Origin of the sequence: Janthinobacterium sp. UMAB-60 (genome assembly GCF_900095235.1) — a bacterium.
In the GTDB taxonomy this organism is placed as follows: domain Bacteria; phylum Pseudomonadota; class Gammaproteobacteria; order Burkholderiales; family Burkholderiaceae_D; genus Janthinobacterium.
This window is the reverse complement of record NZ_LT607482.1, coordinates 617889-733231: the sequence shown is the minus strand read 5'-3', so window position 1 is coordinate 733231 and position 115343 is coordinate 617889. Positions and strand designations below refer to the sequence as shown.

Sequence of the window (115343 nt, the reverse complement as noted above, 5' to 3'; positions counted from 1 at the left end):
CATCCATTGCAGACGGCTGATGCGCTGCTTGAAGTACACGGTGGTAATCAGCAGCACGAAAGTGGGCGTGAGGAACAGGATCAGCCGCTCCAGGCCCACGGAAATGTATTGCAGGCCCAGGAAGTCCAGATAGCTGGACAGGTAGTAGCCGACGAGGCCCAGCCCGACCAGGCGCCAGCGGTCGCTGTTTGATAACGGCGGCTCCGTGCGCATCTTCCACCAGGCGATGACGGCGAACACGGGCAGCGAAAAGATCATCCTGAAGGCGATCAGGGTGACGGCGTCGATCTGGTAGCGGTACAGCAGCTTGGCGACGATGGCCTTGGTGGAAAACAGCACCGCTCCGCCCACGGCGATGGCCAGGCCACCGAGGTAGACGGAACGGGGAATAGATGGAGGGGTTGCTTGCGGGGAACTGGAGCTCATGCCCAGATTGTAAGGCAAAAGCGAAAGCAAGCTGATAACCCCAACGGCAAATACCGGGGTCGGACCCTGAGGGTCCGACCCCAGCCTTCTTTGGGGTTAACGTTTAAGAAATAAGGACGTAGGTCGGGTTAGCCCAAAGGGCGTAACCCGACAACACCACCATTGCCCGCCTTTACGCCACCACCACCGCCGCCGCGCCCGCCGTCACCGTCGCCGTCGTCACCCGCGCAATCACGTTCGACGGCGCCGCCGTGCCGATCAGTTTATTCACCTGCTTGAACTGCGCCACCAGCTTGCCAGGCGTCAAGGTCACCACCGTGTAGCCCTGCGCATCCGTGTTCAGGTGCTTGATCCACGGATTGTTGCCCAGGCCGGACAATTGTTGCGCCAGGCCCAGCAGGGTCGCACTGAAGTCAGTACTTGCTTTCAAGCCCGCCTGCACGGCCGCCACCGTCGCGTCGAGTTGCGCCTCCGGCACGCCCTTGGCGGCCAGCGCGCCGCGCAGCTGCACGCGCAGTTGTTCCAGCAGGCTGTCGACCGTGGGCGCCGCCTTGCCCATGGTGTAGTCGAGCAGGTTGACGTCGAGATTGACCGTGCCCAGGCCCGTGACGGGAATGGCCAGCGGATAGCTGACGAGGGTGCCGATGTCGCCCAGGGCGCCGGCGGCCGACTTCAGGTAGCTGAAGAAGGAATCCGAGCTGACGCCGGCCGAGACCAGGTCGACCATCACGGGCGTGCCGCCGCCAGCGGCGTCGAAATCGTCGCTGACGGTGCCAGCGAAGAACGAGTGGATATCGCCGGTAAGCGCCACCACGTTGCCGATGGCATTGTTTTTCAGGTGCGCCATCAAATTCTTGCGTTCGCTGTTGTAGCCATCCCACTGGTCGCAATTGAGCAGGAAACGCGTGAAGAACGGCGCCAGCGCCGCCTGCTGGCCCGATGCGGCGACAAAGTTCGAGGCGGCGCCCTTGGCCTGCACGTCGGGCTTGATCCAGCCGAAGGCGATCACTTGCGCGGCGGCGACCGGCGAGCCACTGTTGTAGGCGGCCACCGTGATGCCGGCCTGGGCCGCGCTCAAGCCGGCGCCCACGGCTGCGGCGCCCTGCGCGCTGGCATTGGCGGCGGCAGCGGCGATGGCCATGGCCGCCGCCTGCGCCACGGTCGTTGATGCACCCGCCGTCGAGGCAGCCACGATGGCGGACGCCAGCGGCACGCTGCCGCCGACCAAAGGCAGGGTGCTGGCGATGGCCTTGCCCACGTTCGACATGGCGCTCAACGCCAGCAAGGTGGCAATCGCATCCGTGCCATTCAAGCCCATGCGCAGCAGCGACACTTCATTGCCCCACAGCTTCCAGGTCGACGTGGCCGCCTTCATCTTGCCCTTCCACCAGTCGCGCTGGGTCGAGCCCAGCATGCCGACGGCGGCCAGCGGATCGCCACCGGCCTTGGTGGCGGCGGCCATCTTTTGTCCCTCGACGCTGTCGAACAGCTGTTGCGGCACCAGGTAGCGGCTGCCGATGCTGCCCAGCGGCTTGCCCGTGGCCGGATTGATGGTCGATTCGGCGATCGCGTGGTCGGCGCGGTACAGGCGCTCGTCCGTCATCACCAGCTGCATCAGTTTGCCGAACTGGAAATCGCGGTAGATCTGGATGTTCTGGAACGTTGTCGCGGCGCTATCGAACGTGACGTCGGCCGGCATGTATTCGAACCACGCCTGGTTGGCGCTGCGGCGGCGGGCCGGCTGGTGCAAATCGCTGCCGTCGGCGGCCACGATGCCTTCATAGGTGGAAGCGTCCTGCCAGGCGTCGTCCGTGAATTCATGGTCATCCCAGATGGCGATGAAGGCGAAGCGCTCGTGCACGGCTTGCAGGCGCGTATCGGTGCGGTATTTCTTGTACAGGTAGCGGTAATCGGCGACCGTGGTGGCGTACTTCGCGCCGGACGTACCGCTTTTATACGTGCCGTCCGGCAATTTCAACTGGTCGTGGCGGCTTTCCACGGCGCCGCTCTGGAAGGCCTCGCCCACCGTTTCATAGATGTAGTCGCCCAGGTGGACGATGAAATCGAGCGTTTCGTTGGCGGCGATGTGCGACAGCGCGCCCCAGTGGTTGATGCTCCAGTCCTGGCACGTCAGGTAGGCGAACTGCAGCTGCGACACGTCGGCCGTGGCGGCAGGCGCCGTCTTGAAGCGGCCCACGTTCGAGCGCACGTCGCCGGCGATGAACTGGTAAAAATACACCTGGCCCGGCTGCAATCCCGTCACCTTGTGGCGCAGCGTATTGTCGAAATCGGCTTTCAATGGCAGCTTGGCGTCGACGATCGGCGTGCCGGCCAGGGCCGTATTGCCGCCCAGGGCGGCCGTATTGTCGCTGGCGCTGACGATCAGGCGCACGGCCACGTCCGACTTGCCGGCAACGGCGGGCGCGACGGCGTCAAAACTGGCGGGCACGACGCGCGTCCACAGCATGGCGCTGTCGGCGCGCGGATCGCCCGAGGCCACGCTTTGCGGGAATTTCCAGTCGCTGCCCGAGGCCAGCGGCACGCCAGGGTCGCTGTAATCGGTGCTGCCGCAGGCGGCGAGGCCGACGGTGGCCACGGAAACCGTGATGAAGCCGCCCAATTTCAGAAATTGCCGCCTGTCCATTTGACTTGCCATGATGTCTCGCCCTTTATTAATCTTGGTTATGAGTGGAGGTGATGGGATGATGCCCGAGTTCGTGCACGCGCAGCCGCATCAGATGATGCATAAGATGAAAACGCGTCACTTTAACAACAAAATGTGTCGGCTTGATGACGGGCCGATGCCGCTTGGCCGGGGGCCGATATGCTAAAATGTCGGCCACAATTGAACCCCCGTCTAAGGAACATTCGACATGGCAGGACATAGCAAATGGGCCAATATCAAGCATAAAAAGGCTGCCACCGATGCCAAGCGCGGCAAAATCTGGACGCGCCTGATCAAGGAAATCACGGTCGCGGCCCGCATGGGCGGCGCCGACGCCATCACCAATCCGCGCCTGCGCCTGGCGGTCGACAAGGCGGCTGACGCGAATATGCCGAAAGACAACGTCCAGCGCGCGATCAACCGCGGCAGCGGCGGCGTCGATGGCGCCAACTATGAAGAAGTGCGCTACGAAGGCTACGGCGTGGGCGGCGCGGCCGTCATCGTCGAATGCATGACCGACAACAAGGTGCGCACGGTGGCCGAAGTGCGCAACGCCTTCAACAAGAATGGCGGCAACATGGGCAACGAAGGCTCCGTCGCCTTCATGTTCCAGCATTGCGGCCAGCTGCTGTTCGCGCCGGGCACCGACGAAGACAAGCTGATGGAAGCGGCGCTGGAAGCGGGCGCCGACGACGTCATCGCCGATGAAGAAGGCGGCTTCGAAGTGCTCACTCCCGTGCACGATTTCGCTACCGTCAAGGAAGCGCTGGAAGCAGCCGGCTTCAAGGCCGAAGTGGCCGAAGTCATCATGAAGCCGGCGACGGAAACCGTGTACGCGGGCGACGACGCCATCAAGATGCAAAAGCTGATCGATGCGCTGGAGCTGCTGGACGATGTCCAGGAAGTGTTCACCAACGCGTTAATAGAGAATTAATCTAGAGAATTAATCACTCTGCACACAAGGGCGGCACCGCCGCCCTGCAACCCACCTTGAACGAACGGTCCCTATGAAAATTCTGGTAGTCGGCTCTGGCGGCCGCGAACACGCCCTGGCCTGGAAACTGGCCCAGTCCGAACGCATACAGATGGTGTATGTCGCGCCGGGCAACGGCGGCACCGCGCGCGATGCGCGCCTGGTCAATCTCGACATCAGCGACCCGCAATTGCTGGCCGACTTCGTTCAGCAGGAACACATCAGCCTGACGGTCGTCGGCCCGGAAGTGCCGCTGGCAGCGGGCATCGTCAACCTGTTCCGCTCGCGCGGCCTGAAAATCTTCGGCCCGACGAAAGAAGCGGCGCAGCTGGAATCGTCGAAAGACTTCGCCAAGGCCTTCATGCAGCGCCACGGCATCCCGACGGCCGCCTACCAGACGTTTTCCGACGTCGCGCCCGCGCATGCCTACATCGACGCCATGGGCGCGCCCATCGTCATCAAGGCTGACGGCCTGGCCGCCGGCAAGGGCGTGGTCGTTGCCATGACCCTGGAAGAAGCGCACCAGGCGGTCGACATGATGCTGTCCGATAACCAGTTCGGCGACGCCGGCGCGCGCATCGTCATCGAGGAATTCCTCGCCGGCGAAGAAGCGAGCTTCATCGTCATGTGCGATGGCAAGAACATCCTGCCGCTGGCCACCAGCCAGGATCATAAACGCCTGAAGGACCACGACCAGGGCCCGAACACGGGCGGCATGGGCGCGTATTCGCCGGCCCCCATCGTCACGCCGGCCATGCATGCGCGCGTCATGCGCGAAATCATCGTCCCAACCATCCAGGGCATGGCCAAGGATGGCATCACGTTCACGGGCTTCCTGTACGCGGGCCTGATGATCGACGACAAGGGCACGCCGAAGACGCTGGAATTCAACTGCCGCATGGGCGACCCGGAAACGCAACCGATCATGGCGCGCCTGAAAACAGACCTGGTCACCGTCATGGAACACGCCGTCAACGGCACGCTCGATGCGGTGGAACTGGAATGGGACCGCCGCACGGCTGTCGGCGTCGTCATGGCCGCCGCCGGCTACCCGGACGATCCCGTCAAGGGTACGCCGATCGGCGACATCCCGGCCGAAACCGTCGATGCCGTCACCTTCCATGCTGGCACCCGCATCGAGGGCGAGCGCCTGGTCACCAATGGCGGCCGCGTGCTGTGCGTGGTGGGCCTGGGCGACAGCATCAAGATGGCGCAGAAGCAGGCATATGAAACGGTGGAAAAAATCCATTTCGACGGCGCGCAGTACCGCCGCGACATCGGCTGGCGCGGTTTGAAGCATTGATCGCTCCATAGCGATCACACGACGGGCCGGCGCGGAATGCATCCGCCCGGCCCGTTTTGATTGTCACCTCCATTCCCCGCCATGAGCATACCAACCGGCCTTGCCGCACCAGACAACGATGCCCCGGTGAGCCCCCTCGCGTGGCTGACGCTTGCCTCGCTGCTCGTTGCCGGCCTGGCTTGGTACTGGTTCAGCAGTTATGCCATACCACGCTGCGACACCAGACAAACCGTGGCCGCGGTCACGGATGGCAAATTCAGCCTGCACGATGTCAAGCAGGCCGGCTATGCCTGGTCGCAAAAAACCCGTGGCTGCCTGGCCACCGTCATCGAGGACGGCAAGCCGCTGCAATACGCCTGGACCATTTCGCGTGTGGAAGGCCGCCGCAAAAGCCGCCCGGAGTATGACCACGCGCATCCGGGCATCGTGCAAACGCGCTTTGCCGACATCGCCTGGCATGGCGGCTTTGCGCAGCAGGGCCAGCCCATCGGGCGCGACGGGCTGAAGAAGGCGGTACTGGCCGGCATGGATGCACTGCGCGGCAAGCCGCTCTACCATGTCAACCTCAACGCAGTGGTGTCGCCGCAGCACTACCGTGAAATTGGCGATATTGAAGCGCTGGCACCATGCAAGGAAGTATTGCCCGGCGTGGTTTCCTGCCGCCTGCTGCTGACCCGTAACGACCTTGCGCCAGCTGCCGCGACAAAGGTGCTGGCCGTCTCGGTGCTGCAGCAAGGCGACTTTACTTTCCAGCGCAGCAAAGATGGCAAGAACTGGTCAGTCACACCCCAGTTCAGGACAGAACTGGATCAGGCGCCACTTCAATAGTACGCCGGGGAAACGAGATTGCATTGTAAAATTTATCATCTTAAATTTTGATAAACCCACTCCCGATGACAAGCAATCTCCCCGTGTCCACGCATACTTCCGTCGAGGCGCTGCATGTGCTGAAGCTGCTCACGCGCCGCCAGCGTGAGCAGGCGCTGGCGCATCCCGACTTGCCGCAGCTTGCCATCGGTACGCCGCTACCCGACACCTTGCTGTGGTTGTACCGGCGCCAGATCGTTACGTCCGAGGATGTGACGAGCCTGTCGTCGAGCGTGGCGCGCCACTTCAGCGGCGACGAGCTGGCACTGCGCTTGTCGATCTTGCAGCAGGTGGTGGAGGTGCTCAATCGCGAATCGCTCGATCATCTGCGCGACGAAGCGATCATTACGCCAGAGCTTTATCAACAGGCGCTGCCGCACCTGCCCGGCGACGTTCTGCTGCCCACGCCGGGCGAAGCGCTGAACTGGATGCTCCATGTGGGGCTGCTGCCGCGCGCGCAGTTCAAGACCACGGCGCAGCGCATCGAGGCCGGCGGCAGCGACGATGCAAAGCGCGTGGTCCGGCATGCGCAAGCGCGCCAGGATGAACATAAAAAGGCGGTACGCGGCGTGGTCCTCGACGGTTTGTTTCCCGGCTCGCGCCTGGCCTGGCTGATCGGCGCGCCGCTGGCGCTGGCCGGCATGGTCTGGTATGTGATGAGCGGCAATTCCGTGCCCGAGTGCGACTCCACCGACACGCTCACCACCATGACACGCATGCTCAACAAGGCGGCGCCGGAAGGCACGGGCAAAGCAAGCCTGCACGACGTGAAAGAAGCCGGTTACGCCTCGTCACAACATATCCGTGGCTGCCTGGCCACGATAGCACTCGATGGCAAGAAGATGGGCTATGCCTATACCGTCGCGCGCGACGACAGCGGCAGCAAGAGCCGCATCAGCTATACGGGTGCGCAACCGTTGCTGGTCCAGGCGCGCTTTGGCACCATCGAGGATGGCGACTTTGCCCAGCAAGCCAAGCCCCTGGGGCGCGAGGCGCTGGAAAAGGCTTTCCGCGACGGCATGGATGGTGCGCGCATCATGCCCCGGCCACGGCAAGCGTTTTCGCTGACGCAATCGATGGAGCGCACGCGCGAAATCGCCGAAATCGAACCGCTGGCGCCATGCAAGGAAATCTCGCCGGGCGTCTATTCCTGCCGCCTGCTGATCGAACGCAATGACGCCTTGCTGGGCATGCTCAACGGCGGCACGGCAGTGATGCAGGAAGGCGAGTTTACCTTCCAACGCGACGCTGCCGGCAATGGCTGGTCGGTAACGCCACAATTTGCCCTGGAGCTGCGCCAGGCCAAAATAAAAGAGTAAATAAAAGAGTAAATTCATGCATACCGAACCGCCCCACGCATCGCTGGACCAGCTGCACCAGCTGGGCCTGATCACCGCGCAGGAACTCGACGACGCCAACTCGGAACGCGATGTCGCCGCCCATGAGCGCCTGCACCCGCCCGAGGAGCCGGTCGACATGCCGGAACTGGCGCAGGACGCCGACCTGGTCACCACCCTGGGCTGGCTGCTGCTGACCGATCTGCTGCCGAAGAATGACTTCGACAAGCGCGCGGCCACACTGCCACCCCGGCAACAGGCGCTGGCAGCAGAGGGGGTGCGGTACTACAACCGCCGCGAGGTCGACGCCTTGTACGAGCTCGATTTGCTGAACCCATTCCAGCGCGATGCCGCACACGCGGCGGTGCCGGCCGACCGCATGTTGTATACGCCGTGGATCGCCATGCGCTGGCTGGTGCTCAACGACATCCTGCCCACGGCGCAGTTCGAGGCGCTGGAAGCGCACGTGCGTGAACATGGCAGCGCACGGGCGCGCGAAATCATGGAAGCGTCCAGGCTGCGTCATGGTCACGACCGCATCCCGTACAAGCGGCCACCGGCCTGGAAAGGCGCCTTGATCGTGCTGGGCATGATCCTGGTGATGTCCGTGCTTTACGGTGTTATGACCGGAGGCCTGCGGCCATGAGCACCGATCCGCGCCTCAAACCGCTCGGCGAACTGCGGCAACTGGACCTGATCACCAGCGACGAATACGACGATACGCTGGCCGAGCTGCAGATCATTGAGATCCAGCGCGCGCACAACGCCGCCGAAGACATCGATGTGCCCGAACTGGCGATGAATGCCGACCAGATCAAGACGCTGGCCTGGCTGCTGAGCGCCGAACTGGTGCCCGAGGAGCGTTTTTTCAGGATGCTGCGCAAGCTGCCCGCCGATGAACCACGCCGGCAGCTGGCCAGCGCCGCGCTGCGGCAGGTGAACCGGCAAGCGGTCGATGCGCTGTACCAGCAGAACCTGATCAACGCCTGGCAGCGCGACGCCGCCCACGACAGCCTGCCGGCCGATCACCTTGCCGCCACGCCCGTCACGGCCTTGCGCCACATGCTGAAACAGGGCACGCTATCGCCGCTGCAATACAAGGAGCTGCAAGCGCGCACGCGCGCGAACGGCTCGCAACTGGCGCGCCTGATCGTCGACGCCGCCGGCAAACCGCCGACTCAATATGGCCGGCCCCGCCCGCGCCCTTCCACCATCATGGCTGCGGCACTGCTGCTGGCGATCCTGACGATGCTGACGTATGCAGGACGCGCATGGTTCAAGCGCGAGCAACCAGTGCCTGTGGCACCGCTGGCGCAGCCGGCCGACACGATCGAACGCACGGACCTGCAACAGCGCGCGGCAAGCATGGTGGAGGGCGCCCGCCAGCCAGGCGCGGATGCGCCCCAATTCGAGGTGCAGGTAATACAGGACAAGCCGCCTCAGTAAAGCAGGGCCGGCAACAGCATCGCCGGTTTTGCTATCACAAAAATCCGTAACAGGGTACAATCCGTCCTTACTTTTTTATTTCGGCCTCGTCGGCCCACGCGATGTCGTCAACTCCCTCTCCTTCGGCCGTCAAGGCTTATTTGCTCGATTTGCAAAGCCGTATCGTGCAGGCGCTCGAAGCGCAGGACGGCAAGCCTTTCCTGACCGATGCCTGGCAGCGCCCCGAGGGCGGTGGCGGCATTTCGCGGCTGATCGAGGAAGGCAATGTGTTCGAGCGTGGCGGCGTGAATTTTTCGCACGTGACCGGCGCCGCGCTGCCACCATCGGCCGCGGCCGCGCGCCCTGAACTGGGTGGCAAGGCATGGGAAGCGATGGGCGTGTCGCTGGTGCTGCATCCGCGTAATCCCTACGCACCGACGGTGCATATGAACGTGCGCTTTTTCAGCACCGTGAATGCCGATGGCGAACCTGTATGGTGGTTCGGCGGCGGCATGGACCTGACGCCGTACTACGGCGACGCGGACGACGTGAAGCACTTTCACCAGGTATGCCATGATGCGCTGGCGCCGTTTGGCGCGGAGCTGCATCCGAAGTTCAAGCAGTGGTGCGATGATTATTTCTACCTGAAGCACCGGCGCGAAGCGCGCGGCGCCGGCGGCATCTTCTTCGACGACTTCAACGCCCTGGGCTTTGACGACAGCTTCGCGATGATGCGCAGCGCAGGCGACGCCTTCGTCGACGCGTATGTGCCGATCCTGGCGCGGCGCAAGGACACGCCCTACGGCGAACGCGAACGCGATTTCCAGTGCTACCGGCGCGGACGCTATGTCGAGTTCAACCTGGTGTTTGACCGCGGCACCCTGTTCGGCTTGCAATCGGGCGGACGCACCGAGGCGATCCTGATGTCGATGCCGCCCGTGGTCAAGTGGCGCTACGACTGGCACCCGGAAGCGGGCAGTCCCGAAGCGGCGTTGTATACTGACTTCCTCGTGCATCGCGACTGGCTGCAGGCGTGAAGGAAAGTGGTACGGCATGCGTGGCGCTACTCGGTGGCAGCTACGATCCGGTTCACATGGGCCATGTCGCGCTGGGCACGCATTTTTCCAGCCTGCTGCACGCCGATGAGCTGCGCGTGATTCCGGCGGGCGCGCCGTGGCAAAAGAGTCAGCTGGGCGCCACCGGCCAGCAGCGCGCCGAGATGGCCGGCCTGGCTTTTGCCGGCCTGCCCCTGCCCGTGATGATCGACCGTCAGGAAATCGAGCGCAGCGAACATGGCCAGGCCAGCTACACCATCGATACCTTGCGCCAGGTACGCGCCGAGCTGGGGCCGCGCGCTTCCATCGTTTTTCTGATGGGCGCCGACCAGCTGCAGCGGCTCGCGACATGGCGCGAATGGCAGCAATTATTTGAATACGCGCATATCTGCGTCGCGGCCCGCCCCGGCTTCGCGCTGAATGACACAGCAGTACCGCAAGTGGTCGCCGACGAATTTTCGCGCCGCCTGGGGTCGCTGGACAGCATCCGCAACACGCCGCACGGTCTGACTTATCTGGCACAGGACTTCGCGGTGGATATCTCCGCCACCGAAATACGTGCGGCATTACAACGGGGGAATCGGGCAAACTCGCTTGTTTCCCCGCTAGTGCTAGACTATATTGAACAACATAATTTATACAAAAGCTAAATGGACATCAAAAAACTGCAAACCCTCGTCGTTGACGCCCTTGAAGACGTCAAAGGCCAAGACATCGCCGTCTTCGAAACAAGTCACCTGACCAGCCTGTTCGACCGCATCGCGATCGTCTCCGGTACCTCGAACCGTCAAACCAAGGCGCTGGCCGCCTCGGTGCGCGACAAGGTCAAGGACGCCGGCGGCCAGATCATCGGCATGGAAGGCGAGGAAACGGGTGAATGGGTGCTGGTCGATCTGGGCGACATGATCGTCCACATCATGCAAGCGCCTATCCGCGCCTACTACCGACTGGAAGAAATCTGGGGCGACACCCCGATCAAGCTCGGTGCCGCCAAGCGCGCGCCGAAAAAAGCCGGCGACGACGAGCCGAAGAAAATCAGCGGCCATCTGGCGGCGAGCAAGGCCAAGGTCGAAGTTTCGCCTGTGATCGAAAAGAAAACACCAGCGAAGAAATCCACGACAACCACCGCCAAGAAAGCCCCGGCGAAAAAAGCCGCCTCGAAAGCTGTCGGCAAGACCGTGAAAATCGCACCGACCAAGACCGAAGCGGCTGCCGTGAAAGCCTTGAAAGCGCTGCCAGAGAAAAAAGTGCGCACCCCGCGCGCGGCCAAACCGGCAGCCGATGCTGCACCGGCAAAAACCGTAATCAAGCGTATCAAAAAAGTCGAAGCGTAAGCCTCGATGCAGCTCATCATCGCTGCGGTCGGCCATAAAATGCCGGCCTGGATAGAGACGGGCTTCGCGGAATACGCGAAGCGCATGCCGCCGGAATTGCGCATCGTGCTGAAAGAAATCAAGCCGGTGGAGCGTTCCGGCAGCAAGACCGCCGCTACGGCGATGGCGCTGGAACGCGAACGTATCGAAGCCGTCCTGCCCAAGGGCGTGCGCATCATCGCCCTCGACGAACGCGGCAAGGACCTGACCAGCGTCGGCCTGTCGCAGCAGTTGATGGCGTGGCAGCAGGATGGCCGCGACACCGCCTTTTTGATCGGCGGTGCCGACGGCCTCGATCCGCAGCTCAAGGCGCGTGCCGAAGGCATGCTGCGTATTTCCAGCATGACCCTGCCGCACGGTGTGGTGCGCGTGATCCTCGCCGAGCAGCTGTATCGTGCCTGGTCGATCACGCAAAACCACCCCTATCACCGCGTCTGAACTCCCCCATGAAAACGGCTGATCACAAGATCTACCTCGCTTCCAAAAGTCCGCGCCGGCGCGAATTGTTGCGCCAGATCGGCATCGATTTCGAATTGCTGCTGCTGCGCAGCGACGGCCCGCGCGGCGCCGACGTCACCGAGGAAGTTCTTCCCGGCGAGTCGGCGCTCGACTATGTCGCCCGCGTGTCGAATGAAAAAGCCGCCTTCGCCTGGGACCTGGTGCGCCGCCGCCACCTGACCCCGCGCCCCGTGCTGGCGGCCGACACCACCGTCACCATCGACGGCATCATCCTCGGCAAGCCGGCCGACCGCCTTGAGGCCGTGGCGATGCTGCAGCAGCTGTCGGGCCGCACGCATCAGGTACTCACCTCGATCGCCGTGCACTACAAGGACTTCGCCGAGCAGCGCACGCAGGTGTCGCAAGTGCGCTTCGGCGTGCTCTCGCCCGCGTCCATCGCCGCGTATTGCGCCACGCCGGAACCGTACGACAAGGCCGGCGGCTACGGCATCCAGGGCAGCGCCGCGCTGTTCGTCGAGCATATCGAAGGCAGCCATTCCGGCATCATGGGCCTGCCCCTGTACGAAACTGCACAGTTGCTAAGACTGGCAGGTTTGCCCCTGCCCTGATCGGGTATGATGTCATTCGTTGCCTCCACTTCCCCGCCTCCATGAACGAAGACATCCTGATCAATATCACGCCGCAAGAAACCCGCGTCGCCCTCATCCTGCAGGGCGCCGTGCAGGAATTGCACATCGAGCGCACGCTCACGCGCGGCCTGGCTGGCAATGTGTATTCCGGCAAAGTGGTGCGGGTGTTGCCAGGCATGCAATCGGCCTTCATCGACATCGGCCTGGAGCGTGCCGCGTTCCTGCACGTGGCCGACATCTGGGAAGCGCGCGGCCACGACGGCCAGAACGCCACACCGGCGCCGATAGAAAAAATCCTCTTCGACGGTCAGGTGCTGACGGTGCAGGTGATCAAGGATCCGATCGGCACCAAGGGCGCGCGCCTGTCGACGCAGATTTCCATCGCCGGGCGCATGCTGGTGTACCTGCCGCAAGACAAGCACATCGGCATCTCGCAGAAAATCGAAAAGGAAGCGGAACGCGAGCAATTGCGCGTGCGCCTGCAAAGCCTGCTGCCGCCCGATGAAAAGGGCGGCTACATCGTGCGCACCATGGCCGAGGATGCATCCGACGCGGACCTGAAGGCGGACGTCGACTACCTGAGAAAAACCTGGAGCACGATCACGCACGGCGCGCGCACGCGTCCCGCCACCAGCCTGCTGCACCAGGATTTGAGCCTGGCGCAACGCGTGCTGCGCGACTTCGTCGGCGATGAAACGGCCACCATCCAGGTCGACTCGCGCGAAAACTATGTGAAACTGCGCGAATTCGCGGAAATCTACACGCCCAGCGAACTGACGCGGCTGCAGCACTACACGGGCGAGCGCCCACTGTTCGATTTATATGGCGTGGAAGAAGAAATTTTGCGCGCCCTGGGCCGCCGCGTTGACCTGAAATCGGGCGGCTACCTGATCGTCGACCAGACGGAAGCGATGACCACCATCGACGTCAACACGGGCGGGTTTGTGGGCGGGCGCAATTTCGCCGACACGATTTTCAAGACCAACCTGGAAGCGGCGCACGCCATCGCGCGCCAGTTGCGCCTGCGCAACCTGGGCGGCATCATCATCCTCGACTTCATCGACATGGACAATGCCGAGCACCGCAACGCCGTGCTGGCCGAGCTGAAACGCACCTTGTCGCGCGACCGCACCAAGGTGTCGGTGAGCAATTTCTCGCCGCTGGGCCTGGTGGAAATGACGCGCAAGCGCACGCGCGAATCGCTGGCCCACATCCTGTGCGAACCGTGCCCCGCCTGCGCCGGCAAGGGCCAGGTGAAAACCTCGCGCACCATCTGCTATGAAATCCTGCGCGAACTGCTGCGCGAGGCAAAACAGTTCAACCCGCGCGAATTCCGCATCCTCGCCTCGCAGGAAGTCGTGGATTTGTTTTTAGAGGAAGAATCGCAGCACCTGGCCATGCTCGGTGATTTCATCGGCAAGAAAATTTCGCTGCAGGTGGAAAATGCCTACCACCAGGAGCAGTATGACGTCATTTTGATGTAGTCATGCCCGGCACTGCCTTCTTCTGGCGCGACCCGGCTCTGCCCCACGTGGAGAGCAGGCGCGCCTGTCACAGCCGGGCCTGCTACAAGCCGCACAGCCATCCCACGTTTTCGATTGGCGCCGTCGACGCTGGCGGCAGCATCTTTACGGGCAGCAAAGACGGCAAGGTCGCCCTCGGCAATGGCAGTCTGGTGCTGGTACCGGCCGGCTGCGTACACGCCTGCAATCCCCTGCCAGACGCCGTCTGGAGCTACCAGATGCTGCATCTCGATGCGCAGTGGCTGCAAGCACACGCGCCGGCGCTCGATGACGACACGGCGACGGTGTTGCACTGCCCGCGGCTGTACGCGCAGTTTTGCGCCATGCATGCGCTGCTGTTTTCAACGGCGAGCGCAGGTGAAAAAAATGCGGCGCTGCTGGCGTTCCTGGCCGATTGCGCCGGCGCCCGTGCAGACCTGCTGCCCTCGGAACGCAAGCCGCTGCCGCTGCAGCTGGCGCCCGTGCTCGCAACGCTGCAGGCGCGGCCTTCGGCCAGCCTGCGGCAGCTGGCGCAAGCGGCGGGCCTGAGCCCTTATCAATTGATCCGCGCCTTTCGCGCCGCCACGGGCATGACGCCGCATGCCTACCAGCTAAATATGCACGTCAACCGCGCGCGCAGCCGCTTGCAGACGGGGGCAGCGTTGGCTCAACTGGCGCATGAGCTGGGCTTTGCCGACCAGAGCCATCTGCAACGCGTCTTCAAGGCGCATGCGGGTATCACGCCGGGGCGCTATCGCGACCGGGGCAGCTAAGGCGCCCGCAATTTTCTTCAATACAGGCTGTCGTCAGCCCCGGCATACTCGCGCATCGCCATTGCCGGAGCCAAACTCCATGCAGGATTTCCTCTTCATCGCCGCCGCCCACTTTCTTTCCCTGCTGTCGCCCGGTCCCGATTTTTTCCTGATCGCACGCACCTCGCTGGCCCACGGCTGGCGCGGCGCCGCCGGCACATGCGTGGGCATTACGCTGGCCAATGCGGTGTTTATCGTGGCGGCGTTTGCGGGACTATCGGTACTCAAGGCGGGCAGTACGGCATTCATGCTGGTGCGGCTGGCCGGATGCGCCTATCTGCTGTACCTGGGCTGGCTGTTCTTGCGCCATGCGGGCAAGAACAGCCTGGATGCCAAGCCCGCCACCGGCAAGGCGCGCTGGCGCGGCGGTGTCGCGATGGGGTTTGTCTCCGCCATTCTGAACCCGAAGAATGCGCTGTTCTACGTCAGCCTGGCCACCGTGCTGGCCGCCAGGCAGACGAGTCCCGTTGCGATGGTGGCGTATGGCGCGTGGATGATCTTTGCCGTGCTGGCGTGGGATATGGCGGTGGCGCTGGCCATCGGCAGCACCGCCCTGCGGCAGCGCTTTGCGCGCGCGCTGCCGCTGCTGGAGCGGCTGTCGGGCGTGATGCTGATCGTGCTGGCGGTGGTGCTGTTGGCGGATCAGGCCGGCAATGGATCCAGGTAAAACACGGCGTACACTTTCAGCGGCGACGTTTCAGTGGCTTTTTCCGAGCGCACGACGGAGCAATCGTCGGCGGCCAGGCTGCGCCAGTTCTGGATACCGGCCTTGGCGAACATCGCGTGCGCCGGAGCATTCGCGGCCAGGTCCAGCACCAGGCAGGCGTTGCGCGGGCCAGCGCCGTAGTTGACGGCGCGGATCTCGATGCCGAAGGTCGTCATCCACGGTTCCCACAAGCCTTTTTCCTTGCCAGCGGCCATGCGGTCCAGCATCTCGCCAAAGCTCAAGCCTTTCTTGACGGTATCGCGCAGTGCTTGTAACGACGGCGCCAGGCGGGGATCGGGCTGCTTGTTGCCGGCGCGAATTTCGGCGATCGCCTTCAATTCCTTGATGATGGCCGCATCGCGCTCCGTGTAATCGCGCATGCGTGCATAAAACTCGGCGTCGAGGAAAGGATTGACGGTCAGCTTGGCGACGCCCTCTTCGCGGCGTTTGGGGGAAGGCGTGGTGGTTTTGGTCATGGCGGTGGAGGGCAAAATACGTTGAGGGGCGCCAGTGTACCACCTTGCAGCGGCGCGGCCACTGGTCGTGCATCAGCCCCTGGGAGCGGCCGTCGATTCGCGCACCACCAGTTCGGGTTTCAGGCGCACGTCGAGCACCGCGGAATCGGGCGAGGCGATGGTTTGCAGGATCAGCCGGGCCGCTTCCGTGCCGATGCCGTGGTGGCGGATGCGGATGGTGGTGAGAGGCGGACGGATCATGTCCATGTACGGCATGTCGTTGTGGCCCACCACGGAAATATCTTCCGGGCAGCTCAAGCCCAGCTCGCGGATGGCATCGTAGCAGCCGAGGGCCACCAGGTCGCTGCCCGTCACCACGGCCGTCGTCCGCGGCGACTGGCGCAGCAGTTCCAGCAGGGCCGCCTTGCCGCATTCGCGCGAATAGCCGCTGCTTTCAAACACGAACGCTTGCGAGGGATCGAGTTCGCTGGCCTGGATGGCGGCCAGGAAACCGAGGCGGCGCACGTGCCCCGTGGAGAGGTTTTCCGGGCCGGCGATGTGCGCGATATGGCGGTGGCCCAGCGCCAGCAAGTGCTCGACGGCCAGGCGCATGCCGACCACGTCGTCGCTGACGACGCAGGAAGCGACGCCCGTCTCGTCGCTGCGGTTGACGGTGACCACCGGCACGTTCTGGTCGATGCACATCTTGATGACGGGATCGTGGCGCCGTGCCGTGGCCAGGATCAGGCCGTCGACCTGCTGCCCCAGCAGCCGGTTGATGACGAACAGCTGCTCTTCCTCGTCGGCACCCACGTTGGCGACGATGGCCAGGTAGCCATGCTTGCGCAAGCCTTCCTCGATGCCCAGCAGGATGGGCGGGAACACAGCGTTGGTGATGTCGGGCAGGACCACGCCGATGATGCGCGACTTGCGCGTGACCAGGGTGGAGGCGGCGCGGTTGGGCCGGTAACCGAGCCGGCCCGCTTCGGCCAGCACGCGCGTGGCCACCTCGGCGCTGACCATTTGCCGCGTTGCCGGGTTCATCACGCGCGAGACGGTGGAAAAGTGCACGCCGCTGGCCCGCGCGACGTCGCTTAAGGTGGGGTTCTTGTTTGTCATGGGCTTCCCGGATCGCAATACAGTGATTTTATCGCAAAAAATGCCCATGCCGTCAAAAACCGAGCAAACGCTTGCATTGAAATAATGCCGTTGCCCAAAGCGGTTTTGAGACTCTTAAGTACAATCCAGCCTTGACAGCGTGCAAACGCTTGCATAACATGGCCCGGATTCACCACTCGGGCCCTGTATGCCCTTCCCAGAATTCTTATGTCTACTTCCCACAGCAAGCACGCCGAACAGAACGGCGAAACCTTCAACCTGAAAGAAGCCGCCCTCGCCTATCACGCGGAACCCCGCGCAGGCAAGATTTCCGTGACGCCAACCAAACCGCTGGGCGACGCCCGCGCCCTGACCCTGGCGTACTCGCCGGGCGTGGCCTTTGCCTGCGAAGCCATCGTCGAAGATCCGCGCACGGCCGGCATCTACACCTCGCGCAGCAACCTGGTGGCCGTGATCACGAATGGTACGGCCGTGCTGGGCCTGGGCGATATCGGCCCGCTGGCCAGCAAACCGGTGATGGAAGGCAAGGCTTGCCTGTTCAAGCAATTTGCCGACGTCGACGTGTTCGACATCGAACTGGCCGAGAACGATCCCGACCTGTTCATCGACACCGTGGTGCGCATGGAGCCGACCTTCGGCGGCATCAACCTGGAAGACATCAAGGCGCCCGATTGCTTCTATATCGAGCAACAATTGCGCAAGCGCATGAACATTCCCGTCTTCCACGACGACCAGCACGGCACGGCCATCATCGTCGCAGCCGGCATCCTGAACGGCCTGGAGCTGGTGGGCAAGGATATCGGCAATGTGAAAGTGGCCGTCTCGGGCGCCGGCGCGGCCTCGATCGCCTGCCTGGACTTGCTCGTCTCTCTGGGCCTGAACAAGTCGCTGCTGAAAGTGTGCGACAGCCAGGGCGTGATCTACCCGGGCCGCGATGCCAGCATGGAAGAGAACAAGGCGCGCTACGCGAACGACACGAGCGACCGCGACCTGGCCGACGCGATGGTTGGCGCCGACATCTTCATCGGCGTCTCGAAGGGTGGCGTGGTCAGCGCACAGATGGTCGAATCGATGGCCGCCAAGCCCTTGATCTTCGCCCTGGCCAATCCGCATCCGGAAATCGCCCCGGAAAAAGTGCATGCCGTGCGCGACGACGCCATCGTGGCCACGGGCCGCTCGGATTACCCGAACCAGATCAACAACGTGCTGTGCTTCCCGTACATCTTCCGCGGTGCGCTCGACGTGGGCGCCACCACCATCAACGAAGAAATGAAGCTGGCCTGCGTGCGCGCCATCGCCGCCCTGGCCAAGGAGCCATTGCCGGGCCACGAAACCAGCGCATTGACGCCGCTGCAACTGATTCCGTCGCCGTTCGACGAACGCCTGCGCAGCTGGGTCGCGCCTGCCGTGTCGCAAGCGGCCATCGCCACCGGCGTGGCCACGCGCGTGCCGGCCAGCGCCAAGTAAAGCAGTTGAGGTAAAGCAGGAAAGCAGGACCGCGCCGCCCGCACATGGGGGCGGCGCGGATTACCGGATCAGTCCGGTACGCGGGGCGGCTGCCCCGCCCGCGCCGGCAAGGCGCCCGCCAGCGGAATCGCCAGCAAGATCATGAAGGCCATGCCGAAGACGCCATCGCGTATCATCGCGTTGAACATGGCGCCCAGCATCAGCGACAAGGTCAGCATCCCCAGCCACATGCCACGCTCGCCTCCCGTGCGCCAGGCATGTACGAGCAAGCCCACCAGTATCCACAGCAGTGCCAGCAGGCCGAACAGGCCGATTTCCGACATGTACAGCATGTAGTCATTGTGTGGCGTCAATTGAATGTTGATCGGATTGCCCACTGTCCTGGCCCGGTATTCCTGCAGCCAGGTTCCCACGCCATGCCCTTGCAGCGGTTTCTCGGCAATAATTTGCAAGGTGACGCCATACATCGCCAGGCGAATGCCTTGCTCGCTGGTTTGCTTGCCTTCGGAAAAGGCGCTGATATCGGCCACCGTGTTGTCGACGCGCTGACGCAGGCCCGACGCTTGCGCCAGCAGCAGGGTCAGCAGTACGCCCATGGCCAGCACGCCCAGCACATTGCGCCACGACAGATGGAGGTGGCGCGCACCGATGAGCATGCACAGCATGACAAAGATCAGGCTGCCCGTGCGTGTCTTGCCCAGCAACAGACCGGCCGCAGCCACATACAGGAATTGCAGCAGGCGTGGCCAGTTGACGGGCCGCACCGGCTGCTCGCTCAACTGGAACAGCATCCAGGCGGAAGCAATGGCCAGCAACACGCCCAGCAAGATCGACTTGTTACCGGAATAAGTCACATAACTGCGGAAAAAGCTCACGTTCGGCAACACGCCCAGGTAATTGAGATAAAACAGGGTGGCAGCCACCGTGGCGCCGGTAAAGAAGGTCTTGACGGCGCGGTGCTGCCACGCGCCAGGGCCGATGCTGGCAAAAAATAACAAGAAGACAAAAATCTGGTAATGCACGAGATCGGTCCAGAATTCACTGGGCGGACGCTCGAGGAAGATGCCTGCGCCCACGGAGACGACGCTCAGCGCCAGCACCGGCCAGCGCAGCGGGCTTTCCTTGACGTGACGCCAGCGCGTGGCAAAGTCCCCGGCCAGCAGGTAGGCGATGATGAAAGCCACCACGCCGGTGTACATGAAGCCGAGTGGAAAGAACAGGGTGAACGGCAAGACGGCAAGGATGGCTTGAGGCCATTGTGAACGGCGGGCAAAGAAATTCATGGAGGGAGGGGCTCGGTATCTAGTGAAAAACGGTGGCGCTGCAGCGCGACACACGGTGGCACGCCGGAGCAGGAAAGCAGTATCGCCTATGCATCAGGGCAAGTCAAACCACGGCCCTGCTAGCCGGACGACGCCAGCGGCAGGCGTACTTCCACCAGCAGGCCCTGGCCGCCGCTGGCGCGGTGCAGCTGGATGGTGCCGCCATGCTGCCGCACCACGGAAGCGACGATGGCCAGGCCCAGGCCGCTACCAGGCTGGGCCTGCTGGGGCGCACGGAAGAAGCGGTCAAACACCCGCTCATACAGGGCCGGCGCAATACCCGGCCCCTGGTCCGCCACGTGCAGCACCGCCTGGCCCCGCTCGGCATGCAGCGACACCGTCACGCTGCCGCCATGCGGGCTGTACTTGATGGCGTTTTCCACCAGGTTGTCGATCAGCGATACCAGGCTCTCGCGCTGGCCCGGCACCTGCAGCGTGACGCTGGCTTGCAGCTCCAGCTCGATGCCGCCCACCTGCGCCAGGCCGGACAGGGCGGCCAACCGGTCTTGCAGCAGGATATCGAGCGCCTGTGGCGGCCGTTCGCCCGCCTGCGCCTGCACTTCGCTGCGCGTCAGCTGCAGCAACTGCCCCACCAGGCGCGCGGCGCGGTTGCCGCTGTTCAAAATGCCATCAAGCAATTCTTGCTGGCGCGGGTCGCTGGCCTGGGCCTGCAAGGCTTCGACATTCACACGCATGGCCGCCAGCGGCGTGCGCAGCTCATGCGTGGCGTCGGCGATGAAGCTGCGTTCGCGCGCGGCGCTGGTGTCCACGCGCTGCAGCAGCGCATTGATATTGTCGACCAGCGCCGCCAGTTCACCATGCGGTGGCTTGAAGGCCAGCGGACGCAAATCCTGCGGCCCCCGCGCCGCCACCTCTTGCGCCACGCGGCGCCACGGGCGCATGGCCAGGCGGATCGACAGCCAAGCCGGCAGCAACAGGAAAGGCAGACTGATCAGTAACGGCAGCAGGTAATAGCCGTGTGAATTGATCGTGATGAAAAACTGCCATGGGCCGCCCACCTCCAGCACCGTCACGCGCGTGCCGCCCTCGGTCAGGCTGCGGCTGCGCCAGGCCTGGCCCTTGATGTACACCACTTCCATCTGCTCGGGGCCGGCGCTGCGGATGCCGCTGGGCGCATCGGGCGATTTGTAGACCAGCTCGCCGCCGCGCCACACCAGGATACGCGGCGCCAATTCCGGCACTTGCCCCGTTTCAAACTCCTCGCGCAGGGCTTCATCGATCGCGCGCAAGCTGTGCTGCTGGCGCTGCGGCTGCTCGGCCAGGTTATCGGCCACGCTGATAATGGCGTGCAACACGCCGCGACTCACATTGCTCACTTCGCCCGTCCCCTCGAACAGTACATAGGCCACGGCCAGGCTCCACAGCACCGTCAACGTCAGCATCTGCGCCATCATCAGGCGGCGCACCAGCGTAGGCCGGCGCAGCATGGCCCATACGTGGCCGATCATGCCGCCGCGCCCGGCGCCGCGGGGGAATCGCCTTGCTGGTCGATGACATAGCCGACGCCGCGCACGGTGCGGATATAGCCCTCGCCTATCTTGCGGCGCAAGTTACCCATATGCACATCCAGGGTATTGCTGGCGTTGGCCAGGCCACCGGGCAGGATATGCTCTTCCAGCACGCGGCGCGTGATGACTCTGTTGGCGCGCATCAGCAGGGTTTTCAGCAACGCATATTCGCTGGCCGTCAGTTCCACCGGCCGCCCCTGCACGCTGACCCGGCGCGTGGGCACCTGCAGCAGCAAGCCGCGCAGTTCGATGGTGTCGCCATCGAAGCCGTAGCTGCGCCGCGCCAGTGCGCGCACGCGCGACAGCAGCTCGGCCAGCACGAAGGGCTTGACAAGGTAATCATCGGCGCCGCCATCGAGGCCGCGCAAGCGCTGCTCCAGCGTATCGCGGGCGCTCAGGATGAGCACCGGCAGGCGCGCGGCGCGCAGCCGGGCCAGCAAGTCGAGCCCATCGCCGTCCGGCAAGCCCAGGTCCAGCAGCACCAGCTCGCAGCTGTCGTGCTCGATGCTGCGCGCCGCGTCTTCCAGGCTGCGCACCCACACCACTTGCATGCCCTGGTCGCGCAGGGCGATGCGCACACCGTTGCCCAGGTCCATGTCGTCTTCAATCAGCAGTATTTTCATGGTGAGTATTAAACCACCGCAAGCTGAAGAATGGGTAAAGAAGCGCTCTTCATGCAATCTTAATAAAAGGCTCATTTCTCCTTCATGGCACAGGCCGATACTAGCCGCAGTCAATCGAGCCACTCCGGACTCGGTTCTCCACCTGACGGAAAACATCTTATGCAAGCAACTACTACCCTGTCCTCGACCCTGACACTGGCCAGCCTGCTTTTCATGCCTTTGTCCGCCCTGGCGGCCGAGCCTGCCTCCGGCAATGTCTTCACCATCGGCGGCGGCGTCGGCGCCGCGACCAGCTATTCGGGCGGCGACAAGATCCAGGCCTTGCCAGTCATCATCATCGATTACGCCATGAGCAATGGCTTCTTCGCCAGTACCACGCGCGGCCTCGGCTATGGCGGCCAGGCCGGGCCCTTCAGCTACAGCGCCGCGCTCGGCTATCGTGGCGAGCGCGCAGACCACAAGCGCACGGGCGTCAATGGCATGGGCGGCAGCAACTACCTGAAGGGCATGGGCGCCGTCAAAGGCAACGCCAGCGCCCTGCTGGAGATGGGTTACTCGCCGCTGCCAGGCCTGCAACTGAGCGTTGCGAGCGATCTTCCCCTGACACAGCGCGACAATGGCGCCAATCTGCACCTGGGCGCCAGCGGCCAGATCTATGGCCGCAGCGACAGCAAGGGCCAGCAGCAGGACACCGTCAGCCTGAGCCTGCAAGCGGGCTGGGGCGAGAAAAAGTATGTGCAGACCATGTACGGCGTGACGGCCGTCCAGGCCGCCAACACGGCGTTCAAGCGCTACACGCCCAAGGGCGGCTTCTATGAAGCGCAGGCCAGCGCCAGCTGGGAACACCGGATCGACGCGCGCTGGAGCGTCAACACCCTGGTCGGCGTGACGACCCTGCTGGGCGACGCCGGCAAGAGCCCCATCGTGCAGCGCAAGACCACGCCGATCGGCGCCGTCTACGCCACCTACCGTTATTGACCTCAGGCAAGGAAACGGCAGGCCACGCCTGCCGCCGCGCACGACAAAAAGCATGGCGGCCGCAATCCTGTTACGCTAGCATGATTGGTTGGCGCCTTGTTCACGCCTGGCGCCCACCGGTTCCCCCAACGCTTACTAGGAGGCATTCATGCGCGTAGACATCTACCGCCGGGCCGAGCACGACGGCATTTTTTCCTACCTCGCCGTGCCGGAAGGAAAGATCATTCCTGAAGAGGTGACCAATACCGACTGGCAACTCGAAGTACGCGCCAGCGAAGTGGCCGACGATGCCGAGATCTTGCCCGACTACCATATCGAACAGCCGCACCAGCAGATCGCCGCCAAGGGTTACGCGATCACGGGCCTGAAAGACATGTAAACGTAAAAAAGCCAAACCAGCATGTCTGCGGTTTGGCTTTGTTCTGTACGGCAAGGGCGCCCGTCAGTATTCGACGGCCACCTCTTGCGCGCCCAGCATCTGCTCGAGTGCCATCTGCAATTCATCCGATGGCGCCACTTTCCACTCGTCCCCGAACTGCAGCACGCAACTGACGCCTTGCGGGCTGACCCGCGCAGCGATCGGCAAGCCCGTCTCGGCCCGGTGCGGCATGAGCACGTCGCGGATGCGCTTGGCGTCCAGGGTGGCCGGCAAGGTCAAGCCCAGCTGGCGGCCATACTGCACGCGCGCGGCGATGATGTCGAAGGCGCTCTCGGCCGTGATACGCAAGCCGCCCGAAAAACGGTCTTCCGACACCTTGCCCACGACGGCGAGGAATTCATCCTCCTTGAAGATTTTCCGGTTGGCATCGAACAATTCGCCATACACGGTCACTTCCACCGTACCGCTCTTGTCGTCCAGGGTGACGATGAGAATCTTGCCGCGCTGCGTCATCTGCGTGCGCAAGCCCGTGATGACGCCAGCCATCATGCGCGGTTCGCGCGACGGCGACAATTCAGACAGTTTCGTGCGCGCAAAACGGCGCGCCTCGGGCGCATACGAATCGAACAAATGGCCGGACAGGTAAAAGCCCAGCGCGATCTTTTCTTCCGTCAGGCGCTGTTTATCCGTCCACACGGGCACCTTGACGTACTCGGGCGGCGCCACCATGTCGCTGTCGTCGCCGCCGAACAGGCTCACCTGATTCGCCGCCTTGGCGGCCTGGTCGGCGCACTCCATGGCGAAGGCCACGGATGCGAGCAGGATGGCGCGGTCGACCTTCAGGCAGTCGAAGGCACCGCTGCGTATCAGCGACTCGATGGTGCGGCGGTTGATCTGCTTTTTATCCACGCGCTTGCAGAAATCGAACAGGCTGGTGAAGGGTCCGCCCGCCTCGCGCGCGGCGATGATGGCTTCGATGGCGTTCTGGCCCGAACCCTTCACGGCGCCCAGGCCGTAACGGATCTGCGTAACTTTCTTGCCGCTCACGGAAGGTGCCGCGCCGCTCGGCGTGAAGCGGTAATCCGATTCGTTGATATCCGGCGGCAACAAGGTCAGCTTGCAGATTTCCAGCGAGTCTTCCACCAGGATCTTGATCTTGTCCGTGTCGTCCATGGCCAGCGACAAGTTGGCGGCCATGAAGGCGGCCGTGTGGTGCGCCTTCAAATACGCCGTGTGGTACGACAGCAAGGCGTAGGCGGCGGCGTGCGATTTATTAAAACCGTAGCCGGCGAACTTTTCCATCAAGTCGAAGATCTCGTCGGCCTTGGCCGCCGTCAAGCCGTCCTTGGCCGCCCCGGCGCGGAAGATCTCGCGGTGCTCGGCCATTTCCTCGGCCTTCTTCTTGCCCATGGCGCGGCGCAGCATGTCGGCGCCGCCCAGCGAGTAGCCGCCGACGATCTGCGCCATCTGCATCACCTGCTCCTGATACACCATGATGCCGTAGGTTTCGGACAGAATCGCTTCCGTGCGCGGATCGGGGTAATCAAAACGCTCGCCGTGCTTGCGCTTGCAAAAATCGGGAATCAGGTCCATCGGGCCCGGACGGTACAGGGCCACGAGCGCGATAATGTCTTCGAAGCGGTCGGGACGCGCGTCTTTCAGCATGCCCTGCATGCCGCGCGACTCCAGCTGGAACACGGCCACGGTCTTGGCCTTGGTCAGCAAGTCGTACGACGGCTTGTCGTTCAACGGCAAGGTGGCCAGGTCGAAATCGGCTTGCGCGGGATCGAGCTGCTTGATGTAGCGCACGGCGCGGTCAAGGATGGTGAGCGTGGTCAGACCCAAAAAGTCGAACTTCACGAGGCCGACGGCCTCCACGTCATCCTTGTCGTACTGCGACACGACGCCCGAATCGCCACCCTGCGTGTACAGCGGGCAAAAGTCTGTCAGCTTGCCGGGAGCGATCAGCACGCCCCCCGCGTGCATGCCGATATTGCGCGTGATGCCTTCGACTTGCTGCGCCAGTTCCAGCAACTGCTTGACCTCTTCCTCGTTTTCCAGCCGCTCCTTGAGCAGCGGTTCTTCCTCGATGGCGTCGGCGATCGACACGGGTTTACCGGGCTTGAACGGGATCAGCTTCGAGATGCCGTCGCAGAAGTTGTAGCCGAAGTCCATCACGCGGCCCACGTCGCGGATCGCGCCCTTGGCCGCCATGGTACCGAAGGTGGCGATCTGCGAGACGGCCTCCTTGCCATACAAATCCTTGACGTGCTGGATGACGCGGTCGCGCCCTTCCTGGCAAAAGTCGATATCGAAGTCGGGCATCGAGACGCGTTCGGGATTCAGAAAACGCTCGAACAGCAGGTTGTATTGCAATGGGTCCAGATCGGTAATCAGCAGCGAATACGCCACCAGCGAACCGGCACCCGAACCGCGGCCCGGGCCGACGGGCACGCCGTTTTCCTTGGCCCACTGGATAAACTCGGCCACGATGAGGAAGTAGCCGGGGAATTTCATGTTGCAAATCGTATCCGTCTCGAATTTCAAGCGCGACTCGTAGCGCGGACGCTCCTTTTCACGGCGCTCGGGATCGGGATACAGCTGGATCAAACGCTTTTCCAGGCCCGCCTGCGATTCGGCAACGAGGAACTCATCGATCGTCATGCCGGGCGGCGTGGGGAAGTTCGGCAGCTGCGGCTTGCCCAAGGTCAAGGTCAAATTGCAGCGCTTGGCGATTTCCACGGAATTGGCCAGCGCGGTCGGCAAGTCGGCGAACAATTCCGCCATGTCGGCCTGCGACAGGAAGCGCTGGCTGTCATTGAAGCGCTTCACGCGCTTGGCGTTGGCCAGCATTTCGCCTTCGGCGATACAGGTGCGGGCTTCGTGGGCAATAAATTCCTCTGGGGAAATAAATTGCACGGGATGCGTGGCCACGACGGGTAAGCCGAGCTTGGCCGCCAGTGCCACCGCATGGCGCACCTGCGCTTCCTGGTTGGCCTGGCCGCCGCGCTGGATCTCGACATAGAAGTGGCCAGGGAAAATCTCGGCCCAGCGCTGCGCATTGCGCTCGGCCAGAGCCAGATTGCCATTCTCGATAGCAATACCGACATCGCCGAAATGCGCGCCGGACAGGGCGATCAAGCCATTCGCCGCGCTTTCGCCCGGGTACAGGTCGTAGGTATTCGTCGCCAGCGCCTGCAGCCACTCGACGCGCAGTTCCGCGCGGCCCTTGTACTGGTTCGTCAGCCAGGCCGTCGACAGCAGTTCGCACAGTTGCAGATAGCCCATGCGATTCTTCGCCAGCAACAGCAAACGCGACGGTTTTTCGCGGTTGTCGTCATTCGTGATCCACACGTCGACGCCGACGATGGGCTTGATGCCCTTGCCGCGCGCTTCCTTGTAGAACTTGACCATGCCAAACAGGTTCGACAAGTCGGTGACGGCCAGCGCCACCTGCTTGTCCTTCGCCGCCGCCTTGACCACGTCGTCGATGCGCACCAGGCCATCGACGATCGAGTACTCCGAGTGCACGCGCAAGTGGACGAAGGCGGGACCGGGCTGCACCGCTTGCTGTGAACCTGCCGGAGCGCCGGCCTCTTGCATTACCATTTCCATCCTGTGTACCGTTTCGTGCAAAATTCAATGGGGTCTATTCTACCGCGTCGCGCGTACGGACCGGGTATCCGGCCTGGCCCGTCGGGCTTATAATATCGGCTGTTCAGTCTAAGCCGATCGCCATCATGCAAGCCATCACCCCAGCAACACCCGCCGTTTCCGCCGCCGTCAGCCCGCTGGCTGCCACGTTTGTCAATATCGCCGCGTATAAATTCATTACGCTCGACGATACGGAAGCCATGCGTCCCTTGTATCAGGAGCAATGCCTGGCGCTGGAACTGAAGGGCACGATCCTGCTGACGCCGGAAGGCATCAACATGTTCCTGTCGGGTACGCGCGAGCATATCGACAGCTTCCTCGCGTGGGTGCGCAGCGACGAGCGGCTGGCCGATCTGGAATGGAAGGAAAGCTTGTCGAACGAACAATCGCACAAGCGCATGCTGATCAAGCTGAAAAAAGAAATCATCACCATGCGCATGCCGCTGATCAAGCCGGAACTGGGCCGCGCCCCGTCCGTCGATGCGCACACGCTCAAGCGCTGGCTCGACGCCGGCGTCGACGATGCGGGCAAACCCGTGGTCATGATGGAAACGCGCAATGCCTTCGAAGTGGACGTGGGTACGTTCAACAACACGCTCGATTACCGTATCGACAAGTTTACGGAATTCCCGGCCGTCGCCGCCGCGCACAAGGAAGAACTGGAAGGCAAGACCATCGTCACCTTCTGCACGGGCGGCATCCGCTGCGAAAAGGCCGCCATCCACATGAAGGAAATCGGCTACGACAGCGTGTACCAGCTCGATGGCGGCATCCTGAAATATTTCGAGGAAGTGGGCGGCGAGCACTACACGGGCGACTGTTTCGTGTTCGACTACCGCACGGCCCTGAACCCGAAACTGGAACCGACGGAAACCGTGCAATGTTTCGTCTGCCGCGCCGTCGTCACACCGCGCCAGCAACTGGCGCCGGAATACGTGTATGAGGTGTCATGCCCGCATTGCTACAAAACACAATAAAGTAGACACGGTGCCAGCACAGATGCCATGCCTGGCGGGGTAGCCATCCTAAATTTCCCGCCAGGTAGCAATCAGCATGCCCGGATATGCCCTTGGTTGATGCACGTGGGGGCATCGCCCTCTCCATCGACGGGAAATATTGCTAATATTACAATATATCAATATTGCAATGACTGAAAGCAATTGCCATCGGATAGCCGTTGTTTTTCGTCAAATATATATTGTTAAATGCGTTATATAATCTTACATATTCTTACATTATTCCTGCACACTTCTCCCTGATTTGCGCACGCGTCCATGGTCAACCTAGCCATTTTCAATTAAAATCAAAGACTTGCAATATTTTAAATATTTGGGGTATTAAAATGATTTTAGTGACCGGTGGTGCGGGCTTTATTGGTTCAAATTTTGTTCTTGATTGGCTGGCACAGACCGACGAACCTGTGATCAATTTAGACAAATTGACCTATGCAGGAAATATTAATAACCTGAAAACAGTAACGCACAATAACCGCTATACTTTTGTCCATGGCGACATCGGCGACACCACCCTTGTCGCCTCGTTGCTGAACAGCCACAAACCACGGGCAATTATCCACTTTGCGGCGGAAAGCCATGTCGACCGTTCCATCCATGGTCCTGGCGAATTCATTAGCACCAACATCAATGGTACGTTCAAGCTACTGGAAGCGGTCCGCGCTCACTGGACCTCTCTGCCGGCAGACGAACAATCTGCCTTCCGTTTCCTGCATGTCTCGACAGATGAAGTCTACGGCACGCTCGGCCCGAATGATGCCGCGTTTACCGAGGCGACACCCTATGCGCCGAATAGTCCATATTCGGCCAGCAAGGCCGCGTCCGATCATCTGGTACGCGCCTATCATCATACGTATGGATTACCGACACTGACCACGAATTGCTCGAATAACTATGGTGCGTACCATTTCCCGGAAAAACTGATACCGCTGGTGATCGCCAACGCGCGCGCAGGTAAGCCATTGCCGATCTATGGCGACGGCCAGCAAATTCGTGACTGGCTGTATGTCAGTGACCACTGCTCGGCGATTCGTCGCGTGCTGGCAGGTGGCCGCACGGGCGAGACCTACAATATTGGTGGCTGGAACGAAAAAGCTAACCTCGATGTCGTGTACACCTTGTGCGACATCCTGGACCGCCTGTCACCAAAAGCCGATGGCACAAGCTATCGCTCACAAATCACCTATGTGGCTGATCGCCCTGGCCATGACCGCCGCTACGCAATCGATGCACGTAAGCTCGAACGTGAACTTGGCTGGAAACCCGCCGAAACATTTGAAAGCGGCATTATGAAAACCGTACAATGGTATCTTGACAATCAGGAGTGGGTGCAGAACGTCCAATCGGGTGACTATGCGAACTGGCTGGAAAAAAATTATGTGCAACGCAATCCTCAGGAGGCGACGCAATGATGACGATGCAACGTAAAGGCATCATCCTTGCTGGCGGCTCGGGCACACGCTTATACCCTGTCACCATTTCAGTCTCCAAGCAATTGTTGCCAGTGTACGACAAGCCGATGATTTATTATCCGCTGACGACACTGATGCTGGCGGGTATTCGCGATATTCTGATCATTTCCACACCTCAAGACACGCCACGCTTCCGCGAATTACTCGGCGATGGCAGCCAGTGGGGCATCAACCTTAGTTATGCCGTCCAGCCCAGCCCTGATGGTTTGGCGCAGGCCTTTATCATCGGTCGTGAATTCCTCAATGGCGCACCGTCCGTATTGATTTTGGGGGACAACATCTTCTACGGAACAGATCTTGAAGCCAAACTGCGATATGCCTCCGCACAAGCCTGCGGCGCCACGGTATTTGCCTATCACGTGCAAGATCCGGAACGGTATGGAGTTGTGGAGTTCAATAGTGAACGCAGCGCCGTCAGTATCGAAGAAAAACCGTTGCGGCCGAAATCCAATTATGCGGTAACCGGGCTTTATTTTTACGATAATCAGGTCTGCGACATTGCGGCAAGCATTAAACCCTCGTCGCGCGGTGAACTCGAAATTACAGATGTGAACCGTCACTATCTGGAGCAAAAACAGCTGAATGTAGAACTCATGGGACGTGGCATGGCATGGCTAGATACGGGCACGCATGAATCGCTGCTCGAAGCGAGCCAATTCATTTCCACCATTGAGAACCGTCAAGGTTTAAAGGTTGCATGCCCGGAAGAAATCGCATATCGGAAATCATATATCGATGCCGCCGCCCTGGAAGCACTGGCACAGCCTTTAAAGAAGAACAATTACGGACAATATTTATTGCGTCTATTAAACGACGGCAATCGCTATTAATCGCACCTATAGCCCGGCCAAGTGGCATCCTAACCAGTCAAATTTTTCATTTTAAGTTTAGTTCGGACGTCATTGTTTTATGGTAACACTCGCTTTGATCGCAGATGCGGATGGTCCCCGATTTTCCGCAAAAAAGAAAAATCATCACTGTTACGAATACAAACTAACAGGCTGCAAATGGCATCTTGCTGGCATGCCCATCTCAAGCTGAGATGGATAACACCAAGGAAACCGCGGCAGTAAATATATTAAAATAATTGAATTATGAAGATTAGCCTATCAGAGTTAGATACAAAGCGTTTCGGAAAAAGAATAGCTAAAATCTCGGTTGATGACAGCATGGATATCGATGCAATTAATGATGCATGCGTGGCGCTGGATTTGAATATGCTGATTGTACGCTGCCCCACTTCGGATATTTCATCAATTCAGAAATTGGAGAAGTCAGGCTATTTCCTTACAGACACTCTTGTGTATTTTCAGAATAAGAAAATCAGTGCCAGCCCAATTCAATTGCCAGTTGGCTTCACATGGCGCACAGCAAACAAAGGCGATGCCGAAGCCGTCAGTGCTCTGGCCGGAAAGTGCTTCAGCAACTTCGCTGGACATTACCATACAGATCCATATTTAGACAGGAAAGATGCGGACCTTGTATACACCTCATGGGCATTCAATTCCTGCCACTTCGGACCATTTTCGGATCAGGTTTTTCTGATCTGCCAAGAAAATAACATCGTCGGCTTCTTGAGCACAAAGAAAATTGACGCAGAAAATGGCGAAATAATATTGAATGGCGTGGATCCCGCATGCCAGAAAAATGGCTTTTACGCGGAATTGGTTGCGATGGCGAAGAACTGGGCACTGGACGAGAATTTGCAAAATTTATCGGTATCAACTCAGATAAGTAATATTGCTCCTCAAAAAGTATGGTGCCGTCATGGCTTCGAACCTCTTACGAGTTTTCACACATTTCATAAATGGTTTAATCAATGATTCCTTTTAATCGTCCATACCTCACCGGCAACGAATTAGCCAATATTCAGCAAGTGTTAGAAAGTAGAAAAATTTCAGGCGATGGTGAGTTCACCAAAAAATGCCAGGCATTGTTCGAGAGCAAACTCGGCATGCGTAAAACGCTGCTGACCACGTCTTGTACGGATGCCTTGGAAATGTCTGCAATCCTGCTAAATATTCAGCCTGGCGATGAAGTCATCCTGCCCTCATATACCTTCGTATCGACAGCGAACGCATTTGCTCTGCGTGGCGCAACGCTGGTATTTGCTGATAGCCAGGCAGATCAGCCCAATATTTCGCCAGACGAAATTGAACGCCTGCTTACGCCCAAGACAAAAGCGATTGTTGTGGTGCACTACGCCGGGGTCGCCTGCGATATGGACCGCATTCTTGCGTTGGCCGCAGCGCACGGTATCGCCATAGTAGAAGATGCAGCCCAGGCCATTGACTCGTTCCACAACGGGCGCCAACTGGGAACAATCGGCGACCTGTCTGCATTTTCTTTCCATGAAACAAAGAACATTATGTGCGGCGAGGGTGGCTTGCTGTTGATCAATAAGCCTGAGTATGATTTAAGAGCAGAAATCATTCGCGAAAAAGGCACCAATCGTTCCTCTTTCTTCCGTGGTGAAGTCGACAAATACGGCTGGGTGGATGTTGGCTCCTCCTTCTTGCCATCCGATTTGCTCGCAGCTTTCCTGTATGCGCAAGTGGAATCCCTTGACGCCATTCAGGCAGAACGACGCCGAGTATGGGCGCGTTATGATGCCAATCTGAAGCAAGGCATCAAGGGAGACTGGTTTACGATGCCCGTCATTCCAGAATATGCAAGCAACAATGCACACATGTTTTATATCGTGTGCCGCAGCCTGGATGAGCGCACACGCCTGATCGCTAAGCTGAAGGCGGCAGGTATCTTGGCCGTCTTCCATTATCTTTCCTTGCATAGCAGCCCATACTTTGCCGCATCGCACGGAACGCGGGCCTTGCCGAATAGCGACCGCTACACGGATTGCCTGCTGCGTCTGCCATTGTTCCCTGAGCTCACCAACGAGCAAGTTGATTACATTTCTAAAACCATACTTGAGTTCTATTCCTGAGTATGCGTTTTTTGAAAGTCGGAATACTTTTTGCGGCATCGACTTTAAGCAAATTGATCGCAGGGTTGCTAATCGTAAAGATCGTGGCCATTTATCTTGGTGCGCAAGGATTGGGCCAGTTGGGACAGTTCATGAGCCTGATGTCGATGATCACGATACTGGCAGGCGGTGGCATCAATACCGGCATCATTAAATATGTTGCCGAGTTTGAAAAAGACGAGCGACAGTTAAACGGTTACCTGAGGGCGGCGAGCATGATGACGCTTGCCGTATCGATCCTGCTTGGCGCCGCGCTGCTGCTAGGCGCATCGCAAATATCGTTATGGCTCTTCAACACGAACGAGTATGCGGTGGTCATCCGCGTCCTCGCGGCCTGTCAATTTGCGATTGCCTTCACGAATCTGCTGATGGGGGTGCTTAACGGCCATAAACGCGTGCATGCCTTCGCCGTCATTAATGCTGTCAGCGTCGTCATCGGCGCGGCGGGCGTCGCCCTGGGTTGCGCGCTGTATGGAATGAAGGGAGCCATGTATGGCTTGATATGGATGCCAAGTTGTACCATCCTGCTCTTGCTTCCTTGGTATCGTTTTGGCTTGAAATTTTCCTGGCGACGGCTGTTGCCACAATGGGACCGGCAAAAGATCAAACAGTTTGCCGGCTATTCCATGATGATCGCTGTCACTGTCCTGACAATGCAGATGTCTCAGATAGTGATACGGTATATAATCGCCGGCCACAATAGCTGGGTAGAGGTTGGCTATTGGCAAGCAGTCAGCAAAATATCGGACTCTTACCTTCTGTTTATTACGGTGGTACTGTCCAATTATTACCTTCCCAGACTATCGGCACTGCGCTCGCGCCTCGATATCAAGAAGGAGGTCACTACCGCCTATAAAATAGCCATGCCCGTATTGCTATTAATGAGTATCACTATATTCATTCTGCGCGACTGGATTATTTTGCTGCTGTTCTCGCCAGAATTCCTGGCAATGAAAAGCTACTTTACCTGGCAACTCGCAGGAGATGCGTTCAAGGTTGCGGCCTACATCAGTGGCTATGTCGCGGTGGCAAAGGCAAATAGTAAACTATATATCGCAGCAGAATTATTTCAGTCCAGTCTGCTTATTTTGTTATGCTATTTCTTCGTAAATACCTATGGAGCCATCGGCGCAACGTATGCGTACTTTACCACCTATTTTATTTACCTCCCAATAACTTTTGCAATTTTAAGATATTACTTGTCACAAAAAGATACCGCTTGATTGTTGCAAGAATAAAATATCCCAAATAATTCCAAATCGGAAATATCTGCGCCAGTTAAAAATTAATTTCTATAAGTTCACAACATGCCATTTCCCAAAAAAATCTTGCTGCTACATGGTGCCTTCAGTCTGGGAGGAATTGAAACCCATATTCTGCGCCTGGCAGAAGAATTGCACGGGAGAGGCATTCAAGTACATGTACTTCTTCTCACCAAAAAACATGAATCAAAACTTCTTTCCGAATTAAAAAAGTTCGCCGTCGTACAATTTGCCGCCGATATCCTGAAAAATCCTTCATCGCGATTCAGGAACAATTTGCAGTTCATGTCCGTCATGGATCCGATCGAGTCCGAACTGGCGAACATCTTGCAGGATGTGGAGTGCGTGCATGTATGCGGCGTGTGGAGCCTTGTTTTCTACATTAAACATGTCATGAGAAAATTACCACACACTAAAGTGGTCTGTGGCGTCTATCACCAGAATGAGTTTAATTTTCGATCGATTTCCCCCCTTTTCTTTCAGAAGCAATTATTCAATTTGGTGAACCAATCGATTCCCGCTGAATCCATGCTGTTTTTCAATGAAAAATCCGTTGATACCGCGGTCGATTTATATGGTGAAAAATATACCGGGAGTGACGTTTTCCCGATTGGAATCAAATTCAAGGCAGATTCAATTGATGCGGGAATCAATTTCCGCTCAAGAAAGATTATTTCAGTAGGAAGAATTACAAGTTTCAAGACTTATAATTTCAAGATGGTTGAAGCTTTTCATGAAATATTAAAGATAGATTCATCATTTGAATATCACATTTATGGTGATGGTGAACAATTTTCAGAATTAAAGCAATTCATTGCATCCCAGGGAATGGAAAAATCGGTATTCCTGCATGGTTCGCTACCGTATCAAGATTTCGAAAAAGTCATCAGTGACGCCTTTGCCTTTGTTGGCAGCGGTACAGCACTGCTCGAGGCCGCGGCCATGGGCATCCCTGCCATCATTGGCATTGAATCCGATGATCAAGGTCTCACTTATGGCCTGCTCAGCAAATTGACAGGGTATAGCTACCATGAGAAAGGACTCAATTTTCCGTTGCAGACTTTTTCGAACTGTATTGCAGATATCGCAATGGCCGATGTGGACGCCTATGCCATGATTTCAGAGCGCTCCAAAATAAGGGCCTCAGAATTTTCCATCGAAGAATTTGTTGATTTGTACCTCAACTACCTGAAAAAAAATACTCTGCTGCCCGATACAAATATCAGTATCGATATGCCCAAATACTATGCGGGAATTTTTTCCTGTTTTGCCCTGGGCATCATGGATAAGAAAAAAACGTTCAGTGCACGATATTAAAAACAAAAACAACACCAAAAATACTCGACACCAATCAAGTTTTACTTGAAATTAATTGAAAAATTACCAAGCATCAACCACACGGATATTAAATAATTTTATTGCCATTCTCAATAAAATTACTGAAAGAAAATTTTTGTGAAATATCGTCTTTTATTCACTTTTTTGACTTTGTCGAAGATATCAATTTTCATATACATCTTCCTGTTTCCCGCTGTTTTTTTTGGTGGCGGCAACGACTCGGAGTTTTATGACAGTTATGCCTTGGGCGAGGATAGCGAGATACCAAACATCTGGCCGGTTATCTTGAGGACTCTGAACGAGTATGGTTTATACTCGAGAAAAGGGGTGAGCTTTTTCCTGGCTTTTTTAGGCATACTAGTGATACCGTTATTGGTCGGCAAGCTGGCTGCCATCAAAAACAGTCCGATGCGCCAACGCGTCTTCTGGATTGCCGCCATTTTTATGGCAGCCTACCCAACATTGTTTTTTTATACTTTTGACATTTATCGCGATGTCTTCATGGTATTCCTGTTCGTGTTGGGACTGATGTCGGTAAGAAAATTCATCGTAACAGTTGATATTGCCGAGAAAATTTTGCATGCGCTGCTGATCACATTAATCAGTTATTTTCTTTATTTATTCCGTCCCTATCTTGGTTTTGGATTTTTTATTTCGTTTGTCGGATTCAATTATTTTCAGTTCAAAAAAATATCGCTGTTATTTCTGCTGGCGGCGCTTGTGGCAGCCCTTAACATCCTTTTCCTGCTTGGCCTGCTTCAACCAATTTTTGCCTACCGTGGAAATTTTGACGACATGGATGGCGGCTCGAATATTGGCATACGCTTTGATTCGATCGCAATTTTCATTCCTGATTTTATTAAGAGCTTCCTCTATCAGATATTTGGCCTCTACTTCCCCAACTACTTTGCGATTGCTGTATTCCTGATAGAAAGCTTACCTTTTATATTCATGTTTTTTTACCTTATCAAGAACCGGCGACATTCAAATGCCTTTGTCAACTATCTGATTGTCTTTTTTATTTCCTACTCAACAATTTGGTTGTTAGGCAATGACAATCTTGGAACGGCAGTGCGTTTACGGGTCTATAGCTATATTTCCGTGCTATTGGCATGCGCGATTATTTATCAGCGCAAGCTTGCCTTTCATGCTTCCGTAAAAAAATTCCGCCTCAGAAAGAAAAAGACAGGCACCGCCGTAAGTAACGCAAGCGCCTCCGGAACAGCAGGCCCCGCATCCGATACTGCCTGCCTTTCAGTCCCATTGCCATGAACGATAGTCAAATCATGAAAATCTCCATTACAGGCGCATCCGGATTCATCGGCAAATTGCTATTGAAGCAATTATCTTCCACGCAGCATGCGGTTTCCATCCTCACGAGAAAAGAGGCTGATGCCGGACCTGGCGTCAGCTGCATCAGGGGGGATCTGCTCAAAGAAGACGCGGCATTACATGCCTTCGCCGATGGTAGCGATGTCATTCTCCATTGTGCCGGAGAAATCAAAGATGAGAGTTTGATGCAGCAGTTGCATGTCGATGGCACCCGACATCTCTTGCGTGCCGTCAGCGCATCGATCAAACAACATGGCAAGCCAGTACATTGGGTGCAATTAAGCAGTGTTGGCGCCTATGGATTGGATGGCGCCGGATCACAATCGGGGCGCACGATCACCGAGGATAGCCAGGAACAGCCTGTTGGCATGTATGAAGTCACAAAGACCGCGTCCGATCAGTTGGTACGCGAGTTTGCCGCGCAAGAACCCTTGTTCAGCTACACCATCGTGCGCCCTACCATTGTCATCGGCAGCAACATGCCCAACCAGTCATTCCATGCCATGGCCCGCATGATCAAGCGAGGTGCCTTCTTCCGCATCGGACGCCGGCAGGCCATTGCCACGTATGTGCTGGTCGATGACGTTGTCCGCGCGTTACTGCAGTGCATCAGTGACCGCCGCGCACATGGGAAAGTATTTATTGTGGCAAACGATTGCCCTCTTGATCAGGTAATCGATGCCTTGGCGCTGGCCATGCAAGTCGCTGCGCCGAAACTGATACTGCCTGAAGCACCATTACGCTTGCTGGTGAAGCTGACCGCCCCGTGGTTAAAATTGCCGTTGACGACCGCTCGCATTGATGCCTTAACTCGCAAGACACATTATTCATCCTCCCTGATTGGTAGTACGCTGGGATTTTTCCCCGCCGAATCCGTGCCGCAAAGCATCCCTCAATTGATCAACGACTCATCTGATCGCTTGAAATGAATGCCAGTGTTGCACAGCATGGTGACGGTGACACAAGAGAAAAATATGGAAAGCTGGATAAAAAAATGATCAGGAAAAAAATTTGTTTTGTTTCAACCGTGCCGATTCCGCTTCTGGTTTTTATGCGTGAGCACGTGGAGAAACTATCAGAGTATTATGACATCACCCTTCTGTGCAGCGGCGACGGCCATGAACTGAAAGACATGCTGAATGACCGCGTCGTCTTTCAATCCATTGCCATCGAACGCAAAATCAAGCTGGTTGCCGATCTCCTGGCTTTACTGGCATTGCTGCGGGTATTCCGACAGAAAAAATTTGACTGCGTCCACTCCCTGATGCCCAAAGCGGGCCTGCTCGCCATGTTGGCTGCCTGGCTGACGCGGGTGCCGGTCAGAATTCATATTTTTACCGGACAGGTCTGGTTCGCCAAGTCGGGAATCGCGCGCGCCGTCCTTAAATGGATGGATCGGATTGTCGCCGCATGCGCAACCCATCTGATGGCCGACAGCCCGTCGCAAAGCGATTTCCTGGTCGCTGAAAAGGTCGTCCCACGAGCAAAAATCACCGTATTGGGGCAAGGTTCCATCAGTGGTGTCGACGTGGGACGCTTCCAATTTGACGCCGATGCACGCCGCAGGGTGCGCGCCGAACTGGGCATTGCCGCCGACGCCATCGTCTTCCTGTTCCTGGCCCGCCTGACGCGGGTAAAGGGTATCCTGAACCTGAGCAAGGCGTTTGCCGGCATAGAAGCCCAGATGCCGCGCGCGCAACTGCTGATCGTCGGTCCCGATGAGGAGCAACTGACGCCGCTGCTAGAGCAGGAATGGGCGGGATGCGCACAAAAAATTCACCGCGTGAATTACACCAATCAACCGGAACGGTATATGTCGGCAGCCGATATTTTTTGCCTGCCCAGCTATCTGGAGGGCTTCAGTTCGGCAACCATCCAGGCGGCCGGCGTAGGCTTGCCGGCGATCGTGTCACACATTTACGGCCTGACCGATGCCGTAAAGGGCGGTGTGACGGGGATCTTTCATGAAGCCGGAGACATTGCGCAGATGCAAAATGCCATGCGCCTGCTGTATGCCGATGAAAATCTGCGCCAGCAAATGGGTGCGGCGGCGCAGCGGCGCGCGTATCAAGATTTCTCACAAGAAGTGATTGTAGAGGCGATGAGAGACTACTATCAGCAAGTCATCGGTGGGCAGGAAAACCAACATGTTTAACGCAGACGACACACAAGCCACGCAGGTGGAATATTTATATAGCAGAGGTAATAGATGATTTTGGTTACCGGTGGTACCGGCTTTGTAGGCGCATCCGTTTTACGCCGGCTGGCAGAGGATGGCACCCATGCTCTACGCGCGGCGGTACGCAGATCCGACGCGACCGTCCCGTACGGCGTCGAGAAAGTCCTCGTCGATGCGCTTACCGCAAACACTGACTGGACCGCGGCACTCTCCGGCGTGACGGCGGTGGTGCATTGCGCCGCACGCGTGCACATCATGGATGACACGGCACAGCATCCACTGGACGAATTTCGGCGAGTCAATGTCCAAGGTACCTTGACTTTGGCGCGCCAGGCTGCCGCCGCTGGCGTGCAGCGCTTTATTTTTGTCAGCTCCATCAAGGTCAATGGCGAAATGACGGAGGCTGGCGCCCCCTTCACCGCCGATGACGTTCCCGCGCCCGTTGATGCCTATGGCGTGTCAAAATTGGAGGCCGAACAGGGCCTGCGCGAACTGGAAGTGCAAACGGGTATGGAAGTCGTCATCATCCGTCCCCCGCTGGTGTACGGACAGGGCGTCAAGGCGAATTTTGCCGCAATGATGCGCTGGCTGGCGCGCGGCGTTCCTTTGCCGCTGGGTGCAATCCATAATCAGCGCAGTCTGGTCGCACTGGACAATATGGTGGATTTGATGGTCACGTGCCTGCGCCACCCCAATGCCGCCGGACAAACTTTTTTGGTATCAGATGGCCAAGACACCTCCACCACCGAATTATTGCAACGCATGGCCCAGGCCATGGGCCGCCGCGCGCACCTGATTCCAGTGCCCGCGAGCATGCTGAAACTCGGCGCCAAACTGATAGGCAAGCCAGATATCGCACAACGCCTGTGCGGTTCGCTGCAGGTTGATATTGAAAAAACGCGCCGTGTTCTGGGATGGACACCGCCCCTGACGCTTGATCAGGGTTTGCAAAAAGCAGCGAAAGGAAATGTACGTGAAACGAGTGTTTGATCTCTTGCTAGTCTTGGTGGCATCTCTGCTACTCCTCATTCCGGTAGTGCTGGTTGCGCTACTGGTGCGGCTCACATCAACCGGCCCTGCCCTGTACTGGTCAGACCGCGTGGGGAGAAACAATAAAATTTTCAAAATGCCCAAGTTCCGCAGCATGCGGGTCGGTACACCGGCTGTGGCGACGCATCTGCTGACCGACGCCCAATCACACCTGACGCCGGTAGGCAACTTCTTGCGCAAGAGTAGTCTCGACGAACTGCCGCAGCTGTGGAGTATTATTCGTGGCGACATGAGCTTTGTCGGTCCCCGCCCCGCACTGTTCAATCAGCAGGATTTAATTGCATTGCGCACACAATATGGCGTCGAAAAGATCTTGCCAGGCCTGACGGGTTGGGCCCAGGTAAATGGCCGAGATGAATTGCCCATTCCAGAAAAAGTGAAACTGGATGTGCAATATATGCAGCGTCAATCCCTTCCGCTTGATGTGAAAATTATATTCCTGACATTTCTGAAGGTAATACGCCGAGATGGCATCACTCATTAATTCTCAAGACGGAGTGCATCGGCCAGAAAGTTGCACCGTCAATTTTATTGAGTTGCATATAAATATACCAAGACCTCCTAAAAAATAAATTTACGGCAACATCGTAAAATTCATCTAGCAATTATTTATCATAAAAATGAAATTATTTCTTGGACTTTCCCGCACGCAAAAGAAAATGATTGCAGCAACGCTCGATCTATTCTTTTTGCCGTTGACTTTTTTCTTCGCGATCATACTCCGTTACGATGTGGTGAATAGCGCTTTGTTGTCACAATATCTGTGGCTGATCATAGCGGCACCGCTGATATCGATTCCGATCTTTACCCGACTCGGGCTTTACCGCGCAGTGGTCCGTTTTATCGATCAGAAAATAGTCTATGTCGTCATCATTGGCGTCACTGTATCTGTGGCATTGCTGGTCGCGTTGACAGCCCTGGTGTCACATATGGAGGGATATTCGCGTGGCGTCTTCGGCATCTATTGGGTCAGTGCCATTACCTATGTGGTGGCCAGCCGCTTCCTGGCCAGAGGCATTTTGCTCAATACAAACAAAGACAATCCGGCAGTCCGGATTGCCATCTACGGCGCAGGCAAGGCCGGCACCCAACTGGCAAGCGCCTTGCGCGCCGGTCATGAATATCTGCCGGTTGCCTTCATCGATGACATGAAGGAGCTGAAGGGCGCCACGATTTCCGGCATCAAAGTCTATGCATCCGCGGATCTGCAACAAGTCATCGAGAAAAAAAATATCAGCGAAATCCTGCTGGCCATGCCATCACTCAGCAAGGGAAAGCAAAAAAACATACTCAACATCGTTGAAAACCATAAGGTAAAAGTCAAGGTTGCGCCGCCAGTGGAAAGCTTGGTGAATGGTGAATTGCGTATCCAGGACGTGCGCGACATCGAAATCGAAGACTTGCTGGGTCGTGACCAGGTCATACCGCATTTAAACCTGATCTCTGGCTGCATTACCGGCAAGTCGGTGATGGTGACCGGTGCCGGAGGGTCGATCGGTTCTGAACTGTGCCGTCAAATCATCAAGTTGCACCCCACGCGCCTGATTCTCCTGGAAATGTCCGAGTTTGCCCTGTACTCCATCAAGCAGGAACTCAAAGACATCAAACATCTTCAAGGTTCGGACGTGGAATTGGTGCCTTTCCTTGGTAGCGTGCTGGATATCGAAAAATGTAAAAGTATACTGGCTACATTCAAGGTCGAAACTCTGTACCATGCTGCCGCGTACAAGCACGTGCCTTTGGTGGAGCACAATCCGATCGACGGCGTCCGCAACAACGTATTTGGCACGCTGAGCATCGCCCAGGCCGCCATGGCCGCCGGTGTAAAAAGTTTTGTGCTGATTTCAACCGACAAGGCCGTGCGTCCGACAAATGTCATGGGTACCACCAAGCGCCTTGCCGAATTGATTTTGCAGGCGTTTGCACGCGAGCAAACAAATACCCGTTTTTGCATGGTGCGCTTTGGCAATGTATTGGGTTCGTCCGGGTCTGTCGTGCCCCTGTTTCGCAAGCAGATTGAAGCAGGTGGCCCCATCACCTTGACGCACCCCGAGATTACGCGCTATTTCATGACCATTCCGGAAGCTGCGCAGCTGGTGCTCCAGGCCGGCGGCATGGGGGAAGGTGGCGATGTCTTCGTGCTCGACATGGGCGATCCTGTCAAAATCATGGATCTGGCAGAACGCATGATTCATTTGAGCGGACTTGAAGTCAGGAGCAAAGCGGCGCCGGACGGCATTGAAATCGAACATGTCGGCTTGCGCCCAGGTGAAAAGCTGTACGAGGAATTACTTATTGGAAATAATGTAGAAGGGACGGAACATCCGCTGATCATGCGGGCTCAAGAGTCAGAAATCGCATGGTCGGAACTGCGGACGATCTTGAGCAACATGGAGCATGCCTGCACGAATTTTGAATATGAAGAACTGCGTGCCTTGTTGAAGTTGGCAGTCAAAGAATATACGCCACTCTGTGGCATCGAAGATTTCATCTGGGCTAACAGAAGCCGACTCAATGGACACGAACAGCAAACTATTGTCGAAAATCCTTTGTATAAAATAAGGTAACTATTTGCCTTTTTCGGCAAACCACTTCCAGGCACAGCCCGGCAAGCGGGTAACAGATTGCAGTGAACAGATTACTAATAAAGAAAATTATGAAACACCTTGACGAATTGCAACAAGACGATCATCAACATGTATATGTTGATGAAAACGAAACCAAACTCAGCGACTTGCTGCTACCGCTGTGGCATGCACGCAAGCTGATTATTGGCGTCACGCTCGGCGCGACCGTAATTGGAGGTGTCGGCAGTATGATTCTCTCCAAATACAAAAGCGAGGGATTTTTTCAGTTTGGCGGTGCGATACCGCTGCAAAAGAAAATCAAGGATCCCAGGGATGGCAAGGAAATCGACCCGCCAACGGGTATCGCGATCAGCGACTACAAGCGTTATGCCGCCGCGTTCCATAGTGCGGAACGCTTCGCTGAATATACGCAAGAAGATAAATTGACCAACGCTCCTGAAGTCATTAACTTACGCAAGACCTTCGCATCACGTGAAGGCATCAGCGCACGCATCGAACCTATTTACTCTTTCACAAAACTGGATGCCAAGGAATTGGGTGGGGGAAGCAAGGATAGCGACAGCAACGTAATAGGGTTGCGCATCAACTATGCCTCCGCATCGCCAGAGGGCGCCCAAAAAGCGGTTGGCCTGCTTGGTACCTATGCCATGGATACGATCGTTTACTTGATCTATTCGGATGCCTTGCGCTTCAAGCATGCGGAAATGAACACGAAGATTACCGAACTCGAAAACGACATTATCTCCAGTAATGAGAAGCAGGAACAATACAAGCGCAAAGGCAATAGTCTGAAACAAATTATCACGCGCTACCCTGACTCCGCCAATCAGGCGACACGTCAAGTGGTCACTGTGACTGAAGAAAGCGCGCGCTATTTGTCGCCAGTAGCTCAATTGATGAGTAGTGAAGTGGAGTTCGCAGAAGCCAGCGAGGCCATTCTCAAAGCCAAGCGGGAACAGCAACAGTACAAGCTGCTGCGTGAGTATTATGATCGGGTCAAAGTCTTACTCGACAGCACAAAGTCGGGCGAGACCATTTTGCGCGGCCTGGAACCCATTAAACACGCCGTCTTCAAGGACAAGAACATGGAAGACGAAGCTATCCGCCAGGTCTTCAACAAGCTCACTATCGAGAATCAATCAGCGCTCAATCTGTATCTGGACAAGAGCCGCTTCATTGCCGGTCCAAGCTTGCCGGAAAATCGTACCGAACGTCTGTCGCTGGTACTGCTGCTCAGTGCCTTGCTGGGCTTGCTGGCGGCGGGATGCTTTGTATTCGTCAGAAATTGGTTGAAGAAAAATAGTACGCAGATCGAAGGTTAATTGGTCTGTAAGCGCAGACACGGTCAGCTGCCCTGCACGTTGCGTCCCGTCGCCAGAGATGCAGCGTGCAGCCGAATGTCGCCGGGTCTCAAGGGAATCAAGCCGTCAGGAAAGTACGTCCACGCAACAAGGGCAACGTTTTCCACCCGAGTAATCGACGCCCTGTCGATCCCGGCCATACCATTGAGTGATGCTTGGATTATTTTCCGGTAAGCTGACGCGTCACCGTTGGGAGGAGACTTGCGCGTGTACATACGCATCAGGCATGCACACTCAGGAAAAATGCAGAGGCAAGCTATTTAACGCCTCCGCATGAGCCGCCATCCCGTTGGGATAGCAGCGCGTAACACGTACTACTTTAACAAACCACCCAATAACGCCGCCACCTTCTGCTTCGGCTTGGCCGCGACTGGCGCCATGCTGGCAGAAGCGGGGGCCGCTGCCTTGGCTGGCTCATACGGTTTCAGGAACCAGGGATCGGCCTTTTCGCGGCGAGCGCCAGGCCCAAAGGCGGGACGCGCACCGCGCTCGGCGGAGCGGCTGTCGCGGCTGCTGTCGCCAGCATGGCGGCTCTCTGGGGCGCGCGCGGGACGCGCCTCGCTACCTTCGGTCCGGCGCGGCGGACGGCGTTCGCTGTCGCTGCCGCGGGCAGGCGCCGGGTTGAATCCCGTCAATTCGCCGCGCTTGATGCTTTGCTTGATGAGCTTCTCGATGTCGACCAGCAAGCGCTCGTCTTTATCCGAATAAATCGAAATGGCGTCGCCCGAGGCGCCGGCGCGACCCGTGCGGCCGATGCGGTGCACATAATCTTCCGCGTTGTACGGCAAGTCGAAATTGATGACGCAAGGCAAATCGGAAATATCCAGGCCGCGCGCCGCCACGTCGGTCGCCACCAGCACATCGATCTCGCCCTTCTTGAACGCTTCCAGCGCCGCCATGCGCTCTTGCTGGCTCTTGTCGCCATGAATCGCCGTGGCGCTCATGCCTTCCTGCTCCAGCACGCGGGCCAGGCGCGAGGCGCCAATCTTGGTATTCGAGAAGACGATGACCTGCTTCAGGTCGCGCTGGCGCAGCAGATGGGCGACCAGGGCATGCTTCTGGTCTTCCGTCACCTTGTACACCACCTGCGTGACCTTGTCGGCCGTCTGGTTGCTGCGCGCCACTTCGATCGTCAGCGGATCGTTGAGGAAGGTGGCGGCCAGCTTCTTGATTTCTGGCGAGAACGTGGCCGAGAACATCAGGTTCTGGCGCTGCTTCGGCAGCAAGTTGATGATGCGCTGCAAGTCCGGCAAGAAGCCCATGTCCAGCATGCGGTCGGCTTCATCCATGACCAGCATCTGCACCTGGCTCAGACTGATGTTCTTTTGCTCGATATGGTCGAGCAAACGGCCCGGCGTGGCGATGACAATTTCCACGCCGCCGCGCAGGAGGACCGTTTGCGGCTTCATGTCCATGCCGCCGAAAACGACCGTCGAACGCAGTGGCGTGTGCTTGGCGTAGGCCTTGACGTTTTCCGCCACCTGCACCGCCAGTTCGCGCGTCGGGGTCAGAATCAGCGCGCGCACCGGGTGGCGCGCCGGCGACATGCTGCTGCTGGCATGCGCCATCAGCAACTGGATGATCGGCAAGGAAAAACCGGCCGTCTTGCCGGTGCCCGTTTGCGCGGCGCCCATCACATCGCGCCCTTGCAGCACCACGGGAATGGCTTGCTCCTGGATCGGTGTCGGACGGGTGTAGCCCTGATCGGTCAGTGCGCGCTGGATTTCAGGCGCGAGGCCAAAGTCGGCGAAAGTCAGGGTGGGGGCAGCGGATGCTGCAGGTGCAGCGGCGGGCGCCGCTTCAGGGGCAATCGCCGGGCTGGGCGTAGGAGTCGATTCGGTTTCAGACATAAATTTTCTGGTGTGCCTCCGCACTGCGGAAGCCATGCTTTCTCAATAAACAACATTTCGGGGCACAGGCAGCTCCGTCTTGCAAGCCATGGATCATCGTTCTTGCGGCACCTCCGTGCTCCGGGACATGCTGTATGGCGTATGCGGGAGCGTCGAAGAGATGTGCTGCGATGGCGGCGGAGATCGCGCCGGCGGAACATCGCGCGCAGAAGATACAATATCAGTGCTGTAAACGATACCCTAATTCACCGCAACTGTACACGGAAACCGTGATTTTTGAGCAAAAAGCGTTCCAGCAACGGCACGCCGGGATGCCGTATCATACCAACTCCTATGCCAGCTCCTATGCCAGCTCCGATGCCTGCTCCGCCGTCCCCTGCCCTCATCATGCCCACCGCGCCTTTCCCCCACGATCCGCAACCGCAAGCGCCCAGCAAGCCGGGCAATGACGAGTGTTGCCACAGCGGTTGCACCTTTTGCGTGCTGGAAATGTACCAGGAAGACCTGGCCGCCTACGAAGAGGCCCTGAGAGCGTGGCAGCAGCGCCAGCAAGCCGCTGCCGCCCCCGCCGCCCCAGGCATCAAGAAACCGCGCAAGCGCGCTTAATTTCTTACTTAATTAAAAGCTTTCCTACTCATCCGCTGGCGCCACGTCAGCAGGCGCCTTGACGGGCACGCGCGCCCCCCCCCCATGGCGGTGCTGGCAAACCTCGATCTGCGCGTTTCATTCAGCGCCATGTCAGCATCCTGCACGACCAGCATGGGCGCCGCTTCCCAGCGACGGAAATCGCTGAATTGTTTCCACAAGGAAAAATACAGCAGCAGGCGTAGGAGTCGGATGACACGAGGCAATGTTCCTAGCCTACATAAGCACGTCGGCTCATCCGATGCACGCACGCGTCCCCTGGTCCTATAGTGGATACAAGATTCAGCACAACGCTAGCAAGCCAGAAAAGCAGCGCCATCCAACAAGATCAGAAGACGAGGCCCTACCATGTACAAAGCTTATAGCAACCTGACCCCAACAACGAATAGCCACGCCGCCACCCAGCACAACTGGCAAGCCGCGCCGACAACGCCCATGATCAGCATCACGGGCGCGCAACAGAACGAATTGCTGCGCGCCTTGTCGCGCGCCGATCTGGAGCGCCTGTTTTGCCAGTTGGAACTGGTCGCTCTGCCTGCCGGCAAGCACCTGTTCGATTGCGGCGGCAAGATTGAATACACGTATTTCCCCACCAACGCCATCGTTTCCCTGCTGTATGTGATGGAAGACGGCGCCACCACCGAGATCGCCGTCATCGGCCGCGAAGGTGTCGCCGGCGTGGTGCTGTACGAAGCCGAGCGCGCCACCTGCACCGCCATCGTGCAGACGGCAGGCTACGGCTACCGCCTGAAAACGGCCTTCCTGCGTGAGGTGTTCAACGAAGGCGGCGCGCTGGCGCAATTGCTGATGCGCTACACCAGCGCCATGTTTGCGCAAATGGCACAGAATGTGGTGGGCGGCCGTCATTGCAGCATCGAACAAAAACTGTGCCGCTGGCTGTTGGACCGCCTCGACCGTTCGCTGTCGAACGAGCTGAAGGTCACGCAAGACACCATGGCCAACATGCTGGGCGTGCGCCGCGAAAGCGTCACCGTCACGGCCCGCAAGCTGCAGGACGAAGGCTTGATCCAGTACCGCCGCGGTACGGTCGAAGTGCTCGACCGCGAAGGTCTGGAAGCGGCCGCTGGCAATTGCTACAAGGCGGCGCGCGCCGGTTTCGAACAGTTTCGCAGCGGCATCAGCGCACACAACTAAGTAATCAGCGCTAATTAATCAGCGCGAGCACGCTTCGGCGTGCTTTTTTCATTCCGGCGCATGCACCAGGTTTCGCACGATGCCCCGCAGGCCGGTTTCAGCCACGCGGCGCTACGCCACACACCAGACGCGGCTCATCAGCAACGGTACTGGCGACCGGCCACCAGCCCGGCCCGGCATCGTCAAACGAGTGGTACTCGGGTGCAAAGGCTGACTGCGTCGCATCATCCTCGTTTGCACCGTTGCGTACCCCGCCAGCTGGCACGGTCCCGGTACAATATTGCCATAAACCCCACGCTGGCGCGACCCGCAACGCAGCGCGCCGGCATTACGAAAGAATAAATGGAAGACATCAATTGCGAAGGCTTGCCGCACATCCGCGTACTGGCAGGCGAAAACACCGACGGCCCCGTGTATGAAACCCTGCCAGCGCGCCAGATCGACGAGCACGTCTACGAACTGCTGGCCTCGCCCGGCCTGACCCTGAACCTGGCACGCGGCGACATCGTCAGCATCGCCGACCCGCTCGCCCCCGCCGAAGTCTTAAAGCGCGGCGGCAACTTCTGCATCCAGATCTATGCCGACGACGTGCCGCAAGAAGCAGTCGACCAGCTCGAGCGCGACGTGCAGGAGCAGCTGGACGGCACCATGGACGGCCAGTACAAGGGCAATCTCACCTTCAGCGTGCCGGGACACCACGGCATCTACAGCGTCAACGGTCCCTTCGATGCCTTCCGCACGGCGACGGGCGTGGAATGGTACTTCGCCAACATCTACGTCAACCTCGATGACGACGATGATGAAACCTTGCTCAACTGGTGGGTGGATATGTAAGCATGCCCGTGCGCCAGGCAGGGCCATGACACATGTCAATGCTCCGCTCTGGCACACATCAAGCTGCGTGCCCGCGCCTTGCGTACGCTCTCTCTATCGTCAACCACAGAGAGAAACGCTATGCCCTACATTGCGCGCGCCGACTATGCAAAACAAAAAGAAATCGTGGGAAATGGCGAGTGCGTTACCCTGGTCAGACACCTCGCTGGCGCCCGCGCCGCATCGCTTTGGCGCGAAGGAGACAAAGTGCCGGACCTGCTGGAAAAAGGCGGCATTTCGAAAGGCACGGTGATTGCCACCTTCGTCAACGGCCGCTATCAGAATCTGCGGCAGGGCAACCATGCGGCGCTGTTCATCCGCCAGGTGCCTGGCGATATTGAAATTTTCGACCAGTGGCGTAACCACAAACCTAGCGCCCGCGTGATCTACTTTGGCCGTTCGGCGGCCGGGGCATCGAATCGCCCCGAACTCTATTCGGTGGTGGAATGAAGCCGCTCGCACTGCTGGCATTGCTCATCGCTGCCGCAGCGATGCGGCCAGCTGCCGCAGCCCCCGTTGCGTCCGTTTCTTGCCCGCAAGCAGCTCCATCGACCTGGAACCTGCCAGCCGCCAGGCTCGACAGCGTGCGCGTGCTGTCCTATCCGGCGGATCAGCCGCCGACAGACGGTGAAGCCTTGCCTATCCTGGCTCCAGTCAGGGAATGGACACGCGCCGGCACCTTGTATCAACGCTGGGATATCAATTTTGATGCGCCCCAATATCTGTTTCAGGTGGACTGCCTGTATGCCGGTACCGAGCGCTACCTGCGCATGGCTTTGCCAGGCGTCAAACAGTGCGTCGCAGCCATTACACAGCGAACGAAAACAGTCAGCTTCCAGTGCAAATAGTGCGCTCGGTATCACTCATAAAGCCACTCCCCCACAGTTGCGCCAAACAGGCAAAAATCCATTCAGAAATGACTGGCAAGCAAGGTCAGCAAGCGGCAAGCGCGTTCGATGTGCGGCTGCCCTACGATTGACATATCGCAAGGTAGCGGCCCAGCACCTTGTCCATGCCCAGCTCAAGACATTCGACCACCAGCGCATGGCCGATCGACACTTCCAGGATGCCGGGAATATCCAGGAAGCGCGCCAGGTTGTGCAAATCGAGGTCGTGCCCGGCATTCACGCCCAGGCCCAGCGCCTGGGCCCGCCGCGCCGCCTGCAGATACGTTTCAAACACGGCATCGGCCTGCGTGCCGCCATAACTCTCGGCAAACCGCTCCGTGTACAGCTCGACCCGCGCCGCCCCCACTTCGCGCGCCCATTCCAGCGCCGGGTAATCGGCATCGACAAACAGGCTGACGCGGACGCCCAGGTCGTTCAATTGCGCAATGGCGGGACGCAACAACGCTGCATGCTGCTCGATGTCCCAGCCGTGATCGGACGTCAGTTGGCCCGGCATATCGGGCACCAGCGTGCATTGCGCGGGTCGCGCATCTTTCACGACCTGCAGAAATTCCGCCGCCGGATAGCCTTCCACATTCAGCTCGCGTCCCCGCTCCGCGCACAGGCGCTGCAATGGCGCAACATCGTCGTAGCGCGCATGGCGCTGGTCCGGGCGCGGGTGCAAGGTGATGCCGGCGGCGCCCAGATCGAGAAAGCGCGCGGAAAACGCGAGCAGATCCGGGAAATTACGGCCGCGCGAATTGCGCAGCAGGGCGATTTTATTGACGTTGACGGAGAGCTGGGTCATGGCGGAAATGGCGTGAGGGTGACGGGTGTGGCAGCGATTGTAGCGGATCGCCCGCTCGGGGCACGGTCAACCGAACTCGGCGCTACGTGCTACGATGCAAGACAAGTTCCTTTCAATACATACCATGACCTACCAGCTATTCCTGTTTGACCTGGACGATACCCTGCTCGATTTCCGGGCGTCCGAAAAACGCTCGTTCCTGCACACCATGCACGAACTGGGCTTGCGCGACAGCATCGACGCGCTGTTCACCCAGTATCAGGCGATCAACGTCGACCTGTGGAAACGTTTCGAGACGGGTACCGTGAGCAAGGATTTCCTGAAGGTGGAGCGTTTCCGCAAGACGTTTGCGCTGAACGGTATCGCCATCGACCCGGAACTGGCCAGCCGTTTGTATCTGGAATCGCTGCCGGACACGGTCGTGCTCATCGATGGCGCCAGGCAAGTGTGTGAAACGCTGTCGCGCATCGGCGAAGTGGGCATTATCACCAACGGCGTCGAATCCATCCAGAACCGCCGCATCGCCGCCTCCGGCCTGAGCGACTACATTTCCTTCGTCGCCACCTCCGAAGCGTGCGGCCACGCCAAGCCGGACGTACGCTTCTTCGAATACGCCGCCAACATGGCGCGCGCATTCCGCAAGGAAACAACGATCATCATCGGCGACCGCCTGGACGCCGACATCCTCGGCGCCAACCGCTACGGCATCGACAGCTGCTGGTTCAACCCGGACAGCATGGCCAATACCTCGGCCGCCATCCCAACTTGCGAAGTGGCCAGCCTGCATGACATCGTGCCGGCGCTGGACCTGATGCAAGTCAAGCTGAAACAGGCTTGATCTTCCACAAGCACACCACCTGAAATACGCTGGCAGCGGCACGAAAACAGGCCGCTACTCGCGTACCATCAGGACTCATCCATCCCGGTGCCAGCCCATGCCGCCCTTCATCGTCCTGCTCGCCATCGCGGCCTTGATCTTGTTGTTTGCCATGCTGGCCAAGCGCCAAACTGGCAAGTCGCGCAGGCCGCTGCGGCTGCAAAGCAAACCCGTCATGACGGCACGCGAACAGCAAATGTACCACCTGCTGCAGACGGCCTTGCCGGAATGCACAGTGCTGGCGCAAGTGGCATTTTCCGCGCTGGTGACGGCGAATGGATGGGCAAACAGAAACCGTTTCGACCGCAAGGTGGCCGATTTTGTGCTGTGCAGCCAGCAACTGCACGTCATCGCCGTGATCGAGCTCGACGACAGCAGCCACGCCGGCCGCGAAAGCCAGGACAAAGAGCGCGACGCCATGCTCAGGCTGGCCGGCTATGCGACCTTGCGCTATGCCAACTTCCCCACCCAGCAAGCGCTCCGCGCCGATGTCGAGCAACTGCTGCTGAAAAAAGCCTGCGTCGTATCTACCTGATCACACCATCCAAACATCAATCGCGCGTCAGCACTTCCAGCAATTCAATCTCGAAGATCAAATTGGAATGCGGCGGTATCAACCCCACCTGCCGCTCGCCATACGCCAGATGCGCCGGTACCCACAGCTTGCGCGTGCCACCGACCTGCATGCCGTGCAAACCCAGAATCCAGCCCTGAATGACCTTGTTATTGCTCAACACACAGCGAAAAGGCTCGCCCCGCTTGTGCGACGAGTCAAACTCCGTCCCATCTTCCAGCCAGCCCCGGTAATGCGCCGTGATCAGCCCGCCGCGTGCCGCCGCCTTGCCATCACCGACGACGATATCGTCAATCTTCACTTCAGCAGTCATCTCGTTTCATCCTTCATCAAAGCACCAAGCCGCGATTGTACGACAGCACGAAAAAAGCCCCGGCAGTTACCTGTCGGGGCTTGTTCTATTATTGCTAAATTCTGGTGGGCCTCCCGTGAGTCGAACACGGAGCCAATGGATTATGAGACACATGCTCGACAGAATTCACGACGCTATACTGCAGTTCAAATTGCTTTTTTCACCAGGCACTCTGTACAGCCAGTCTAAAACACGGCACCTGATCGCTTGATGAACTCTAAAAAGCTAATGCACTCAACGCGCACTTCTTGCATCTTGCAAACAGCTGGAATCTTGTAATTTGCCATGAGCTTAGGCAATCCAGCTTGTACTCGTTCATCAGACACTAAGATCGCCTGCGACGCCTTGGCAGTCGCAATGATAAACAGGTCATTCTCACCGACTCCACTGCCATACTTATCATCAAGTATGCCTAAGAGCCTCTTTATACGCATCGCATCGAGCAAAATTTCATTCGTCATGGCAATGCGATTCAAGCCACTGTCATTTAGCCATCCAGCACATTCATCCGCTGGGTGCTCAACCTCAGCAAAGGCGACAGCAGGCATCTGGATGTGCCCCTGATTAATTCCGTCGCGAATCCATGACCATAGGCCAGGAAATTGACTCACAGGATAGTTGTCCCATGCATAGATAATAGAAGAGGCATCAAAGACCAGCATAGTGCCTTTCTAACTGGTGTAGATCGGTAATTTTTAATCCATCGAGATATCGGCTAGCCTTGGCAAGAGTGATGTAGCGACCGTTTAATGCTCCCAGCACCGTGCGAACAAAAGGGTCACCGAAAATATGCTTCGGCTCTCTGTTCCTAAAAGCACGCGATCCGCCATCTTTCTGCTCAATGTGAAGCGCAGCACGCCACGCACGATACGCCACATAATTATGCCGAGGCAGACGTCCACAGTCTAATAGACGACGAAGCACGACCTCAGTACTTACACCCCAAGCTTTCCGACACCAGTCAAGCCAGTCGTCGTACTGATCTTCATCTGCTGGCCGCGTATTGTCGTTCACGCGGAGTAAGAACTCATCCGGCACAAGCACTAAACCTGCAAACAAGTTCGCATCACGTTCGTGCCCCTGATGCGAATTCATGTCCGCTTCATCATCAATGGAACTTGTTCTATGAAGCAGAAGATGCCCGAGTTCATGCATAAGGGTAAACGACTGCTGAGTCTCCCACTGAAGTTTTTTTACAACTATGACGGGACAAACTTCATCGTACAAAGTAAAGCCCAAAATAGGACTATCTTTAGCTATCTGCCACTTACCGTTATAGCCGTTACTTCGGAAAACCAAGACACCCTTGTCCTCAATAGCTGCGCGATAACTGTCAAAGTCGTTCCTGTCGCTCAACCCAAGCCATTTCCGAGCAATGGCAGCTGCGGCACGGGGGTCAGCGGCAGGAAAATCAGGAGGGACAAATACAGGCAAGTCAGGGTCATCCAACTCTTCTTTTAGTGCCAAAAATACCGCTCTCTGCTTCTCTACCCGCTCAATGAAGCCTCGAACCTTCACCGACAATTCTGGCTTCTGATTCGCAAGTGTTCTGAAAGCAGGCGTATGTACGCTCTCGGCACGTGCAGGCTCATCTTCCAAGAAGAACAACACCCCACGCCCAAAATACTCGGCAACGTTCGTCAACTGCTTGAAGGTCAGCCCCACTTCACCAAGAGCAACTTTCTCTAGTGTCGCGACAGCAATGCCAACCTCAGCAGCAAGGTCGTCCAGCGTCATGCCGTAGTCGGCACAACACCAGGTGAGTCGCTGCGAGTTGATAAATATTCGTTCCATAAGAAGGATTATACATATATGAGCAAGGGTTCTTTTTTTTGGAAGAAAATGCCACCAAACGACAGCCTAACTCAACGCGTTAAGGTAGGTAGTGAGTCGGCGTAAGAAGCCAGATGAGATGCGGAAAAATGAGCATATCGCCTAACCATTTGAGCACTTTCCCAACCGCCAAGTTCCTGCAAAACGTTCAAAGGTGTGCCGTGTTGAAGGGGTGGCAGGGTCAGGTCCGCCATTCAGACACAAAGGGGTGGCAGGGTCAGGTTCGCCATTCAGACACAAAGGGGTGGCAGGGTCAGGTTCGCCATTCAGACACAAGCCCAACCATAGCCGCATTGAACAACGATAATGACCTGTAGCGTACTCAATTGCAAATACAAGGTCGAACGGCAGGCAAAGTACACAGCACCTCCTATGCACTCCGTACCGCTATAAGATGAAATTAGTGACGAAGCCAGAACCAGCCTATCCGAACGACCAAACCTTCCGGTGATTGTCTCGCGCATAAAAAAAACCCCGGCAGTCACCCGCCGGGGCTAATTCTATTGCTGCAAATTCTGGTGGGCCTCCCGTGAGTCGAACACGGCACCAACGGATTATGAGTCCGCTGCTCTAACCAAGCATGAGCTAGAGGCCCAAGGGGGACTGCGGCGTGGCGGCGCTGTTGATGCCCGCCTCGCGCGGCCGTTTTGGAAACGGACACGCGAGGATAGGGGTATCAGGGACGTACGTCAAGCCCTATTGGCTTCTAGTTGCCTTCCAAGAAGCTTTTCAGCTTGTCGGAGCGCGATGGGTGGCGCAGCTTGCGCAGCGCCTTGGCTTCGATCTGGCGGATGCGCTCGCGCGTCACGTCAAATTGCTTGCCCACTTCTTCCAAGGTGTGATCGGTGGACATTTCGATGCCGAAACGCATGCGCAGCACTTTCGCTTCGCGTGGCGTCAGGGAATCGAGCACGTCCTTGACCACGCCGCGCATGGACGCGTGCAGCGCTGCGTCGGCCGGCGCCAGCGTGTTGTTGTCCTCGATGAAGTCGCCCAGGTGGGAATCGTCGTCGTCGCCGATCGGCGTTTCCATCGAGATTGGTTCCTTGGCGATTTTCATGATCTTGCGGATCTTGTCCTCGGGCATTTCCATCTTGATCGCCAGGGTGGCCGGATCGGGTTCCGCGCCCGTTTCCTGCAGGATCTGGCGCGAGATCCGGTTCATCTTGTTGATCGTCTCGATCATGTGCACGGGAATGCGGATCGTGCGCGCCTGGTCGGCGATCGAGCGGGTAATCGCCTGGCGGATCCACCAGGTCGCATAGGTCGAGAACTTGTAGCCGCGGCGGTACTCGAACTTGTCGACGGCCTTCATCAGGCCGATATTGCCTTCCTGGATCAGATCGAGGAATTGCAAGCCGCGGTTCGTGTATTTCTTGGCGATCGAAATCACCAGGCGCAAGTTGGCCTCCGTCATTTCGCGCTTGGCCTTGCGCGCCTTCATTTCACCGGCCGCCATCTGGCGGTTGATGTTGCGCAAGTCCGGCAGCGGCAAGACGACGCGCGCCTGCAGGTCGATCAGGCGCTGCTGCAGTTCCTTGACGGTCGGAATGTTGCGGCCCAGGATGGCGCTGTACGCGTGTCCTGCGTTGACTTCACCATCGACCCAGTCCAGGTTGGTTTCATTGCCGGGGAAAACCTTGATGAAGTGGGCGCGCGGCATGCCGCAGCGGTTCACGGCCACGTCGAGGATCTGCTTCTCGATATGGCGCACCTCGTCGACCTGGCCGCGCAGGGTGTCGCACAACTTTTCCACCACCTTGGCCGTGAAGCGGATGCCCAGCAACTCTTGCGAAATGGCTTCCTGCGCCTTGGCGTAGGGTTTCGAGTTGTAGCCTTCCTTTTCGAAAGCGCGGCGCATCTTGTCGAACTGCTGCGAAATGACGGCAAATTTTTCCAGCGCCGTGCGTTTCAGGGTTTCCAGTTGCTCGGCGGAGAAGCCGGCTGCGCCGGAAGCGTTCGCCTCTTCCTCTTCTTCGACTTCCTCTTCTTCCGCTTCGCCTTCTTCCTCGTCTTCTTCGACGGGAGCGGCCACGACAGGAGCGGCGGCGACCGGTTCGCTTTCATCGACGAGGCCGTCGACGATTTCGTCGATCTTGATCTCTTCGTTGGCGATGCGGTCGGCAGCGGCGATGATTTCGGCGATCGTCACGGGGCAGGCGGAAATGGCCTGGATCATGTCTTTCAAGCCATCTTCGATGCGCTTGGCAATCTCGATCTCGCCTTCACGCGTCAGCAGCTCGACCGAGCCCATTTCGCGCATGTACATGCGCACGGGGTCGGTGGTGCGGCCAAAGTCGGAATCGACGGTCGACAATGCGGCCTCGGCCGCCGCTTCCGCCTCGTCGTCGCTGGTGACGACGGCAACGTTATCGGACAGCAACAACGTTTCCGCATCAGGCGCGTGTTCGTAGACGGCGATGCCCATGTCATTGAAGGTACCGATGATGCCTTCGATGGCTTCCGGATCGACGATGTTTTCGGGCAAGTGATCGTTGATTTCCGCGTAGGTCAGGAAACCGCGTTCCTTGCCGAACTTGATCAGGGTCTTGAGTTTCTGGCGCCGGCGCTCGAGTTCTTCCTCGCTCGCTTCCGTGTCGGACGAGAAAGCGTCTTTCAGCAGCGCGCGTTCCTTCGCCTTGCGGTCCTTGGCCTTGGCCTTGTCGACGGCCTTCAGTTCGGCCCGCTCGACGGCGTTCAGGGCGGCGACTTCATCATTTTCTGGCTGGAATTCTTTTGGCTTGCGGCCGCGGCGGCCTGGCACTTTTACCGACGGCAAGACATACCCGGACGTATCGATGGCCGCCAGGGTGGCAGCGTCGGTGGTCTGGCTGACCACGGGCGCGCTGGTGACGCGCGCTTCTGGCCGGTCGAGCGCCTTTTCGGCTTTCGTGGTAACTTTAGTGGGCTTTACAGCCGCTTTGGATTCGGGTTTCTTGATTGGCACAGGCGCTTTCGATTACACAACGACTTGCTTTACGGTGGATTAGGATAAAGTTTGCTGCCAGTTCCCTGTCTACCTGCGGGAACCACCATCTTCGAACCTGCCGACAACGCAAATCCGACACTGTTACGTTACTTACACCTCATCGGCCACGATCCGCGGGAAGCGCAGCAATTCCTGTCCACCGGCTGTTGCCAGCCGCCTCGGCAAAAATTCCTGCATCGACCGCGTTGGGAGCGAGAGCCTGGCGCGGCTTGCCAGCGTCTGCGAGCCTTGCCCGCAACGCTGAAAACGCCAGTTGGCCCTGGCTGCCGACACGATCCACCGCGCCGATCAAGAGCCTAACTTACTGAAAACAAATACTATTTACGAAACAGAACTAGCTTGCCAAAGCACACAATACTTAGCATTTAATTATAGCACGCGAAAAATGTTTTTCCAGTGCGCGCCATACCCTCAGAGCAAGATTAGCGATTCACCAACTCGGCATCGCGCTCACGCTCCAACTCGCCTTGCTCCTGCGTGATTTCGCGGTAGCGTACACCAATTTTCTCCGATGGCAAACCCGACGCAAACAATTGCTGCAATTCCGCCTTCAAGGCATTCAATTTGATCTCGCGGATGGTGCTCACCAGCCACGACAATTCGCTGTCGTAATCGGATTCCGTGCCGGCCGCGATCTCGCCGATGATCTCGTCGTATTCGCTGCCCAGCTCCTTCAACTGCTGCGCCAGCGCGGCAAAACTGCCGTGTTCGCCCAGCGCCTGGCCCACGGCCACCAGCTGCCCCAGGCTGTGGGCTGCATCCGGCCCCAGGTGCTGGAAAGCGGTCAGAGCCGCTTCGTCGATGCGCAGGCTCAGGGGCGGATGCGCCACCAGCATGCGCATGATCTTCAATTCCAGGCCCACGGGCACGGGGCGGCCCGATTTCGGCGGCGCGCGGCGCGCCACGGCAACGGGTTTCGCCAGCTCGAACAGGGCTTCGATCTCGGCCGGCGTAGACTGCGTCAGCTGCGCCAGCCCACGCACGATCTGCAGGCGCAAGGACGACGGCGCCATCAGCTGCAGCAGGGGCTTGGCGTCGAACTGCACGCGGGCGCGCCCTTCCGGTTCCGACAGATCATGCTCGCCCGACACTTCTTTCAGCAAGAATTGCGACAGCGGCATGGCTTCATGCACTTGCTGTTCAAAACCTTCGGTGCCGAATTCGCGGATATAGCTGTCCGGATCGTGTTCCGACGGCAAGAACAGGAATTTGATGGTCTTGTTGTCCGACACGTGGGCCAGGCTCGCCTCCAGCGCGCGGCGCGCGGCGCGGCGGCCGGCCTTGTCGCCGTCGAAGCTGAAAATCACGTTATCGGTCTGGCGCAGCAGTTTTTGCACATGGGTGGGCGTGCACGCCGTGCCCAGGGTCGCCACCGCCTGCGGGAAACCCATCTGCGCCAGCGCCACCACGTCCATATAACCTTCCGTCACCAGCACATAGCCGGCATCGCGGATGGCCTGACGCGCCTCGAACAGCCCATATAGTTCGAAACCCTTGGAAAACAAGGGGGTTTCCGGCGAGTTCAGGTATTTCGGTTCACCATGGTCGAGCACGCGGCCGCCAAAGGCGATGACCTGGCCCTTGGTATTTCGAATCGGAAACATGATGCGCTCGCGGAAACGGTCGTAGCGCTTGCGGTTATTACCCTCTTCATCGACCTTGTCGATCACGAGACCGGCCTCGGCCAAGGCCGTCACGTCGTAATCGGGGAAGACGGAACGCAGATTATCCCAGCCGCCGGGCGCAAAACCCATGCCGAAGCGAGCGGCCACTTCGCCCGTCAAGCCCCGGTTCTTCAGGTAGGCGATGGCTTCCGGTGCGTGGCGCAGCTGGCCACGGTAGTAATCGCAGGCCTGCGTCATGGCGTCGGACAGGGCCATGCTTTGCGCCTGGATCTGCGCGCGCTGTGCCGGCGGGATCTTGTCATCCGCTTCCGGCACGACCATGCCCACGTTCTGCGCCAGGTCCTTGACGGCATCGACAAAGCCCATGCCCGAGTACTCGATCAGGAAGCCGATCGAGGTGCCATGCGCGCCACAGCCGAAGCAGTGATAGAACTGCTTGGTGGGGCTGACGGTAAAGCTCGGCGATTTTTCACTGTGGAACGGGCACAAGCCCATGAAATTGGCCCCACCTTTTTTCAGTTGCACATAGCGGCCCACGACATCGACGATATCGACGCGGTTGAGCAAATCGGAAATGAAGGATTGAGGTATCACTGGCTAGGGCGGGTCTTGTTATAGGTCAGACTATACTACCGCACGTGGCCTGAGGTTGAGCCAGGTCAACGTGTGGGCGATTTGAGCGGCTGCCAGCATAGGCCGGCAGCCGATTACGACTATTACATGCTTACGCTGCCGGCGTCAGGGCTTTCTTGACCAGGGCGGAAACCACCGTCATGTCGGCGCGACCGGCCAGCTTCGGCTTGACGATGGCCATGACCTTGCCCATGTCTTGCGGACCGGCGGCGCCCGAGGCGGCCACGGCGGCAGCCACTTCGGCCGCCACTTCTTCATCCGACAGGCCGGCAGGCATGTAGCCCGCCAGGTGCACCAGCTCGGCTTTTTCGATGTCGGCCAGGTCGGCACGGCCACCCGCTTCGAACTGGGTGATCGAATCCTTGCGCTGCTTGATCATTTTTTCCACGATGGCCGTCACGTGGGCATCCGTCAATTCGATGCGCTCGTCGACTTCCTTGCGCTTGATTTCCGCCAGCAACAGGCGAATCGTGCCCAGCTTGCCCGCTTCCTTGGCGCGCATGGCGTTTTTCATGTCTTCGGTAATTTGTTCTTTCAAGCTCATGGCAATCCTCGTGTTGGTAAGTGGTAATGGGGCTCGATGCTCGTGCGCGCAGGCTAAGCAGGCGGCCACAAAAGCGAAAACCCGCTGCGGCGAACCGGAGCGGGTATGCGACTCATCTGAAGTATCACTCCAGGCGAATCAAAACAAAACCCGTGGCGAACAATGCGCCAAACTACCCGGGTTGGTTCTGACTGAACAGTCTTAGAATAATTTTTTCGGCAGTTGTTGGCTGCGGATGCGTTTGTAATGACGCTTTACAGCAGCTGCCAGCTTGCGCTTGCGCTCAGCTGTTGGCTTTTCGTAGAATTCGCGTGCGCGCAATTCGGTCAGCAGACCCGTTTTTTCGATGGTGCGTTTGAAGCGACGCATTGCGACTTCGAACGGCTCGTTTTCTTTAAGGCGAATAGTGGTCATGTAAAATTCAAACCGTTGAGGTGGTGTATAGGAAGAGATAGATAGTAGCAGCTTTTATTCGGAAAGGGAAGCCCCGCCCCCACTTGCGTGCGGCTTGTCGCCTGAGATTGCCGCCCGGTTGTGGCGTAAACCACGCATCCGGACGGCAGCATCGCTTAAACGGCCATCTTGCGGCGGCGCGCCATGAAACCCAGCAAACCCAGGCCAGCCAGCAGCATGGCATACGTGCCGGGTTCCGGCACGGCGCTGACATTCATGCTGACGCCGTCCAGGAAAGCCGAGGTATCGCGGGCATTGCCCGGATTGGTGCCGGCAAAGCTCAAGGTATGGCTGCCTGCGCCGATATTGAGCGCATTCACATTGAAGCTGGTCCAGCCCGTGTTGCTCACGCCATACTGGCCCAGCTGCGTGCCGTCCAGGCTGACCGTCACGGACTGGCCCTGGTCGTAACCAGGGCGCAGCGCCAGGTTGAAGGCGAAGGTGTAATTGGCCGCGCCCGCGCTGACGAAGCTTTGCGAGACCGATGCCGTGTTTTGCAGGAACGCAAAGGCGTTGCCTTCCTGCGCCACGCCATTCCAGGCAGTGTAGCTGGCCGACACGCCGGCGCCACCGGTGAAACTCCAGCCCGGTGCCACGTCGCCATAGACATAGCCGCTACCGACGGTATTGTTTTCAAAACCGCCATTGCTCAGCACGGGCGTGCTGGCAAAGGCGCTGGTGCTGAGCAAGGCAACTGCAGCGGCGGCGATCAGGCGTTTCATGGTGACTCCAGGGTAATGTTTATTTAATTGCCATCAGACACAAAAAATGTCTGGAAGTCAATTTACATGCCAAGTATTCAACACCGTTTCATTGAAGTCAAGAAAATTATCACCTGCGGTCACAAACTGCGGCCACGCAACAACCAAGTATTACTGCAAGGCAATTCCTGCCGCCACGCCCGATGCCCAGGCCCACTGGAAGTTATAGCCGCCCAGCCAGCCCGTCACATCGACCGCTTCGCCGATGAAATACAGGCCCGGCACCTTGTTGACCATCATGGTCTGCTGCGACAGTTCGCGCGTATCGATGCCGCCCCGTGTCACTTCGGCCTTGCGATAGCCTTCGGAACCGTTCGGCACGATGGACCAGGCATTGATGGCCTGCCCCAGCTTGCGCAGCTGGGCGTCGGGCATGTCGGCGATGCGCGCATCGGGCGCCAGGCCGTTGACGGCCAGCAAGCAGTCAGCCAGACGCTGCGGCAGCCATTGCGCCACGATATTGCCCAGTTGCTTCTTCAAGGTGCCCTTGCCTTCGATGAGGGTCTGCGCCACGTCCACTTCCGGCAGCAGATTGATGACGATGGGCTCGCCTGGCAGCCAGTAGCTGGAAATTTGCAAAATCGCCGGACCGGACAGGCCGCGATGGGTAAATAATAAATCTTCGCGGAAACGCGCACCCGTTGCCTTGCGGCCTTTCAGGCTACCCGTTTCCACATCCACTTCCAGCGCGATGCCGGACAGTTCCGCGAACGGCGCCCAGTTGTCCGCATCGAACGTCAGCGGCACCAGGGCCGGACGCGGCTCGACCATCATCAGATTGAACTGTTTGGCGATGCGGTAGGCAAAATCCGTGGCGCCGATCTTCGGGATCGACAGCCCGCCTGTGGCGATGACGATGCTGGCCGTCTCGATGTCGCCGCCATCGGTCTGCAGCAAGAAGCCACCATCAGCTTGCGGGACAACATTGTCGATCTTGCACGGCATGCGCCAGTGCACGCCGCCAGCGGCGCACTCGTCTTTGAGCATGTCGATGATCTGCTCGGCCGATTCATTGCAGAATTGCTGGCCTTTGTGCTTCTCGTGGTAGCCGATCCGGTATTTTTTCACCAGCGCGAGGAAATCCTGCGGCGTGTAGCGCGACAGCGCGCTTTTGCAGAAATGCGGATTTTCCGAGAGGAAATTTTGCGGGGTGGCGTTAATATTGGTGAAATTACACCGTCCACCACCCGAGATGCGGATCTTTTCGGCCAGCTTGGCCGCGTGATCGATCAACACCACGCGCTTGCCTTGCTGGGCGGCAACAGCCGCACACATCATGCCGGCCGCGCCCGCGCCGATCACTGCCACATCAAATTGTTTTGCCATAAGAATTCCGGTCACCGCTGATTACAAAGACGCCATTGTAAACTGCGGCGGCACGGCTAGCGCGGCCGTGCAGCAATCTGCCGCGATGCCATCAGGCATTGCTCCACTTGCCCGGCGATCGACGGCGGCACGGGCACCTCGCCGCGCAGTACGGCGGCGATCCAGGCGGCCGTGGTGGCCGCGTCGCGCTCGGCTGGCAAATGTGGCAACGTTTCCACCAGCAACTGCTTTTCCACCAGCACCGTGCGCTCGCTCCCGTGAAACCAGTCGATCTGCTGCGCCTTGTTGGCATTGGCCACCGTCTCGCCTTCCGTGCCGCGCATCAGGAAAGCGTCGCCGCGCGCGGGATCAGAAGCGGTCAGGAAATATTCACCGAGCATTTCCAGGTATTCCGGGTGCGTGTACGACACCAGGCGCAGGGCCGGCCCCGCGAACGGCTGCATGATTTTTACGAGGGTATGCGTGGAATTGCGCACGCCCAGCACGCGCCGCAGCGACAGCATGTACGCCAGGCGCGGCGCCAGTGATGCTATGGGCAGGAAGGCGACTTCCCCGCGCGCCATGGCGGCCTCGGCTTGCGCATGATCGGGCGAGGCAGGCACGCCCAGCGCAGCCAGCACTTCGGCCGTCGTGATGCGGCCCGGGTCGCTCGTCACGCCATGCACGAGCACGGGGGCGCCCGCACGCGCCAGCAGCAGCGCCAGCAAGGCCGTCAGATTGGCCATCTTGCGCGCGCCGTTGTAGCTGGGAATGATGATCGGCGCGTACTCGCCGGCCGGCACGGCCAGCGGGGCGAACGAGGCTTCGGCAGCGTCGAGGAAACCGGCGATCTCGTCCACGGACTCACCCTTGATGCGCATCGACAACAAAATGCCGCCCAGCTCCAGGTCCGACACGCGGCCCTCAAGCATGGCGCGGTACAGGGCGCGGGCATCCATGCGCGTCATGCTGCGCGCGCCGTTCTTGCCGCGTCCTATTTCTTTGATGAAACGTGCAGCGGGAAATGGCTCACCGGCCACATCGGTATGGGAGATGGAAACAGTCGTCATGGCGCCAGCTTACACGGATTGGCGCCGATGCAACAGCCGGGCAAGCGGAAGCGGGGGTGTGGCGACCCAGGAAGCGGCCAGCCTGCCACAATAACAACTCATCCGCTGCCATTTGGCGGCCAGCCACGCCGCCAAGCCGCATTTCCGCTACACTATTGCCTCTTAAAGTACGCAATAGCGAAAGCCGAGCCAGAATCATGAATACGCCAGACATCGAAAATATCAACGTCACCTCCTTCGCGCCCATGCCAACACCGGCCGATCTGCACGCCAAACTCCCGCTGTCGGAGAGTGCCTTCGACACCGTCAGCCGCGGCCGCGAAGCGCTGCGCAACATCATCGACCGCAAGGACCAGCGCCTGTTCGTCGTCGTCGGCCCGTGCTCGATCCACGATCCCGTCGCCGGCCTCGATTACGCGCGCCGCCTGAAAGCGCTGCAAGAGGAAGTCAAGGACACGATGCTGCTGGTGATGCGCGTGTATTTCGAAAAACCGCGTACCACCACGGGCTGGAAAGGCTATATCAACGACCCGTACATGGACGATTCGTTCAAGGTCAACGAAGGCATGGAAAAGGCGCGCCAGTTCCTGCTCGACGTGTGCGAAATGGGCATGCCTACCGCCACCGAAGCGCTGGACCCGATCTCGCCGCAGTACTTGGGCGACCTGATCGCCTGGACCGCCATCGGCGCGCGCACGACGGAATCGCAGACGCACCGCGAAATGTCGTCCGGCCTGTCGACGCCAGTCGGCTTCAAGAACGGCACCGATGGCGACATCAGCATCGCCGTCAACGCGATCCTGTCGTCGGCGCACCCGCACTCCTTCCTGGGCATTAACGCCGAAGGCAATGTGGCCATCGTGCGCACGCGCGGCAACGCGTACGGCCACGTGGTGCTGCGCGGCGGCGACGGCCGCCCGAACTACGATTCGGTCTCGATCGCCATCGCCGAACAGGCGCTGGCCAAGGCCAAGCTGCCGGCCAACCTGGTGGTCGACTGCTCGCACGCGAACAGCTATAAAAAGCCGGAACTACAGCCACTGGTGATGGCCGACGTGGTCAACCAGATCCGCCAGGGCAACCGCTCGCTGGTGGGCGTGATGATCGAATCGAACATCGTCGGCGGCAACCAGAAGATCCCGCAAGACCTGTCGCAACTGACCTACGGCTGCTCCGTCACCGACGGCTGCATCGACTGGGACACGACGGCGACCATGCTGCGCGATGCGCATGCGCACTTGGTCAATCGCCCAAAATAATGCCGGCGATATTGTCGGATTACGGCGCTTTGCGCCTAATCCGACCTACGAATTGAGCCGACACCACCACGAGGCATCTCACGCCATCTGCACATGCGGCAGCACGGCGTACGATCCGGCCAGCGCCTGCTCGGCCTTGCTGGCCGGGATATTGAGTTCATTGACGTCCAGGTAGATGCGCCCGTCCAGAATGCGCACGGCGTATCGGCGCGCCATGCCCTGCACGGGCGCCACCAGGCGGCCCGAATCGAGCTCGATGATCCAGCTGTTCTTCGGCCCCATCAGATTTTTCTCCATCAGCACCCCATGCGCCAGCGGGCCGCCCAGGCAAGGCACCGTGTCAAGCAGCGCGTACACCGTATCGTCCGCCGCGCGGAACAGCGCCACGCCCGGCAAGTCCTGCCACGCCAGCCCCCGCTGCACCATGCGCGCGCCCGCCAGCGGCATGTCCTTCAGGCGGCAAATCATTTTCCATTGTTCCGGCATTGCTAGCTCCTTGAAAAAGGCACACGCCTGTCTAAGCAAGAGCGGTGCCAGTGCCGTTCCAGGCGCAAAGCAGCCAGAATCCCGTGCAAAACCGCCGCGCGCCGCACTGCGCAAGTGCACACTGCCGCCGAAATGGTGCGCCGGCCGCACGGTGTAATGCCCGGCTTTCCTTTACAATGGCGGATTACTCCTCCCTATTTAGCACCTTCATGATTGTTCTTGGCGTCGAATCCTCCTGTGACGAAACCGGCCTGGCCTTGTACGACACGCAACGCGGCCTGCTGTCGCACGCCCTCTATTCGCAAGTCGCCATGCACGAGCAATATGGCGGCGTAGTGCCGGAACTGGCGTCGCGCGACCATATCCGCCGCGCCATCCCGCTGCTGGAAGAAACGTTGGCGAAGGCCGGCATCACCCTGCCCGAGATCGACGCCATCGCCTACACGCAAGGTCCGGGCCTCGCCGGCGCGCTGCTGGTCGGTTCCTCCGTCGCCTGCAGCCTGGGCCTGGCCATCAACAAGCCGGTGCTGGGCATCCACCATCTGGAAGGCCATCTGCTGTCGCCATTGCTGGCGTCCGAGCCGCCGGAATTCCCGTTCATCGCGCTGCTGGTGTCGGGCGGCCATACGCAGCTGATGCGCGTCGACGGCGTGGGCCAGTACACCATGCTGGGCGAAACGCTCGACGATGCGGCCGGCGAAGCGTTCGACAAGTCGGCCAAGCTGCTGGGCCTCGGTTATCCGGGCGGCCCCGCCATTTCGCGCCTGGCCGAATTCGGCGACCCGCTGGCCTATAAACTGCCACGCCCGATGCTGCATTCGAAGGATTTCAATTTCAGTTTCTCCGGTTTGAAGACGGCCGTGCTGACGGTGGTGAAGAACCATGAAGAAAAAGTCATCGCGAATATCTGCGAACAGGACAAGGCGAACATCGCGCGCGGCTTCGTCGACGCCATCGTCGACGTGCTGACGGCCAAATGCGTGGCGGCCCTCAAGCACACGGGATTGAAACGCCTGGTGATCGCCGGCGGCGTGGGCGCCAACGCGCAGCTGCGCGCCTCGCTCAACGCGGCCGCCGTCAAGAAGCGTTTCAAGGTGTATTACCCGGAGCTGGAATTCTGTACCGATAACGGCGCCATGATCGCCTTCGCCGGCGCCATGCGCCTGCAGATCAACCCGCAGGCCGCCAAGTACGATTACTCGTTCAATGTGCGCCCGCGCTGGCCGCTCGACGAAATCCGCGAAGTTTAATATAGAAACCCTAAAACGAAGGGCTGGGGTCAGACCCTGAGGGTCTGACCCCGGTCGTTGCTGTTGGGTTTTACTTCGCCAACAAAAAATTCCGGCCCACCGCCACGCTCCCCTCTCCCACCGTTTCATCCTTCAATGCCACGCCCGACAACTGCCGGCTGAACGCCTGCGACAGCAGGTAGTGCAGCCGGTACGCCGCTTGCGCATACGCCAGCCCCTCGGGGCGCACGTTCGAGATGCAGTTGCGCCGCTCGTCCAGCAAGCCGACTCTGGGCGCCCAGCTCAGGTACAGGCCCAGGCTGTCCGGGGAGCTCAAGCCTGGCCGCTCGCCGATCAGCACCAGCACGGCCCGCGCTTTTATCAATTCCCCCACCTCGTCGCCGATGGCTACCCTCCCCTGCGCCACGACGTACACCGGCGACAGCGTCCACGCTTCCCGCGCCAGCCTTGCGCACAGGGCGGCCAGGAACGGCGCCGCGTGGCGTTGTATCGCCAGCGCCGACAGGCCATCGGCCGCCACCAGCGCCAGGTCCACGCCCGGTTCCGAGGCCACCAGCCGCGCGCGTGAAACGTCGTCGAGCCTGCGCCCCAGGTCGGGGCGTTGCAGATAGTCGGCGCGCGTGGTGGCGGCGCTGTGCAGCGGTACGCAGTCTTGCCCTTGCGCGGCCAAGTCGCGCGCCAGGGCCTCGCCATCGAGCGCCAGGTGCACGGCGTCGCGCGCCTGCGCGTGCGCCAGCTGGAACGCCAGTTGCGCGCTGGTCGGCACACTGACACCGCGGCGCCCCAGCGCGATGCGCGCCGCCGTATGCGCGCGCAGGGCCTGCCACGGGTTTTTCTCGTCCATGTATCCTCCCTAACCGTCCAGGCGCAGCAGGGCCGTCTGGAAGGCCGGCGCCAGCGCCGTGTTCAGGTTCCCCTGCGCATCCGTGATGTGCATGCGCGCCAGCCAGGCCGCGAATTCGGGCGCGGGGCGCAAACCCAGCACGCGGCGCGCATACAGGGCGTCGTGGAACGAGGTACTCTGGTAGCCGAGCATGATGTCGTCCGCGCCCGGCACGCCCATGATGAAATTGCAGCCGGCCACGCTGAGCATGGTCAGCAAGGCGTCCATGTCGTCCTGGTCCGCTTCCGCGTGGTTGGTGTAGCACACGTCGCAGCCCATGGGCAGCCCCAGCAGCTTGGCGCAGAAATGGTCTTCCAGCCCCGCTCGCAGGATCTGCTTGCCGTCGTACAGGTACTCGGGGCCGATGAAACCCACCACCGAATTGACCAGCAGCGGCTGATATGCGCGCGCCACCGCATACGCGCGCGCCTCGCACGTCTGCTGGTCCATGCCGTGGTGAGCGCCGGCCGACAGGGCGCTGCCCTGGCCCGTCTCGAAATACATGACGTTGTTGCCCAGCGTGCCGCGCCCCAGCGACAAGGCCGCCGCCTGTCCCTCGGCCAGCAGGGACAAGTCGATGCCGAAGCTGCGATTGGCCGCCTGCGTGCCCGCCACCGACTGGAACACCAGGTCGACGGGCGCGCCGCGGCGGATCGCCTCGATCGTGTTGGTGATGTGCGTGAGCACGCACGACTGCGTGGGAATCTGATATTGGTCAATGACGGCGTCGAGCAGGTGCAGCAGCGACACCACCTGCGCCACATTGTCGGTGGCGGGATTGATGCCGATCACGGCGTCGCCGCTGCCCAGCAGCAGGCCATCGAGGATGGAGGCGGCAATCCCCGTGACGTCGTCCGTCGGGTGGTTCGGCTGCAATCGCGTAGACAAACGGCCTTCCAAGCCCAGGGTATTGCGAAAGGCCGTGACGACTTTACATTTCCTGGCCACCAGCACCAGGTCCTGCAAGCGCATGATTTTTGAGACGGCGGCCGCCATTTCCGGCGTGATGCCGGCGGCGACACGCGCCAGCGTTTGCGTATCCGTCGCGTCGTCCAGCAGCCAGTCGCGGAAATCGCCCACGCACTGGTGCGCGATGGGGGAAAACGCGGCGCGCTCATGGCTATCGATGATCAGCCGCGTGACTTCATCGTCTTCATACGGCACCAGCGCCTCATTGAGGAAGGTCAACAGCGGCACGTCCGCCAGCGCCAGCTGCGCCGCCACCCGCTCGCGCGCGCTGGCGGCCGCCACACCGGCCAGCACGTCGCCCGAACGCAGCGGCGTGGCCTTTGCCAGCAGCTCCTTCAAGCTGGCGAACTGGTAAACATGGCTGTCTATCGTATGGCTGAAGCGGGGCATGGTTCGGTTCCTCCAAGGCCCTCATCTTACGCCAACTTATAAACTGCGCAGCGCCCCTTCCAGCTGCGGATAGCGGAAGACAAAACCGTCGGCCAGCAGGCGGCGCGGGGCGACCCTTTGACCTTCCACCAGCAAGTCGGCCTGCTCGCCCAGCAAGGCGCGCATGACGAAGGCTGGGGTGGGCATGACGCTGGGGCGGTGCAGCACGGCGCCCGCCACCTGGGCAAAGCGGCGCTGTTCGATCGCTTCCGGCGCGCAGAAGTTGTACGCGCCATTCACGGCTCCCTGTTCGCTGCGGCGCGCCAGATGGGCGATGCCGCGGAGGACGTCGCGCACGTGCACCCACGTGACCCACTGCTTGCCGCTACCGAGCGGGCCGCCCACGCCGAAGCGGATCGGCAGCAGCATCTGCGGCAGCGAACCCTGGTGGCCAAAGACGAGGCCGAAGCGCATGCAGCCCACCTGCACGCCATATTGCTCCGCCTGGCGCGCGGCCGCTTCCCATTCCTGGCACAGCTGCGACATGAAGATGGCTTGCGGCGCGCTCTCCTCCGTCAATTCCGCCGCGTCGCCCTGCGGCTGCACGCCGTAGTAGCCGATGGCCGACGCCGACAGCAGCACGCGCGGCTTGTGCTGCGCGCGGGCGATCCACGCCACCAGTTCCTGCGTCAGCGCCACCCTGCTGCGGCGCAAGGCCGCCTTGCGCGCGTCCGTCCAGCGCTTGCCGACGATGCGCGCGCCGGCCAGGTTGACCACCATGTCGATGCGCCGCGCATCCGCCAATTCATCGAAGGACTGGATGCAGCGCACCTGGCCGTCGAAGGTCCACGCGGCCTGCTTCGGCTGGCGCGTCAGCACCGTCACCGCGTGGCCGTCGGCCAGCAGGGCGCTGACCAGTTGCTGGCCGATGAAACCCGTGGCACCCGTCACCAGCACGGACTGCGGTGTACTGGCAAACTGCAAATCCTCCGTCTCTTTTTCCGCCATCTCTTTGCGCCGGCCCAGTTGCCACACCGCATACGCGTCGCGCAGGCCGGACAGGCCCACGCCCACGCCGCACAGCGCGAGGAAGACGCTGAGCCAACCATACGGCTGCCACACGAGGGCTGTCGGCAAGTTCGCCCACTCGCTGCTGTTCAGGGCCAGCAGGGCGATGAAGGCGCCTGCATTGATCGCCAGCACCGTGTGCGTGACCCGCTCCGTGGCGGGCAAGAGCCGGGTCTGGTCTTCCACGACGAAATCCCACAGGGTCAGCACGATTTCCACGCCAAACACGATCACCAGCACCCAGGCCCAGGCGCCATGCCATTCCCAGGCCGCCAGACCAACGAACAGCAGGCTGTAGATCAGCGCGCGCGTGGCGTGGATGGTCAGCTCCAGACGCGCCGACGCCTTTTGCGGCAGCGCTTCCGTGATTTCATGGTGGTAGATGGTGTCGAAGGCGCCCAGGCAGCCTTGCGCCGCCATCAGTTGCAGGGCCAGCAGATGCGTATTCATGGTGTCTCCTTGTGAATTTCCGGTGCGGCGGATTCGCGGAACACGCCGGCCTGGGTAAACGTGGTACCGAACAGGGCGTGGCGGATCTCGATGCGGATATTGAACTGCTGCGGCGTGTCGTTGCGGTGGCACAGATAGGTCTTGCCGGGCGTGAGCACGCCGGGCAGCGGCAGGCGCCAGCCGAAAAGATCCCAAAAATAGCCGTCGCTGGTGAAGTGCAGGTTGCCATCTTCCACATGCAGCACGAGCTTCATGCCCAGCCCCATGCCGACGTATTCGAGCACTTCGCCCTTTGCGCTTTCGGCCATGTAGGACGTGAAGCGGATCGGCGCGCGGCCATGCAGGCGGTAAGTGCGCTGCTTGAAGATGAAGGGACAAGCGGGACGCGAATACACTTCAATATCCACGGGGAAGTCATGATCGTCATACGGGATCAAGGCGCCATCGATGAAGGGGCGCGTCAGCCATCCCAGCACCTTGCCCAGGCGCGAGCTGGTGAGTTCACTGAGTTCGCCCCGGTAGTACAGGGGCTGGCCCGGCGCGGGATTTTTCTCGAAGCGGCGGCGGATATCCGGGTGCAGGGTGAGCCACTGCGCGCCCATCACCTTCCTGAACAGCTCTCCTTCGGACGGGCCGTTCATGATTTGCCGCGCTTGCCTGGTTTTTCTTCCGGGCTGAGGAACTTGGCCACCTTGCCGCCCATGGACAGCATGCGTTGCAGGGTCGCCGGCGGCAGGTTTTTATAGTCGCTGTAGGTGGAACTGAGCATTTCCAGGAAAGCCAGCACTTCGCCCATGCGCTCCAGGGTAGCCGGTGGAATCGCCGCATCGTGCTCGCCCTCGATCGCGCATTCGCGCAGCACCGTCAGGGTGGGGTCGATCTCGCGCCGCTTGCGCTCTTCCATGATGACCCTGAAGATTTCCCACACATCCTGCAGGGCGACGAAATGGTCGCGCCGGTCGCCCATCACGTGCGTGATGCGCGCCAGGCCCCAGCTTTGCAGTTCCTTCAGGCTGTTGCTGACATTCGAGCGGGCCACGTTCAGGCTGGCCGCGATGTCTTCCGCCGTCAAGGGTTCATTGGCCAGGAACAGCAGCGCGTGGATCTGCGCCACCGTGCGGTTGACGCCCCAGCGGGTGCCCATCTCGCCCCAATGGAGAATGTACTTCTGCGTCGTCGGACTCAGTTCCATGATTTTCTCTTATTTCTGTCGTTACAGAAATGTAAGACGAAACAGAAATCCAGTCAAGCGCGATTCGTCAGGACTGTGCCGGCGGCTGGCCCATGGCGCGCAGGAACGCTTGCTGCGAGGCGTGCAGCTGGCCATAACCGAGTTCGCGGTAGACGAGGCCGTGGCGTGGCGCCAGCTCGGCGATGATGCGCGCCAGCGCCGGGTAGTGGCGGTGGTTCCAGGTGGGGAACAGATGGTGCGTCAGGTGCAGATTCAGCCCGCCCAGCCAGTAACCGAGCCAGCGCAGCGCGCGCGGTTGCGGCGTCCAGTCGCAGGCCGTGTAGAACGTGTGCTGATACCAGTCGTGCGGCAGGGTGCCGTCCTGGCCCGGCTGGAAGAACTCCACTTCGGCCCAGTGCGTGCCGAGGATCAGCGCCACCAGCGCGCACGAGGCGAGCATCTGGCCCAGAAAATACGCGCCCAGCACCACGCCCCAGGCTATGCCATGCGGCTGCAGCACCCACATGGGCAGCGCCAGCACCAGCGCCACGTGGCCCAGCTTCCAGCCCAGGAACGACAGCCAGCTGCGCCAGCCCTGCAAGCGGCTGTGCGCGCCCACGGGCGTCTTGCCAAAGCGGTCCAGCCAGTCGCCATACCAGTTCAAATACGGCAGCGACAGGGCCGCCACCACGGGCCAGTACAGGTATTGATAGCGGTACTGGGGCGACCAGCGTTGGAACGGCGTCTGGCGCAAAAACGGATTCGGTTCCGTGTCGAGGTCATAGCCTTCCACGTTGGCATACGTGTGATGGAAGTGCACGTGGCGGATGGTCCAGAAATCCGTGTCCACGCCCACGGGCAAGCCCACCAGGCGGATCAGGATGCGGTTCAGGCGTCCCTGGCGGAAGACGGCGCTGTGGGCCGCATCGTGCAGGGTATTCATGGCCAGCACCATGGCCGCGACCAGGCAGGCGACATAGCTGGCGACAAACGGCCAGGTGCTGTCGGCGTTCAAGGCCAGCGCATACAGCCCCACCGTCAGCGCGGCCAGGAACACGGCTTTCGCATGCAGGCGCAGGTCGCCAAAGCGGTGTTTTCCTTCGCTGGCGAGGTAGGCATCGGCACGCGCGCGCAGTTCGCGGCGGAAGGCCGAATCGCGGGCTGGCTGGAAGCGCAGCGGCGGCAAAGGAGGCACAGGCGTCACGCGCGCGTCCCCGCAGTAGGCGGCCACCACAGGCGGCGCGCGCCATCGAGGCCATGCGCCAGCAGCGCGGCCAAAAACACCATGCCCCACGCATCGCGGGGGCCATACCAGCCCAGATACAGGGCCGGCATGGCCAGCGCGATGGCGACCCAGGCGATGGCGCCCCAGCGCCGCGCATCGGACAGGCCGCCCAGCGCCAGGGTGCCGCCAAAAATCAAGGCGAACAGGATGGCCTGCTGCGCGCCGGCCAGAGCCGCTTCGTGGTTGACGTAATAGATCACCAGGCCAAACAAAATCACGCCGCCGCTACCGATGAACAGTTCGGGCACCTCGAAAGTGCCGCGTGACTGCCAGTGGGGAAAGCGCGCGCGCAGCCACTTGAACAGTTTGCCGTTGCTGGCCAACAGGGGATTATGCGTGGGTGTCATGCCCTTCACGCCATAGCGCATTTCCACGCCATCGAGTTCGGGCTGGAAGCTGCCGAACAGCCTGTCCCACAGCAGCAGGGTGCCACCGAAATTGCGGTTGATGTAGCGCTTGTCGGTGCCATGGTGCACGCGGTGGTGCGAGGGCGTGACCATGAACTTGTCCAGGATGCCGGACTTGTTCACCAGCGCATTGTGGTTATACAACTGCACCGTGTAATGCAGCGACGAGACGACGAGGAAGATTTCCAGCGGCACGCCCAGCACGGCCAGGATGGCGATGAACGGGAAATTCGTCAGCGACGAATACCAGGAATTGCGCACGCCCAGCGACAGGTTGAAATGCTCGCCCTGGTGGTGCACCACGTGCACGGCCCACAGCAAAGGGATTTTGTGGTGCAGCCGGTGCATCCAGTAAAAGCACAGGTCCCAGGCAAAAAAAGCGAACACCCATTGCGCCACCACGGGCCACTGGTCGACGATGTGCAGGTTCACATGGCGCAGCAGCAGGGCAAACGCGGCCACTTCCACGCCGCGGAATACCCACATCAGGATATGGCCGGAATTGAGGTTGAAAATGACGTCCTTCCACGGCACGGGGGTCTTGCGCACCCATTTCAGGATCAGCAGTTCGGCCAGCACGAAGGCCAGCATGACAAGGAAAGACAGGGCAAAGGGGTTCATCATGATGCGGTTTCAGTGGAAATGGCGCGGCGAGCCGTCCAGAATACCTGCATTTTCGCCAACATGCCGCCCGCCACGCCCACGGCCAGGCCGGCGGCCAGGTCGATGCTCACGTGCCGGCGCAGCGCGATGATGGCGTAGCAGATGGCCACGCCCAGCGCCACGGCCAGTGCGGAGCGCAGCAGGTGGCGTTTGTCGCACAAGGCCCACACGCATAATAATGTCAGGGCGCCGTGCAGCGAGGGCAGGCAGTTTTGCGTGGAGTCCGCCGACTGCAGCATGCGCAGCGCCTGCGTGCTCCAGGCACTGCCGTCACCCACGGGCGGATACGCAAGCGTGGTCGGGTACAGCAGGAAGACCACGCCGCAAGCCAGCGCGGAAAGCGCCATGGCGCGCGCCAGCCAGCGCACTCTCGCCGCATCGGCCGCCAGGTAGGCGTACGGGATCAGGATGAAGAAGGACAGATACAGCCAGATGGCGGCGTCCGTGTAGGGAATGGCGCGGTCCAGCGCCGTTTCCGGCAAGAGTACCCCCTGCCCTTGCAGCAGGTCGCTGGAAAAATACACGAGGCCGACGCTGCCCCAGCCGGCCAGCAGGTGCAGCAGGCGGCAAGGTAAAGTCATGGAAGAAGGGTTCATGCGCTCGCAAGGCGCCGGATGCGGCGCCGTTTCATGGTGGGGTCAAAGGGAGGCAGTTCGCCGCTCACCGTCCAGGCCAGGCCGTCGACGGCCACGCCCAGGCCGCGCAGCACCGTTGCCAGGTGCGCCCGCAGGGCGGCCAGGCCGGCGTCGTCGAGGGCCGCATGCAGCTGCAAGGCGCTGTCGCCCTGCTGCACCAGGCGGTAATCGGCGTCCGCCGGCAAGGCTTGCGCGAACGCGCGCGTCAGCACGTCGGCAAACACGGCGACGGGGGCGCCGCCGCGCACGGACGGTAGCAGCAGAAGGTCGTCGCAACGCCCTTCGATGCCATCGATGGCGCGCGTGGCGCGGCCGCACGGGCATGGCGTGGCGCGCGCGATCAAAATATCGTCGAGGCGGTAGCGCACGATGGGCTGCGTCATGCGCGTGAAGTCCGTAATCACGGGTACAAAACGACGTTCTTCAGCGTCGAGCCATTGCGGTTCGATGTGCACGTATTCCTCGTTCAGGTGCAGCACACCGTGCTCGCAGCTGCTGGCAAGAAAACCCTCGGTGGCCTGGTAGATTTCATGCACGGCGCCGAACGCCTGCACGATCAGCGCGCGGTCCTGCGCTTCCAGCACTTCGGCCACCGAGATCACTTTTTTAGGCGCCAGCGCCAGGCTGCCATCGATGACGCGCAAGGCCAGCTGGCGCAGCACCTGGGCCGGCGCGACGATCACGGAAGGTTGATAGCGCGCCAGCTGCGCGCACAGGCTGTCGAACGGTGCGAACAGGTCGTAGAAGGCAAACGTGAGCCACGGCGAGCGCACGGCCGTGTACAGATTGCTGTTCGCGCGCAGGAACAGGGCGACTCTTTCGCCGGAAAACAGGCCGTCGGGCAGCGCCTTGGCCAGCATCACGCCCGCCCATTGGGCCTTTTCGCGGGGGCTGACGGTAAATACGGCGCGCCGCGACGAGGTGCCCGACGACAGGCCCACCGTGATGTCGCCCACGGCGGGCGTAAAGTCGCGGCTATGCTCGGCCGCCATGGCCGCGTCCATCGCCCGCGCCAAGGTGACGCCCTCGGTGTTCATGGCGTCGAAATGCTCGAGCATCAGCGCCTTGTTCATGGTGGGCCACTGTGCCAGCGGCAGCACGCGATAGGGAGCGAAATAGCGGCTGCGCGCGCACAGCACATCGATGAAACGCGCCAGTTGCTCCTGCTGGTAGGCGTCCAGCTGCGCGCGGCTTGTGAAACGCAGGCGGCGCGTGCGCCAGTACGACAGCAACAGCCAGAAAATTCGCTTCACGGGCGGCCCGCCACCGGCAAATAATCGTTGCTGTCTTCATGCGTGATGCGGATCTGCGCATTGCCCGACTGGTGCAACTGGTGCAGCCGCTTCAGGGTGGCGTAATACGGCGCGCGCTTGTGCTGGATGAGGAAGGACAGTTCCGACGGCCCGCGCAGCTGCTGAAAACTTTCCGGCACCCAGGCCGCGTCCGACGCCAGCAAGGTCCAGCCGCCATCCTGCAGCACGAAGGCACCCAGATGACCGACCGCGTGGCCGGGCAAGTCGACGATGTAGATTTCGCCCGTGCCGCTGACGTCGCGCCCGTGCGTGAATGGCAGCAGGGCTGCCGGCAAGGCCGTCTCGGGCACGCTTTCGACGAAATCGAGGCGGTCGGCAATATCATTCGGCAGCAGCTCGGGCACGAAAGCCTGGCGCACGGCGGCCACGCCGGATAATCCCCGCACGGCGTCCCAGCCCGTTTTGGAAGCCATCAGCCGCGCGCCGGGAAAGTCGCGCAGGCCGGCGATATGGTCGGCGTGGAAGTGCGACAGCAGCAGGGTGTGGATGTCGCCGGGCGCCACGCCCTGCGCGCGCAACTGTCCCTGCAGCGATTCATTGTCGTCAAACGAAATCGGCGTCACCCACGCATACAGGCGGTACACGCCTTTCGACGTGGCGGCGCGGAAGTGCTCGGCGTAACCGGTGTCCCACAGGTACAGGCCCGCGCGCGTTTCGATCAGGTAGGCGCGCGAGGGGAAGCAGCGGCTGGCCAGCCCGCTGCCTTTCAAGACCATGCACGAGGGATGGGTGCAATGGCCGACGCGAAACGCAGTGATGCTAGCCATTGCGCTCCTTGCCCACCTTGTGCGCCGCCGCTTCCTGGCGCATCCACTGCGCCGTCAGGGCGATGCCTTCCTGCAGGCTGACGATGGAACGGTAGCCGAGCACCTTGCGCGCCTTGGCGTTATCAAGCGTCATGTCGAAACTGAGCGCGCCGATGCTGTAGGGCGTGAGCGACGGTTCGCGGCGCGTAAAACGCGAAGCGAACTGCATCAGGCGCGCCGCCAGCGCCAGCACGCGATAGGGCACGCTGACGATCTGGAACGGCTGCTGCAGGTGCTCGCAAAACAAGGTACGCAAAATGTCGCACAGGCGCGCCGGTTCGCCATTCGTGATGTTGAAGGCGGCGCCAGACTGCACGGTCTTGTGCACGGTGGCCAGCCACATCGCATGCACGACGTTGTCGACATAGGTAACGTCGATGGTGACCGCGCCGCCGTTGGGCAGCGGCAGCTTGCCGCCGCGCTGTTCCAGCACGCGCGCCAGGCGCGGGATCAGCACCTGGTCGTACGGGCCGAAGATGGCGCGCGGGCGCAGGATCACGCACGTCATGCCGCGATGCCGGTCGACCGACTCCTGCACCAGCTTTTCCGCCATCGCCTTGGAGCGCGCATAGGCGTTGACGAAAGCGTCGGGGCGGAAGGTTTCCGGCACCTCGTAGCGGTTGCGGTAATCGAAATACATGGCCGGCGTGGAGATGTGCACGAAGCGCGCCACGTGCTGGCTGGCGGCCGCGCGCAGCAGCTGGCCCGTGGCCGTGACGTTGGCGGCGATGAAGTCGCGCTCGGCGCCCCAGGGCGAAGACAGCGCGGCGCAGTGCCAGACGGCGTCCATGCCGCGCACCAGCTCGTCGACCTGGCGCGGCGACGCCTGCGCCAGATCGAGCGGCACGAATTGCGCGCCCATGCGCTCCAGTTCGCGGCCCACGGCAGCGTTGCGGCCCGTGGCGCGCACTTCCACGCCCTGCGCCAGCAGGGTGCGCACGGCATTGCGCCCCAAGCCGCCCGTCGCTCCCGTGACCAGTATCCGCCTCATCACACCACCTTCACAGGTCAAGAATCATGCCGCCGATGGTCAGGCCTGCGGCCGTGCCCATCATCAGCAAACGCTGGCCTGCCACGGCCCGCCCCGTCATCACCGCCTCGTGCAGAGCGGTGGGCAAGGAGGCGGCCACCTGGTTGCCGTGCGTTTCAAAGATCTTGATGATTTTAGCATCGGGAACGTCGAGGATGCGCGCCGCATGCGCGAGCCCCAGCGGGCTGGCCTGGTGCGGCACGACCACATCGACTTTCTCCAGGCCGGCGCCCGATTCCTGCATGAGTTCCGCGAGGAAATCCGGCATCACCTTGACGGCCAGGCGGAACACGGCCTTGCCATCCATGCGGAACAGATAATCGCCCGGTTCGCAGCCGTTGCGGGGGTTGCGCTCGGTGCCGCCGCCACGGATTTCGCAATAGCGCCGCCCTTCCGGATACGTGCCCATCTTGTAGGCGCGGATGCCGGCGCTGCCGTCACCGCGCTCGACGATGACGGCGGCGGCGCCGTCGCCAAAGATCATCGACGCTTCCGGCTCGCTCCAGTCGACGCCGCGCGAAGCGAGGTCGGAGGAAACGATGGCGATGCGCCGGTAGGCGCCGCCGGCCAGCATCGAGGCGGCCACGCGGAAAGCGGCCATGAAACTGAGGCAGCTGGCATTGACGTCGAAGCTTTGCGTACCGGGCGGCAAGCCCGCGTGTTCGGCAACGAAGCAGGCCGTGTTCGGCAACGCTTGCTCGGGCACGCCGCAGGCGCAGATCAGCAGATCGATATCGGCCGGACGCAGGCTGGCGTTCTTCAGTGCGTCGAGCAGGGCGGCGGCGCCCAGCTGGCTTTGCGATTCATCGGGCGCGGCGACAAAGCGCGACAGCACGCCGCTCTTGCGCAAGGTGTAACCAGCCGGATGCCCCAATTTCAGGTCCAGGCTGGCGGAGGTGACGCTGTGCGAGGGCACGGCTTTGCCCGTCGCGATCAGGCGAACTGGAATCATGTTTGCCTTTATGTAAATGTAAGTTAAATGCGAAAAAACACGGTTAATGGAGGCCGCTCAATCGAGTACCAGCGGCGGCAGCTTGACGCCGCAACTCTTGCAGAAACTGGCATCGTCATCGAGCCCTTCTTTCAGGCACGTGGGACAGGTACGCGTGGTGACCAGCTTGGAACTGCGCTGTACCGTCATTTCGGCACTGATAATGCCGGTAGGCACTGCCAGGATGCCCCAGCCGAGCAGCATCATCAGTGAAGCGATGGTGCGCCCGATGTCGGTGCGCGGCGTGATATCGCCGAAACCCACCGTGGTCATGGTGCTGATGGCCCAGTATATCGACGTCGGAATACTGCTAAAGCCGTTATCCGGCCCTTCCACGACATACATCACAGTACCCAACAGAAAGACCACCATCATGACAAAAGACAAGAAAATGAGGATCTTGCGCCGGCTGGCCAGCAAGGCCCGCCCCAGCACCGTGTATTCATGCACATACGACGTGAGCTTGAGGATACGGAACATGCGCAGCAGGCGCAAAATGCGCACGTCGATCAGCACGTGCGCGCCCGGCAACAGCAAGCCGATGTAGGTCGGCACGATGGCCAGCAAGTCGATCACGCCGAAAAAACTCTTGGCGTAGCGCACGGGATGCTGCAGGCACGCCAGGCGGGCACAATATTCGATGGTAAACAAAATGGTGAAAAACCATTCCAGCGCCGTCAGCCAGGTGCCATACCGCTCGGCCATGGAGGCGACACTGCTGAGCACAACCACCGTCACGCTGATCAGGATGGCGGCGATCAGCAACAGGTCGAAGGCGCGGCCCGTGCGCGTTTCCGCCTCGAAAATGACGGTGTACACCTGCTCGCGCCAGCCCCGCTCGGGCTTGCCAAATTTTTGCTGCGTTTCCTGTGCCGCCAATTGCTGCGGCGTCAAGGGTGCCGCGCCGCTCTTCGTCGCGGCTTTCATGTGGGTAGTGTGCTCATATATTATTATTGTATAGATAATTTACAAAGCACGGCGACACGCACGATTGCAATAAGGTTTGCGCTACGACAGCTTTTTCGCCAGCAACACGGCATTACGCCGGTCGCGTTCGGCTTGCACGATGTCCGTCGTGCGCGCTTCCGAGATGCCCACCGTGTGCAGCACGGTGGCCGTCAGCTGCAGCGCCGACTCCAGCGCCTCGGGCACGACCAGGGTGGCGCCCGCCTGGATCAGGGCCACCGCATGCGCCTCGTCGCGGGCGCGCGCATACACGGGCAACTGCGGATATTCACGGCGGATCGATTTCACGGCATGCAGCACGGAGGCCGCGTGGTCCATCGTCAGCACCACGGCGGCAGCCCGGTCCGCATTGACTTTTTGCAACAGTTCCGCGCGCGACGCATCGCCGAAATACACGGGGAAACCGCGCGGATGCAGGGTCGTCACCAGGCGCGCATCATTCTCGATCGCCACATACGCGATATCCTGTTCCGTCAGCACCTTGGCCAGCAACTGCCCCACACGGCCAAAACCGGCGATGATGACGGTGCTGCCCTGCGGCGGCGGCGCGCCGTGCGCCAGGTCGGCCAGCTGATGGTGGTGGCGCTTTTCCCACCAGTTGCCGAACGCGCGCGCCGCCTTGGCCAGCGCCGGCGTGGCGAACAGGCTCAGGCCCACCACCAGCATGACGAACTGCGCCACCTGCGGGCCGATCAATTTCGTGCCCAGCGCATACGCGACGACGATGAAGGCGAATTCGCCGCCCTGCCCCAGCAGCACGCCCGTTTCCACGGCGCGCCCCCAGTGAAAGCCGCCGATGCGAAAAATCACGCTGATGACCAGGGTTTTCAGCGCAAACAGGCTCAGCACGGCCAAGGGGATCAAAATTGGCGACTTGAGGATTTCGCGCACGTCGATCTGCATGCCCACCGACATGAAGAACAGACCCATCAGCAAACCTTTGAAGGGCTCGATCGTCACTTCCACTTCGTGGCGAAATTCCGTCTCCGCCAGCAGCAAGCCGGCCAGCAGGGCGCCCAGCGCCATCGACAGGCCCGCCAGATACGTCAATCCCGCGATGCCCAGGGTGCTGAGCAAGGTCAGGGCCATGAACACGTCCGGCTGGCGTTTCTTGACGAAAAACTGGAACAGCGGACGGATCACGCGGCGCCCCAGCAGATAGATCAGCAGGATAGCGCCCGCCGATTTCACGGCCGCAAAGCTGAGCAGATACGCCAGGTCGTCGCTGCGCCCGCTGGCGAACACGTCGATCAGGATGAACAGCGGCACCACCATCAGATCCTGGAACATCAGAATGGAAAAGCCCGCCTGGCCGCTTGGGGTCTGCAGCGAGCGCTGGTCGGTCAGCAGCTGCATCACCACGGCCGTGGACGACAGCGACAGCACCAGCCCCAGCACGATGGACGCTTCCAGCGACAGGCCGAAGTAATACGCGACGCCGCCGATCAGGCAGGCGCTGACGGCCACCTGCCCCACGCCCGCGCCGAATACCCAGCGCCGCAGCGCCCACAGCCGTTCCGTCGACAGTTCCAGGCCGATCATGAACATCAAAAACATCACGCCCAGCTCGGCCAGTCCGCTGACCTGCTCGGCACGCACGAACGAGAAATACGTCAGCCACGTGAAATCGCCGGCCCACAGGCCGAAGCCGAACGGGCCGAACAGGCAGCCGACGGCCAGGAAGCCGAGCACCTGGTTGACTTTCAGGCGTTGCAATAGCGGAATAAAAATCCCGGCCAGGGCGAGAAACAGCAGGGTTTCCCGCAAATACGGTAAGGCGTGTTGCTCTTCCAAAATAGTCCTAACTAAATATCATTCTTGCTGAATTGGTAGTGTCGCATGCTGGGCCACGGCGAAGCAGACCCACACGCGATATTTTTTCCTAAGAGCAACACATCCGTTCTCTATTTCGGCGGCGCCAGCATATCGGCACGGGGGCGGTCCCAGCCCGGCACGTAGGCGGGACAAGGGCGGCTGCGGAACTGCTGCAGTTCCACGGTGGTGAAATTGGGCAGCATGCCGGGATTGAAGCGCACGTCCGTCAGCTTGTCCGCATGCAAGCGGGGCATGCGGGCAAAGCGGAACCAGGCGTCGACATAGCAATTGTCCGCCTGCAAGGTGCGCAAGGCGGCCAAGCTACCTGCCGCCTGCGCGGAGACGGCGATGCCGGGCGCCAGTTGCTGTTCCCGCTTGCCCGTCTCGGCCAGCCCGGCCGGGCAGGCGGCGGGCGCCAGCGAGGCGGGCAGCAGGCTCAGGGTGCCGCGCCGCAGGGTGTACACGTCTGTCTTGCTGTCGAGCGACACATAGATCCAGCACAATGGATTGCTGGGAAACGCCGTCATCGCCACATCCCACACGCGCGTGCCGGGGTCGAGCCGCTGCACGGCCGCCTCGATGCGCGTACGGCCGATAGCCGAGGCCACGCCCTGCGTGCCGATGAAGGTGGCCGCCAGCGCGAAGGCCAGCAGCAACGCTCCCCGTCCCCGCTCGCCGGCCCGCCCTTGCAGCACGGCCAGCACCACGCCCAGCCCCAGCAGAACCGCCAGCGAAGCCGGCGCCAGGTAGGTTTTATAAGTGAAGAAGCACAAAGCCGCCGCCAGCGCGGCCAGCAGCACGCTTTTGACGATGCCGTAGCGCAAGGACATGATCACGGGCACGCCCAGCAGCACCCAGAACATGGGTTCGACAATGAAGACCATGTCGCCATACAGCCAGCGGCTGTCAAATGGATAAAACGGGTGCAAGCCATAGGAATTGAGGAAATCCATGCCCATGTGCAAGCAGAATCCCAGCAGCAGACAGGCCGCCAGGCCGATGCGGGCGGGCACGCTTTCCTTCAGCAGCCGGCGCGCGCCGGGCCATAGCAGCCACAGCAGGGCCAGCAACAGCAGCGCCTGCGGCAAGGCCAGCAGCAAGGTATGCGTATGGCCACGGTGGTGCAGCATGTAGCCGAACGGACGCGGTAGCAGCTTGGTCAGCACCAGGTCCAGGTCGGGCGCGTTGCTGGCAAACCAGGCCGTAAACAGAAACAGCGCACGCCGGGTGCGCTGGGCGGGGGCTTGCGGCTCGGGCGGCAGGCTGCGATGTAGCAGTTCACCGACCCCGAGGCCGATGACCGAATGCGTAATATTATCCATCGGGCAATTTTACAGGATGCGGCCACCCCAAGAGCAAAGGCTGGGGTCGTACCCTCAGGGTACGACCCCGGATTCTGCCATTGGGTTTGTTCAATCAAGCGGTTACAGTGCCTGTAAATCTTCCCCGCGCATGCCCACCAGCAAGGCGCGACCATCGGGCAGCACGCGGAACTCGCCATAGCGGGCCTTTTCCCAGCGCGCCGCCTCGCCCTCCTTGAAGAACCAGGCATCGCTGACCAGCACCCAGTTGCCACCCTTCGGCGTCAGTTCGAGCAGGAATTCGCCGGGTGCCAGCACCTCTTTGGTGTACGGGCGCAGCAGTTCTGCCACGCCGCGCGCATCGCGCCTGGCCACCACGAGGGGCCGGCCCGGCGCCCTGTCCACGCTGGCCAGGGTGCTCAGGACGCCGAGGCCCTGGAAATTGAGGCGCATGTAATCGCCCTGCATCAGCGAACGGGGATCGACGGGCGCCAGTTCCACGAACACAGGCTCGCCCTTGGCAATCAATTGCTCCTTTTGCCAGATGCCACCGTTGGCGACCAGCAACACCAGCAGCAAGCCGCCCAGCACGCCCAGGCGCACGGCGCGATGTTCGGCCGCCACGCCCGCCGGTTTGCTTTCCACCAGATGCAGCACGGCGCCGCGCGTAGCCAGCCACGACAATGCGCACAGCACGGCGCCGGCCACGGCCAGCAGCGCCGCCTTGCTGGCCAGCGGCCAGGCCAGCTGGTAATAAAAGCTGCCGATGATCCACGCCGCCGCCAGCGCGGCCGCCACGGCCACGCGCAAACGCGCGCTCGTCACACAATACGCGAGGATCAGCAGCACGGGACCGAGCGCCGGCATGAACCACGCCAGCACGACCAGCACCAGCGCCACGCCGATGGCGGGCAACTGGCGCAATGCCGGCCAGCGCCATCCCGTCCAGGCAGCGGCGGCCGTGGCCAGCACGAGCGAGACGCCATTCAAGGCCTGTGCATACCAGGCGCCGGCCTGGTGCCGGCTCACTTCGCGCGCCACCTCGCCCGTGAAGCCGCCACCCAGCGCACCGCCCAGCATGAAGGTCATGCCGGACCAGAAGACCAGTCCCAGCAAGATGGCCAATACCCACCCGGTCGACAGCGACTCCAAGAAGGCGGCGACGGGTGCGCCGCGGCCATCGTTGAAGGCCTGCTTCTGCAGCCAGTGGGCGGCCAGCCAGAGTGCCAGGGCCAGCATCCAGGCCAGATATAGTTGCGTGGGATCGTTCTCGAAAATCCAGTCGCGCGTGCTATCGATGATGCCCAGCGCCAGCAAACCGCAGGCGACCAGTCCCAGCAGCACGCGCAGCCAGTCGCGCGGCAAGGCGGCGGCCACCACCAGGCATGCCAGGCACAGCAGCAGCGATGCCGTCTGCGTGGAGCAATCGCGGAACAGGGCATAACCGAGCAAGCTGCCGCCCACCAGCAGGCAGGGCACGGCCAGCTGCTCGACAAACAGCGCCACGCCGCGCATGCGGATCAGCAGCACGGCCACCACCAGCACGATGGCGGCCACGATATACGCGCCGGGACCGTGGCGCACGATGCTTTCCAGGCCTGCGCCCAGCGCCAGGACCAGGGGGATGGCGGCCAGCCAGGCGCCGAAGGCCGTCATCAGCACCAGCGGCCACGGCCGGACATCCTGCACGGGCCGGCTGGCGTTGGGCGGCAACAAACCGGCGCGCGTGGCGTCGTCGATCAGGGCGGCGAGCGCATCGTCGCGCTGAGTGTTGATATTGCTCATGGTGCCTCCTGGCGCGTGCGCCACAAAATGCCTTGCACGGTCAGCGCCAGCAGCACGGCAGCGACCAGGCCCAGCATCACCAGCCTGCCGACGCCATCGCCATTGCCACCGCCATTGAACAGCATGTATCCCAGCCCCCACACCAGCAAGGTGTTGACGCCCAACGAGACGGCACTCAGGCCGAACACATCAAAGTAGCGGCGCGTGGCCAGCAGGACGCCGGCGACAGCCAGCAAGCCCAGCCCGGCCCAGTACGGCGATTCGACCTCGCTGCCGAACAGGGCGCTGACAGCCGTGCCCGTGATGAGGATGGTGGCCAGCACCAGGCCAAGGCGCAAGGCCCAGTTGCCCGCGCCCGTCCAGCGCGCCAGCAGGGGCGAGACAAACGCACAGGCCAGCAGCACGGCCAGCCAGCCGCTGACGAAAATGCTCAGATCGGCCGAATTGATGCGCCAGCTGTGGTGCGCATGCGCCTGCATCCACAGGGCGGCGGCCGTCGAAAAAATCAGCATCCACGGCGTCCACAGCACGTCGCTGCGCGCGACAAAACACAGGGGCAAGGCCAGCGCGGCCCACAGGGCGAACAATTGCCAGGGATCGGCGCCCGTCTGGTACGTCTGGCCGAAATACGCGAACAGGCCGCCGATGGCCAGCAAGGCCATCAGCAACAGCGGTATGCGCGCCTTGGGTACGGCGAAGGCGCCCACGCAGGCGGCGGCCAATACGCCTTGCAGCAGGGCAAAGCGGCCCATGCGACCCAGGTCTTCCCAGTTGGCGGCCACCCAGCAGATCAGGCCCATGCCCAGCAAGGCGGCACCCAGCACGGCCACGCCGCGCGGCAGCCAGTAGGCCAGGCGCGCCGGTTCACGCTGGAAGCCGGCCACGTCCTGCAACTGCCGGGTTTGTTGGGCATCGAGCGCATGGGCCGAGGCGAGTTGGTACACGGCGAGGCGTAAATCCATCGTCTGCTTTCTTTGTCAGGAAATAGGGGGAGTCAGGTCAGCGCTCGACGCTCACGCCGCGCCAGAAGGCGACGTGGCCGGCAATTTGCTTGGCGGCATCCTTGGGCTGGGGGTAATACCAGGCGGCGTTGGCATTCGTCTGGCCATCGACGACGACATCGTAATAGCTGGCCGTGCCCTTCCACGGGCAGATGCTGGTGTGACTGCTGGGACGCAGGTACTCCTGCGTCACCTTGGACAAAGGAAAATATATATTGTTTTCAACGACTTGCACCTGCGCATCGGTCGCTTGCGCGATGACGGCGCCATTCCAGCTGGCTGTTGGCATTTGACTATCCTCCTTCTGCGCCGAGTGTAGCGCAAAAAGTCTGCCATGGCGCGCGCCATTGGCGCCTGGCTTAAGCGCCGCTGATGATCTGGCGCAAGGCTTGCTCAAACACTTCAGGAGGCTGGCCGCCGGAAATCAGGTGGCGCTCGTTGATGATGACGGCAGGCACCGAGTTGATGCCGTTCTGCTGGTAGAACCGCTCCTGCGCGCGCACTTCGTCCGCATAGGCATCGGAGGCCAATACCTCGGCCGCTTGCACGGTATCGAGACCGACGTCGCCCGCGACTTTCAGCAGTACCTCGTGCGAGGACGGATTCTGGCCCTGCGTGAAGTAGGCATCGAACAGCGCCATCTTGAGTGCCTTCTGGCGCCCTTCGATCCCGGCCCAATGCAGCAGCCGGTGCGCATCGAACGTGTTGTAGATGCGGCCGCGCTTGTCCATGGCGAAAGTAAAGCCCAGCTGCTCGCCGCGCGCGCGGATCGCTTCGCGCGATTGCGCCATCTGTTCCGGGGTGGAACCGTATTTGCGGGCGATATGTTCGCCGATATCCTCGCCTTCAACCGGCATGTTGGCGTTCAGCTCGAAGGGCTGGAAGTGGATCTCGGCCTGGACGGTGCCGTCCAGCTTGTCCAAGGCTTGCTCCAGCGATTTCAGGCCGATCACGCACCAGGGGCAGGAAACGTCGGAAACGAAGTCGATACGGAGGGGAACGGGTGTGGCGGGAGTGGAACTCATGGTGGGCAGCCTTTGCGCGAGTCGGTGGCGGCCGCACCGCGCGGCGCCGCAAGCACAGCATATGCGTGCGGGCCGCGGGAAATCAAGCGCCTACTTTTTCTTGACGGGCGCCTTGGCCGCATCCTTCTTGCCGCCGATCTTGCTTTCCTTGCCAGAGAGCAAGTTCGCGATGTTCTGGCTGTGGCGGTAAGCCAGCAGCACGCTCATGACGATGACAGCCAGCAAGATAGGATCGACGCCGAACAGCAAGCCATAGTAAAACGGCGCGAACAGGGCCGCCACCAGCGCTGCCAGCGAGGAATAGCGAAACGCGTAGGCGATGATCAGCCATGTGGCGAGGGTCGCCAGGCCCAGCCAGGGATTAATCCCCAGCAACACACCGAGGGCCGTGGCCACGCCCTTGCCGCCGACGAAGCGGAAGAACACGGGCCACAAATGGCCGAGGAAGACGGCGATGGCCACCAGCGCCACGGCCGTGTCGCCCACGCCCAGGGCCGTAGCAAAATGGTCGGCCAGGAACACGGCCAGCCAGCCCTTGGCGCCATCGCCCAGCAGCGTCATGACGGCCGCGCCCTTGTTGCCGCTGCGCAGCACGTTGGTGGCGCCCGGATTTTTCGAGCCATAGGTGCGCGGATCGGCAATGCCGAAGACCTTGCTCATCACCACGGCAAACGATATCGAGCCGAGCAAGTAAGCGGCCACTGTCATTGCCACGGTTGTGATTACTGGATTCATTTCTTCCCTTTATTATGTTTATTGCACCAGCGTCGAGGCTGGCGCAGCAGAATATACACCATGCTCCATGCCCCGCAACAGGCTTTGGACGATTTCCTTAATCCTGCAGCGCGCACTGCACCGGCTTGGCCTTGAGCAAATCCATGAGCACCTGCGGCGCCAGCGAGACGAGAAAACCGCGCCGCCCGCCATTGATGTAGATGCGCGGCAAGTCCAGGATGGATTGCTCCACGTACACGGGCATGGCCTTCTTCGTGCCGAACGGCGAGGTGCCGCCGATCATGTAGCCGGAATGACGCTGCGCCACTTCGGGCTTGCACGGCTCGACGGACTTGCAGCCGATGCCACGCGCCAAATTCTTGGTCGACACCTTGCAATCGCCATGCATGAGCACGATCAGCGGCTTGGCCGCCTCGTCCTGCATCACCAGGGTCTTGATCACCGCGTGCTCGGGCACCCCCAGCTCGCGCGCCGAGACGCTGGTGCCGCCGTGTTCTTCATACGGATACGGGTGTTCTTCAAAGGAAACGTGATGCTTGCGCAGCAGCTGCGTCGCCTGGGTTTCGGAAATATGCTCTTTTTTAGCCATGCGTGATACGCTGATCGTTCAGTGAGGAGTGCTAATTATGCAGCAAGAAATCCGCTTTGCCACATTCAATGTCTGCAACCTTGCCCCCGCCGGGGCGAAATTGTATGACAACCTGGACCCATTGAGCCCGGCGCAATACGAAGCCAAGGCGGAATGGACGGCGCGGCAGATCGACCTGCTCGACGCCGACGTGATCGGCTTCCAGGAAATTTTCTCGCAAGCGGCCTTGCGCGACGTGCTGTCGCGCACGCGCCATTACCGCGCAGCCGCCCTGGCCGGCCACGATGCGATGGACGCCGCCGGACGCATGCTGCCCACCGTGGCGCTCGTGTCGCGCCTGCCGCTGGCCGGCGCCGGAGTTGCCTGGACGAATTTCCCGGCCGGCGTGAGCGTGTCCGCCGATGACAATGTCTGCCGCTTCGCCCGCGCACCGCTGCACGTGCAGGTCATCTTGCCTGGCGGACAACTCACGGACGTGGTCGTGGTGCACTTGAAATCGCGCCGGCCCGACTACCGCCACGGCGACGGCAACGATGCCATCGCCTACGCACTGGCCAACCTGCGCTCGCTGCAGCGGCGCGGCGCGGAAGCGGTGGCCCTGCGCGTGCTGGCATGCGAACTGGGCCACAGCAGCCGTCCCCGCATCGTGCTGGGCGACTTCAACGATATCGCCAATGCCGTCACCACGTCCATCGTCATGGGCGCGGGCGCACCGTGCGAACCAGGCATGGAAATGCGAGAACGCCTGTATGACGCCAACGCCATCGCCCTGCGCCAGGATGCGGCGCGCCACGCGGGCTACACGAATATCCACGACAGCGCCTACATGACGATCGACCATATCCTCGTGTCCGAGCATTTCCATCCCGCCTCGCCGCGCGCCATCGGCGTGCTGCAGGACGTGACTTATCTCAACGACCATTTGCTGCTGGGCCTGCCATATGCGTCCGACCATGGCCAGGTGCTGGCGCGCATCAAGCTGCTGGGAAACATTACCTAGTTCAATAACTTCGCCAGAACACTGCCCGCGACTTGCGCGCTGGCATAGCGCCCCTGGTATTGCTGGCAGCCCTGTGCCCGCAGATACGCCAGTTGCTGCGCCGTTTCCACGCCTTCGGCAATCACCGTCAATTGCAGCTCGCGCGCCATGGCGATGATGGTGGCGGCGACCATCGTGTCGGCTTCGCCTGCCGTGCCATCCGCCGCGGCGGGCAGGAAGGATGGGTCGATCTTGAGTTTATCCACCGGGTAATGGCGCAGATTGGCCAGGCGCGAATAGCCGGTGCCGAAATCGTCGATGGCCAGCCTGGCGCCCAGCGCGCGCAGCTGCGCCAGCACGCCGGCCAGGCGCGCGCCGCCCTTCATCAGCAAGGACTCCGTCACTTCCAGTTCCAGGCAGGCGGCGGGCAAACCCGACACGGCCAGCGCCTCTTGTACGCTGAGTAATAAATTATTGTGCAGGCATTGCGCCGGCGACAGGTTCACGGCCACGCGCCAGGCCTGGCCCGCATCGTGCCAGGCGCGCGCGCGTCGGCAAGCTTGCTGCAGCACCCAGTTGCCAATCGACACCATCAAGCCGCACTCCTCGGCCACGGCGATGAAGCGCTCGGGCGGCAGCACGCCCAGTTGCGGGTGGCGCCAGCGCAACAGCGCTTCGGCACCGACGATTTGCCCGCTAGCAACATCGAGCGCGGGCTGGAACTCCAGCACGAATTCATCGCGACCCAGCGCGGCGCGCAAGCCCTGCTCCAGGCTGGCCCGCTCGATGATTTGCGCATTCATCTCGGCATTGAAAAACTGGAAATTGTTACGCCCGCCTTCCTTGGCATGGTACATGGCGATATCGGCGTTGTGCACGAGGGCCTCGATGCTGTCGCCATCGCTGGGAAAGATGGCCACGCCGATCGAGGTCGATACCTGCAGTTCGTATTCGCCCAGCTGATAGGGCTGCGTGACGGCATGCAGCAGGCTCGACGCCACATGGGCCACCTGGTCGATGCCGCCCACCTCGGCCAGGATGATGACGAACTCGTCGCCGCCATGCCGGCTGACCGTGTCGACGCCGCGCACGCAGCGCACCAGGCGCCGCGCCACTTCCTTGAGCAGCAAATCGCCCACATGGTGGCCCATGCTGTCATTGATGTGCTTGAAATGGTCGAGGTCCAGGTACAGGATGGCCAGCATGCTCAGCTTGCGCCGCGCGGCCGCCAGCGCCAGCGACAGCCGGTCCAGCAGCAGCACCCGGTTGGGCAAGTCGGTCAGGAAATCGTGCTCGGCCAGGTGGCGCGTGTGCTCCTCGTTTTTCTTGCGCTCGCTGATATCGTTGAGGATGGCCAGGTAATTGCTCAATTGCCCCTGGCTGTCGCGGATGGCCGTCAGCGACAGCCAGGCCGGGTAGCGCCCGCCCGCCTTGCGCTGGCCCGTGATATCGCCTTGCCAATAGCCGTTGGCCTCGACTTCGTCCCACACGTGGTCAAAAAACGCCGGCGCCTCCGGCTCCACGCCGTGCTGGACGAAAGGCTTGCCCAGCATGTCGTCCAGGCTGTAGCCGCTGATTTCGCTGTACGCGGGATTCATGCTGACGACGCGCTGCTGCGGGTCCATCACGACGATGGCCACACTGGCATGCTCGATGACCTGTACCGACAAATACAGGGCCCGCTCGGCCAGTTTGCGCGAGGAAATATCGCGGATCACGGCGTAAAACAGATAGGTGTGGTCGAGCGTGACGGAAGTGAGCAGCACTTCGCCCCAGAACAGCTGGCCCGCGCACGTCTGATAGCGCCAGTCGTAGCGGCAGTTGCCGTCGGCGTGGGCCTGTGCCGCCAGCTGCGTGCCGCGCAACGACGACAATTCGCCATCGGGCTGGCGCAGCGGCGAAAAATCGCTGAGGCGGCGCCCCAGCAGCCGTGGCCGGTCTTCACATTGAAACAGGGTAATGGCGGCCGGATTCGCTTCGGCGATGTACTCGTCGCGCAGCAATACGATGGCGTCGGCGGACTTGTCGTACAGCTGGCGGAAATTGTCGCCCATCAGCAGCAAGGCACCCTGCGCGGCGCCATCCTGGCCGCTGGCCGTGATGTCGACATCGATGCACACCACTTGCCGCACACGTCCGGACTGCATGACGGGAAACACGGTGGAACAGATGCAGCGCGGCGCGGCCCCGTCGGCGTCCAGCTTCCACAAGCGCATGCCGCGCGCCTTGCCGCTCTCCCACACGGCGGCCAGTTCGCCGGCGACATCCTCGGCCAGGCTGGCGGCATCCGGCAGCGAAGCGGCCACCCTGGCCCACGGCTGGCCCAGCGCCAGCTCGGCCGCCACGCCATACAGGCGCGCCGCGCCAGCGCTCCAGTAGCGCACGATGCCGTCGCGGTCGATGCCACGCACGGCCAGGCCAGGCGCCTGTTCGACGGCGGCAACAATGATGGACAGCAAGTCCAAGGCCTTGCCAGCCGGCCCCGCCTGCGGTTCGGCAGCGGCAAGCAAACGGCCCGGCGACGGCGCGGCTCCGACAATCCGATCAGACATCAGGCCCCCGTGGCGCGGCCGCGCGGCAACCGGCGGGCGTGTGGCCTGTCCGGTGGCGCAACCATCCCGACCATTCTTGCGCGCCGGCGAATCGGCTTCTTGAGGAGGCGCAAGCATCGTGACGTGCGCGGCGGGCATGCTTACTGTGGTCTCCGGTCGCCGTTTTTTGCATTCCAGCCCCGATTTTGTGCAATCTGTCGCATGGCGATGGCGGCCGGACTTGAATCTTCCTAAAGTGGCAACATGCGTATCGCCGTGAACGGCCGCAGCGGCAGGCGTGCTGCCTGCGGCCGCCACGGCGATGCGCTACCCGAATTCCCTCCCGGCCAGCGACAGGCCGGGTCCGCACCGAGACCTGGCGCCGAGCCCCTGCGCCGCTCCTGACTAAAAAACCTATGAAAAACGAGACCCTGCCCCCCGCCTCTCCCCTTGCCGCCACGCGCCGCCGGCGCTGGCGCACCCCCGTGCTGATCCTCGTCGTACTGGGTCTGGCCGGGGGCGGATGGACCGTCATGCAATCGAAGCAACAGGCGGCCAAGGCTGCCGAATTGCAAGCGAGCAAGAAAAAGGAGCAGGCAAAGTCCCCCGTGCATGAACTGGCGCAGGGCGACGTGGCCGCCATCGATGCGCGCGCGCTGACCATCAGCCTGCCCCTGTCCGGCTCGCTGGCGCCCGTGACCCAGGCCACCATCAAGGCCAAGGTCTCGGGCGTGATCCAGGAAACGACCTTGCAGGAAGGCCAGCAAGTGGCCAACGGGCAAATCCTCGTGCGCCTGGATGCGGCCGACCTGCGCGCCCGCCTGACGCAGCAGCAAGCCATGCTGGACGAAGCGCAGGCGCGCCTGTCCATGGCGGCCAAGAACGAGGCGAACAGCCAGGCCCTGCTCAAGCAAAAATACATTTCGCAAACGGCCTACGACACGACGCAAAACTCGGTCGACCTGGCGCGCGCCAACGTCAAGTCCGCCGCCGCCATGGTCGATATCGCCCGCATCGCGCTGGCCGACACGGTGATCCGCGCACCGATGGCCGGCATCGTCAGCAAGCGCCACCTGCAGGCCGGCGAAAAAGTCTCGCCCGACATGCCCGTCTACACCATCGTCAACCTGGCCCAGCTGACCCTGGAAGCGCCCGTGCCCAGCGCGGAGATTCCCCGCATCAAGCTGGGCCAGGACGTGCACTTCAAGGTCGACGGCTTCGGCGCGCGCGACTTTGCCGGCAAGGTCACGCGCATCAACCCCACCACCGAGAGCGGCTCGCGCGCCATGCTGGTCTACATCGCCGTCGACAATGGCGATGGCGCGCTGCGCGGTGGCATGTTCGCCAAGGGCAGCATCGTCACCGAGCGATCAATCGTGGCGCCGCTGGTGCCGTTGACGGCCGTGCGCAATGAAAAGCAGGGCCCCGTCGTGTACGCGCTGGTGAACAACAAGGTGGTCGCCCAGCCCGTCACGCTGGGACTGCGCAACGAGGATGAAGGCTATGCGGAAGTCAAATCCGGCCTGGTGCCGGGCGCCAAAGTCATCATCGCCAGGCTCGATGGCGTGAAACCTGGCCACAGCGTGACCTTCGCCGCGCCCGCCACCGCACCCGCCCCAGCGGCACCGGCGGCCGTGCTGGCACGGAAGGACTGAGCCATGTGGATGACCAAAGTCAGTATTCAAAACCCCGTCTTCGCCACCATGGTCATGGTGGCGCTGGTGGTGCTCGGTATATTTTCCTACCGGGGCCTGGGCGTGGAGAGCATGCCCAGCGTGCAGTTCCCGTTCGCCGCCATTGAAGTGAACTACCCGGGCGCCTCGCCGGAAGCGGTGGAAAACGACATCACGCGCCCCATCGAGGACGCCGTCAACACCGTCAGCGGCATCAAGACCATCCGCGCCAACTCGTGGGAAGGGCGCGCCGGCGTCTATCTGGAATTCGAGCTGTCGACCAACATGGACAAGGCCATGCAGGACTTGCGCGACAAGGTGGCGCTGGTGCGCCCGCGCTTCCCGAAGGAAGCCAAGGACCCGTTCATCGCGCGCGCCGAAGGCGACAACGAACGCCCCATCGCCACCATCGTGCTCACATCCACCGGGCATGACCTGCGCTCGCTGTCGACCATGACGGAGCAGATCATCAGCAAGCGCTTCCAGGGCGTGGCCGGCGTGGGACAAGTCAAGCTGCGCGGCCTGCGCGCGCGCCAGATCCTCATCAGCATGAAGCCGATCGAGCTCAATGCCCAGGGCATCGGCGTCGATGAAGTCATCCGCGCCATCCAGGCGACGAATACCAATTTGCCGGCCGGCTCGATCAGCCATGGCGCGGCCGAACAGCTGGTGCGCGTGGAAGGCAAGATCAAGGATGCGCGCGAATTCGGCAAGATCATCGTCGCGCGCCGCGCCGTCGGCCCCGTCTACCTGGACCAGGTGGCCACCGTGGTCGACGGCGAGCAGGAAGAACTGTCGATTTCGCGCATGAACGGCCAGCAAGCCGTGACCATGGAAATCACCAAGGTGCAGGACGCCAACGTGGTCGAAGTGGGCACCGGCATCCTGAAAGTGGCGGCGGACCTGCAAAAGACGCTGCCGCCCGATATCAAGCTGCGCGTGCTCGACGACGAATCGGAACGCGTGCAAAGCCAGCTCGATAACGTCAAGCGCACCATCATCGAAGGCGCCGTGCTGACCATGGTGATCGTCTTCCTGTTCCTGCACTCGTGGCGCTCGACCATCATCACGGGCTTGACCCTGCCGATCTCCGTGCTGGCCAGCTTCATCGCCATGAAGGCGTTTGGTTTTACGCTGAACTTTTTGACCCTGATGGCGCTGTCCTTGTGCATCGGCCTGTTGATCGATGACGCCATCGTGGTGCGCGAAAACATCGTGCGCCACCTGGGCATGGGCAAGAGCCACTACCAGGCGGCCAACGACGGCACCAATGAAATCGGCCTCGCCGTGATGGCCACCACGTTCGCCATCGTCGCCGTGTTCGTGCCCGTCGCCTTCATGGACGGCATCATCGGCCGCTTCTTCCTGCAGTTCGGCATCACCGTGGCCGTCGCCGTGCTCGTCTCCCTGTTCGTCAGCTTCACGCTCGACCCCATGCTGTCGTCCGTCTGGCGCGACCCCGTCAAGGACCGCTTCAAGTACGCGCCGTGGCTGGGCCGCTTCATGGCCTGGATCGAGACGGGCATCGACCGCCTGCACGTCTGGTATGGCAAGGTACTGGGCATTGCCCTGCGCTGGCGCAAGACGACCTTGGCCACGGCCTTCGCCCTGTTCGCGGGCAGCCTGATGCTCGTGCCGATGATCGGCGGCGAGATGTTCCCCGAGACGGACCAGGGCTGGGTCAACCTGCGCTTCAAGACGCCCGTCGGCTCCAGCCTCGAATACACGGACAGCAAAGTGCGCCAGATCGAAACGGCCTTGAAAGAATTTCCCGAGATCGACAGCCTGGTGGCCAATATCGGCACGCCCGATGGACGCAACGCGGCCGAAGTGAACCTGAAGCTGACGGACATCAAGACGCACAAGCGCCGCTCGCAGCAGGAACTGGAAAAACTGATCCGCGAACGCCTGGCGCCGATTGCCGGCATTACCCTGTCGGTCGGCAACCGCCCCATCTTCATCGCCATCCTCGGCACGGACGAAGGCAAGCTCGATACGGTGGCACACCGCCTGATGGACAAGATGCGCACCATCAAGGGCCTGGCCGACATGGAGTACAGCCAGGAAGGCGCCAATCCGTCGACCACCGTGAAGATCAACAATGAGCTGGCCAGCGACCTGGGTTTATCGGTGCAGCAGATCGGCAATGCCCTGCGGCCGTTCGTGGCGGGCGACACGGTCAGCCACTGGCTGGCGTCCGACGGGCAAAACTATGACGTCAACGTGCAGCTGCCCAAGTCAGGCCGGCAAAAGGTGGCCGACCTGGCCGACCTGTCGCTGGCGTCCAGCAAGTTTGACGCGAACGGCAAGCCCATCATGATTCCGCTGCGCCAGGTGGTCGAATTCGTGCCCTCGTCCAGCCCGCAAGTGCTGAAACGCCAGGCCTTGCAGCGCCGCGTCGCCATCTATGCGGGCGTGCAGGGCCGCCCTGCCGGCGACGTCGACGCCGACGTGCAGAAAGCCATGAAATCCATCGACCTGCCACCGGGCGTGCGCTTCGACGTGGCCGGCAATGCGCAGCAGATGGCCGAAACCATGGGCGGCGCGATGATGGCGCTGGGGATCGCCGTGATCTTCATCTACCTGGTGCTGGCGTCGCAGTTCGGCAGCTTTTTGCAGCCGATCGCCATCATGGTGTCGTTGCCGCTCTCCTTGATCGGCGTGCTGCTGGCCCTCCTCATGACGGGCAGCACCCTGAACATTTTCTCCGTGATCGGCTTCATCATGCTCATGGGCCTGGTCACCAAGAATGCGATTTTGCTGGTGGACTTCACCAACCAGCGCCAGCGCGAAGGCCTGGGGCAGTTTGAAGCGCTGATGGAAGCGGGGCAAGTGCGCTTGCGCCCCATCCTGATGACGACCCTGGCGATGGTCTTCGGCATGCTGCCGATGGCCATCGGCATGGGCGACGGCGGTGAATCGCAGGCGCCCATGGGCCGCGCCGTCATCGGCGGCGTCATCACCTCGACGCTATTGACGCTGGTGGTGGTGCCCGTCGCCTACACCTACCTCGACAGCCTGGGCAAGCGCGCCGCGCGCTTTTTCGGTGGCGGCGAGCATGCCCATGCCGACGCTGACCAGGCACCCGCAGCCCATTAAGTTTCCACCGGTCGCCTTCACCGTCCCCGCATTGGCGGGGACGACGCGGCGGCTTCCTGAAGAGAGCTTCAGTTGACCAAAGCGGCCCCACTGGCTAGACTGTCCCCCGTTATCAATGATATGGAGTGACTCGTGGGTGCTTGTTCCAGTGACAGTAGTCGATTGACCATCGGCGATCGGCCTTAGGCAAGACGCGCGCATTCCGCCCGCCCTGCCCTCGGCAAGGTGCGGTTTTACCAGCGGCGATGTCCATTCGCCGCCACTTCCCTCCTCATCGTTCCACCGTTATCGTCTGCTGCCCCCTTTCGGGGCGAATTGTCTTCGCTCTTGCACTCGCCTGTTCCTCCCCAGCCGGGAGAAACTGATGGTGGTATTTGATTTTGCGCTGCGCGTTGCCGCGGCATTGACCCTGGGCGCCATGATCGGCGCCGAACGCCAGCTGCGCCAGCGCATGGCGGGCCTGCGCACGAACGCGCTGGTGTCCGTCGGCGCCTCGCTGTTCGTGATGGTTTCCGTACTCGAAGGCGATCCCGATGGCCACCTGCGCATCGCCGCGCAGGTGGTGTCGGGCATCGGCTTTCTCGGTGCCGGCGTCATCATGCGCGAGGGCATGACCGTGCGCGGCCTGAACACGGCCGCCACCCTGTGGTGCTCGGCCGCCATCGGCGTGCTGTGCGGACTCGGTTTCGCGCTGGAAGCGGCCATCGGCACGGGCTTCGTGCTGGTCGCCAACCTGGTGCTGCGCCACCTGGCGCAACGCATCAACGCCCACGGCAGCGAGGCGGGCATCGAGACGGAAAGCATCTACCGCGTGACGGCTGTGTGCGAGGCGGAGCAGGAAGTGCAGGTGCGCAAGCTGATGCTGCGCCTGATCAGCGGCATGCCGGCGCTGATGCTGCAATCCCTGCACAGCGAAGACGCGGCGCAGGCCGGGCGCATCGAAGTGCGCGCCGACCTGCTCACGCCCTTGTCCAGCCTGGGATTGCTGGAGCAGATCGTCAGCCAGGTCAGCCTGGAAGGCAGCGTCTCGGCCGTGCGCTGGGCGCTGGTGAACAACGCGGAATTTGTCGCCGAACGGGGAGTCTGATGATGAAAAAATGGATGCTGTGGTTCGTACAACGGGGGCCGGCCGTCGCCACCTACCGCCTGACCGTCACCTGCCCCGCCGCGCAAGCCGACCACGTGGTGCGCCTGCTGCTGGCCGAACTGAAAGGCGCGGGCCTGGCGCCGTCGCAGATGCTGCGCAGCTGGGACGAGGCCAGGCAGGTGGTGCAGCTGATCGCCACGGTGCTGTGCCTGGCCGTGCAGCGCGCCGTGCTGGTGCGCTTCGTCAACCGCGCGGGCGCCTGGCCGCAAGTGCGGCAGGTGCGCTGGGAAGGCGTCGCGCCTTCAGCTTGAAGCGGGCAGGCGCATGAGGAACAGCGCGCCGCCTTGCGGGCGGTTCCGCGCCTCGATACTGCCGCCATACGCGTGCACGATGGCTTGCGACAGGGCCAGGCCCAGGCCGAAACCCGGCGCCTCGCCCGCGCGCGCCTGGGCGCCCCGGTAAAAACGCTCGAACAGATGCGGCAAGTCTTCCACGCCGATGCCCGGTCCCGCATCGGCCACGCCGACGATCGCATGTTCGCCATCGCGCGCCACGTACACGGTGATGACGCTGTCGGGCGGCGAAAACTTCACGGCGTTATCGAGCAGATTGGCCAGCACCAGGTCGACGGGGCCTGCCGCCACCCGGGCCTGCACGGCCATACTGTCATCAAAGACGATGCGGATGCCGCGCTGCGCTGCCGCCTTTTCCAGCCGCTGCGCGGCCGCCCGCACGAGCGGATTGAGCGCGATGGTTTCCACGGCATTGCGCTCCTGGCCCACGTCCAGGCGCGTGAGCATCAGCAATTCTTCCACCAGGGTCGTCAACCGCTGCACTTCATCGAGGCAGGAGGCCAGCGCATCGACATACTCGGGCGTGTCGCGCGGGCGGCGCAGGGTGATTTCGATTTCCGTGCGCAGGCGCGACAGGGGCGAGCGCAATTCATGCGAGGCGTCGGCCGTGAAGCGGCGCTGCGCGTCATAGCCGTGTTCCAGGCGCTCCAGCATGGCGTTCAGGGTATCGACCAGGCGGCCGATTTCATCGGGCGTGCCGGGATGCGGCAGGCGCCAGCCCAGGCTGGCCTCGCCGATGCAATGGGCTTGCCGCACCACGTCGTCGATGGCGCCCAGCACGCGACGCGTGAGCATTTCGCCGGCCAGCCCGACGGCGCCCAGCAAGGCCAGCGCCATGGCGCCAAACAGCACGGTGGCCGCGGCCAGCACGTGATTGACGTCATCGAGCGAACCGGCCACCTGCACCGCCAGGCGCAAGCCGGAAGCGGGTACGGGGATGGAAACCATGCGCAGCGGCTCCTCGCCGAACTTGGGCAGGGTTTCGAAGACGGTCTCGCCGGCCGCCAGGCGCGCCAGCAGGATGGGTGACACCGGCAGCTGCGCCGCCTCCAGGTTACGGCTGCGCGCCAGCACGCGGCCTTCGCCATCGATGATCTGCACCAGGCGGTCCAGCCGCATCAATGACGGCGGCGCCAGGCCCGACGCCACCTCGTGCACCTGCACGGGCTGGCGCGGGGCGGCCGGCAGCATGGCCATTTCCGTCTCGGCCAGCGCCAGCAGGGCCGCATCGAGCTGGCCATGCACGGCGCGCGACAAGCCCCAATAGCCGGCCAGCGCGGTACAGGCGACGATGGCAAGGATGACGGCCAGGTGCACCCGCAGCAGGCGCTTGCGGAAGCTAGCCACCGTTGTTTTCCGCCAGGCGGAAACCGCGTCCGCGCACCGTGTGGATCAACGGCGGCAGGCCCGGCGCATCGACCTTGCCGCGCAAATTGCGCACGTGGACGTCGATCAGGTTGTCGATGCCGATCAGGTCCGCCTGCCAGATCTGCTCGGCCAGGCGCGCGCGGCTGACCACCTCGCCCGCCTGGCGCAGCAGGATCAACAAAATCGCGTATTCCTTGGGCGTGAGCACCAGCGGCGCGCCGGCCCGCATCGCCTGGTGGCTGACGGGATCGAGCGTCAGGTCGGCCAGCGCCAGCACCAGCGGGCGGCTGATGTCGGAGCGGCGCAGCAGCGCGCGGATGCGCGCCAGCAGCTCCTCGAATTCAAACGGTTTGGTGAGGTAATCGTCGGCGCCCATGTTCAGGCCCGCCACGCGGTCGGCCGTGGCGTCGCGCGCGGTCAGCATCAGCACGGGCGTCTGGATGGCGCGCGCGCGCAAATCGCGGCAAAAGTCGATGCCCTGTTTGCCCGGCAACATCCAGTCCAGCACGATCAAGTCGTAAGCGACGGCATAGCTTTCGTCCTCACCCTCTTCGGCGCTGTGCGCCACGTCGACGACGAAGCCCTCTTCCTGCAAGCCCCGCGCCAGCAGGCGCGCCGCCTTGCGGTCATCTTCCACCAGGAGGATTCTCATGCCTGCCTTTCCCATTGTGCTGCGTTTTCCCGCATTTTCCATCCTTGCATTTTACCGCGCCGTGGCCTGCGCGCACCGAACCTGAAGAATGATTCAGGCGTTCTTGGGAGCTTCTTCAGGACGACATTGCTATGCTTTTCCGGCGCTGTCATATCGCTGCCCGCGCTCCCCTCTGACCGCCCGCCTGGGCACGGCATCCACGCATGCCCCATCACCATCAATAACAAGGAAACACGGGATGAACACGACCACCCGCAACGCCCTGGGCGCCAGCTGCGCCCTCGCTCTCGCCTGCTCGGCCCTGGCCGGCTGCGCCAAACCGACGGCGGCGGCCACGCCGCCCGTCCAATCGATGCATCTGGACGACGGCACCATCACGGTGCCGAAAACGTCGCCACTGCGCCAGCGCCTGCAGATCGCGCCGGCGGAAGAACAGGATATCGCCACGCAGACCGATGCGCCGGGCAGCATCGAAGCGATGCCGGAAAAGCTGGTGAAAATCACGCCGCCCCTGTCGGGGCGCATTACGCGCCTGCAGCGCGCCCTGGGCGACAGCGTCAAGGCCGGCGATGCCCTGTTCACCCTCGATTCGGCGGAGCTGAGCGCCGCGCACGCGGACGATAGCAAGGCCAGGTCCGCCCTGCTGCAAGCGCGCCAGGAACTGCAGCGCCAAAAAACCCTGTTCGAGGCGGAGATCGCCGCGCACAAGGATTACGAGGCTGCCCAGGCGGCCTTCGACCAGGCCAATAGCGATGCGCATGCCAGCGCCGACAAGCTGGCACAGTACGGCGCCAGCGCCGGCGGCTCGCGCCGCGACTACGTCCTGCGCTCGCCGATCGCCGGCACCGTGATCGAGATGAGCGGCGCCCAAGGCGGCTACTGGAACGATATCAACGCGCCCATCATGACGGTGGCGGATCTCTCCACCGTGTGGCTGTCGGCCAACGTGGCCGAAAGGGACCTGGCGCAGGTGGCCGTCGGCCAGGCGGCCCGCATCACGCTCGACGCCTGGCCCGGCAAGGATTTTGAGGGCAAGGTCGCCTATGTGGGCGCCGTGCTCGATAGCGAGACGCGCACCGTCAAGGTACGCGTGGCCATCGACAACCGCACCGGCATTTTCAAGCCGGGCATGTTCGCCCACGCCGGTTTCGCCGGCGCCACCCGGCGCGGCCTGATGGTGCCTGCGGCGGCGCTGCTGCAAAGCGGTCTGGTGACGCGCGTGATGGTCGAACGCGGCCCGCTGCGTTTCGAACCGCGCGTGGTGCAGGTGGGCGCCAGCCGGGGCGACCAGGTGGAAATCGTCTCCGGCCTGAAGGCGGGCGAACGCATCGTCGTCAAGGAAGGAGTGCTGCTCAATGGTTGATCGTTTCATCGCCACCTGCTGCCGGCGGCGCGGCATCGTCTGGCTGGTACTGTTGTGCGTGACCCTGTACGGTATCTACAGCTGGAAGCAGCTGCCCATCGAAGCCTATCCCGACATCGCCGACGTCACCTCGCAAATCGTCACGCAGGTGCCGGGCCTGGGCGCCGAGGAAATCGAACAGCAGATCACGATACCGCTGGAGCGCGCCTTGCTGGGCACGCCCGGCATGCATGTGCTGCGCACGCGCAGCCTGTTCGCGCTGTCGCTGATCACCGTGGTATTCGAGGATGGCAGCGACGGCTACTTCACGCGCGAGCGGCTGCAGGAGCGCCTGGCCAGCGTGAACCTGCCGTACGAGGCCAAGCCGGGGCTCGACCCCTACACTTCGCCCACGGGCGAGATCTACCGCTACACGCTGGAATCAAAAACACGCTCCCTGCGCGAACTGTCGGAGCTGCAGTTCTGGACGGTCATCCCGCGCCTGCAAAAGGTACGCGGCGTGGCCGACGTCAGCAATTTCGGCGGCCTGACGACGCAATTCATGCTGGAACTCGATCCCGCAAAACTGGACAGCTACGGCCTCTCGCTGGCGCAGGTGAAGGACGCCATCAACGCCAACAACATCAGCGGCGGAGGCAGCGTGATCGACCGCGGCCAGCAATCGTACGTGGTGCGCGGCGTGGGCTTGCTGCACTCGCTCGACGACATGGGCAACGTGGTCGTCAGCAGCAAGAATGGCGTACCCGTGCTGGTGAAGGACCTGGGCAAGCTCGCCTACGGCAACGTGGAGCGGCGCGGCATCCTGGGCAAGGACAACAATCCCGACACCATCGAGGGCATCACCCTGCTGCTGAAGGATTTCAATCCCTCCGAGGCGCTGGCGGGCATCCATGCGGCCGTCGATGACCTGAATGCCAATGTGCTGCCGAAGGACGTCAAGGTGGTCGCCTACCTGGATCGCAGCTCGCTGATCGACGCCACCCTGCACACGGTGGGATTTACCTTGGGCGAAGGCATGCTGCTGGTGGCCCTGGTGCTGCTGCTGTTCCTGGGCAGCCCGCGCGCGGCCGCCATCGTGGCGCTGACGATTCCGCTGGCCCTGCTGATCGCCTTCATCTTCATGCACCATTTTAAGATTCCCGCCAACCTGCTGTCGCTGGGCGCGATCGACTTCGGCATCCTCGTCGACGGCTCCGTGGTGGTGCTGGAAAACATGCTGCGCCGTCGCGAACGCGAGCAGCAGCGGCCCCTCACCATCGATGACGCAATCGAGGCGACCCTGCAGGTAGCGCGCCCCATCATGTTCGGCATGGCCGTCATCATCGCCGCCTACCTGCCCCTGTTCGCCTTCCAGCGCATCGAATACAAGCTGTTCTCGCCGATGGCGTATGCGGTCGGCGCGGCACTCGTGGGTGCGCTGGTGGTGGCGCTGGTGCTGATTCCGGGCCTGGCCTGGCTGGCATTGCGCAAGCCGCGCCGCACCTTCCATAACCGCGTGCTGGAACAACTGGCGGCAGCATATGGCCGCTTCCTCGATCGCATGGTGGGCAAGAAGCGCTGGGTGGCGATGGTGTGCGCCGCCTCGCTGGCGGGCCTTGCCCTGCTGGGCGGCAGCATCGGGCGCGACTTCCTGCCCTATCTCGATGAGGGCTCGCTGTGGCTGCAAGTGCAGATGCCGCCCGGGATCACCCTGGACAAGGCGTCCGAGATGGCCAGTGAACTGCGCCGCGCCGCGCTGGAGTTCCCGGAAGTGTCGACCATCGTCACGCAGACGGGGCGCAACGACGACGGCACCGACTACTGGACGCCGTCGCACATCGAGGCCAGCGTGGGCCTGCATCCCTATAAAAGCTGGAAGTCGGGCATGAACAAGCAGCAGCTGATCGCCAAGATGAGCGAGCGCTTCGCGCGCATGCCCGGCTACACGGTGGCCTTCATGCAGCCGATGATCGACGGCGTGCAGGATAAATTGTCGGGCGCGCACAGCGACCTGACGGTGAAGATCTTCGGCGACGACCTCGACGAAGTGCGCGGCATCGCCGGCAGGGTGGCGCAAGCGCTGAAAACAGTCCGTGGCGCCTCCGACGTGGCGGTGGACGTGGAGCCGCCGCTGCCCAACCTGAAGGTGGAGCTGGACAGGGCAAAGGCGGCCCGCTACGGCATCAACGCGGCCGACGTGGCAGACCTGATCTCGACCGGCATCGGCGGCGCGCCCATCGGCCAGGTGTACGTGGGCGAGAAGAGCTACGACATCGCCGTGCGCTTCCCCGCCGAGGTGCGTTCCAGCCCCGACGCCATCGCCAAACTGATGCTGACGGCCGCCAACGGCGCCAAGGTGCCGCTGGCGCAGGTGGCGCAGATCAGCACCACCTCGGGCGAAAGCGTGATCGTGCGCGAGATGGGACGGCGCCACATCATCGTGCGCCTGAACGCCCGCGGACGCGACCTGGCCGGTTTCCTGGCCGAAGCGCGCCCGCTGGTGGCCAAGACCGTCGCCGACGAGCACCAGCGCATCGGCGTCGAATGGGGCGGCCAGTTTGAAAACCTGCAGCGCGCGGAAAGCCGCCTGGCCATCATCTTGCCGATGACCCTGGGCGCCATGTTCCTGCTGCTGTTCGGCCAGTTCCGCAACCTGCGCCAGCCGGCCCTGGTCTTGCTGGCCGTGCCGCTGGCCATGCTGGGCGGCCTGGCCGCGCTGCACCTGCGCGGCATGACCTTGAATGTCTCAAGCGCCGTCGGTTTCATCGCCCTGTTCGGCGTGGCGGTATTGAATGCCGTGCTGATGCTGGCGCAGATCAACCGTTTGCGCGCCGACGAAGGCAAGAGCCTGCGCGATGCCGTGCTCGAAGGCGCGCGCGACCGCATGCGACCCGTGCTGATGACGGCCACCGTGGCCGCGCTGGGCCTGACGCCGGCCATGCTGGCCACCGGCCTGGGCAGCGACGTGCAGCGCCCGCTGGCCACGGTGGTGGTGGGCGGCCTGGCGACGGCGACGGCGCTGACCCTGCTGCTGTTGCCGGCCCTGTATTACCTGATCGAGGCGCACGTACAACAACGCCGGATCGACACCGAAGGAGTAAACCATGACACGTTTTAATGTACTGCTGGCGGCCTGGCTGATGACGCCATGCGCCATCGCCGCGCCCCTGAGCTTCGACACCTACCTGAGCGCCGTGGAAACGCACAGCCTGGAGCTGAAAGCGCAGAATGAGAGCATCGGCTCGGCCAGGGCCGGCATCGGCATCGCCGGCCTGCGCCCCGATCCGGAATTGACGCTGGGCGCCGCGCGCGAAACGCCGCGTTCGATCGAACGCCGTCCCATCACCTGGACGCCAGCCATCAGCATGGCCATCGAGACGGGCGGCAAGCGCGCCGCGCGCCTGAAAGCGGCGCGCAGCAATGTCACCGTGGCCGAGGAAACGGTGGCCGGCTTCAGGAACGAACTGTACGCCACTGCGGCGGCAGCCTACACGGAAGCGTGCCGCACGCGCGAGGTACTCGTGCGCAAGGAGCACACCTTGGCGGCCCTGTCGAAAGTGGTCGAGGCGAACGTGGTGCGGCGCAAGGCGGGCGACGTGGGCGGCATCGAGCTGCTGCAGTCGCGCGTGGAACGCGACCAGTTCCAGGCCGAACTGGCGCAGGCACGCAGCGAGGCGCAGGGCGCCATGCTGGAACTGTCGCCGCCGCTGGGGCGCCAGCTTGATGCGCTGTTTCCCGATGCGCAGCTGGCATGCGACTTCACCGCCTTTGCGGGCGGCGAAACCGCCATCCTCGTGCCGCAGGCGCTGCGCGAACGCAGCGATGTGCGCATCGCCCGCGCCACGCTCGACAATCTGCGCGATGGCGCCGCGCTGGTGCGCGCCAACCGCTCCGTTGATCCCACCGTGACGCTGGGCCTCTCCGCCGTGCGCGGCTACCACGACGGCATCGATGCCCATGGCGAACCGGTGGAAGGCTCGCCCCGTTCGCGCGCGCTGTCCATCTCGCTGGCCATCCCCATCCCGCTGTCGCGGCGCGACAAGGGCGACGTGGTGCAAGCCGAGGCCGGCGTCACGCAAGCGATGCTGGCCTTGCGCCAGGCCGAGTTGAAAGCGGAAACGGACGTGCGCGCGGCGCAGCTGCATCTGCGCACGGCGCAGGAGCGCCTGGCGCGTTACCGCGACGGCGTGCTGCTCGATGCGCAAAAGGTCGTTGACGGCATCCGCCTGTCCTACTTCAGCGGTAATGCCTCGCTGCTGGAATGGCTGGCCGCGCAGCACTCGGCCGACGACGCCTACCAGGGCTATCTGCAGGCGCGCGCCGATGTGGCCATCGCCAGCACACAGCTGCAACTGGCGATCGGCCAGCGGCCCACCCTGTAGCGGAAGGTAGGCGTGACAGCCTCGAAGCCTGGAAGGCAACGTCTCGGCCGTGCGCTGGGCGTTGGTGAATAACGCGGAATTTGTCGCCGAGCGGGGGGTGTGATGACGTCCGTCAAATCGCCGTCCTAGCCAAAACTGAAACGCGTCCCGACGCGCAGCAGCACCTGCTTCGTCAGACGCTGCAGGGCCGGCTCGGCATGCACGGCCACCAGCCATGCGCCACACAGGGAAAAGAGCAGCGCGCCGCCCAGCGCGACCCAGCGCCCGGCACCGGCTTGCACCAGGCTGCTCATCAGTTGCGCGCCCGCCACCTGGTGCAGCAAGTACAAGGGAAATGTCATCATGCCGGCCGTTTTCAACCAACGCAAAAACCACTGCGGCAGCGCATGCACGCGATGATTCTTGCGCACGGAAAGCACCACCCAGACCACCGCCCCCAGCCAGAACAGCACTGGCGTCCAGGCTGAAAAGGCACTGCCCGTCGTCTGGTTCGTCGCCGCCGCAGTGAGGGCAATCTGCAGGCAGCCGGCGGCGCAAAAGAATACGCACCACAGCTGGTTTTCGCGGCTGCGGTGCTTGACCAGCGCCAGCCACAGAAAAATGCCGAGAGCAAAGAAGATACCGTGATGTACCAGCAACAACGCCAGGATTCTGGAGCGGCGCAATTGCTGCATCAGCTGGGCGAACGGCCCTGCGTCCCCAATGCTCGCCATCCATGCCATCAGCCAGAACAGGGCGCTGACCAGGCCGACAACAATGGCGAGGCGATTGATCCAGACAAATTTCCCGCGCAAGACCAGCAGGAAAACGAGCGAGTAAAAGACGATTTCGATGCCCAATGTCCAATAGGCGTAATCGATCCAGGGCGCGACCGGGATAAACAATACGCTATGCAAATAAGCCCGCAGCGTGTGGTAGACACTCCATTCGCCGCCGATCAGCACGGCCACAAGGGTCGCGCTAGCGCATATCCATACGCCGGGCCCGAGGCGCACCACACGACTGACCAGAAACGCATACGCGCCTGCCCGTTCGCCGGAAAACGCGATCACAAAGCCGGAAATGACAAAAAATATTTGCACGCCGACCCAGCCGAAATGGGTAGAAGAAAACAGTTCAGGGAAGGAAATCAGATGCTGCAGGCCGGGCGAGGAAACGGGCGATGGATCGACCCAGAACCAGAAACCGTAGTGGTAGGCCACCACCAGCATGGCGGCAATGAAGCGCAGCGCATCGAGTCCGATCACATGACGGGGATTAAGCTGGGTGCGAGTATTCATTAGCCGTGCATCTTATTGAAATATAGTACACGGATGGTAACATTACCATATGTCCGCCTGATTACAAATTGGATAACTGTTGTCCATGCGCCTCATCCTGCCTTCCAGCTGGCGCCAGCGCAAGCGCGACGATGTGTTGCAGACCGGAAACGGCGTCACGCCAGAGCTGCGGGCAGTGGCGACGATACCTGCCAAGGCAGGTTGCAGGCGCGCTTATAACAGGAGGGGGAAATGCAGAACGAAGAGATGCCGGCGCGGCGGTGCCGCACCGGTCATCAGGAGCGGGCAATTACTGCGGCTGGGCGGGCGCGTCGCCTTCGGCCGCCGCATCTGCGGCGTCATCGGCATCGTCTGCATCTGCTTCTTCGCCTTCAGTGCCATCGGCAGCCTTGGGATTGTTTTTCGCTTCCAGCTTGCGCCTGGCTTTTTCCTCGGCTTTCTTCTTCTTTTCCAGCTCTTTTTGCCGTTTTTCGTATTGGAAATTTGTCTTGGCCATTTACTACCTCTTTAGTTTTTAGATGTTACAGATAAGCACATAAGGCACATTATGACGTAATTGGACCAAACACCAAATGTTTAGCCTCGCGGATGATGCTGCGCATGCAGCAGTTTCAGCCGTTCGCGGGCCACATGCGTGTAAATCTGCGTGGTGGAGATATCGGAGTGTCCCAGTAACAATTGCACAACACGCAAGTCCGCGCCATGGTTCAGCAAATGCGTGGCGAACGCATGGCGCAGGGTGTGCGGCGACAGCGGCGCCGTGAGGCCCGCGTTCAGCGCATGTTTCTTGATGATGACCCAGAACATTTGCCGCGTCATGGCGCCCCCGCGCCGCGTGACGAACAGCGCATCGTCCATCTGGCCATCGAGGATGACGCCGCGCGCTTCCTTCAGGTAGCGCTCGATCCACAGCCGCGCCTGCTCACCGAACGGCACCAGCCGCGTCTTGCTACCCTTGCCCGTGATGCGCAGCACGCCATCGTTCAGGCTCAGCTCCACGGATTTCAAGTCCACCAGTTCCGACACGCGCAAGCCGCTCGCATACATGAGTTCCAGCATGGTGCGCTCGCGCAGGCCCAGCGGCGTGCTCACGTCGGGCGCCGCCAGCAGCGCTTCCACCTGCGCTTCGCTCAGGGTATGCACGAAGCGCGCGGGCTGCCTGGCCGAGACCATCTTCAGGCACGGGTCAGCCGCGATATGCTTGTGCCGCAAGGCCAGCTGGTAAAAACGCTTGAGCACGGACAGCCGCCGGTTCGACGACGTCGCCTTGCTCTCGTCGTGGCGGGCGGCGAAATACGCTTCGATGTCGGCCGTGGATACCTCGTACAAGCTCTCGTGTCCGGGTCGCGCCACTTCCAGCCAGCGGGCGAACAGGCGCATGTCGCGCCGGTAGGCGTCCAGCGAGTTTTTCGACAGGCCGTCTTCCAGCCACAGGCTGTCGCAGAATTCATCGATCAGGGTGGCGTTATCGGGCGCCAGCAGGCTGTTCATCATGCGTAACCTTCGACGCCTTCATGCGCCAGCAGCCAGCGCTTGACGCCCAGGTGAAAACCGCTGGCATCGTCGTGGTGGGCAAAGCCGCCCAGGCCGCCGGCAGCCGTGACGCGGTGACACGGAATGAGCACGGGATACCAGTTGGCGCCGCAGGCCTGGCCCACGGCGCGCGGCGCCGAGCCGATGAACCGCGCCACATCGCCATACGTGCGCACCTGGCCGCGCGGGATGCCCGTGATCGCCGCCCATACGCGTTGCTGGTAGGCGCTGCCCAGTTCGGCCAGCGGCAAATCAAAGACATAATCAGGGTCGCGGAAATAGCGCGCCAATTGCTGGCACGCTAGCTCGGAGACGGCATCCTGCGCCGCCTTTTCGGCGAAGTGCGGCGGCAGGTAGACCAGTTCGCGCAACTGGCCGTCCTGCGCGCGCACGCCCATGGCGCCGAACGGCGCGGCCACGATGGCACTGAACAGCTCACTTCCCTGTTGTTTTTTCATCTGCTGATCATTATTCAAGTGTGGCAAATATACAACCTGCAGGTGCCCCATAGTGCATTCTGGCGATTATGCACCGTCTTCGGACAGGTGGGCGGACGTTTCCCGCACACGAAAAAAAAGCGCACCAGCCGGTGCGCTTCAAATATTGCTTCACGTTCCCGGTCGTTTGGGTCCGCCGGTGCCGACTTGTTGCGGCAGACAGCGATGACTCAACAACTTCTGTGAAACGTGTGTCTCCTCAATATATCCCCGGTATCAATACCGTTTTTATAGACTACTCCCCCACCAACTTTGTTACCAATTCTGTCTTTCAGCCTTGCTACCAGGGCGTATAAGCATATACGTGTTTCCCCTTAAGGCTGCCCATCATAGCGCATTTATTCGGCCGGATCGACTTTTTTTGCAGCATGACGGGGACAACTGTTTTAGTTGTAAATTAAATTTGGCAGCCACAGCGAGATTTGTGGTACGTAGGTAATCAGCATCAGGAAGGCCAGCATCGTCAGCAGCCACGGCATCACGGCCACGGTCAGCTCCGAAATGCCCATCTTGGTGATGCCGGACGCCACGTACAGGTTCAGGCCCACAGGCGGATGGCACATGCCGACCTCCATATTGACCACGATCAAGATGCCGAAGTGCACAGGATCGATGCCCAGCTTCATGGCCACGGGGAACAAAATCGGCGCCATGATCAGCACGATCGACGATGGTTCCATGACGTTACCAGCCAACAACAGCAAGACGTTGACCACCAGCAAGAAGCTGATCACGCCCAGGCCCTTGCCCGTGATCCACTCGGCCATCGCTTGCGGGATGTTTTCGCTGGTCATCAGGAACGAGAACAGCACGGCATTGGTGATGATGTACAACAGCATCGCCGACATGGCGGCCGAATCGAGCAAGACCTTGCCCACTTGCTTGATCTTCAAGTCCTTGTAGACGAAGACGGCGATGATGAAGGCGTACACGGCAGCCATGGCGGCCGCTTCCGTGGGCGTAAACGCGCCCGAGTAGATGCCGCCCATGACGATGACGATCAGCAGCAGGCCCCAGGCGCTCTTCTTGAAGGTGACGAAGCGCTCGCCCCAGCTGGCTTTTTTCATGCGCGGATAGTTGTTCTTGCGCGCCAAAAACCACGTGGTCAGGCCCAGCAGCATGGCCAGCATCATGCCGGGAATTACGCCCGCCATGAACAGCTTGCCCACCGAAGTATTCGTGCTGACGGAATACATCACCATCACGATCGACGGCGGAATCAAAATGCCCAGCGCGCCCGAGGTGGTGATGACGCCGGCGCCGAAGCCGCGTGGATAGCCCTGCTTGACCATGGCCGGCAGGATGATGGAACCGATGGCCACCACCGTGGCAGGGCTGGAGCCGGAAACGGCGGCAAACAGCGCGCACGCCATCACGCCGGCCAGCGCCAGGCCGCCATGCCAGTGACCCACCATGGAGCTGGCGAAGTTGATCATGCGCCGCGCCACCCCGCCATGCGTGAGGAAGTTGCCCGCCAAAATGAAGAAGGGGATGGCCATGATCTCGAATTTCTCGATGCCCGTGAAAATCTTCAGGGCCACCGATTCGATGGGCACGCTGGTCATGGTAAACAGGAACGTCAATACCGTCAGGCCCAGCGAGATGGAGATCGGCATGCCGGTCAGCATCAGCGCCAGCAGCAACACAAAAATGATCAGCGCGTTCATGCCTTGGCTCCTTTTTCTTCCGCCGTCAATTCCTCTTCCAGCCCCTCGACGTGCGAGTGGTCGTGTTTCGGCAAGGCGCCCGTCTTGATGAAATGCACCATGACCTGCAGGAAGCGGAAGCACATCAGGTAGGAACCGAGCGGCACGGCCAGGTAGACCAGCCACATCGGCACTTCCATGTCGGCCGAAGTCTGCTCCGTGTGGCCGATCGACCACACGAAGCTGGCGCCCAGGGTACCCACGATGCCCGTAAACAGGGCGCCGGCGGCCAGGCCGAAGACGATGAAGCGGTCGCGCCAGCGCGGGTTCATGCGGTTGATCAGCACGTCGACGCCCACGTGGATGCCCGTGCGCACGCCATACGCGGCGCCGAACTTGGCCATCCAGACGAACATGTAGATGCACAGTTCCTGGGCCCAGCTGGTATTGATTTGAATCAGGAAGTCCTGCACGACCGGTATCGGCAAGCCTGCCAGGTAGCGGTGCACGACCGCGACGAAGATGATGAAGGTGGCTGCGCCCATCAGGGACGCGATCAGCCACTCTTCCAGGTGATCCAGAAATTTCATGGTGGACTTTCAAAGAATGCGGGTACGCTGGCACCCGCGCAGGACGCGCAGGTGCCGTTACTACAGAAAGACAGGATGTCCCTGACAGCCGCGCCCGGTGGCGCGGCCAGCGCGATTACTTCGCGCTTTCCTTGTTGATGGCCGAGATCAGATCCTTGCCGATGCGCCCTTCCATGGCCTTCTGCACGGGCGCCAGCGCGCGGCGCCACTCGGCTTGTTCCTGCACCGTCAGGGTATAGATCTGCGTCTTGCCCGCTTTCTTGATGGCCTCGAGGGCCTGGTCGTTGTCGCGCTGGGCGATGGCCTTTTCAAACGTGGTCGCCTCGCGCATGGCTTTTTCCAGCTGGCCGCGGATATCGGGCGGCAAGCCATCCCAGAATTTCTTGTTGACGATGACGGCATAGCCCAGGTAACCGTGGTTCGATATGGTCACGTGCTTTTGCACTTCATGCATCTTTTGCGTGTACATATTCGATGGCGGATTTTCCGTGCCGTCGACCACGCCCGTCTGCAGCGCCTGATACACTTCCGAGAAGGCCAGTACCTGCGGATTGGCGCCCAGCGCGCGCATCTGCGCGTCGAGCACCTTGGACGACTGGATGCGCATCTTCAGGCCCTTGAAGTCGGCCGGATTGTGCAGCGGCTTGTTGGCCGACATCACCTTGAAGCCATTGTCCCAGTAAGCCAGGCCCGTGATACCCTTGGGTTCCAGTTTTTTCAGCAGGCTCTTGCCGATTTCGCCTTCGGTGACGTTGTACAGCGCCGTCTTGGTGGGGAAGATGTAGGGCAGGTCGAACGCTTCGAATTCCTTCACGCCCAGCGGGCCGAACTTGGCCAGCGACGGCGCCAGCATCTGCACGGCGCCCAGCTGCAGCGCTTCGAGTTCTTCCTTGTCCTTGTACAGCTGGCTGTTCGGGTACAGTTCGACCTTGACCTTGCCATTCGTGGCTTTTTCGGCCAACTGCTTGAAGCGTTCGGCGGCCTGGCCTTTTGGGGTGTCCGTGGCCACGACGTGGCTGAACTTGATGACGATGGGGGCTTGCGCGTAAGCGTGGACGCCGGCGGTGGCGCCGATGGCCGCGCACAGCGCGACGAGCATGGTTTTCATCTGCATTCTTGTCTCCTGAGTGGTTTTTTTAAAAACTTTGTTATTTGTCTACTTGGATATTGTGCCAAAGAAACTGCCCCGGCTATTGTGGTTAACCACAATAGCCGGCTCCCGATAAGCCGCTACCCTGCCAGCCATGCCGACTCCCCCCACCCTTGCACGCCGCGTCAAGCTATCGAGCCCGATGCGCTGGCTGCTGCCCGTCATCCTGCTGCTGCTGTTCCTGTCCATCCTGTTCTGGCTGCCCTGGCAGGCGCGCCAGATGGAAAGCAACGAGCGCCAGGAACAATTGATCGCCGATACCCTGTGGGTGGAGCAGACCATCCGCTTCCAGTTGGCGCGCAACGAGGAAAGCCTGTTCAACCTGGGCGTGGACATCGCCAGCAGCTCCCTGTCGGCGGAAAAGGTGCACGAACGGCTGCAGCAGATGCTGCGCAATGGCCGCGAACTGCAGCGCGTGCTGTGGCTCGACACCAGCGGCAAGGTGCTGGCCAGCAGCGACAGCAATCTGCCGCATGCGCTGTCGTTTTCGCCGGCCTCGCTGACGGCGGCCGACAATGCGCGCCGCCTGCACCGGGGCCAGTACGCCCAGCCGTCGCAGCAAAGCGGCTTTCCCGACGCGCCGCCGGGCGCCATGCTGATGGATTACCACCAGCCCCTGTTCGATGGCCAGCGCTATGTGGGCAGCCTGGTGGCCACTTACCAGATCAGCAGCCTGCTCGATGAAATGGTGCCGTGGTGGTTCGCCCAGGATAACCAGATTTCGCTGATCGACCGCGACGACAAGGTGCTGGCACGGCGCGCCGCCGCCGGTCCCGGCCACGGCGTGTACACGCACAAGCGCGCGCTCGACGTGCCCGGCGCCACCATCACCCTGTTTACCGACAGCGTGAAAAGCCAGCCCAAGCTGCTGCCCAATCTGCTGGTCGGCTCCGTCATCGCCCTGTCGCTGGGTTTGCTGTGGAGCTTGCTGGCCCTGTGGCGGCATATTTCGCGCCGCCTGGTGGCCGAAGGGGCGCTGCGCCAGCAGATGCTGTTTCGCACGGCGATGGAAAACTCGCTGGTGACGGGCATGCGCGCGCGCGACCTGGAAGGCCGCGTCACGTACGTGAATCCCGCGTTCTGCCAGATCGTCGGCTATCCGGCCGAGGAAATCCTGGGCCGTTTGCCGCCCATGCCCTACTGGGTGCCGGAAGCACTGGAGGAATACCAGCAGCGCTTCGTCAAGGCCCTGGCCGGCAATCCCACGCCGCAGTTCGAAACCTATTTCCAGCGCCCGGACGGCACGCGCGTGGCCGTGCTGATCTTCGAAGCGCCGCTGGTGGACAAGAATGGCAAGCAGACAGGCTGGATGGGCTCCGTGCTCGATATCTCGGACCGCAAGCGGGTCGAGGAACTGAATCGCCAGCAGCAGGAAAAACTGCAAACCAGTTCGCGCCTGGCCACCATGGGCGAACTGGCCTCGATGCTGGCGCATGAACTGAACCAGCCGCTGGCGGCCATCTCCAGCTACACGACGGGCGCCTTGAATTTGATCCGCCGCGCCATCGAGCATGACGCGCCCGTCGATCCGAACACCCTGAAGCCGGCGCTGGAGCAGGCCGGCGCGCAGGCGCAGCGGGCCGGCCAGATCATCCGCAGCGTGCACGATTTCGTGCGCAAGAGCGAGCCGCAGCGCCAGGATATCGCCATCCGCACCCTGATCGACGGCATCCGCGCGCTGATCGACCTGCAGGCGCGCAAATACTATGTCACCATCCAGGAAGAAATCCCTGCCGACCTGCCGCTGCTGCGCGCCGACCCCGTGATGATCGAACAAGTACTGCTGAACCTGACGCGCAACGCCATCGAGGCCATGCAGGATGCGGCGCCGGGACGGCGTATCATGCGCCTGCGGGCCAGCCACGACGCGCAGCAGGGCATGGTGACGGTGGACGTGATCGACCATGGCCACGGCATTGCGCAAGATGTGGCCGAACGGCTGTTTTCGCCGTTTTTCTCGACCAAGTCCGAAGGCATGGGCATGGGCCTGAACATCTGCCGCACCGCCATCGAATTTCACGGCGGCGCACTGACCTTCGGCGCCAACCCCGCTGGCGGTACCATCTTTACATTCAGCGTGCCGGCCGCGCCGCGCACTAAGCACTAACCAATAACCAATAACGACGAGCCGGAGACACCATGCTACACATCATCGACGACGAAGAGGTCGTACGCGACTCGCTGTCCTGGCTGGCCGCATCGCGCAGCATCGAGGCGCGCAGCTACGCCAGCGCCCAGCAATTTCTCGATAGCCTCGACGGCAACTTCGACGCCGCCGGCGACTGCGTGCTGCTCGACGTGCGCATGCCCGACATGAACGGCATCGCCCTGTTCGACCAGCTGGTCAAGCGCGACCTGACGGCGCGCCTGCCGGTGATTTTCCTTACCGGCCACGGCGACGTGCCGATGGCCGTCGACAGCCTGAAACGGGGCGCCTTCGATTTCTTTGAAAAGCCATTCAACGACAACGACCTGATGGACCGCGTGCAGCAGGGCCTGGCCAACTCGCGCCAGGCGGGCGAGCTGGCCGCCGTGCACGCGCGCCTGGCCACGCTGTCGACGCGCGAACGCGAAGTGCTGGACCTGATTTTGGCGGGCAAGATGAACAAGGTGGTGGCCGACAAGCTGGGCATCAGCATGCGCACCGTGGAAGTCCACCGCGCGCATATCTTCGACAAGATGCAGGTCAAGACGGCGGTGGAGCTGGCGGGGTTGTTGAAGTGATGCTGCGGGTGATGTCGGATTACGCTGCGCTAATCCGACCTACGATCTCATTCGCAGCGTAGGTCGGGTTAGCGCAAAGCGCGTAACCCGACACCACCACCATCACTCATCGTGATGCTCATGGTGCTCCGCCGCCCCATGCTTCCAGTAACTGGCCACATGCAGATGCTGCTTCAGCACCCCGGCTTCAATAAAATGCCCGCGCAAGCCCTGCACCTGCGCATGCTCGCACGCCACCCACACGTAACCGTCGCCATCCTGCGGCAAGGCGACCTGCGCCAACGCTTCCAGCAGCAGCGGCCCCTGGCGGCCATTGCGCGCCACCCAGCGCACGTCCAGCTGCGCCGCGCTATCGAGCGCGATCTGTTCGCCGTCTTCGACGATCTCGATCACGGCCATCGCCCGCGCCGTGGCCGGCAGCTGCTCCAGGCGGCGGGCGATCGCCGGCAGTGCCGTCTGGTCGCCCACCAGCACATACCAGTCGAAGTCGAGCGGCACCAGCATCGAGCCGCGCGGACCACCCACGCCCAGGGTCTGCCCCGGCGCCGCTTGCGCCGCCCACAGCGATGCAGGCCCGTCGCCATGCAGCACGAAGTCGATTTCCAGCTCGCGCCGTTCGGCGTCGTAGCGGCGCGGCGTGTAGTTGCGGGCGATGGGACGCGCCCCCTCGGCATACTGGATGGGATTGGCGCCATTGCCCAGCACGGGAAACACGGGGGTAGTCTGCCCCAGGGCGGGGAAGAACAGTTTCACGTGATCGTCGTGCGCGGGCGAGACAAAGCCGTCCAGATCGTCGCCGGCCAAGGTGATGCGGCGCATGTGCGGCGTCAGCTGCTCGGTGCGCACGACGGTGAGCACGCGCAGTTTCAATTCATGCCGCACGCGCTCGATGGCGTGCGGGCGTGGTGTTGCTGGTGAGGCAGTAGTCATTGCTGATCCTTGTAAAGTGGGCTCAGTGGCCGTCGACGATGGCGTTCGCCGCCTGTTCCAGCACGGCGGACACGCGTTCGGCTTCCGCCTCGCTCCAGTTGGTCTTGTTCAGTAACAGCGCATGCTTGAGGGTGTGCATGGCCTGGTGCACGCGCTCGGGCAAGGCCTTGCGGGCCTGGACGCGGGCGAACATGTCGAGGCGGGCCAGGATGCCGTCCACCTGGGCGCGGTTCTCGTCGAGATAGGCGCGCCCCAGGTCCGTGATCGTGTAGAGCTTCTTGCCGCTGGCGCTTTCGGAGGACGTCACATGGTCCTGCTCTTCCAGCAAGGTCAAGGTCGGATACACGGCGCCGGGGCTGGGGGCGTAGGCGCCGCCGCAACGCTCTTCGATGGCCTTGATGATTT

At 61.3% G+C, this 115343-nt stretch carries 103 protein-coding genes, 1 tRNA gene and 3 pseudogenes (1 of these 107 only partly in view); 50 read left to right on the top strand and 57 right to left on the bottom strand.

What is annotated here, in order from left to right; all coding sequences use genetic code 11:
- Together K0F86_RS03325 and K0F86_RS03320 are read right to left on the bottom strand one after the other, a co-directional pair.
- On the bottom strand, window positions 1-426 hold the beginning of the coding sequence (locus tag K0F86_RS03325) for a DMT family transporter (protein WP_219132902.1). 495 nt of this gene lie to the left of the window's left edge; 426 of the gene's 921 nt are visible here — the first part of the coding sequence; the start codon lies at window positions 424-426; its stop codon lies off the left edge, out of view.
- A 172-nt stretch (window positions 427-598) separates the two neighbouring features.
- Complete coding sequence (locus K0F86_RS03320; protein ID WP_257571962.1) at window positions 599-3082, bottom strand: alkaline phosphatase; 2484 nt, start codon at window positions 3080-3082, stop codon at window positions 599-601.
- Between the two features lie 217 nt (window positions 3083-3299).
- Here K0F86_RS03320 and K0F86_RS03315 point away from each other — a divergent pair, with 217 nt between their 5' ends.
- The 14 genes from K0F86_RS03315 to K0F86_RS03250 all read left to right on the top strand — a co-directional run bounded on the left by K0F86_RS03315 (window position 3300) and on the right by K0F86_RS03250 (window position 15493).
- On the top strand, window positions 3300-4025 hold the full coding sequence (locus tag K0F86_RS03315) for a YebC/PmpR family DNA-binding transcriptional regulator (RefSeq protein ID WP_010401062.1): 726 nt from the start codon (window positions 3300-3302) through the stop codon (window positions 4023-4025).
- Between the two features lie 73 nt (window positions 4026-4098).
- Window positions 4099-5367: a phosphoribosylamine--glycine ligase gene (gene purD / locus K0F86_RS03310; RefSeq protein WP_219132901.1), complete on the top strand. Its 1269-nt coding sequence runs from the start codon at window positions 4099-4101 to the stop codon at window positions 5365-5367.
- Window positions 5368-5493: 126 nt separating this feature from the next.
- Window positions 5494-6195 carry a hypothetical protein gene (locus K0F86_RS03305; protein ID WP_219132900.1) on the top strand — a complete coding sequence of 234 codons (702 nt, stop codon included), beginning with the start codon at window positions 5494-5496 and terminating at the stop codon, window positions 6193-6195.
- Window positions 6196-6278: 83 nt separating this feature from the next.
- The gene (locus K0F86_RS03300; protein ID WP_219132899.1) at window positions 6279-7553 is read left to right on the top strand and encodes a hypothetical protein; all 1275 of its coding nucleotides are present in this window, start codon (window positions 6279-6281) and stop codon (window positions 7551-7553) included.
- 16 nt (window positions 7554-7569) lie between these two features.
- On the top strand, window positions 7570-8217 hold the full coding sequence (locus K0F86_RS03295) for a hypothetical protein (RefSeq protein WP_219132898.1): 648 nt from the start codon (window positions 7570-7572) through the stop codon (window positions 8215-8217).
- Entirely contained in the window at window positions 8214-9017 is an 804-nt protein-coding gene (locus K0F86_RS03290; protein WP_219132897.1) for a hypothetical protein, read from the top strand. Before K0F86_RS03295 ends, K0F86_RS03290 begins: the two co-directional genes overlap by 4 nt.
- 101 nt (window positions 9018-9118) lie before the next feature.
- Complete coding sequence (gene hemF / locus K0F86_RS03285) at window positions 9119-10033, top strand: oxygen-dependent coproporphyrinogen oxidase (RefSeq protein ID WP_219132896.1); 915 nt, start codon at window positions 9119-9121, stop codon at window positions 10031-10033.
- On the top strand, window positions 10018-10701 hold the full coding sequence (locus K0F86_RS03280; protein ID WP_219132962.1) for a nicotinate-nucleotide adenylyltransferase: 684 nt from the start codon (window positions 10018-10020) through the stop codon (window positions 10699-10701). Before hemF ends, K0F86_RS03280 begins: the two co-directional genes overlap by 16 nt.
- Window positions 10702-11385, top strand: a complete 684-nt coding sequence (rsfS, locus tag K0F86_RS03275) for a ribosome silencing factor (RefSeq protein ID WP_219132895.1) — start codon at window positions 10702-10704, stop codon at window positions 11383-11385. It begins immediately after the preceding gene.
- A 6-nt stretch (window positions 11386-11391) separates the two neighbouring features.
- The gene (gene rlmH, locus K0F86_RS03270) at window positions 11392-11862 is read left to right on the top strand and encodes a 23S rRNA (pseudouridine(1915)-N(3))-methyltransferase RlmH (protein WP_034747108.1); all 471 of its coding nucleotides are present in this window, start codon (window positions 11392-11394) and stop codon (window positions 11860-11862) included.
- Window positions 11863-11870: 8 nt separating this feature from the next.
- The gene (locus tag K0F86_RS03265; protein WP_141170572.1) at window positions 11871-12491 is read left to right on the top strand and encodes a nucleoside triphosphate pyrophosphatase; all 621 of its coding nucleotides are present in this window, start codon (window positions 11871-11873) and stop codon (window positions 12489-12491) included.
- 41 nt (window positions 12492-12532) lie between these two features.
- Complete coding sequence (rng, locus tag K0F86_RS03260; RefSeq protein WP_034747098.1) at window positions 12533-13996, top strand: ribonuclease G; 1464 nt, start codon at window positions 12533-12535, stop codon at window positions 13994-13996.
- A gap of 2 nt (window positions 13997-13998) precedes the next feature.
- Window positions 13999-14787 carry an AraC family transcriptional regulator gene (locus K0F86_RS03255; RefSeq protein WP_219132894.1) on the top strand — a complete coding sequence of 263 codons (789 nt, stop codon included), beginning with the start codon at window positions 13999-14001 and terminating at the stop codon, window positions 14785-14787.
- Window positions 14788-14866: 79 nt separating this feature from the next.
- Window positions 14867-15493 (top strand): LysE family translocator, encoded by a 627-nt coding sequence (locus K0F86_RS03250; RefSeq protein ID WP_219132893.1) that lies wholly within the window; start codon window positions 14867-14869, stop codon window positions 15491-15493.
- Here K0F86_RS03250 and K0F86_RS03245 read toward each other — a convergent pair.
- Both K0F86_RS03245 and K0F86_RS03240 read right to left on the bottom strand, forming a co-directional pair.
- Window positions 15469-16008, bottom strand: a complete 540-nt coding sequence (locus K0F86_RS03245; protein ID WP_243136047.1) for a hypothetical protein — start codon at window positions 16006-16008, stop codon at window positions 15469-15471. The two genes, K0F86_RS03250 and K0F86_RS03245, sit on opposite strands and share 25 nt — an antisense overlap.
- A 72-nt stretch (window positions 16009-16080) precedes the next feature.
- The gene (locus K0F86_RS03240; RefSeq protein WP_219132892.1) at window positions 16081-17106 is read right to left on the bottom strand and encodes a LacI family DNA-binding transcriptional regulator; all 1026 of its coding nucleotides are present in this window, start codon (window positions 17104-17106) and stop codon (window positions 16081-16083) included.
- A gap of 207 nt (window positions 17107-17313) precedes the next feature.
- On the opposite strand from K0F86_RS03240, the pseudogene K0F86_RS03235 reads away from it, so the two are divergent.
- Window positions 17314-18552, top strand: a pseudogene (locus K0F86_RS03235) (malic enzyme-like NAD(P)-binding protein); the annotation flags it as partial.
- Between the two features lie 89 nt (window positions 18553-18641).
- Here K0F86_RS03235 and K0F86_RS03230 read toward each other — a convergent pair.
- The 3 genes from K0F86_RS03230 to K0F86_RS03220 all read right to left on the bottom strand — a co-directional run bounded on the left by K0F86_RS03230 (window position 18642) and on the right by K0F86_RS03220 (window position 22047).
- Window positions 18642-19856 carry an O-antigen ligase gene (locus tag K0F86_RS03230; protein WP_219132890.1) on the bottom strand — a complete coding sequence of 405 codons (1215 nt, stop codon included), beginning with the start codon at window positions 19854-19856 and terminating at the stop codon, window positions 18642-18644.
- Between the two features lie 119 nt (window positions 19857-19975).
- Window positions 19976-21364: a HAMP domain-containing sensor histidine kinase gene (locus K0F86_RS03225; protein WP_219132889.1), complete on the bottom strand. Its 1389-nt coding sequence runs from the start codon at window positions 21362-21364 to the stop codon at window positions 19976-19978.
- Window positions 21361-22047 carry a response regulator gene (locus tag K0F86_RS03220; RefSeq protein WP_219132888.1) on the bottom strand — a complete coding sequence of 229 codons (687 nt, stop codon included), beginning with the start codon at window positions 22045-22047 and terminating at the stop codon, window positions 21361-21363. Before K0F86_RS03220 ends, K0F86_RS03225 begins: the two co-directional genes overlap by 4 nt.
- 159 nt (window positions 22048-22206) lie before the next feature.
- Between K0F86_RS03220 and K0F86_RS03215 the strand changes: the two genes are divergently transcribed.
- Together K0F86_RS03215 and K0F86_RS03210 are read left to right on the top strand one after the other, a co-directional pair.
- Entirely contained in the window at window positions 22207-23025 is an 819-nt protein-coding gene (locus K0F86_RS03215) for a MipA/OmpV family protein (RefSeq protein ID WP_219132887.1), read from the top strand.
- A 148-nt stretch (window positions 23026-23173) separates the two neighbouring features.
- Window positions 23174-23404 (top strand): DUF6139 family protein, encoded by a 231-nt coding sequence (locus K0F86_RS03210; protein ID WP_071075660.1) that lies wholly within the window; start codon window positions 23174-23176, stop codon window positions 23402-23404.
- 63 nt (window positions 23405-23467) lie between these two features.
- Here K0F86_RS03210 and dnaE read toward each other — a convergent pair whose 3' ends face one another.
- Window positions 23468-27007, bottom strand: coding sequence for a DNA polymerase III subunit alpha (dnaE, locus tag K0F86_RS03205; RefSeq protein WP_257571960.1), 3540 nt, complete (start codon window positions 27005-27007; stop codon window positions 23468-23470).
- A gap of 137 nt (window positions 27008-27144) precedes the next feature.
- Here dnaE and K0F86_RS03200 point away from each other — a divergent pair, with 137 nt between their 5' ends.
- From K0F86_RS03200 to K0F86_RS03135, 14 genes are all read left to right on the top strand, one after another.
- On the top strand, window positions 27145-28035 hold the full coding sequence (locus K0F86_RS03200) for a sulfurtransferase (RefSeq protein WP_219132885.1): 891 nt from the start codon (window positions 27145-27147) through the stop codon (window positions 28033-28035).
- A 365-nt stretch (window positions 28036-28400) separates the two neighbouring features.
- Window positions 28401-29483, top strand: a complete 1083-nt coding sequence (gene rfbB, locus K0F86_RS03195) for a dTDP-glucose 4,6-dehydratase (protein WP_219132884.1) — start codon at window positions 28401-28403, stop codon at window positions 29481-29483.
- Window positions 29480-30373 (top strand): glucose-1-phosphate thymidylyltransferase RfbA, encoded by an 894-nt coding sequence (gene rfbA / locus K0F86_RS03190; RefSeq protein ID WP_219132883.1) that lies wholly within the window; start codon window positions 29480-29482, stop codon window positions 30371-30373. The genes rfbB and rfbA overlap by 4 nt, the downstream gene beginning before the upstream one ends.
- A 264-nt stretch (window positions 30374-30637) precedes the next feature.
- On the top strand, window positions 30638-31366 hold the full coding sequence (locus K0F86_RS03185; protein WP_219132882.1) for a GNAT family N-acetyltransferase: 729 nt from the start codon (window positions 30638-30640) through the stop codon (window positions 31364-31366).
- Entirely contained in the window at window positions 31363-32487 is a 1125-nt protein-coding gene (rffA, locus tag K0F86_RS03180) for a dTDP-4-amino-4,6-dideoxygalactose transaminase (protein WP_219132881.1), read from the top strand. The genes K0F86_RS03185 and rffA overlap by 4 nt, the downstream gene beginning before the upstream one ends.
- A gap of 2 nt (window positions 32488-32489) precedes the next feature.
- Window positions 32490-33749 carry a lipid III flippase WzxE gene (gene wzxE, locus K0F86_RS03175; RefSeq protein WP_219132880.1) on the top strand — a complete coding sequence of 420 codons (1260 nt, stop codon included), beginning with the start codon at window positions 32490-32492 and terminating at the stop codon, window positions 33747-33749.
- 84 nt (window positions 33750-33833) lie between these two features.
- Window positions 33834-35105 carry a glycosyltransferase gene (locus K0F86_RS03170; RefSeq protein WP_219132879.1) on the top strand — a complete coding sequence of 424 codons (1272 nt, stop codon included), beginning with the start codon at window positions 33834-33836 and terminating at the stop codon, window positions 35103-35105.
- Between the two features lie 138 nt (window positions 35106-35243).
- Window positions 35244-36398, top strand: a complete 1155-nt coding sequence (locus tag K0F86_RS03165) for a hypothetical protein (RefSeq protein ID WP_219132878.1) — start codon at window positions 35244-35246, stop codon at window positions 36396-36398.
- A gap of 14 nt (window positions 36399-36412) precedes the next feature.
- Window positions 36413-37387 carry an NAD(P)-dependent oxidoreductase gene (locus K0F86_RS03160; RefSeq protein ID WP_219132877.1) on the top strand — a complete coding sequence of 325 codons (975 nt, stop codon included), beginning with the start codon at window positions 36413-36415 and terminating at the stop codon, window positions 37385-37387.
- Window positions 37384-38613, top strand: a complete 1230-nt coding sequence (locus K0F86_RS03155) for a glycosyltransferase (protein ID WP_257571959.1) — start codon at window positions 37384-37386, stop codon at window positions 38611-38613. The genes K0F86_RS03160 and K0F86_RS03155 overlap by 4 nt, the downstream gene beginning before the upstream one ends.
- Window positions 38614-38667: 54 nt before the next feature.
- Window positions 38668-39627: an SDR family oxidoreductase gene (locus tag K0F86_RS03150; protein ID WP_219132876.1), complete on the top strand. Its 960-nt coding sequence runs from the start codon at window positions 38668-38670 to the stop codon at window positions 39625-39627.
- Window positions 39611-40171 carry a sugar transferase gene (locus tag K0F86_RS03145; RefSeq protein ID WP_219132875.1) on the top strand — a complete coding sequence of 187 codons (561 nt, stop codon included), beginning with the start codon at window positions 39611-39613 and terminating at the stop codon, window positions 40169-40171. Before K0F86_RS03150 ends, K0F86_RS03145 begins: the two co-directional genes overlap by 17 nt.
- A gap of 136 nt (window positions 40172-40307) precedes the next feature.
- Window positions 40308-42254, top strand: coding sequence for a nucleoside-diphosphate sugar epimerase/dehydratase (locus tag K0F86_RS03140; RefSeq protein WP_219132874.1), 1947 nt, complete (start codon window positions 40308-40310; stop codon window positions 42252-42254).
- An 89-nt stretch (window positions 42255-42343) separates the two neighbouring features.
- Window positions 42344-43597: a lipopolysaccharide biosynthesis protein gene (locus K0F86_RS03135; protein WP_219132873.1), complete on the top strand. Its 1254-nt coding sequence runs from the start codon at window positions 42344-42346 to the stop codon at window positions 43595-43597.
- 353 nt (window positions 43598-43950) lie between these two features.
- Here the strand turns inward: K0F86_RS03135 and K0F86_RS03130 are convergent, their stop codons facing one another.
- Window positions 43951-45486 carry a DEAD/DEAH box helicase gene (locus K0F86_RS03130; RefSeq protein WP_219132872.1) on the bottom strand — a complete coding sequence of 512 codons (1536 nt, stop codon included), beginning with the start codon at window positions 45484-45486 and terminating at the stop codon, window positions 43951-43953.
- A gap of 387 nt (window positions 45487-45873) precedes the next feature.
- Here K0F86_RS03130 and K0F86_RS03125 point away from each other — a divergent pair, with 387 nt between their 5' ends.
- From K0F86_RS03125 to K0F86_RS03105, 5 genes are all read left to right on the top strand, one after another.
- Window positions 45874-46092, top strand: coding sequence for an oxidoreductase-like domain-containing protein (locus K0F86_RS03125; RefSeq protein WP_219132871.1), 219 nt, complete (start codon window positions 45874-45876; stop codon window positions 46090-46092).
- Between the two features lie 474 nt (window positions 46093-46566).
- Window positions 46567-47286, top strand: coding sequence for a Crp/Fnr family transcriptional regulator (locus K0F86_RS03120; RefSeq protein WP_035828139.1), 720 nt, complete (start codon window positions 46567-46569; stop codon window positions 47284-47286).
- A 342-nt stretch (window positions 47287-47628) separates the two neighbouring features.
- Window positions 47629-48120: a DUF4265 domain-containing protein gene (locus K0F86_RS03115; RefSeq protein ID WP_219132870.1), complete on the top strand. Its 492-nt coding sequence runs from the start codon at window positions 47629-47631 to the stop codon at window positions 48118-48120.
- A 120-nt stretch (window positions 48121-48240) separates the two neighbouring features.
- On the top strand, window positions 48241-48609 hold the full coding sequence (locus K0F86_RS03110; protein ID WP_219132869.1) for a BPSL0067 family protein: 369 nt from the start codon (window positions 48241-48243) through the stop codon (window positions 48607-48609).
- Window positions 48606-49007 carry an STY0301 family protein gene (locus K0F86_RS03105; protein ID WP_219132868.1) on the top strand — a complete coding sequence of 134 codons (402 nt, stop codon included), beginning with the start codon at window positions 48606-48608 and terminating at the stop codon, window positions 49005-49007. The genes K0F86_RS03110 and K0F86_RS03105 overlap by 4 nt, the downstream gene beginning before the upstream one ends.
- Window positions 49008-49128: 121 nt before the next feature.
- On the opposite strand, the gene K0F86_RS03100 is transcribed toward K0F86_RS03105, so the two are convergent.
- Entirely contained in the window at window positions 49129-49854 is a 726-nt protein-coding gene (locus K0F86_RS03100) for a pyridoxine 5'-phosphate synthase (RefSeq protein ID WP_219132867.1), read from the bottom strand.
- A 124-nt stretch (window positions 49855-49978) separates the two neighbouring features.
- On the opposite strand from K0F86_RS03100, the gene K0F86_RS03095 reads away from it, so the two are divergent.
- Window positions 49979-50692 (top strand): YjjG family noncanonical pyrimidine nucleotidase, encoded by a 714-nt coding sequence (locus K0F86_RS03095; RefSeq protein ID WP_219132866.1) that lies wholly within the window; start codon window positions 49979-49981, stop codon window positions 50690-50692.
- Window positions 50693-50789: 97 nt separating this feature from the next.
- Window positions 50790-51266 carry a DUF2726 domain-containing protein gene (locus tag K0F86_RS03090; protein ID WP_257571958.1) on the top strand — a complete coding sequence of 159 codons (477 nt, stop codon included), beginning with the start codon at window positions 50790-50792 and terminating at the stop codon, window positions 51264-51266.
- 16 nt (window positions 51267-51282) lie between these two features.
- Here the strand turns inward: K0F86_RS03090 and K0F86_RS03085 are convergent, their stop codons facing one another.
- The 11 genes from K0F86_RS03085 to ybiB all read right to left on the bottom strand — a co-directional run bounded on the left by K0F86_RS03085 (window position 51283) and on the right by ybiB (window position 62870).
- A complete protein-coding gene (locus tag K0F86_RS03085; RefSeq protein ID WP_219132865.1) occupies window positions 51283-51618 on the bottom strand; it encodes an FKBP-type peptidyl-prolyl cis-trans isomerase in 336 nt (111 codons plus the stop codon).
- Between the two features lie 224 nt (window positions 51619-51842).
- Window positions 51843-52319 carry a DUF4411 family protein gene (locus tag K0F86_RS03080; protein WP_215406266.1) on the bottom strand — a complete coding sequence of 159 codons (477 nt, stop codon included), beginning with the start codon at window positions 52317-52319 and terminating at the stop codon, window positions 51843-51845.
- The gene (locus K0F86_RS03075; protein WP_219132864.1) at window positions 52306-53451 is read right to left on the bottom strand and encodes an ImmA/IrrE family metallo-endopeptidase; all 1146 of its coding nucleotides are present in this window, start codon (window positions 53449-53451) and stop codon (window positions 52306-52308) included. The genes K0F86_RS03080 and K0F86_RS03075 overlap by 14 nt, the downstream gene beginning before the upstream one ends.
- A 555-nt stretch (window positions 53452-54006) precedes the next feature.
- Window positions 54007-54085 (bottom strand) — tRNA-Ile (locus K0F86_RS03070).
- A gap of 111 nt (window positions 54086-54196) precedes the next feature.
- Window positions 54197-56437 (bottom strand): RNA polymerase sigma factor RpoD, encoded by a 2241-nt coding sequence (gene rpoD / locus K0F86_RS03065; RefSeq protein WP_219132863.1) that lies wholly within the window; start codon window positions 56435-56437, stop codon window positions 54197-54199.
- Window positions 56438-56901: 464 nt separating this feature from the next.
- A complete protein-coding gene (dnaG, locus tag K0F86_RS03060; RefSeq protein ID WP_096237713.1) occupies window positions 56902-58698 on the bottom strand; it encodes a DNA primase in 1797 nt (598 codons plus the stop codon).
- 130 nt (window positions 58699-58828) lie between these two features.
- Window positions 58829-59281: a GatB/YqeY domain-containing protein gene (locus tag K0F86_RS03055; RefSeq protein WP_058049818.1), complete on the bottom strand. Its 453-nt coding sequence runs from the start codon at window positions 59279-59281 to the stop codon at window positions 58829-58831.
- 201 nt (window positions 59282-59482) lie between these two features.
- Complete coding sequence (gene rpsU / locus K0F86_RS03050) at window positions 59483-59695, bottom strand: 30S ribosomal protein S21 (protein WP_008451879.1); 213 nt, start codon at window positions 59693-59695, stop codon at window positions 59483-59485.
- A 155-nt stretch (window positions 59696-59850) separates the two neighbouring features.
- A complete protein-coding gene (locus K0F86_RS03045) occupies window positions 59851-60456 on the bottom strand; it encodes an FxDxF family PEP-CTERM protein (protein WP_219132862.1) in 606 nt (201 codons plus the stop codon).
- Between the two features lie 150 nt (window positions 60457-60606).
- Window positions 60607-61821, bottom strand: coding sequence for an NAD(P)/FAD-dependent oxidoreductase (locus K0F86_RS03040; protein WP_219132861.1), 1215 nt, complete (start codon window positions 61819-61821; stop codon window positions 60607-60609).
- A 56-nt stretch (window positions 61822-61877) separates the two neighbouring features.
- Window positions 61878-62870: a DNA-binding protein YbiB gene (gene ybiB, locus K0F86_RS03035; RefSeq protein ID WP_219132860.1), complete on the bottom strand. Its 993-nt coding sequence runs from the start codon at window positions 62868-62870 to the stop codon at window positions 61878-61880.
- Window positions 62871-63067: 197 nt separating this feature from the next.
- On the opposite strand from ybiB, the gene K0F86_RS03030 reads away from it, so the two are divergent.
- Window positions 63068-64129 (top strand): 3-deoxy-7-phosphoheptulonate synthase, encoded by a 1062-nt coding sequence (locus K0F86_RS03030; RefSeq protein WP_219132859.1) that lies wholly within the window; start codon window positions 63068-63070, stop codon window positions 64127-64129.
- A gap of 78 nt (window positions 64130-64207) precedes the next feature.
- Here the strand turns inward: K0F86_RS03030 and K0F86_RS03025 are convergent, their stop codons facing one another.
- Window positions 64208-64615 carry a nitrite reductase (NAD(P)H) small subunit gene (locus K0F86_RS03025; protein ID WP_219132858.1) on the bottom strand — a complete coding sequence of 136 codons (408 nt, stop codon included), beginning with the start codon at window positions 64613-64615 and terminating at the stop codon, window positions 64208-64210.
- A 209-nt stretch (window positions 64616-64824) separates the two neighbouring features.
- On the opposite strand from K0F86_RS03025, the gene tsaD reads away from it, so the two are divergent.
- Window positions 64825-65865, top strand: a complete 1041-nt coding sequence (tsaD, locus tag K0F86_RS03020) for a tRNA (adenosine(37)-N6)-threonylcarbamoyltransferase complex transferase subunit TsaD (protein ID WP_219132857.1) — start codon at window positions 64825-64827, stop codon at window positions 65863-65865.
- Window positions 65866-65935: 70 nt separating this feature from the next.
- Here tsaD and eutC read toward each other — a convergent pair whose 3' ends face one another.
- The 23 genes and pseudogenes from eutC to ybaK all read right to left on the bottom strand — a co-directional run bounded on the left by eutC (window position 65936) and on the right by ybaK (window position 87122).
- Window positions 65936-66709 (bottom strand): ethanolamine ammonia-lyase subunit EutC, encoded by a 774-nt coding sequence (gene eutC, locus K0F86_RS03015; protein WP_219132856.1) that lies wholly within the window; start codon window positions 66707-66709, stop codon window positions 65936-65938.
- A 9-nt stretch (window positions 66710-66718) separates the two neighbouring features.
- A complete protein-coding gene (locus K0F86_RS03010) occupies window positions 66719-68107 on the bottom strand; it encodes an ethanolamine ammonia-lyase subunit EutB (RefSeq protein WP_219132855.1) in 1389 nt (462 codons plus the stop codon).
- A 36-nt stretch (window positions 68108-68143) separates the two neighbouring features.
- Window positions 68144-69604 (bottom strand): TIGR01777 family oxidoreductase, encoded by a 1461-nt coding sequence (locus K0F86_RS03005; RefSeq protein ID WP_219132854.1) that lies wholly within the window; start codon window positions 69602-69604, stop codon window positions 68144-68146.
- The gene (locus K0F86_RS03000; RefSeq protein ID WP_219132853.1) at window positions 69601-70245 is read right to left on the bottom strand and encodes a DUF4166 domain-containing protein; all 645 of its coding nucleotides are present in this window, start codon (window positions 70243-70245) and stop codon (window positions 69601-69603) included. Before K0F86_RS03000 ends, K0F86_RS03005 begins: the two co-directional genes overlap by 4 nt.
- Window positions 70242-70796: a GbsR/MarR family transcriptional regulator gene (locus tag K0F86_RS02995; RefSeq protein ID WP_219132852.1), complete on the bottom strand. Its 555-nt coding sequence runs from the start codon at window positions 70794-70796 to the stop codon at window positions 70242-70244. Before K0F86_RS02995 ends, K0F86_RS03000 begins: the two co-directional genes overlap by 4 nt.
- Window positions 70797-70863: 67 nt before the next feature.
- Window positions 70864-71979 carry an acyl-CoA desaturase gene (locus K0F86_RS02990; protein ID WP_257571957.1) on the bottom strand — a complete coding sequence of 372 codons (1116 nt, stop codon included), beginning with the start codon at window positions 71977-71979 and terminating at the stop codon, window positions 70864-70866.
- A complete protein-coding gene (locus tag K0F86_RS02985; RefSeq protein ID WP_219132850.1) occupies window positions 71976-73091 on the bottom strand; it encodes a sterol desaturase family protein in 1116 nt (371 codons plus the stop codon). Before K0F86_RS02985 ends, K0F86_RS02990 begins: the two co-directional genes overlap by 4 nt.
- The gene (locus K0F86_RS02980; RefSeq protein WP_219132849.1) at window positions 73088-73726 is read right to left on the bottom strand and encodes a phosphatase PAP2 family protein; all 639 of its coding nucleotides are present in this window, start codon (window positions 73724-73726) and stop codon (window positions 73088-73090) included. Before K0F86_RS02980 ends, K0F86_RS02985 begins: the two co-directional genes overlap by 4 nt.
- Window positions 73723-75018 (bottom strand): F390 synthetase-related protein, encoded by a 1296-nt coding sequence (locus K0F86_RS02975; RefSeq protein ID WP_219132848.1) that lies wholly within the window; start codon window positions 75016-75018, stop codon window positions 73723-73725. The genes K0F86_RS02980 and K0F86_RS02975 overlap by 4 nt, the downstream gene beginning before the upstream one ends.
- Window positions 75015-75845, bottom strand: a complete 831-nt coding sequence (locus K0F86_RS02970; protein WP_219132847.1) for an MBL fold metallo-hydrolase — start codon at window positions 75843-75845, stop codon at window positions 75015-75017. Before K0F86_RS02970 ends, K0F86_RS02975 begins: the two co-directional genes overlap by 4 nt.
- Window positions 75838-76875 carry an NAD(P)-dependent oxidoreductase gene (locus K0F86_RS02965; RefSeq protein ID WP_219132846.1) on the bottom strand — a complete coding sequence of 346 codons (1038 nt, stop codon included), beginning with the start codon at window positions 76873-76875 and terminating at the stop codon, window positions 75838-75840. The genes K0F86_RS02970 and K0F86_RS02965 overlap by 8 nt, the downstream gene beginning before the upstream one ends.
- 10 nt (window positions 76876-76885) lie before the next feature.
- A pseudogene (locus tag K0F86_RS27910) lies at window positions 76886-77143 on the bottom strand (3-oxoacyl-[acyl-carrier-protein] synthase III C-terminal domain-containing protein); the annotation flags it as partial.
- A complete protein-coding gene (locus tag K0F86_RS27905; protein ID WP_374197259.1) occupies window positions 77049-77294 on the bottom strand; it encodes a hypothetical protein in 246 nt (81 codons plus the stop codon). The gene K0F86_RS27905 and the pseudogene K0F86_RS27910, both read right to left, overlap by 95 nt.
- A gap of 29 nt (window positions 77295-77323) precedes the next feature.
- A pseudogene (locus K0F86_RS27900) lies at window positions 77324-77866 on the bottom strand (ketoacyl-ACP synthase III); the annotation flags it as partial.
- 57 nt (window positions 77867-77923) lie between these two features.
- Window positions 77924-78832 (bottom strand): ion transporter, encoded by a 909-nt coding sequence (locus tag K0F86_RS02955; protein WP_219132844.1) that lies wholly within the window; start codon window positions 78830-78832, stop codon window positions 77924-77926.
- An 81-nt stretch (window positions 78833-78913) separates the two neighbouring features.
- The gene (locus K0F86_RS02950; protein WP_219132843.1) at window positions 78914-80665 is read right to left on the bottom strand and encodes a cation:proton antiporter; all 1752 of its coding nucleotides are present in this window, start codon (window positions 80663-80665) and stop codon (window positions 78914-78916) included.
- Window positions 80666-80775: 110 nt separating this feature from the next.
- Window positions 80776-82008 (bottom strand): metal-dependent hydrolase, encoded by a 1233-nt coding sequence (locus tag K0F86_RS02945; RefSeq protein WP_219132842.1) that lies wholly within the window; start codon window positions 82006-82008, stop codon window positions 80776-80778.
- A 102-nt stretch (window positions 82009-82110) separates the two neighbouring features.
- Complete coding sequence (locus K0F86_RS02940) at window positions 82111-83772, bottom strand: GDYXXLXY domain-containing protein (RefSeq protein ID WP_219132841.1); 1662 nt, start codon at window positions 83770-83772, stop codon at window positions 82111-82113.
- A complete protein-coding gene (locus K0F86_RS02935; protein ID WP_219132840.1) occupies window positions 83769-84734 on the bottom strand; it encodes a DUF2157 domain-containing protein in 966 nt (321 codons plus the stop codon). The genes K0F86_RS02940 and K0F86_RS02935 overlap by 4 nt, the downstream gene beginning before the upstream one ends.
- A gap of 37 nt (window positions 84735-84771) precedes the next feature.
- Window positions 84772-85062 (bottom strand): DUF427 domain-containing protein, encoded by a 291-nt coding sequence (locus tag K0F86_RS02930; protein WP_219132839.1) that lies wholly within the window; start codon window positions 85060-85062, stop codon window positions 84772-84774.
- Between the two features lie 70 nt (window positions 85063-85132).
- Window positions 85133-85798, bottom strand: a complete 666-nt coding sequence (locus K0F86_RS02925) for a DsbA family oxidoreductase (RefSeq protein ID WP_219132838.1) — start codon at window positions 85796-85798, stop codon at window positions 85133-85135.
- 90 nt (window positions 85799-85888) lie between these two features.
- On the bottom strand, window positions 85889-86533 hold the full coding sequence (plsY, locus tag K0F86_RS02920; RefSeq protein WP_257571956.1) for a glycerol-3-phosphate 1-O-acyltransferase PlsY: 645 nt from the start codon (window positions 86531-86533) through the stop codon (window positions 85889-85891).
- A 97-nt stretch (window positions 86534-86630) separates the two neighbouring features.
- On the bottom strand, window positions 86631-87122 hold the full coding sequence (gene ybaK, locus K0F86_RS02915; protein ID WP_219132837.1) for a Cys-tRNA(Pro) deacylase: 492 nt from the start codon (window positions 87120-87122) through the stop codon (window positions 86631-86633).
- Between the two features lie 37 nt (window positions 87123-87159).
- On the opposite strand from ybaK, the gene K0F86_RS02910 reads away from it, so the two are divergent.
- Window positions 87160-88122, top strand: a complete 963-nt coding sequence (locus K0F86_RS02910; protein ID WP_219132836.1) for an endonuclease/exonuclease/phosphatase family protein — start codon at window positions 87160-87162, stop codon at window positions 88120-88122.
- Here the strand turns inward: K0F86_RS02910 and K0F86_RS02905 are convergent.
- Window positions 88119-90653 carry an EAL domain-containing protein gene (locus K0F86_RS02905; protein WP_219132835.1) on the bottom strand — a complete coding sequence of 845 codons (2535 nt, stop codon included), beginning with the start codon at window positions 90651-90653 and terminating at the stop codon, window positions 88119-88121. The two genes, K0F86_RS02910 and K0F86_RS02905, sit on opposite strands and share 4 nt — an antisense overlap.
- Window positions 90654-91048: 395 nt before the next feature.
- Between K0F86_RS02905 and K0F86_RS02900 the strand changes: the two genes are divergently transcribed.
- From K0F86_RS02900 to K0F86_RS02885, 4 genes are all read left to right on the top strand, one after another.
- On the top strand, window positions 91049-92287 hold the full coding sequence (locus tag K0F86_RS02900) for an efflux RND transporter periplasmic adaptor subunit (protein WP_219132834.1): 1239 nt from the start codon (window positions 91049-91051) through the stop codon (window positions 92285-92287).
- Window positions 92288-92290: 3 nt separating this feature from the next.
- Window positions 92291-95404 (top strand): efflux RND transporter permease subunit, encoded by a 3114-nt coding sequence (locus tag K0F86_RS02895; RefSeq protein WP_219132833.1) that lies wholly within the window; start codon window positions 92291-92293, stop codon window positions 95402-95404.
- Window positions 95405-95768: 364 nt separating this feature from the next.
- Complete coding sequence (locus tag K0F86_RS02890) at window positions 95769-96491, top strand: MgtC/SapB family protein (RefSeq protein ID WP_099762251.1); 723 nt, start codon at window positions 95769-95771, stop codon at window positions 96489-96491.
- On the top strand, window positions 96491-96802 hold the full coding sequence (locus tag K0F86_RS02885; protein WP_219132832.1) for a hypothetical protein: 312 nt from the start codon (window positions 96491-96493) through the stop codon (window positions 96800-96802). Before K0F86_RS02890 ends, K0F86_RS02885 begins: the two co-directional genes overlap by 1 nt.
- On the opposite strand, the gene K0F86_RS02880 is transcribed toward K0F86_RS02885, so the two are convergent.
- A complete protein-coding gene (locus K0F86_RS02880) occupies window positions 96794-98191 on the bottom strand; it encodes a cell wall metabolism sensor histidine kinase WalK (protein ID WP_219132831.1) in 1398 nt (465 codons plus the stop codon). The two genes, K0F86_RS02885 and K0F86_RS02880, sit on opposite strands and share 9 nt — an antisense overlap.
- Window positions 98184-98864: a response regulator transcription factor gene (locus K0F86_RS02875; protein WP_219132830.1), complete on the bottom strand. Its 681-nt coding sequence runs from the start codon at window positions 98862-98864 to the stop codon at window positions 98184-98186. The genes K0F86_RS02880 and K0F86_RS02875 overlap by 8 nt, the downstream gene beginning before the upstream one ends.
- Before the next feature lie 238 nt (window positions 98865-99102).
- Between K0F86_RS02875 and K0F86_RS02870 the strand changes: the two genes are divergently transcribed.
- Genes K0F86_RS02870 through K0F86_RS02860 form a run of 3 tightly spaced genes read left to right on the top strand, consistent with a single transcriptional unit; the run spans window position 99103 to window position 104588 of the window.
- Entirely contained in the window at window positions 99103-100227 is a 1125-nt protein-coding gene (locus tag K0F86_RS02870; protein WP_219132829.1) for an efflux RND transporter periplasmic adaptor subunit, read from the top strand.
- On the top strand, window positions 100220-103324 hold the full coding sequence (locus K0F86_RS02865; protein WP_219132828.1) for an efflux RND transporter permease subunit: 3105 nt from the start codon (window positions 100220-100222) through the stop codon (window positions 103322-103324). The genes K0F86_RS02870 and K0F86_RS02865 overlap by 8 nt, the downstream gene beginning before the upstream one ends.
- Window positions 103311-104588, top strand: a complete 1278-nt coding sequence (locus K0F86_RS02860; RefSeq protein WP_219132827.1) for a TolC family protein — start codon at window positions 103311-103313, stop codon at window positions 104586-104588. Before K0F86_RS02865 ends, K0F86_RS02860 begins: the two co-directional genes overlap by 14 nt.
- Window positions 104589-104713: 125 nt before the next feature.
- On the opposite strand, the gene K0F86_RS02855 is transcribed toward K0F86_RS02860, so the two are convergent.
- From K0F86_RS02855 to K0F86_RS02825, 7 genes are all read right to left on the bottom strand, one after another.
- On the bottom strand, window positions 104714-105868 hold the full coding sequence (locus K0F86_RS02855) for an acyltransferase (RefSeq protein ID WP_219132826.1): 1155 nt from the start codon (window positions 105866-105868) through the stop codon (window positions 104714-104716).
- A gap of 289 nt (window positions 105869-106157) precedes the next feature.
- Window positions 106158-106364 (bottom strand): hypothetical protein, encoded by a 207-nt coding sequence (locus K0F86_RS27305; RefSeq protein WP_071075595.1) that lies wholly within the window; start codon window positions 106362-106364, stop codon window positions 106158-106160.
- A gap of 80 nt (window positions 106365-106444) precedes the next feature.
- Window positions 106445-107362 carry a site-specific tyrosine recombinase XerD gene (gene xerD / locus K0F86_RS02845; RefSeq protein WP_219132824.1) on the bottom strand — a complete coding sequence of 306 codons (918 nt, stop codon included), beginning with the start codon at window positions 107360-107362 and terminating at the stop codon, window positions 106445-106447.
- The gene (locus K0F86_RS02840) at window positions 107359-107859 is read right to left on the bottom strand and encodes a methylated-DNA--[protein]-cysteine S-methyltransferase (protein ID WP_219132823.1); all 501 of its coding nucleotides are present in this window, start codon (window positions 107857-107859) and stop codon (window positions 107359-107361) included. The genes xerD and K0F86_RS02840 overlap by 4 nt, the downstream gene beginning before the upstream one ends.
- Before the next feature lie 425 nt (window positions 107860-108284).
- The gene (locus tag K0F86_RS02835; protein WP_219132822.1) at window positions 108285-109565 is read right to left on the bottom strand and encodes a TRAP transporter large permease; all 1281 of its coding nucleotides are present in this window, start codon (window positions 109563-109565) and stop codon (window positions 108285-108287) included.
- Window positions 109562-110134 (bottom strand): TRAP transporter small permease, encoded by a 573-nt coding sequence (locus K0F86_RS02830; protein ID WP_219132821.1) that lies wholly within the window; start codon window positions 110132-110134, stop codon window positions 109562-109564. The genes K0F86_RS02835 and K0F86_RS02830 overlap by 4 nt, the downstream gene beginning before the upstream one ends.
- A gap of 115 nt (window positions 110135-110249) precedes the next feature.
- The gene (locus K0F86_RS02825; protein ID WP_374197258.1) at window positions 110250-111242 is read right to left on the bottom strand and encodes a TRAP transporter substrate-binding protein; all 993 of its coding nucleotides are present in this window, start codon (window positions 111240-111242) and stop codon (window positions 110250-110252) included.
- 136 nt (window positions 111243-111378) lie between these two features.
- Between K0F86_RS02825 and K0F86_RS02820 the strand changes: the two genes are divergently transcribed.
- Both K0F86_RS02820 and K0F86_RS02815 read left to right on the top strand, forming a co-directional pair.
- Complete coding sequence (locus K0F86_RS02820) at window positions 111379-113391, top strand: PAS domain S-box protein (RefSeq protein WP_257571955.1); 2013 nt, start codon at window positions 111379-111381, stop codon at window positions 113389-113391.
- A gap of 32 nt (window positions 113392-113423) precedes the next feature.
- The gene (locus tag K0F86_RS02815) at window positions 113424-114008 is read left to right on the top strand and encodes a response regulator transcription factor (protein ID WP_219132819.1); all 585 of its coding nucleotides are present in this window, start codon (window positions 113424-113426) and stop codon (window positions 114006-114008) included.
- A gap of 102 nt (window positions 114009-114110) precedes the next feature.
- Here K0F86_RS02815 and K0F86_RS02810 read toward each other — a convergent pair whose 3' ends face one another.
- Window positions 114111-114938: a siderophore-interacting protein gene (locus K0F86_RS02810; RefSeq protein ID WP_219132818.1), complete on the bottom strand. Its 828-nt coding sequence runs from the start codon at window positions 114936-114938 to the stop codon at window positions 114111-114113.
- Window positions 114939-114960: 22 nt separating this feature from the next.
- On the bottom strand, window positions 114961-115343 hold a 383-nt coding region (locus K0F86_RS02805), incomplete at its 5' end, for a PadR family transcriptional regulator (protein ID WP_219132817.1).

Excerpts from the sequence above, each read along its gene's own strand:
- K0F86_RS03215 (WP_219132887.1), top strand. The coding sequence starts at position 22,207 with ATGCAAGCAACTACTACCCTGTCCTCGACCCTGACACTGGCCAGCCTG.
- K0F86_RS03240 (WP_219132892.1), bottom strand. The coding sequence starts at position 17,106 with ATGACAAACAAGAACCCCACCTTAAGCGACGTCGCGCGGGCCAGCGGC.
- K0F86_RS03115 (WP_219132870.1), top strand. The coding sequence starts at position 47,629 with ATGGAAGACATCAATTGCGAAGGCTTGCCGCACATCCGCGTACTGGCA.
- K0F86_RS02955 (WP_219132844.1), bottom strand. The coding sequence starts at position 78,832 with ATGAAAGCCGCGACGAAGAGCGGCGCGGCACCCTTGACGCCGCAGCAA.
- K0F86_RS02875 (WP_219132830.1), bottom strand. The coding sequence starts at position 98,864 with ATGAGAATCCTCCTGGTGGAAGATGACCGCAAGGCGGCGCGCCTGCTG.
- K0F86_RS03220 (WP_219132888.1), bottom strand. The coding sequence starts at position 22,047 with ATGAAAATACTGCTGATTGAAGACGACATGGACCTGGGCAACGGTGTG.
- rsfS (WP_219132895.1), top strand. The coding sequence starts at position 10,702 with ATGGACATCAAAAAACTGCAAACCCTCGTCGTTGACGCCCTTGAAGAC.
- K0F86_RS03245 (WP_243136047.1), bottom strand. The coding sequence starts at position 16,008 with ATGACCAAAACCACCACGCCTTCCCCCAAACGCCGCGAAGAGGGCGTC.
- K0F86_RS02860 (WP_219132827.1), top strand. The coding sequence starts at position 103,311 with ATGACACGTTTTAATGTACTGCTGGCGGCCTGGCTGATGACGCCATGC.
- K0F86_RS03295 (WP_219132898.1), top strand. The coding sequence starts at position 7,570 with ATGCATACCGAACCGCCCCACGCATCGCTGGACCAGCTGCACCAGCTG.
- K0F86_RS03200 (WP_219132885.1), top strand. The coding sequence starts at position 27,145 with ATGCAAGCCATCACCCCAGCAACACCCGCCGTTTCCGCCGCCGTCAGC.
- K0F86_RS02895 (WP_219132833.1), top strand. The coding sequence starts at position 92,291 with ATGTGGATGACCAAAGTCAGTATTCAAAACCCCGTCTTCGCCACCATG.
- K0F86_RS03085 (WP_219132865.1), bottom strand. The coding sequence starts at position 51,618 with ATGACTGCTGAAGTGAAGATTGACGATATCGTCGTCGGTGATGGCAAG.
- K0F86_RS03150 (WP_219132876.1), top strand. The coding sequence starts at position 38,668 with ATGATTTTGGTTACCGGTGGTACCGGCTTTGTAGGCGCATCCGTTTTA.
- K0F86_RS03000 (WP_219132853.1), bottom strand. The coding sequence starts at position 70,245 with ATGAACGGCCCGTCCGAAGGAGAGCTGTTCAGGAAGGTGATGGGCGCG.
- K0F86_RS03110 (WP_219132869.1), top strand. The coding sequence starts at position 48,241 with ATGCCCTACATTGCGCGCGCCGACTATGCAAAACAAAAAGAAATCGTG.
- K0F86_RS02935 (WP_219132840.1), bottom strand. The coding sequence starts at position 84,734 with ATGGATTTACGCCTCGCCGTGTACCAACTCGCCTCGGCCCATGCGCTC.
- rpsU (WP_008451879.1), bottom strand. The coding sequence starts at position 59,695 with ATGACCACTATTCGCCTTAAAGAAAACGAGCCGTTCGAAGTCGCAATG.
- eutC (WP_219132856.1), bottom strand. The coding sequence starts at position 66,709 with ATGGACGAGAAAAACCCGTGGCAGGCCCTGCGCGCGCATACGGCGGCG.
- rffA (WP_219132881.1), top strand. The coding sequence starts at position 31,363 with ATGATTCCTTTTAATCGTCCATACCTCACCGGCAACGAATTAGCCAAT.
- plsY (WP_257571956.1), bottom strand. The coding sequence starts at position 86,533 with ATGAATCCAGTAATCACAACCGTGGCAATGACAGTGGCCGCTTACTTG.
- dnaE (WP_257571960.1), bottom strand. The coding sequence starts at position 27,007 with ATGCAAGAGGCCGGCGCTCCGGCAGGTTCACAGCAAGCGGTGCAGCCC.
- K0F86_RS02835 (WP_219132822.1), bottom strand. The coding sequence starts at position 109,565 with ATGAACGCGCTGATCATTTTTGTGTTGCTGCTGGCGCTGATGCTGACC.
- K0F86_RS03255 (WP_219132894.1), top strand. The coding sequence starts at position 13,999 with ATGCCCGGCACTGCCTTCTTCTGGCGCGACCCGGCTCTGCCCCACGTG.
- ybiB (WP_219132860.1), bottom strand. The coding sequence starts at position 62,870 with ATGACGACTGTTTCCATCTCCCATACCGATGTGGCCGGTGAGCCATTT.
- xerD (WP_219132824.1), bottom strand. The coding sequence starts at position 107,362 with ATGATGAACAGCCTGCTGGCGCCCGATAACGCCACCCTGATCGATGAA.
- K0F86_RS03160 (WP_219132877.1), top strand. The coding sequence starts at position 36,413 with ATGAAAATCTCCATTACAGGCGCATCCGGATTCATCGGCAAATTGCTA.
- K0F86_RS03125 (WP_219132871.1), top strand. The coding sequence starts at position 45,874 with ATGCCCACCGCGCCTTTCCCCCACGATCCGCAACCGCAAGCGCCCAGC.
- K0F86_RS03140 (WP_219132874.1), top strand. The coding sequence starts at position 40,308 with ATGAAATTATTTCTTGGACTTTCCCGCACGCAAAAGAAAATGATTGCA.
- K0F86_RS03090 (WP_257571958.1), top strand. The coding sequence starts at position 50,790 with ATGCCGCCCTTCATCGTCCTGCTCGCCATCGCGGCCTTGATCTTGTTG.
- purD (WP_219132901.1), top strand. The coding sequence starts at position 4,099 with ATGAAAATTCTGGTAGTCGGCTCTGGCGGCCGCGAACACGCCCTGGCC.
- rfbB (WP_219132884.1), top strand. The coding sequence starts at position 28,401 with ATGATTTTAGTGACCGGTGGTGCGGGCTTTATTGGTTCAAATTTTGTT.
- K0F86_RS03225 (WP_219132889.1), bottom strand. The coding sequence starts at position 21,364 with ATGATCGGCCACGTATGGGCCATGCTGCGCCGGCCTACGCTGGTGCGC.
- K0F86_RS02905 (WP_219132835.1), bottom strand. The coding sequence starts at position 90,653 with ATGTCTGATCGGATTGTCGGAGCCGCGCCGTCGCCGGGCCGTTTGCTT.
- K0F86_RS03250 (WP_219132893.1), top strand. The coding sequence starts at position 14,867 with ATGCAGGATTTCCTCTTCATCGCCGCCGCCCACTTTCTTTCCCTGCTG.
- K0F86_RS03055 (WP_058049818.1), bottom strand. The coding sequence starts at position 59,281 with ATGAGCTTGAAAGAACAAATTACCGAAGACATGAAAAACGCCATGCGC.
- K0F86_RS02910 (WP_219132836.1), top strand. The coding sequence starts at position 87,160 with ATGCAGCAAGAAATCCGCTTTGCCACATTCAATGTCTGCAACCTTGCC.
- tsaD (WP_219132857.1), top strand. The coding sequence starts at position 64,825 with ATGATTGTTCTTGGCGTCGAATCCTCCTGTGACGAAACCGGCCTGGCC.
- K0F86_RS02820 (WP_257571955.1), top strand. The coding sequence starts at position 111,379 with ATGCCGACTCCCCCCACCCTTGCACGCCGCGTCAAGCTATCGAGCCCG.
- K0F86_RS03315 (WP_010401062.1), top strand. The coding sequence starts at position 3,300 with ATGGCAGGACATAGCAAATGGGCCAATATCAAGCATAAAAAGGCTGCC.
- K0F86_RS02940 (WP_219132841.1), bottom strand. The coding sequence starts at position 83,772 with ATGAGCAATATCAACACTCAGCGCGACGATGCGCTCGCCGCCCTGATC.
- K0F86_RS02980 (WP_219132849.1), bottom strand. The coding sequence starts at position 73,726 with ATGAACCCTTCTTCCATGACTTTACCTTGCCGCCTGCTGCACCTGCTG.
- K0F86_RS03135 (WP_219132873.1), top strand. The coding sequence starts at position 42,344 with ATGAAACACCTTGACGAATTGCAACAAGACGATCATCAACATGTATAT.
- K0F86_RS02890 (WP_099762251.1), top strand. The coding sequence starts at position 95,769 with ATGGTGGTATTTGATTTTGCGCTGCGCGTTGCCGCGGCATTGACCCTG.
- K0F86_RS03155 (WP_257571959.1), top strand. The coding sequence starts at position 37,384 with ATGAATGCCAGTGTTGCACAGCATGGTGACGGTGACACAAGAGAAAAA.
- K0F86_RS03075 (WP_219132864.1), bottom strand. The coding sequence starts at position 53,451 with ATGGAACGAATATTTATCAACTCGCAGCGACTCACCTGGTGTTGTGCC.
- K0F86_RS27305 (WP_071075595.1), bottom strand. The coding sequence starts at position 106,364 with ATGGCCAAGACAAATTTCCAATACGAAAAACGGCAAAAAGAGCTGGAA.
- K0F86_RS03025 (WP_219132858.1), bottom strand. The coding sequence starts at position 64,615 with ATGCCGGAACAATGGAAAATGATTTGCCGCCTGAAGGACATGCCGCTG.
- K0F86_RS02825 (WP_374197258.1), bottom strand. The coding sequence starts at position 111,242 with ATGAAAACCATGCTCGTCGCGCTGTGCGCGGCCATCGGCGCCACCGCC.
- K0F86_RS02855 (WP_219132826.1), bottom strand. The coding sequence starts at position 105,868 with ATGAATACTCGCACCCAGCTTAATCCCCGTCATGTGATCGGACTCGAT.
- K0F86_RS02865 (WP_219132828.1), top strand. The coding sequence starts at position 100,220 with ATGGTTGATCGTTTCATCGCCACCTGCTGCCGGCGGCGCGGCATCGTC.
- K0F86_RS03010 (WP_219132855.1), bottom strand. The coding sequence starts at position 68,107 with ATGCCCCGCTTCAGCCATACGATAGACAGCCATGTTTACCAGTTCGCC.
- K0F86_RS03120 (WP_035828139.1), top strand. The coding sequence starts at position 46,567 with ATGATCAGCATCACGGGCGCGCAACAGAACGAATTGCTGCGCGCCTTG.
- wzxE (WP_219132880.1), top strand. The coding sequence starts at position 32,490 with ATGCGTTTTTTGAAAGTCGGAATACTTTTTGCGGCATCGACTTTAAGC.
- ybaK (WP_219132837.1), bottom strand. The coding sequence starts at position 87,122 with ATGGCTAAAAAAGAGCATATTTCCGAAACCCAGGCGACGCAGCTGCTG.
- K0F86_RS02870 (WP_219132829.1), top strand. The coding sequence starts at position 99,103 with ATGAACACGACCACCCGCAACGCCCTGGGCGCCAGCTGCGCCCTCGCT.
- hemF (WP_219132896.1), top strand. The coding sequence starts at position 9,119 with ATGTCGTCAACTCCCTCTCCTTCGGCCGTCAAGGCTTATTTGCTCGAT.
- K0F86_RS03030 (WP_219132859.1), top strand. The coding sequence starts at position 63,068 with ATGAATACGCCAGACATCGAAAATATCAACGTCACCTCCTTCGCGCCC.
- K0F86_RS03105 (WP_219132868.1), top strand. The coding sequence starts at position 48,606 with ATGAAGCCGCTCGCACTGCTGGCATTGCTCATCGCTGCCGCAGCGATG.
- rng (WP_034747098.1), top strand. The coding sequence starts at position 12,533 with ATGAACGAAGACATCCTGATCAATATCACGCCGCAAGAAACCCGCGTC.
- K0F86_RS02965 (WP_219132846.1), bottom strand. The coding sequence starts at position 76,875 with ATGAGGCGGATACTGGTCACGGGAGCGACGGGCGGCTTGGGGCGCAAT.
- K0F86_RS02810 (WP_219132818.1), bottom strand. The coding sequence starts at position 114,938 with ATGACTACTGCCTCACCAGCAACACCACGCCCGCACGCCATCGAGCGC.
- K0F86_RS03100 (WP_219132867.1), bottom strand. The coding sequence starts at position 49,854 with ATGACCCAGCTCTCCGTCAACGTCAATAAAATCGCCCTGCTGCGCAAT.
- K0F86_RS02885 (WP_219132832.1), top strand. The coding sequence starts at position 96,491 with ATGATGAAAAAATGGATGCTGTGGTTCGTACAACGGGGGCCGGCCGTC.
- K0F86_RS02900 (WP_219132834.1), top strand. The coding sequence starts at position 91,049 with ATGAAAAACGAGACCCTGCCCCCCGCCTCTCCCCTTGCCGCCACGCGC.
- K0F86_RS02970 (WP_219132847.1), bottom strand. The coding sequence starts at position 75,845 with ATGGCTAGCATCACTGCGTTTCGCGTCGGCCATTGCACCCATCCCTCG.
- K0F86_RS03005 (WP_219132854.1), bottom strand. The coding sequence starts at position 69,604 with ATGAATACGCATCTGCTGGCCCTGCAACTGATGGCGGCGCAAGGCTGC.
- K0F86_RS02995 (WP_219132852.1), bottom strand. The coding sequence starts at position 70,796 with ATGGAACTGAGTCCGACGACGCAGAAGTACATTCTCCATTGGGGCGAG.
- K0F86_RS03265 (WP_141170572.1), top strand. The coding sequence starts at position 11,871 with ATGAAAACGGCTGATCACAAGATCTACCTCGCTTCCAAAAGTCCGCGC.
- K0F86_RS02925 (WP_219132838.1), bottom strand. The coding sequence starts at position 85,798 with ATGAGTTCCACTCCCGCCACACCCGTTCCCCTCCGTATCGACTTCGTT.
- K0F86_RS03290 (WP_219132897.1), top strand. The coding sequence starts at position 8,214 with ATGAGCACCGATCCGCGCCTCAAACCGCTCGGCGAACTGCGGCAACTG.
- K0F86_RS03230 (WP_219132890.1), bottom strand. The coding sequence starts at position 19,856 with ATGAATTTCTTTGCCCGCCGTTCACAATGGCCTCAAGCCATCCTTGCC.
- K0F86_RS03095 (WP_219132866.1), top strand. The coding sequence starts at position 49,979 with ATGACCTACCAGCTATTCCTGTTTGACCTGGACGATACCCTGCTCGAT.
- K0F86_RS03185 (WP_219132882.1), top strand. The coding sequence starts at position 30,638 with ATGAAGATTAGCCTATCAGAGTTAGATACAAAGCGTTTCGGAAAAAGA.
- K0F86_RS03040 (WP_219132861.1), bottom strand. The coding sequence starts at position 61,821 with ATGGCAAAACAATTTGATGTGGCAGTGATCGGCGCGGGCGCGGCCGGC.
- K0F86_RS03170 (WP_219132879.1), top strand. The coding sequence starts at position 33,834 with ATGCCATTTCCCAAAAAAATCTTGCTGCTACATGGTGCCTTCAGTCTG.
- K0F86_RS02985 (WP_219132850.1), bottom strand. The coding sequence starts at position 73,091 with ATGATGAACCCCTTTGCCCTGTCTTTCCTTGTCATGCTGGCCTTCGTG.
- K0F86_RS02830 (WP_219132821.1), bottom strand. The coding sequence starts at position 110,134 with ATGAAATTTCTGGATCACCTGGAAGAGTGGCTGATCGCGTCCCTGATG.
- K0F86_RS02815 (WP_219132819.1), top strand. The coding sequence starts at position 113,424 with ATGCTACACATCATCGACGACGAAGAGGTCGTACGCGACTCGCTGTCC.
- K0F86_RS03210 (WP_071075660.1), top strand. The coding sequence starts at position 23,174 with ATGCGCGTAGACATCTACCGCCGGGCCGAGCACGACGGCATTTTTTCC.
- K0F86_RS02840 (WP_219132823.1), bottom strand. The coding sequence starts at position 107,859 with ATGAAAAAACAACAGGGAAGTGAGCTGTTCAGTGCCATCGTGGCCGCG.
- K0F86_RS03080 (WP_215406266.1), bottom strand. The coding sequence starts at position 52,319 with ATGCTGGTCTTTGATGCCTCTTCTATTATCTATGCATGGGACAACTAT.
- K0F86_RS02945 (WP_219132842.1), bottom strand. The coding sequence starts at position 82,008 with ATGGATAATATTACGCATTCGGTCATCGGCCTCGGGGTCGGTGAACTG.
- K0F86_RS03130 (WP_219132872.1), bottom strand. The coding sequence starts at position 45,486 with ATGTCTGAAACCGAATCGACTCCTACGCCCAGCCCGGCGATTGCCCCT.
- rfbA (WP_219132883.1), top strand. The coding sequence starts at position 29,480 with ATGATGACGATGCAACGTAAAGGCATCATCCTTGCTGGCGGCTCGGGC.
- rlmH (WP_034747108.1), top strand. The coding sequence starts at position 11,392 with ATGCAGCTCATCATCGCTGCGGTCGGCCATAAAATGCCGGCCTGGATA.
- K0F86_RS03045 (WP_219132862.1), bottom strand. The coding sequence starts at position 60,456 with ATGAAACGCCTGATCGCCGCCGCTGCAGTTGCCTTGCTCAGCACCAGC.
- K0F86_RS02930 (WP_219132839.1), bottom strand. The coding sequence starts at position 85,062 with ATGCCAACAGCCAGCTGGAATGGCGCCGTCATCGCGCAAGCGACCGAT.
- K0F86_RS03320 (WP_257571962.1), bottom strand. The coding sequence starts at position 3,082 with ATGGCAAGTCAAATGGACAGGCGGCAATTTCTGAAATTGGGCGGCTTC.